Source organism: Terribacillus sp. 7520-G, assembly GCF_002271665.1.
GTDB lineage: Bacteria > Bacillota > Bacilli > Bacillales > Amphibacillaceae > Terribacillus.
Genome location: NZ_NQFP01000015.1, coordinates 57,672 through 171,629 on the forward strand (window position 1 = coordinate 57,672; position 113,958 = coordinate 171,629).

Below are 113,958 nucleotides of genomic sequence, written 5' to 3' on the forward strand. Positions count from 1 at the left end.
AGCGGGAATTCCGGACGCCAATTCGTCAAAAGCACCATCGCAGCTGCAAGGGTTTCCTTGATTGGTGCTTCACCTTGTCCAACGCGATAGCCGCGTTTATGCAAACCGGTACCGCTCGTATCCAATGTCAAGCTAACAGTATCCTTCAAGATAGCTACTTCGATTCGGTGTCTTGGACCGGATTCCTCCAGCCAGGAAGCAATGCCGTATTTCCGTTTCAATCGTTCCACTACGGCCTTCTTCACGATGCGCTGACAATCGGGTACGCTGTAAAGCGTTGACTTGACACTCTTGCCGATGACTGGGAACTCCCCAACTTCCTGTATGTATTCCTCCCACGGCAGCGCCTTTGTCTGTTCAAAAAGTTCATCGAAAGTAGTTGCCTTGAATTCACCGACGAGCACTTTGATGCGGTCGGCAGTGCGCAGCCAAAGATTACAACGGGCAATGGCAGATGGATCTGCCTTGAATAAAACCTTCCCATTGTCGACTTGCACTTCTTCATAGCCCAGCTGCTTCACTTCACGTGCAACGACAGCTTCCAATCCCATCGCAGCAGTGGCGATCAGGGTCACTTGCCTGTTCATCATGTAAAACCTCGCTTTTATGTATTAAAAAGCCCTCTCTAGCTGAAACCAGTTAGAAAGGGCTGTTCGTTGTATACAGTGGACCAAATGAATGTTCTGTAAGCCATGTTCTGTACCGATGCACTGCGAGCGGTGGTCAGCCTCGTACAACGGCAGTAATCATCTATCTACAAGCTCATCGCCTGTCCCTTTTTAGGTTGAATTCCCATAATCAAGGGTGCCCCTACCAACATTTGGGTTGCTCACTCGCGGGGTTTACCTCGTTCCACTCAGCAAGTTTCCAAGCTGACTACGTCACTGTGGCACTTTCAAGACATGTCGGCCATATCCGAAGACTTAGGCGTTCTGCCTGCCGTTAGCATTGCTGCTACCTTGGCTTATGAATTCGCCAAGCACGAACACTACAAGCATCTCAGCTTGTGTGAGCATGGACTTTCCTCTGCATTGCTGCAGCGATTACTCAAACATTCATTTTAAGTTGCTTTCCTATTGTACGAGGTTAGGCGACAATAGTCAAGACCATCCGGCATCAAACATCATTCTCGGCGAACTTTTTGCCGAAAACGGCCTTTTCCAGATTGGACAAGCGTTTCAGTATATCATAATTCACCTGATGGTTCGTTTGTGTCTCCCGTACAGCTGCAGGCTGTGCTGCCTGTTCCTTCGGCTGCTGTGCCGCTCTCGATTGCGGTCTGCTTTCGTTTGAGAGCTGCTGCTTCAATCGCTCATTTTCACTTTTCAATCGATCGATTTCTTTTTGGAATGTTTCATAATCCTGGATGATTTTATCCAGGTATTCATCGACTTCATCTTGATTATAACCGCGCATAGCGGTTTTAAAGTTCTTTTCAAAGATATCTTTTTGTGTCAGTTGGATATTTGCCAATGCCATACACAAGTCACCTCATTTATACGATTGTATATAAGTACATTCTTTCAAAATCAACCGGGATTGTCAATTTTCTTCTCAAGTCTGATCCCAATAGGATGGATCGTTCATTTGTTCCCGCTCGACCGTGTCCTGCAAATCCAGGGCAGTTATATAGTAAAGCTCATAATCATGGGCTTCCTGATAGCTCTGCACTTCTTTGAGGAAGAAATCCACGCTGCCTGTCTGGTTCTCGTCATACATGACAAGTGCCGCCTCGGTTTTCGACAGCATCCATTTATCTCGTGCCTTGAACTGATAGGGGCCTTTATAGTCCCCATCATATATGGGCTGGTAAAAGTCAGCAAGCATGATCACTTCCTGGTAGTCTTCCTGCAGTTCCTCCGACCATCGCGCATCTTGATTATCAAAGGGCGGTATGACAGCCAACCGGATGTCATACCCCTCTTCCTTCAAATCAAGCACGATCTGCGCTGCCCACAGCTCCACACCCGTCTGGCCCGACAGCAGCACCCATTGCAATCCGGATTCAATGAGACCGATCAGCTTGTCCCGTATGGTTTGCTTGATATAATGCACACGCGGATCACTCATTTTAAAGATTCCCATTTCATAGTGCTTGTATCCTGTGACGTATAAATTCTTCATCCGGGACATGCTCTCCTTTTCTTTTGCTGTTTCTATCTAAACATAAAAGAGCCGGCATACGCCAGCTCGATAACGATCAATACCACTTTTTCTGAGATGGTTTTGGTTTAGGTGCCATTTGCGGCTGCTGCTCCGGCATTGGCTGATACGTTTGCGGGCTCACTTGCTGCGGCATGTGCATCGGCATATGCTTCATAGGTCCGCAATTATGGCATGGATTCGGACGAGGCGGAGAGTTATGAGTCGGGCTGAGATGAGTTTCTTCCACTGATTGCTCATTCGCAAAAGAAGTCGTATGCGGATATGCATGGACATTCTTTACTTTATGATGGTTGACCACTGTTGTGTGGACTGGGTGTATATGCTCAATGACCTCTTCGGAATATGTGTGTTGTACATTATTCATGACAGGGTCGACAAATGTCTTCGTACCGCAGTGTACAGTATGCTGCGGCTGCATCTGCGGACAGCAATGTCTTTTACGCATGTTCTTTCCCCTTTCTGTATTGGATTCCCTATAACATATGAAAGGGCGAAAGAACATGTACTATGACAACAACCTAATTTTCAGGTGTTTACCCTGATTAACCTGTCCGTATTTTTTAAAGCTTCCAAGTCCTGTACACCGATGCCGAACATACTGATCCGAAGCTCCAGCTCCAGCTGCTCGAAACGCTCGATCAGCGCCTCTGCAGAATCGACAGCTTCAGGAAGTATCGAACGTCCGTATCCTGCCATATCAGCACCTAATGCGATGGCTTTGGCAGCATCCACGCCATTGGTGATTCCGCCGCTTGCGATGAGGCATTCTGGCGGCTGTGACAATCCGCTGAGCTGCTCGACGCTTTGAGCTGTAGGGATGCCCCAATCAAGGAAAGCTGAAGCAGCTCGTTGTTTGATCGGATTCCGGGAACGGTATTTTTCCACCTCGATCCATGAAGTACCGCCAGCACCAGCGGTATCGATGAATTGCGCACCTGCTTCGATCAGCTGTCTGCAAGTGTCCGGCGCAATCCCGAAGCCAACTTCTTTCACCCCGATTGGTATATCCAGTTTTTCTGCCACTTTTGCGATTTTTGTCAATAAACCGCTGAAATCAGTATCTCCTTCATCCTGGAAAACTTCCTGCATGCTGTTGAGATGAAGAACGATGGCGTCTGCACCTGTCAAACGAACGATTTCACTGCATTCTTCCGCCCCATAACCATAATTCAGCTGCACAGCGCCGATATTCGCAAAAATAGGGATGGTCGGAGCTTGTTCCCGAATCTGGAAACTGGCAGCAGCGGTTTTATTCTCCAGTGCCACCCGACTGGAGCCAAGGCCTAAAGCCCATCCCTTTTGTTCAGCTGCCAAGGCTAAATTCCTGTTGATTTCATGTGCACGCGGTGTACCGCCTGTCATACTGCTGATCAGAAAAGGCACTTTCACCTGTTTATCCAGAAACTTAGCGGAAGTATCAATCGATGCAAAGCTGATTCCAGGAAGAGCCTGATGCTCGAATCGGTAATACTCAAAACCAGTCGAGATCCCTTTTCCCTGCACTTGTTCGTTCAACGTAATATGTATATGTTCATCCTTACGGCTATGTATGGATCTTTCTGTCATCCTGTTATCCCCCTGGTTCCTGGAGCTATCCTTATGATTTGTTTGGGCTGTCAAATTCCCATCAATAGTACCCATCCGTGCACTGCCTCGTATGAACCGCAAAATACCAGCATATGATGCGTGTCCTGATTGGGAAATATGGAAAGCTTATCGTTTGACTCATACCGCTGGCAGGAGCAAGTATCACAGCATCCGCATCTGGGAAAGCACAAAAAATTATCGACTATATCCCATAACGCTTTTCAAAAAATTCAAGGTGAATGCCTTATTATAATGGACAGGAATAAGAAAACTATGTTAAGCCAGCTGTATAGGCTCCTGACAGCTCCATCTCGATAAGCGTATCACAGGCATAATCACCATTGATAGTCAATATTAGGTCGCTGAAATTTCCCGCGTCAAGCTTCTGCCCTCCATTCCCCGTCACTCCTCTGCTCAAGATGAAAAGCGTCAATCGCAATATATCCTGCCCTTTCATTCATGGACGGAGCAGACACGCGGACCCGTTCCTCATTGAGCCTGCCAAGACGGAATTTCCTCTCCAACAAGAGCTTCCTTTAATGTCTCCTTGCTGCAGAGACTGTCAAGGAGAGCCGGCAGAGCCCGTTGCATGGCAGGTTAAAGCAGATCTCCATGCTTGAAATCCCTCAAGATGCTATGCGCTTTCGATAAAAAAGATCTAAAGCTTGTGCGCTTTAGATCTTTTGGGCGAGTGTCATTTTGCCGCTTTTTCGTCCGAGAACAAATCTTCTGGCTGGAAAGAGAACGGAAGCAATTCTTCCATTGTAATTGTTTTTGAAACTCCGTTCATATTTGCGATGTGGATAACGGCATCATGAGGGAAGAATTCGGCCATCACCTGTCTGCACGAACCGCATGGCGGGACTGGCCGCTCGGTATTCGCTACCACGGCAATCTCCGAGAATTCCCGTTCCCCATTTGCGATTGCTTGGAAAATAGCGGTTCTTTCGGCACAGCATGTCACTGGATAAGCCGCATTCTCGATATTGCAGCCCTGATACACATTCCCCGACTTTGTCAGGACAGCCGCCCCCACTCCGAACTTGGAATAAGGTATATATGCCCTTTCCCTTGCTTCCTTCGCTAATTCGATCAATTCCTCTTTCGTCATGTCATTCTTCCTCTCCGTCGTTTCCTTCTAATCTGTCCAGATCTTCATCAAGCAATTGGATGACGTAACCGATCGATTGGTGATAATCCATATATCGTTCGGAACGGATATCTATGTAGTAGCTATGCAGGATGATCAGATGGACATTCTCTTCTGTTGATTGGATTTGCTGCGGATGCACACTCACATCGCGCTGCTGGACAAAATCTGCTGCAGAGTGATGCCATTTTTGCAGCAGCTCATACATCGGTTCTGTTTCCCTCTTCACCAAATCGAAGAAGGCTCTATCATGCTTATCACTTGGCGGCTCCTCCGTAAGAAACCGATTTTTCAGACGGGTCAGCATGCCGGAAAGCTGCTTGTTATATATGCGTAATGTCGTCAATGAAATCCCTTCTCTGCTTATCGTGTTGTTCTATTATACAAGCAGTCAGGCTAATTTACCATGCTCATGACTCCATTTAACCTGCTTTCTATCCAGATATGACTCGACTTCAAGCACTCTTTCTATCAAAGGCTGCTTCCATGCCATCCTGGAACGGTTTGCCTGTACGGTGAGTCTTTGATCCAATCTTCTGTAAGTGCCGGCGAGCTGGAACAAGGCCAGCTGCAATTCTTCCTTCGTCACACCATTTTGCTTGTTCATCCGTATGCCCCCTTTTTCTTTAGGTTTCTGCCACGGGAAGCGTTCTCCTGCACAACTGACAAAACAACAAAAAATACGCGTGCATCCGCATGATTCAGAGCTCTTTCGCCCATCCTAACAGTAAAGGAGGGTGAATGATGAAAAAGCAGGAAAAGAAGACATCGACTGGCCAGAAACGCCCGACAGCCCGCACTGCCGGTGACGGATACGATAAAAAGCTTGATGGACCGAATCGTCCTTCCATATAAGAGCAAAAGCAAAGCGATCACCAGACCGCTTTGCTTTTTTTCTTGAAGAAGATAGCAGCGAAAGCCATCACTTTCCGCTTCCAATAAAATACGGTGCCTGTCGGCCGAAAATCCTTATCCGCCGGAGTCATCATCCAACTTTGCTTGATGCCCCCATTCCTGTACCAGTCCTTGCGAATAATATCCTTGTGTGAAATGACTGGATAGCATTGATTTAAAGAGCTGCTGCCAGCTGTTCTAAAACGGCTGTAACGCTCATAATCATCTCGAGATGCAGTATGGGGCGTCTTCCTGGCAAACTGAAGAAATTCCGGATGAAGACGGTCATGAAAGAGCAGCTGGCTCAGCTCCTTGCCCATCCGTATCCGATCATCCACACTCGTAAAATGATGTGCATATAATCCATATAATCTCCCATCCAAAGTCGGGAAAAACACTGCATTCAAACGAAAAAAATCCTGCAGCCGATACGGCCATCTCCTGAAGATGTGCTCTTGATAAAAGGACTGGACGATGACAGGCGATCCAATGACATGTTGTTCATTGATGATCAAACTGTAAAGCAAACGCTGACCGTCGTTTTCATCCAGGTACTGCCGCCATGCTTCCCTCATAAAGGCGGATACATGAAAATGCTGCAGATGGCAGATCATGTCGATTTTTCCTTGCTTATGAGCCTCATAAAGCAGCAGCTGCGGATAGGCATCGGAGAATATCAGCCAATTGGCGCGCTCATATAGGGAAAAGAGTTGTTTTCTGATACGGGCAGACAATAAGCATCTGTACATATCCAGCTGCAGATCGGTCATGTTCCAACCCGCATTCCTGGAAACCATCGAGGCTAAAAACGCCCATCGTATCTCTGGATTTGCTTCATAAAAAGCTTGATAAGCCATCGTTCTTCGGATATTATCTAAATTTGCAGCAGCTGTTTTCTCTTCGATGGAAGCAAGCAAGTTCGCTCTGTCAGTAAATGTCATCGAATTGCCCCTTTTATTAGTTGAGTTACAGACGCAAAGTGAAGTATTCTAAGGATTATGGTATGATCATTCCTATAGCGGGGGGAAAAACGTGCAATATCCTAATGGGAAAAAGACCATCAGACAGACTGCTGCATCAAGGCTTTCACAGCATATCGACTTTGGCAACAGGGGGATGACTTTAGAGCAAGATATCAATGAAACAAACGAATATTATCTTGCCCGGCAAAAAGCTGTCATTCACAAAAAACCGACCCCTGTGCAAATTGTACAAGTCGATTATCCAAAACGAAGTGCAGCGGTCATAAAAGAAGCGTATTTCAAACAAGCATCCACTACGGATTATAATGGCATCTATCGTGGAAAATATGTGGATTTTGAAGCGAAGGTCACGAAAAACAAGACCAGTTTCCCTCTCTCCAATTTTCACGAGCACCAAATCACCCACATGCAGCATGTCTGCAGCCATGGTGGAATTTGCTTCGTGATCATGCGTTTCACCGCACATGATCAAACATTTTTTTTCGAAGCAGAGAAACTTTTTCCGTGGTGGAAACGTCAATATGATGGAGGAAGAAAATCCATCCCTTATGATATCATTTGTAAGGAAGGTTTTCTGATTCCGATGAAGTATCAGGCAAAGGTCGATTATCTGCACATCATCGACCAGCTTCATTTTAGAACGGAGGAAGAGGAGTAATGGCAGAAAAGGGCCAATCTCGTGCATCAAGACGAAAACAGAAAAAGAAAAAAAGACCTATTTGGAAGAAAATATTGCTTACGATTGTCTTGATAGGTGTATTATGCGTCATAGCTGGCGGAAGCGTGTTCGCCTACTATGCTGCAACAGCGCCTAAATTGGACGAAGAGAAATTATCCGACCCTGCTTCAAACATCGTCTATGACATGAATGGCGATGAATTTGCAGAACTGGGATCGGAATCCAGGCGAAAAGTAAACTATGATGAGCTGCCTCAGCAGCTGATCGATGCTGTCACGGCAACGGAGGATTCCCGCTTCTTCGAGCATAATGGAATTGATATCATCCGTACCGGCGGCGCATTGATCTCGAACATTAAAAATGGCTTCGGTGCAGAAGGCGGAAGCACAATCGACCAGCAGGTCATCAAACGCTCCTTCCTATCACCCGAGAAAACCATTAAACGAAAAATGCAGGAATGGTGGCTTGCCTTCCAGCTCGACCGTAAATATTCAAAAGAAGAAATTCTGGAAATGTATTTAAACAAAGTATTCTACGGTCAGTATGCATATGGAGTCGCCACGGCAGCGGAAACGTACTTCGGCAAGGACGATCTAAACGATCTTACCCTTCCGGAAATAGCTTTGCTGGCTGGATTACCGCAGCGCCCTACGGCATATAACCCATTCGAAAATCCTGATTTGGCTCAGGAGCGCATGAATACCGTACTTGACTTGATGGTGCAGCATGAAAAGATCACACAGGCAGAAGCCGATGAAGCGAAAAAGACGAAAGTCGAAGATTTGCTTACTGAAAAGCAGCCGCAGCAGAACAAATACGGTGCTTTCCTTGATCAAGTGCAAAAGGAACTTAGTGAACGATTTGATGACACAGATCTTAACCTAGACGGCATGAAGATTTATACGACTTTGGATCCCGATGCACAGGAGACAGTCGAAAATGCACTAAGTGAGGACAGCGGCATCGTTTGGCCGGATGAGGAATTACAAGCTGGTATCACCCTGCTTGATACGAAGAGCGGAGCAATTCGTGCAATCGGCGGCAACCGGAACAACGAACTCGGCGGATTCAACTATGCTATCCAAGGTGATGGACGTCAGCCAGGATCGGGTATGAAGCCCATTTTGGATTACGCCCCGGCATTTGAAAACGGAATCTATACATCAACGTATGAACAAATCCATGATGAACCTATTACGATCGGCAACTGGAGTCCGGGCAACTATGACGACCAGTTCCATGGCTGGATGAGTGCAAGGACTGCATTGGCAAAATCTTATAATATTCCAGCAATCAAGACATTCCAAGCTGTTGGAGCTGAAAACGCAGAACAATTTGCAAATGGTTTGGGTCTGGAATTCAAGGATGGCATCAAGAACGGAGATAGTATAGGCGGAGCAGCTCAATTCCATACTATCGATATGGCTGGTGCATATGCGGCATTTGGTAACGAAGGAATTTATACAGAACCCTATGCCATTACAAAAATCGAGTTCAGCGACGGAAGCACTTTGGATATGAAACCAGATTCCGAAGCTGCAATGAGTGATTCCACAGCTTATATGGTCACTGACATGATGCGCTCTGTCATGACAGAAGGTACTGGAACATTGGCTAATGTACCTGGATTGGATATTGCCGGTAAAACCGGTACGACGAATCTGGAAAATCAAGAAGGCAGCCCGGATTCCTGGATGAATGGCCTGACGACAAACTACACCCTATCCGTCTGGACTGGTTACGATAAAGGTAATAAGGTAATTCAGGATGGAAATGGTGTCATCGGTACAAATGTCGCCAAATACCTGTTCAAGCAAATCATGACTGAAGTGCATGAAGGCAAGGATACGGAAAGTTTCAAAAAACCCAGCAGCGTAGTGGAGGCGAAAGTCGAAAAAGGCTCTCGCCCCGCTGCTTCCCCTAGCAGCGGAACCCCCGCTTCCGAGATTTTGACGGAGTTATTCCTGAAGGGCCACTTGCCTGGTGCCACTTCCGAAAGATATGAAGAAGAAATCGATCCGGTGACCGGACTTTCTGCAAGCTATGACGAAGCAAGCAACAGCATCAATGTCAGCTGGAATTATGACGGTGATGCAAGCTTCAGTGTAAGCGCCGATCCAAACGGCTCCCAGACTACTTCGGATACTTCGGCTGTGATTGAGAACGTCGAAGCTGGACAAACCTATAGCATTTCGGTTACGGCTTCCGTCGATGGGGAAACCAGTGAAGCGAAAACGACTTCCGTCACTGTTCCTGGCGAAGATGAAAACGCGGAAGAAGAAGAAAATCCGGATGAAAATGCCGAGGATCAACAGGATCAGACGGAAGAAGATCAGCAGAATGAGGACGAGCAGGATCAGGATCAAAACGATGATCAGAACCAAGACCAAAACCAAAACCAAGATCAAAATGCCGATGAAAACAGCGGACAGAATAACGACAATGCCAACAATAATGGTAATAATGGCAATAGTAATGGCAATGGCAATGAAAATGGTAACGGTAATGGTAATGAAGACTCTGGTCAGACTGGGGATTCTGGCAGCACGGAAGGTGAAACCGATCAAGGTGATCAGGGCGACGAATCCAATCAAGATGCTGAAAATGGTACAAGCCCTGACGATTCAGAGTCTCAGCAATGATGAAACTATAAAAGGCAGTCACTTCAAATTGGAGTGACTGCCTTTTTATTTTGCTTCTGCTTTGAGGCGCTTCTTCCCTTCCCGGCATATATCGTTTAATGGGCATGCCAGGCAGTTTGGGTTTCTTGCCTTGCAATGATATCGGCCGAAAAAGATCATCCGGTGGTGTGTATCGCTCCACTCATCACGCGGAACCTTTTTCATCAAGGTATTTTCTACTTCAGTGACATTATCTTTCCATCGGCAAAAACCAAGCCGCTTGGAGACTCTTTCGACATGGGTGTCCACTGCGATAGCTGGTTCATTGAATGCAACAGATGCCACGACATTGGCTGTCTTGCGCCCCACTCCAGCCAGCTTGACCAGTTCATCACGTGTGTCAGGAACGATGCCATCGTATTGATCGATCAATGTCTGACACAGCTTTTGGATATTCTTTGCTTTATTGCGGTAAAGACCGATGGAACGGATGTCATGCTGCAGCTCCTCGAGGGATACAGCCAAATAATCTTCCGGAGTCTTATATTTTTGGAATAAATCCTTCGTCACTTTATTGACAAGATTATCGGTACATTGCGCTGATAGCAGGACGGCGATGACAAGCTCAAATGGATTTTTGTGGACCAGCTCACAGGCTGCCTCCGGGAACATATCCCGCATGACGTCCAACGCCCGCCGTATCTGTGTTTTGTTCAGCATCGTCTGCTTTCCTCCTCAGTCCTCTTCCAGCCAGTTGTAATAAATACTCACATCACGGGCTGGTGCTTGCTGATCTGCTTGCACTGCAGCAGCAGGCCTCTGGTTCTCATGGAATGATTTACTGTGTTTACGAGCCTGATCCACTGTTCGTATGCCTTTGCGTTTCCATTCCCGCAGGATACGATCGATATAGCGGAAATTCAATTTGCTCATCAATACCGCTTCTCGTAATGCTGCTTTGATCAGTGACGGCGGCTGCATATCCTCATCCAGCCATAGGGTGATCGTTTCGATTTCAAAAGGTGATAAAGGCCGGCCGAATTCCTGCTCAAAGAGTATGAATATGGCTGCCTCTTCTTCTTTGTCTGTGTTCTTTTCAGGTTCTGGGTAGACGGTTTCGGCAAACACCAAGTGCCATAATCCATTCAGACTGTACGCTTGGCTGCGCACATCCTCTTCCTGGACATCTTCGATCTGAAGCATATTCCGCTGGACCAGCTTACGCAAAACAAGAGCTACTTCCCTTTCTGACAGTGTCACTCTTGCTGCCAATTCATCTGTAGTCGGAAACATCGTACCCTGCTGCTGGAAAAAGCAGATATGCAAAATGACCATCATTTCTGTCTCATTCAAGCCGAGCGCAGCATAACGTTCCATCAGCATACCGGGAAAGGAAAATGGATTTCCCAGCATTCTTTGGTAGTTTAAATCGTTATTCATCTGGGTTCTCCTTCCTTTAATAGGACAATCCCTCGTCATTCGACAAGGGATCGTCAGATAATCATTATATTATGGGTATAGACGGTTCAAAAGACGCGGGAATGGAATCGTTTCACGAACATGCTCCACGCCGGATAGCCATGCTACTGTCCGTTCAAGTCCCAGTCCGAAACCTGAATGCGGCACACTGCCGTATTTGCGCAATTCCAAGTACCAATTGTACGCATCGCCAGTCAGATTATGTTCCTCATAGCGTTTTTCCATTAACTCAAGGTCATCGATGCGCTGGGATCCGCCGATGATTTCTCCGTAGCCTTCCGGTGCAATCAAGTCGGCGCATAATACGACTTCTTCCCGATTTGGATCTGGCTTCATGTAGAATGCTTTGATCGCCGCTGGATAATGCGTGATGAACACTGGTTTATCAAAGCTTTCTGCAATTGCAGTTTCATGCGGAGCTCCGAAATCTTCTCCCCACTCGATATCATCGAATCCTTTTTCTTTCAGCAATTCGATTGCTTCATCATATGTGATGCGCGGGAATGGCGCCGTGACTTTAGCCAGTTTCTCCGTATCACGTCCAAGGATTTCAAGGTCCAGTTTGCAGTTCTTGAGCACAGAAGCGACAAGATGGCTGATGTAGTTCTCCTGGATTTCCAAGCTTTCCTCATGCTCGACGAATGCCATCTCCGGCTCGATCATCCAGAATTCGATCAAATGGCGTCTGGTTTTGGATTTTTCTGCCCGGAATGTAGGACCGAAGGAGAATACTTTGTTGAATGCCATTGCTGCAGCTTCCATGTAAAGCTGTCCGCTTTGGGAAAGGTATGCTTCTTCATCGAAGTATTTTGTATGGAACAATTCCGTTGTGCCTTCTGCAGAAGATCCCGTCAGGATCGGCGGGTCGATTTTTGTATAGCCATTTTCATGGAAGTATTCATAGGTCGCGCGGATGATTTCATTACGGATTTTCATCACCGCATGCTGTTTTTGGGAGCGGAGCCATAGATGACGGTTATCCATCAGGAATTCCGTACCATGTTCCTTTGGTGTAATCGGATAATCCGTGGAAGTGTGGATAACTTCCAAGTCTGCCACTTGAATCTCATATCCGAAGGAAGAACGGCTGTCCTCCACTACTTTACCTGTAACATAAAGGGATGTTTCCTGCGTCATGTTCTTTGCCGTCTGGAACACTTCCTCCGATACGTCATTCTTCACGACGACTCCTTGAACGAACCCGGTTCCGTCACGCAGCTGCAGGAATGCGATCTTCCCGCTTGATCGTTTATTGCGGAGCCATGCCCCGATTGTCACTTCTTCTCCTACATGTTCACTAAGCTTAGCGATCGTTGTCTTCAAAAAGAACCCTCCATTGTCTGTCCTACATATGTAGTTGTGTTATTGATATTGGTTTGATAAAGCAAAGTTTTCCAGCTGCTCTGTACCATCTAATGTGTAATAGCTGTAGCCGAGGCGATCCTGTCCATCCCGATAGGTCACTTCCCAAGCGGGCGAGCCATCATATAATCCCAGCCGGACATCGTCCATATCACAGTCCGCTCCGCACGCTGATTTCCAGCTGCTCTCGACTTGCTCTTCATCAGCTGAGTCGGTCGTATAAATGATTTTGTCCGCATCTTTCTCGCCCTTCCTGATAAAGGCGATGGCATCTGTTCCGTCAGACTGCTTGCCTCTCACGACATGATATACATGCTCGCCATTGAAGCGTGTCACTTCATCGACGTTCTCCAGCTCCGTATTCTCGAGCGCGAACTTCTCTGAAGCTTCGAAGCCGTCTGTACGAGCATGCTGAGCCGTGCTATACACGTATATCCCGCAGCCGAGGACGATCAGCAGAACAGCCAAAGCACTGAACAGTGTGATCTTGGCCCATTTAGGTACGGTAAATCGTGAATATCGCCGTATCATGATTTTCCTCATCCAATGCTAATCCGAACATCAAGTCCTTTTCCTTCAGTGTGCGGTTCAGGGAATCGACCAGCTTGTACAGGTCGCTGCTGTATTGCACACGAACGGTGGACAATGTTTCCATCTTGTTATTTTCCATCCTTGTTACCTCCGAGCAATCCATTTACATGATTTGTTACTCATAGAGATGGCTTTCTGCAGCAAACTAATGTATGTTGAGAAGCAATCCAATTCTTATTATACCAGTAGTCCTGGTGTAATTCTAAGACGAGTTCCAAGTTTTTTCAACAAAATTCTTCCTTCTCCCCAGCAGTTGTGCGTCCTAGTGACGCACTTTTTTTATAACCAATCCTCCGCCAGCTCCAAAAGCTCGGATGTGCTCTTATAATGTGTAGGCACTGCCGGGATGGAATCCGTGAAGTAGCTTCCATATCTTGTCTTCATCATCCTGTCATCACATACGAAAACGATGCCCCTGTCGCTTGAAGAACGGATCAGCCGGCCGAATCCCTGCTTGAAGCGGATGACGGCATTCGGCAAGGCAAGCTCCATGAAGGCATTCTTTCCCTCAGCCTTCAATTTGGCAGCTTTCGCTTCATATATCGGATGATCCGGCGGCTGGAATGGCAGGCGCGCAATGACAAGACAGCTCAAATCATCCCCCGGTATGTCCACGCCTTCCCAGAATGAACTCGTTCCAAAGAGGATGGCCTTTTTATTGCTTTGGAAATTTTTCTTCAACCTGTCACGGCTGCCGCTCGTAATGCCTTGGGCTATGAGGGAATAATCCTGATCCTCGGTCAGCTCCTTCAAGAGTCCATAAGCTTTTTTCAGCATATCATAAGAAGTGAATAACACCAGCATCCGGCCTTCCGTGATGGAAGCCAGGCTGAGGATCGCTTCGCAAACCGCATAGATGAAAGGATAATTATCCTTGCCCCTTACATCTGGAAAGTCATTCGGGACCAGCAGCTGCACTTGGTCTTTATAGGAATAAGGAGAATCGAACCGCCTGGTGACAGTCAAATCGTCCAATCCCAGCTGCTCCTGAATGAAAGCAAATGACTGCTTCATCGTCAAGGTCGCACTCGTCAGCACGATACTTTTCTTTTCGGCAAAAAAATGCTCCAGCAATAAATCGGCGATATCCAACGGTTCACTGTAAAGGTACACTGCATTGCGCGCCCCATACATATCGACCTCGATCCACTTCACTTCCTCGTCACCATACACCAGGAACATCCGCTCAATGTCATCGATGATGGTCTGCAGCTGATCGACTGTATTGCGCAAGGAATCCGAAATCTTTTTGTCCCCTTGCTTATCTGCCGTCTTTGTCAGCTGCAGAAGATGATGGATGCAGTCCCGTACGCTGAATGATAATCTGCTGCTCATTTCCGCGATGACTTGCATCTGTTTTGTATCCCGGACTTCTTCAAGCCGCAGCTGGAGCCGTCCGATATCATTGGTGCCCAGCTTCTTTTTGTGCTGGGATAAAACGAAATCATGGATATATCGGAACATATCGTCCGCTTCCACTTTGGTTTGATCCCATAAGCTTGACCAAATCAGCATCTCTGCCTGTGTATTGGGAAGCACATCCGTCGCCTTCTCATACACTGTATTTGCATGGGAAAGCATATGGTGAATCGACACATAATCCAATGCCAAGCCGAAATGCTTTGCTGCCGTTGCTTCAAAATGATGCGCTTCATCGATGATGACACGCTGATACGAAGGCAGCAGCTGATATTCTTCCTGCATATCACTGCAAAGCAAAGCATGATTGGTCACGATCACGTCCGCCTGCCATGCTGCCTTCTTCGCCCTTTGATAAAAAGAGCGTGAAAACCAAGGCGAAAATGGATCTTGTGTGTCTTCTGCATCGGCAGACATATGCAGGAAAAATCGCTTGCCGCTGGAAGGCAGGTTCACTTCATCAATATCCCCGGTTTCGGTCATTGTCAGCCAGACAAGCAAAATCGCCTTGGTAAGCGCAATATCATAATTGTCATTTGCTGTTTGCTGCAGTTCGGATTCAAATCGGCTCAAGCTTAAATAATGCTGCTTCCCTTTCAGCAAGGCGGCCTTGAACGAAAACGGCAAAATACCTTGCAGAAGCGGGATCTCCTTATCCATCAGCTGTGCCTGCAATTGAGTCAGATGGGTGCTGATGATCACCCTGCTGCTCTCCTTGACCGCTGTATAAACAGCAGGCAAAAGATATGCGAGTGATTTACCAGTCCCTGTTTCAGCTTCCAAAAGTGCGTGCTTCCCCGATTGAAAGACATCGAATATCTGCTCACTCATCTCTACCTGGCTTTTCCTCGGTTCATAGCCGGTCATTCCTTCTGCAAGCCAGCCGTCTTTTTGATACAGCTGATCGGCTATCTCCCCGAAGGACTGTGTGACAGCCGAAGCCTCAGCCTGCTCCTGGGGAACTTTTCGAATGGCCAGTCCGCGGAAAACCTCCAGCTCGTCATCCTCTGTATCCTCGAAGGCCAGCTCTTCCAGACGATCCTCAAGCAAGCTTCGCAAATCACTTTTCAAGGCTCTTTCAAGTGTCAGGAGGTGGGAAACCGTCTCATATGGCAATCTTCCCAGCTCTTTCAGCAAAGAAAGCAAAAGTTCTGCCGTTACAAGCGTATCGGACAGCGCCCTATGCGGCCGATCATGCTCGAAGGATAGATGCTCACTGAGCACACTCAGCTTATAGCTTGGAGCTGTCGGCAGCAGGATGCGTGCCAGCTCCACCGTATCGAGGACAGGGCGGTTTATCGGCGTAAATCCTGCCATTTCCAATGCACTATTCAAAAACCGAAGATCGAAGTTTGCATTATGCGCAACCACATAGCTGTCTTTGAAAAAGGCCGAAATCTCATCTGCTACATCCTCGAATTGCGGAGCGCCAGCTACATCTTCATCGGTGATACCTGTCAGCTGGGAAATGAAAGGTGGAATCGGCATACCGGGATCCAGCATCGTCTGAAATTGATCCGTGATCACACGTCCTTGGATGACGACAATCCCGACCTCTATGATTTTATCGCCATTCGACGGCGCATGTCCTGTTGTTTCTAGATCCACCACTACAAATTTATCCATACTCCACCCTCCATACTGCTTAGAAAAGAAAGACTCTTATCTGTGATAAGAGTCTTATCGTCCGATTCTCTCCGCCATTACAACATCACTGTAAGCGGCGGTTCCTCCTCGATGATTTCTTTCACTGTGTTATCTTCATTCATCAAGGCAATCTTCGGCTTGAAATCAGCCAGTTCCTCATCGGAAAGCATGGCATAAGAAACGATGATCACTACATCATGTCTTTGCACAAGACGTGCAGCAGCCCCATTAAGGCAGATGACACCGCTATGCCGCTCACCAGGAATCACATATGTTTCGAGACGGGCTCCATTATTATTGTTCACGATTTGGACTTTTTCATGAGGCAGTATGCCTACCTGTTCGAGTATGTGCGTGTCTATCGTTATACTGCCAACGTAATTAAGGTTCGCTTCCGTGACCCGGGCGCGATGTATTTTCGCTTTCATCATTGTGCGAAACATCTTTTTTCCTCCTATGTCAAAAACGGTCCATGACAGATCCGTCCGCTTCCAATACCAAATTGTCGATCAATCTCGCCTTATCGAAAAAGACAGCCGCTGCGATGATGATACGTGATTCAATCCTGCTCACTGGCTTCAGTGCCGGATAAGACAAAATTTCAACGTAGTCTATTCTACCATTTGTCTCGCTGTTTATAAATTCTTTTACTGCAGACACGATTTTATCAGCATCATCCTCCCCGTCTTCGATGCTTTGCTTCGCTTGCTGCAATGCACGGTAAATCGCTGGTGCTGCTTGCCGCTCCTGCTCCGATAAATAAACATTCCGGCTGCTTTTCGCTAATCCGTCGGCTTCCCGGACAGTCGGCACCGGCACGACTTCAAGCGGGAAATTAAGATCATGGACCAATGCTTGGACAACTGCGACTTGCTGTGCATCCTTCAGCCCGAAGTACGCTCGATCCGGCTGGATCAAGTGGAAAAGCTTCGCCAATACGGTGACAACACCATCGAAATGACCTGGTCTGGATTTACCGCACAGCACATCGACACGATCTGTGACTTGAAGCTTGATCGTGCTATTCCCTGGATACATGGCTGCAGCTTCGGGCATGAAGACGATATCGACGCCTTCCTGTTCGGCGATTAGCCGATCACGCTCGGCATCACGCGGATAGGTGTCAAAATCCTCCCCTTCGCCGAATTGGAGCGGATTGACGAATATACTCAATACAGTGATATCATTTTCTGCCTTGGAGCGTTTCATCAAGGCTTGATGGCCTTCATGCAAAAAGCCCATCGTCGCTACATACCCCACGGATTTCTGCTCTTTGGCAAGCTGCTTTCTCTCCTGCTGCAGCGCTTCTAATGTCGTAATGATCTTCATTGCCGTTCACCTGCTTTCGGCAATGCTGCTTCGTCCATTGTAAAACTCTGCTCGTCATTCGGGAAGATACCGTGTTTTACATTTTCGCGATAAGTGGTGAACACGTTCGTGACGGTTTCGTTCAAGTCAGCATAGCTCACGGCGAATTTCGGCAAACGGTCGACACCGAATCTGCTTAGATCATGGAAGACAAGCACTTGTCCATCCACCTCCACTCCTGCACCGATGCCGATGACTGGAATGGAAACCTCTTTCGTTATGAGTGCGGCCAATTGTTTCGGGACACATTCCAAAACAAGTGCGATGGCGCCGGCAGCCTCCACTTTTCGTGCATCTTCAAGCAGCTGTTTTGCCGTCTGCTCGCTTTTTCCCTGTACTTTATAGCCGCCCAGCATGTGAACGGATTGAGGTGTCAAACCAAGATGACCGACAACAGGAATCCCTCCTGTCGCCAGTGCTTTTATGCTGTCCAGGATGACCTGATCAGCTCCTTCGAGCTTTAGAGCCTGTGCCCCGGTTTCCTGGAAGATACGTTTTGCTTGCGGTACAGTCGCCTCCACTGATACGTGATAGGTCATAAACGGCATATCCACCACGACAAACGTATCATTTCCGCCTCTTGTGACGGCTTTTCCATGATGGATCATATCCTCGACGGTGACAGGGATGGTGCTATCATAGCCGAGGACGACCATTCCGAGTGAATCCCCGACTAAAAGCATGTCGATGCCAGCCTGCTGCGCCAGTTTTGCTGTTGGGTAATCATAAGCCGTGACCATGGTGATCTTCTCATTAGTTTCTTTCATTTTTTGAAAATCGAGTCTCGTTTTCATTGTACTACTCCTCTTTCCATTCCAATTCGGCAGAAAACAGTCTCTCTAGACTGCCATCGTCATTTTCCAACAAAAGCTCGCCGTCCTCCCCGATACCTTTGAAAACCGCTTCAAACACAGCGGACGGGGCAGTTGCTTTTACTCGATGTCCGAGACGCAGCGCATACTGCATCCATTCGTCCCGGATGACTTGAAAACCTCTTTTTGTATAGAGCGAATAGACTTCCTCAAACTCTTTCCAAATAAGATGAACCAGTTCCTGCCTGTTCCATTCCTTATCCGTTTCGATACGCAAGGAAGTTGCTTTATGCCGGATATCCGGTGCAATTTCCGTCGCGGTCTGGTTTATATTGATGCCGATACCGAGTACGATATGCTGAATATAATCCTGCTCTGCCTGCATTTCAGTCAAAATCCCGGCAAGCTTTTTACCACCCAGGTAAATGTCATTCGGCCATTTGATGGCCGCATCGATGCCATTCTTACGGAATGCACGCGCAATGGCCACTGCAGCAGCCAGCGTAAGCTGTGCAGCCTCTCGCGGTCCGAATTCCGGCCGGATGATCAAACTCATCCAAATGCCGGTACCTGCAGGAGAATGCCAGCTGCGCCCCTTCGTACCCTTACCGCCGGTCTGTTGGTCGGCTATCACAACCGTACCATGGACTGCACCTTGATCGGCCAATGATTTTGCCAGGATTTGAGTCGATTCAAGCTGTTCTTCAAATATGATCTTGCGACCGATCCATTTGGTATCAAGCTGCCAGTTAAGCGTATTTTTACTTAGCTTATCTGGTGATTGCCGTACCTGGTAGCCCTTGCGCGGGATGGCATCTATCGCATATCCATCCGCCTCCAATGCTTTCATATGCTTCCATACAGCAGCCCTGGATATGCCAAGCTGTTCGGATAAGTACTGACCGGAGACATACGAAGTCCTATGTTCCTGAAGGATTCTGATGAGCCGATTACGCGTTGTGTTCACGGATGATCCACTCCTTCAGCCGTTCTTTTTCATTTTCGATCCGATTCTCCACCACTGCTTTTTCACAAGCATGCAATAGATCACGGATCCAGCTTCCTTTTTTCCTATCAGGGAACCAGCTGATCAAATCCCCGCCGGATATAGCAAGCTCCGAGGTATGACGGATAGGCAGCTTTCTCCTGAGGAAAGAAAGTTCATCCTGCACATCTCTATCCTTGCAGATCTCCATTAAACGGCAAAAGCCGGCATCAAGATGCGCCGGCAGCTGGTAAACAGACCATGCATCGAAATCGCCCTGAATCATCTGTACGAGGTTTTGAGCATCTTGTTTGATGCTGTTGGAGAGCTTCCATTCTTTCACCCAATCCATGACGGACCTGCCGCTCAAAAAAGAACAAAGGGCTATCCATTCTGCCAGACTTCCCAGAGGCTTGATCCTTGACGCCACTTTGCCCATCAGGTCAGGATGATCATGGAAGATCGGCATTGCTTCCCATAAATTGGTTGATTCGAGGAGCTGTACCGCCGTTTTCACATGTTTACCGGCGCATAATTTATCCATCTCGATCGCCACACGCTCGATCGCTATGCGTGACAGCCACAAACGCTGCTCCTCCATTACTTTGCGGGCGTCGTCATCCAGCCTGTACCCCAGCTGGGAAACAAATCGCACCCCGCGCATCATCCGCAAAGGATCCTCCTGAAAACGGTCGAAGGCGTTGCCGACAGTGATCAGCTCTTTATTCCCGATAGCGCTCCTTCCATCAAATGGATCCACCAATTCTCCGTCTTTGTTCATCGCAATTGCATTGACCGTATAATCACGCCGTGCAAGATCCGCTGTGACATCCTCAACGAAGTTCACATTGTCGGGATGACGATGATCGGAATATGCACCCTCTGTCCGGAAAGTCGTGATTTCAAAACTCTCCTTCTCAAATCGAACGAGTACGGTTCCGTGTTCGATACCAATCGGGATGACTTTATCGAAGACTTGCATCACCTGGCTGGGTGTAGCCGATGTTGCAATATCCAAGTCCCCGACCTGTTTTCCGATGAGATGATCGCGCACCGCGCCTCCGACCAGATATGCTTCATAGCCATGGTTCTCAAGCTGCTCCATGACCCGGAATGCTTTTTCGAATATTTTCATTGTAAAACCTCTTCATAAATTGCTTCGTATTGCGCAACAATCTTATCCGAATGGAAGGCTTCGGCTGCATGCTGGATCGATGCTTCGGAAAACTGCTGCCAAAGCCTTTCATCCGTCAACAGATCCATCGCAAAGTCTCCCATTTGCTCCACATCCCCCAGCTGTGCCGTAAAGCCGTTCTTCCCATGCACGATCACCTCAGGTATACCCCCGACATCCGTTCCGATGCAAGGTACACCGCAAGCCATCGCTTCCAAAAGAACCAATCCGAAACTCTCCTTTTCAGAAGGGAGCAGCATGATATCTGCCATATTTAAAAGGGCAGCCACGTTATTACGTTTGCCCAGGAACAGAACCTGATCCTCCAGCCCGCGCTGCTGCACATCCCGCAGAATATCGGAGTACTCGGGGCCGTCCCCGATCAGCAGCAATTTTGCGGGCAGTTTTTCTTGTACATACGAAAAAACCTGTACAACATCCTGTACACGCTTGACTTTACGGAAATTGCTTATATGTACGAGTACTTTCTCGTCTTCTGTGATGCCGAACTGCTCCCTCACTTCGCCCACATCAGCCGGCCGGTACACTTCTTCATCCACAAAATTATAAACGACATCGATCGGACTTGCCACGTCAAGCATTTCCCTGGTCTGTTTCACAAGACTCTCCGAGACGGCAGTGACGACATCGCTTTCCTCGATCGCATGGATGATCATTTTGCGCAAGCCATTATCAATTCCGAGTACTGTGATATCCGTACCATGCAAGGTCGTCACGATTTTGACATCATGCTTGGCGATGGCTTTGGCCAAGATCGCGCAAATTGCGTGGGGAACGGCGTAATGGACATGCAAGACATCCAATTTTTCTTCATCGATTACCTCTGCCATCTTATTAGCCAATACAAGGTCATATGGCGGGTACTGGAAGACAGGGTAATGACTCATCTCCACTTCATGGAAAAATACATTTGGAAGCAGCATATCGAGCCGGAAAGGGACACTGGATGTAATGAAATGAATGTCGTGTCCCTTTTTGGCCAGCTTCTTGCCGAGCTCTGTCGCAATCACGCCTGAACCGCCAAGCGTCGGATAACATGTGATTCCGATTTTCAGCTTTTTCATAGTTCCGGCTCACGGTCCCGGATGATCTGGCGCCAATCGAAATCGCCCCGGTCCAATCCGCGGATGAATATTTCGGCTGCTGCCAGATTGGTGGCAAGCGGAATGCGATGCACATCACATAATCTCATAAGCGCACTTACATCAGGTTCATGCGGCTGTGCTGTCAGCGGATCCCGGAAGAAGATGATCAGATCCATTTGATTCGTTGCAATACGGGCACCGATCTGCTGATCCCCTCCAAGCGGGCCGGACTGGAACAATTCCACCGGTAAGCCTGTGGCTTCCTTGATGCGTGTGCCGGTTGTCCCTGTAGCATACAGGGTGTGTTTTTTCAGCATTTCCTTATATGCAATCGTGAATCGGACCATTTCAGGTTTTTTCTTGTCGTGGGCAATTAAAGCAATATGCATGTCTACCGCCTCATTCCAGTATATTTTCTAAACCGTATGCCAGTATGTCCATCTTCATGACACGCTCCACCGCAAGCTCTACACCAGACATAAACGACGCACGGTTGAAAGAATCATGCTTGACAGTGAATTGCTCCCCAGGTGCACCGAAAATGACTTCCTGGTGTGCAACAAGTCCTGGAAGACGTACACTATGGATCCGCATGCCATCGATATCCGCCCCCCGTGCCCCAGGGATCGTCTCTTTCTCATCCGGATGTCCTTGTTTGGCCGGTTTCCGTACTTCCTGAATGAGCTGTGCCGTTTTCACTGCGGTGCCGCTCGGTGCGTCAAGCTTCTGGTCATGATGCTTTTCGATGATTTCCACTGTCGGGAAGTATTTGGCTGCCTGCTTGGCAAATTGCATCATGAGCACTGCTCCGATTGCAAAGTTAGGTGCGATGATCGCTCCGATCCCCTTCTCTTCACTTAGCTGCTGCAGCTCTTGCACTTGTCCTTCGGTGAACCCGGAAGTACCGACTACGGGACGTACGCCATGTTCGATGGCAAGCTTCATATGTTTGTAGCCTGTCTCCGGTACAGTCAAGTCGATCAGCACATCCGCATCGACCTCACGCAGGCACGCCGCAGCATCCTCATAGATGACGGCATCGCTTGCTGTCAAACCGTCGATATCGGCAATGCGCTTGCCTCCATTTCTTCGGTCGATAGCTCCGACAAGCTCAAAATGAGCCGTCCGCTCTATAAGCTGCAATGCTTCCGAGCCCATCCGGCCTCTTGGTCCAGCCACGATGATCCTAATAGTATCTTTAGTCATTCTGTAAATCCTCCTGTGTCTTCTTCGTCCATCTGTCTTTGTCCCTTGTTTCGAACTTCGTCATCGATTTCTCGAATGCTTCAGACAGGTCGATATCAAGGGAGTTGGCAAAGCTGGTCAGTACAAAGATGATATCTCCGAGTTCATCCGTCACCGTATTGTCCGCTTCACTTGCTTTCTTTGGCTTTTCGCCATATGTATGATTCACTTCCCTGGCCAGCTCCCCCACTTCTTCGGTCATGCGGGCAAGCATGCTGAGCGGTGAGAAATAACCTTCTTTGAATTGGGAAATATAAGCGTCGACCCGCTCTTGTATTTCCTTGGTCGTATATACTGTACTCATGCGCTTTCTTCCTTTCACTGTATCATTACCATGTTAGCCTAAAAATAAGGCGTTTGACAAATGTTTTTACCTATGAGGCATATTTGTAGAGAAGGTCTTTGTTGTCTATAATATAGAAGGAATTGTCATTTTAGGAGGTAGACCATGTTAAGACTGCGTTTGAAGAACATCCTGTTCATCCTGTTGGGTGCAGCCATCTTTTCATTCGGCATTGTCCATTTCAATATTGCGAATAAACTCGGGGAAGGCGGATTCACCGGGATTACGCTCATTTTACTATTCGAATTTGACTGGGATCCGGCTATTACGAACCTGGTGCTGAACATCCCGCTGTTTTTGATCGGCTGGAAATTCCTCGGCCGGACGACATTTGCTTATACGATCATCGGGACAGTGGCTGTTTCCCTCTTCCTCCGCTTATTCCAAACGTATTCCCTCCATATTGATTTAGGGAATGATTTGCTGATTGCCTCGCTATTAGCCGGGGTATTCATCGGTGTCGGGCTCGGGATCATTTTCCGTTATGGCGGTACCACGGGCGGAGTCGACATCATTGCCCGGCTGGCCAATAAGTATGCCGGCTGGACGATGGGGCGGACGATGTTCATGTTCGATGCAATCGTCATCGTCACCTCCGTACTCACCTATCTTGATCTGATTCGGGGTATGTATACTCTGGTCGCTGTCTTTGTCGGCGCCAGAGTCATCGATTTCATCCAGGAAGGCGCCTACTCGGCAAGAGGTGCGACCATCATCTCCACGCAAAGCGCCGCCATCGCCAATCAAATTTTAAAACAGATGGACCGGGGTGTCACCGTCCTTGACGGCAGGGGCAGTTTCACCGGTGAAAAGAGGGATGTCCTCTATTGTGTCGTCGCCCGGAACGAAATCGTCAAACTCAAAGCAATCATCACCTCGGTCGACCCGCATGCTTTTGTGGCACTCAGTGAGGTGCACGATGTGATGGGCGAAGGTTTTACACTCGATGAAAATAAAAAGCCCTATCACACAGATTAGCTTTTTGCATGCATTCATGCGAATGTATTGATAAAGTGGAGAGGAATAAACGAAAGAGGTGTGATGATGGAGCTTACCGGTAAAAAGATACTTTCTTTTGTAAGTGATGATTTTGAAGATTTGGAGTTATGGTATCCCGTCCTGAGACTGCGCGAGGCTGGTGCGGAAGTCCGTTTGGCAGGGGAAGCTGCCAATATGGTGTACAAAGGGAAATATGGTGTTCCGGCCACGTCGGATGCAGCGTTCGAGGAAGTCATTCCGGATGAGTATGATGCATTGCTCGTACCAGGAGGCTGGTCGCCGGATAAACTGCGCCGTTTCCATAGTGTTTTGGAAATCACCCGTCATTTTCACAGCCACAAAAAACCGATCGGGCAAATATGCCATGCGGGCTGGGTGTTGATCTCTGCCGGTATACTGAAAGGTGTGAACGTGACGAGCACCCCCGGAATCAAAGATGACATGACGAATGCCGGCGCCATCTGGCATGATGAAGCAGTCGTCGTCGATGGCCATATCGTGAGCAGCCGCCGTCCGCCTGATTTGCCCGACTATCTCCGGGAACTGATCAAGGTCATACAGACCCAATAAAAAAAGGCATCCCGCGGGATGCCTATTCTTATTCTTCGCTATTGCCTACAAAGAACATGAGGATGAAGCGTACAAGCTCGGCAACTGCTACCAGAGCTGCTGCAACATAAGTCATCGCTGCCGCATTCAACACTTTCTTCGTAGAGCGTTCTTCATCATTCCGGATGATTCCGGTGGAAACCAGCTGAGCCATCGCGCGGTTCGATGCATTGAACTCGACCGGCAAGGTGACAAGCTGGAACAATACCGCGATACTGAATAGCGCGATACCCCATCCCACCAGACTCAGAGCTCCAAAGATCGCACCTGCAATGATAAGCAGGAAGGAAAGGTTATTCCCCCAAGCAGCTGCCGGAGCAAGCGCTGTACGGAATTTCAGGAAGCCGTACCCTTCTGCGTCCTGGATTGCGTGTCCTACTTCGTGGGCAGAGACAGCCGCTGCTGCCATGGAGTGGCCATGATAGTTATCAGTGGACAGACGGACAACTTTATGGCGAGGATCATAGTGGTCGGACAGCATACCACGTGTTTCCTCGATCTGCACATCATAAATGCCGTTATCATCAAGGATCTTTCTCGCAACCTGTGCACCAGTCATCAGAGAAGACGTTTCTACTTTCGAATATTTTTTGTACGTACTTTTAACCTTCGATTGAGCCCATAACGGGATAATCAGAAGAAGTGCTATATAGATAATATAAGCACCTAGTGACATATACATTCCTCCATAAAAATATTTGGAACTTATTAAGGTCAATTTTAGTCAAGAATTCAAAAAAAATCAACTATTGGGATCCTTGTTCACACTTTTGTCATTTTCGGCTCGATACTTCTTATAGCCGACATAAATAAGCGTCCCTACTATGCTTGCACTAATACCAAGTATTCCCCAGAAACGCCCCGTTCCATAACTGCTTTTATCAGGTACTGCAACGCTATACAAGTATGCAGGAAGTGTATGGAATTGTTGATCAAACGTTTGAAGCATTTTGTCGGAAGATGACGATAGCGCCTCTGTTTGCGGCTGCAGCATGATATCGGCAATGTTGGCAAGTACAAAAAAAGAGGCTGTCAGGACGATGACGAGAAGCAGCTTTTTCATAAGCATCCCCTCTTTTTTAGATGTTCCTACAGCCTATGCTGGAAAGCCCCTGGATATGTCGGTATCCGCCTCATTTATTTGGATTGCGTGATGATTTCCGCTGTGTGACGATATAACCGACGAAAATGGAAACGATGCTAAGCCAGAAGGTGAAATACCCAATCACATCACTGTAATCCGTCAAATTGCCATATATCGGCATCATACCGAAAACATAGTCAATGATATCATTATGCAGGACGACAATGGCAGCCAATGCCAGATGACGCAATTTCACGCGATAAAGCGGGGCATACAGAATACCCTGGACAGCCATGGCGAAATGGGAAGCTATGAGCATATATCCCTGCCAGGAAAGTGTTCCGGCGACTGCCAGCGTCAAAAGATTCATCACGACGGCCCATATGCCGTACTTGAACAAAGAGACGACTGCCAGAGCTTCGATATAACCGTTCTGTTTCCCGATTAACAATAAACCTAGGAATATCGTAAAAAAGAGGCTGGCCGTCGGACTATCCGGCACAAAGGGAAGGAAAATCGCCGGCGTGATTTTAAGCTGCCAGCCGTACCAGATATATCCATAAATCGTTCCAAAAAGATTGATGATGAATAATAACAAGATACTATAACGATGGAAAAGAAGACGATACATGATGTGCTTGTCCTTTCATTTCGATTATGTATTCCCCTGCCCTGCGATGGGCAGTCACTTTATTTTAGCAGAATATCTTTTGTCCCGGCACTTTAAACAAGAAAGAAAAAAATAGATGCGCCGTTACGGCGCATCTATTTAAATATGTTCAATTTTATCTTCCGCCTCTTCTTTCAATTGACGCATCGCCTTGCTTAATAAGCGAAATTTATCTTCATCCCTCTTATCAAGAGCCAAATCAATTGCTTCTTGCAGTTTTTTCTTCTTGTATTGATAATGCGATGCGTCGAGAAGTTTCGCTGCCAGCTGCCGGTCTTCTTTTGTGACATAATGATCCTCCGGCAGGAATGGATTATCCTCAAGCACTGCAACGTATTCCATGCTCTGATGGGAATTCTTGAAATTGAGTTGAATATAGACAGGATCTTTCTTGTTCATGCGGATATCATGGAATGATTTTTCCGCATCGGTCGTAACGATATTGTCCTTATAAAAACGAAACGGCACTTCATCTGAACAATGGGCGGATATGATGATTCCTCTGGGACTGAATCTTGCTTCGCGGATGAAATGTACATTATCAAGAAACGAATCATGATTGATCAAGTAGTTCAAGATCCAGACACTTTCCCTGCGCTTCAATTGGTAATTATCCAAAAACCAGCGAATGAACGTTTTCTTATCTTGCATGGTAACGGAAATATTCATATGTGCCCCCTCCCAGAAAGCGAAATGATTTCAATTCAATGCATTTATTGAGACAAGAGCCGGTTGATATTCTCTTCTACTTCGATATCCGATGGCTCCAGGCGAAGATACTCTTTAAGTATTTCGACAGCCTCTTGCATCCTCCCTTCTTCCAATAGGAAATATCCGTATTCTTTTAGAAAATCGCTATCATCTTTGAAGTTAGTATATGCTTCCCTGTATGCGTTTAATGCCTCATCGAAGTTTTCCGTTTCATTATAGGCACGTGCCAGCTCCCAGCGGTACGCTGCATCTTCTTCATCTGTCTCCAGGATATGTGTCAATAACTCGATGATTGCCTCATGATCTTCATCAAGCTTGAAATTCTCGATCAAATATAGAATTGCTTCTTTGTAGCCCGGATCGAGCGCGATTGCATGACGGATCAGGAAGTAGCTGCGGTCATTCCTTCCCAGCTGTCTGGCAAGACGGCCCGCAGTGAAATAAAGCTTTTGGTTATATTCATCCAGCGCCAAACCTTTTTCCGCCGTTTCAAAAGCTTTCTCGATCAAACCCTCTTCTTCATAGGCTTTGGCCAGATACTCATAGACAGACAGATAATCAGCTTCTTCTTTGAGAAGCTTTTCCCAAATGTTGATGGCAATGTCGTATCTGGATAGCTTGAACGCAGTGAAACCATAGCTGAATAGCTGCTCCACGTCCTCGACATCCGTTTCCTGGTAATAAGTCAATGCTTTTTCGAATTCACCCGTTGCTGCATAAGCTTCGGCTAAACGAAGGGCAATATCGATATCCCCCATTACGGTCTCTTTTTCATAAATTTTTTCGTAATACGTGATCGCCTTCAAATAAGAGCCGGTTGATAGCGACAGTTCACCCAATGCCAGATCGATGACTGATTCAGATGGATCGAAACGTTTGGCGGCAAGTAATTTCTGTTCTGCCACTTCGAATAATCCTTGAGCTTGATATAAATCAGCAAGCTGAATTTGAGCCGGTACAAAATAGTCCTCATCCTCGACAATCTGATCAAGCTTATCGATTGCTTCTTGGTCTTCATTCAAATCGATATGAAGCTCGGCCAGCATCATTTTAAGCTCCATTTCATCCGGGAACATCTGCTCCAGCTGAAGAAGGACGGCTTTTGCTTGTTCATGCAGGCCCCATTGCATATACAATTCGGCAATGGTAAATTTCTCTTCTTCATTGGCGCGCGGCAAATATGCCTCCAATGTATCCACCGCTTCCTTGGGCTGGTCGTTCTCCATATATGTTATCGCTTTTTGCAATTCTTCCATTTCTGACACTTCCTTCTATTTACGCGCTTCTTTAGCTTTTTAAGTCTTTCTTCAGTGTAACCTAAAGCCAGGGCTTTAGAACAGTAAAAAAGCCTGATTCCCTGCTGGGAACCAGACATATTCAATTTTGCAGCGCCCGCAGATCCGCAAAAAATGATGGATAAGAGATATTGATGCTGTCTGCATCAGTAAGGACAGTTTCTCCCCGGGCAATCAAACTGGCAATGGCAATCATCATTCCGATACGATGATCACCAAAGGAATCCGCTGATGCACCTTGCAGGGATTGGCTCCCCGGAATCCGCATGCCATCAGGCGTCGTTTCCACTGCCGCCCCAAAGCTTGACAGTGTAGCTGCAATGGCTTCAATTCGATCGGTTTCCTTGAACCGGAGTTCTTCGGCATCTTTGATAATCGTATCTCCATCGGCTTGGGTAGCGAGCAAGGCCAAGATAGGCAATTCATCGATAAGCCGCGGAATGATATCACCGCCGATCTCGATTCCTTTCAATGGACGATACCGGATCCTGATATCCCCGATCCGCTCACCAGCTTCGATCTTATGCTCCCTGATTTCCATATCGGCACCCATGTCTTGCAGTACATCCAGGATGCCGGTGCGTGTCTCGTTGAGTCCGGTATTGGTCAAGGTGATATCGCTGCCCGGTACCATGCTGGCGGCAGCAAGGAAAAACGCCGCCGAAGAAATATCCCCCGGCACATACACATCGGTGCCGATGAGCTGCTGTCCGCCTTGAACCGTGACACTCGTCCCGTTCACATCGATGTTTGCCCCGAAGCTTTTCAGCATCTGCTCGGTATGGTCCCTTGTTTTGACATCTTCTGAAATCCTGGTTTCACCCTCGGCTAAGAGACCAGCCAGCAGCAAAGCGGATTTTACCTGCGCGCTTTTGACAGGTGTATGATATGTAAGCTCCGACAGCTTCTGTCCGTCAACTGCCAACGGTAAATACTTGCCTTGTTCGCGCCCGTTGATTTTCGCACCCATTTGACGGAGCGGCAGGACGACACGGTCCATTGGCCGCTTCGTCAAGGACGCATCCCCATATGCTGTGATATGGAATGGCAAGGCAGCGAAAACCCCAAGCAGAAGACGTGCCGTTGTTCCTGAATTACCGAAGTAAATCGGCTGCAATGGTTCCTGGAAGCTGTCCTTCCCTTCACTCTCAATGATGACGGTATCGCCATCCTGCTCAATCGAAACGCCTAACGCCCGGAAGGCATCGATTGTCCGAAGGCAATCCTCACCGCTCAGGAAATGCCGGACAGTCGTTTTCCCCTTGGCTAAAGAACCAAAAATGATGCTCCGATGGGAAATGGATTTATCCCCGGGGACGGTAATGGAACCCGATAACCCTTTCCCTGTCGGCTGCAATCGAATATCTGTCACTGTTTTCACCTACAATCTTCTATCTTCACTTCATAACCGAATACTTCCAGTACACCCTTCGCCTTGAGCTGAATTTTCTGTTCGGCGAAACTGAGTCGAAGGACACCTGTCAGGCCTTCCCGAAGCTCGAGTATCTGAATATTGACGATACTCAATCCAGCGTCGGCAATAATGGTCAGTACCTTTTGCAGGGCGCCTGGCTGGTCGGTGATATCGACGTATAGATCATAGTAGCCTGGAATCGCACCTTTTTTCCGAGGTTCCAAACCATCCCGGTAATGCTTCGCTTCTTCCAGATAGGTATGTATTTCTTGTTTATGATCCTCCAGCAGAAGCTTCCGGAATTTTTGCATTTCCTCGATCCAATCATCAAGCAGGAGCGCCATCTTTTCTTTATTCTGAAAGAAGATATCCTGCCACATGCCTGGATTGCTGGAAGCGATGCGCGTGATGTCCCTGAATCCGCCTGCTGCCAATTTTGGCAGAAAGCTATGCTTCGTTTCCCATTTCTTAGCCTGCTGCACCAATGCCGATGCAATCAGATGCGGGAAATGGGAGACGACTCCTGTCATTTCATCGTGTTCCTCGGCAGTCAAAGTGATGAAGGTGCTTTTGGTACCATCCAAGAGATCCTTCAGCCGATCGAGATCGCTTTCTTCAGCGCGCTTCACCGGTGTCAGGACATAGATGGCGTTCTCGAAAAGATGTGCTTTGGACGCCTCGATCCCATGTTTGTGGGAACCAGCCATCGGATGACCACCGACGAAGACGATTTTATCCGAACGCAAGGAAGCCGCTTGGCGGAAAATCGGTCCTTTGACGGAAGATACATCCGTGACAAGCACTTCCTTTTCCAATTTCATATCATCAAGCTCTTGGAGGAGCTCGACTGACTTGGAAACGGGGGCAGCAAGCAAAATGATATCAGCCTTTTGGACAGCCGCTTGAAAAGAGGCCGATGCTTCATCGATAATCCCATGCTGAAGAGCATATTTCAATGTACTTTCCTTGTGATCCACCCCGATCAGATGCACCTCTTTATGCTGCCGGATATTACGGGCAAGCGAGCCGCCTATCAAGCCGAGTCCCGCGATAACAACTGTTTCCATATCAGCTTTCTTTCACACTTGCCAGGAATTGCTCAAGCAAAACAGTGAATTCAGCCATATCCTGTGCATTACCGAGTGAGATGCGGACACTGTTCGGCATACCGAGCGCATCGCCGGAACGGACGATGAATCCTTTGGAAAGCATATGCTGGAAGACAGCATCGCCGCTTACAGGCAAATCATAAATAAGTACGAAGTTTGTGTGTGATTCGTAATATTTGATTTGGTGCGCATCACAGAAAGCCAGGAAGGTATGCTTGACTTGATTGTTCTTCGCGATCGACTCCTTGATGAAATCCTGATCATCCAGGGCTACAATAGCAGCTTTCTGTGCAATCGTCGTATTATTGAATGGGCTTCTGACCACATTGATTTTATGGATCACTTCCGGATGGCCGATGCCATACCCTACACGGAGCGCGGCAAGCCCGTATGCTTTGGAAAATGTCCTCAGCGTTATCAGGTTGGGGTATTCGTCCAATGCAGCAAGGGTATCGAAGTAGTCATCCGTTTCCAGGAACTCGATATATGCTTCATCAGCCACCACCAATACTTCTTTCGGAACCTGACGGAGGAAGTTTTCGAATTCTGCTTTGGCAATATGATTGCCAGTAGGATTATTAGGTGTGCAGAGCCAAACGATTCCTGTCTTTTCGTCGATTGCTTCCAGCATGGCAGGAAGATCGTGGAATCCATCCTTTGTTTCAATGGATCGTACCTCCGCTCCTTCTATCAAAGCATGATGCGGGTATTGGGAGAAGGATGGGTGCGCCATTACCGTATTCAAACCAGGAGCCAGGAATGTCCGGCAGAGCATCATGATGATTTCATCAGAGCCTGCTCCAAGTACGATTTGGTCCACTCCCACACCGAAATGCTCTGCCAATTTCTCTTTCAATGCAGTACCGTATCCGTCCGGATAGATTTCCTGATCATCGGCAAATGTCGGCAAAGCCTCTTTCACTTTCGGGGAAAAACCATATGGATTTTCATTGGATGCAAGTTTCACGATCCGGTCCAATCCGAATTCCTTCCGAACCTCCTCCATCGGTTTTCCTGGTTTGTAAGCCGTCAGCTCATTCAAAATCTGTTTTGCTTTCATTGATGCTCCTCCTTCAAATCGGGACGTAATAGGATAGCTTGGTTATGATAGACATGCCGGATCTCCTGCTGAGCCAAGTCCGTGCGTGCCGTCAGCATCACCCTGATGCATTTCGGCAGACCACCTTCGATTGCCAGCTCCTGCATGCACATGACAGGTACATAAGTCCAATCATCACGGAAGACACGCATTGCTTTTGCTGGGAAAGCCTTGGTCAGATCAGGCGTCGCTGAAATGAGCACTTGAACGACATCCTCAGGCTCGATGGCATTCTTCGTGACCATCTCATCCAGCATCGCTGCGGTAGCTTCGATGATTTGGTTTTCTTCATTTTCCGCCACAGTCGTGGCTCCCCTGAACCCTCGGATCATACGCTGCTCATCCTCTCCAGGAAAGATGTGACAGCCTCATGAAGTTGACCATGATCGATCTTTTCCGTCACCGGATATCCGATTTCCTGCAGCAGGACCATATGGACTTCCCCATTTTCCGATTTCTTATCCATCTGCATCCTTTTGATGAGCCTCTCCGCAGGAAAATCAGGTACATGCAAAGGATACTGATTGCGCTCCAGCCAGCTGCGGAATTCATTCAATCGCAAATCTGCACCGAATCTTTTTTCACTTAATTCAAGGGCGAACAGCATGCCGATCGCGACAGCTTCCCCATGCGTAAACGTGCCATAGCCTGCCTCGGCTTCAATCGCATGGCCAAGTGTATGTCCGAGATTCAAGAATTTGCGCAGGTCATTCTCTTTTTCGTCGGCTTCAACGATTTTCGTTTTCACCTTGATGCCCAGTGACAAATCCTTTATAAGCTGATCCTCGTTTTCCTTATCAAGCTTCTCTCGTGCAAACAGCTGGTCCAGGAATGCAGCATCCCCGATATATGCTTCTTTGATCAGTTCCGCATAGCCGCTCCGCACTTCCTTTTCCGGAAGAGTCTTGATGGTATCGACATCATAGACAACAGCCACTGGAGGATAGAAGCTTCCGATCAGATTTTTGCCGGTCTCATGATTGATCGCGACTTTACCGCCGACACTTGAATCATGTGCAAGTATCGTCGTCGGGAGCTGGATGAAATCAATCCCCCTCATATATGTGCTTGCGACAAATCCGGCCAGGTCCCCGATGACCCCTCCTCCGAGAGCAAGGACCAGCGCTTTCCGATCAAGCTGCGCTTCAAACATGCTATCCAATATATCGAAATACATATCCTTGCTTTTCGCCGCTTCGCCTGGTTCGATGATTTTCTTCGTCACTTTCGCAGTCGGCAGAAGGGAAGCGATATAATCATCCAGATAATGCGGAGCAATGCTCGTATCCGACACAATGAATACATTTTGATAAGACTTGGGAAGGAATTCAGCCAATTTATGCCTGATTCCGGCTCCAACAGAAACCTGATAACTTGATTGACTGGCTTTGACTGTAATCTGTTCCATCAGAACACCCTGATTTCTTCCCGATAGTTTTTGATTGCTTCCTTGAGCTTGGGGAACTGGTCATTCGGGAACTGCTCCAAAATCGCTTTGGCAATCTCGAAAGCGACAACATGCTCCATTACCAGTGCTGCTGCCGGTACTGCACAGCTGTCCGAACGTTCGATGCTGGCATTGAACGGTTCTTTCGTTTCTATATCCACACTCTGCAATGGCTTATAAAGTGTCGGGATCGGTTTCATGACACCTTTGACGATGAGCGGCATCCCTGTTGTCATACCGCCTTCCAAACCTCCGAGCCTGTTCGTTTTGCGGTAATAGCCTTTTTCTTTATCCCAGGCAATTTCATCGTGCACCTGGCTGCCTGGCAGTCTGGCAGCTTCGAACCCGATGCCGAATTCCACACCTTTGAAGGCATTGATGCTTGCCACTGCACCTGCAATGCGGCCATCAAGCTTACGGTCATAATGGACGTATGAGCCGATGCCCGCCGGCAAGCCTTCTACATAAACCTCCACGACACCGCCGATGGAGTCCCCATCCTTTTTCGCCTGATCGATTGCTTCTGTCATCTGCTGGGAAGCCTGTGGATCAAGGCAGCGGACGGAAGAAGCTTTTGAAATACTGTCTCTTTCTTCATATGTATATTCCGGGAACTCGGCTGCCTTGATGCCGGCAATCTCCTTCGTGTATCCGACAATATGGATATCCAGTTCAGCCAGAAGCTTCTTGGCAACTGCACCGGCTGCCACACGCGCGGCAGTCTCCCGTGCCGAGGATCGCTCCAATACATTCCTCATATCCCGGTGGCCATATTTCAAGGCACCGTTCAAATCTGCGTGCCCGGGTCTTGGGCGTGTGACAATCCGCCGGACCGCCTGGGGATCTTCCACAGGGTCTTCCCCCATCACATCTATCCAGTGCTTGAAATCGTCATTATGTATAACCATTGCAATCGGTGATCCCAGGGTGTAGCCATGACGGACACCGCCGACAATATCGACCAAGTCTTTTTCGATCTGCATCCGTTTGCCTCGGCCATGCCCCTTCTGTCTTTCCAGCAGGGATGCATTGATATCCGCTGCAGTCAATGGTAAATAGGAAGGAACACCTTCTACGATGGTTGTAAGCTGTTTGCCATGTGATTCACCTGCAGTTAAGTAGCGCATGTATATTCCTCCGTCATTTCTGTATCTTTGTAATTTTATATACTATAACATAACTTGTTTCTTAAGTGGGAACAATTCTGACAATATTTCCGAACACGAACCAACTTGCCATTATTTTCTGTTTCGTTCATCCAAATACTTCCCGAAGCTTCTTCATACGGGTTTCTGCTTTTTGGGAAGCAGCTTCGACTGTATACCCATCTTCGATCAATTCTTTCATCAGGATGATTTTCTTGATTGCATAATAATCGAATCTTCTCGTTGCATTCGTTTTTTCTTCCGCGCTGGCAATATAGCCTTTTTCTTCCCAATAGCGCAACTTGCGAATCGGGATATCACTTATTTTGGATGCTTCCCCTATCGTCACTGCCATTTGCTTCAGCAATCCATAATCTATTTCATCCACTGCCTCCACTCCTTTTGTCGATGTAAGCCCATTATACGTTATAATGCATATTTGACAACTTATGAAGATTACATAAAAATATCGGAGATTAGTTACAAAAACAGCACGAACAAGCTTGTAAACGAAAAAATCACCGCATCCTTTTCCGTATTGTCATTGCGACGATCATGACAGCATCATTTCTTTCACCCTCACAGCTGTCGATCCAGGTTCCTATGCCATTTGATCAAATCCTGCATCATTGGCTTCCTGCGGTGTTTTCCATTTCCTTCTTCCTGCTGACATTCGTAAATCATCATGTTTCAAGTTAAGATCGAGGATTAATAAAAAACAGACCATGCATATATGCCTAGTCTGCTTTTTGCTTTTGATAGAAGAATGTGTCCACTGCACCCAGTCCGTAATTATTCGGATTGAATATCTGCTCGGTACTCCCAACGAATAAATAGCCCCTGTGCGCCAATGACTTGCTGAACTTGTGATAAATATCTGCCTTCGCCTCTTCTGTAAAGTAAATGAGGACATTCCGACAGATGATAAGATCATAATTGGTATCGTAGGCATCCGCAAGCAGATTATGCTGTTTGAATTGAATATGCTGTTTCAATTCTTCCTTGATTTGGAATATGGGGCCCTCTTGGGTGAAATAAGCCGATTTGATTGCCGCTGGCATTTCTTTCAATGCCCTTTCATTGTATTTTCCGATTTTCGCCTTTTCCAGGACTCGTTGATCCAGATCGGTTGCATGGATCGTGAAAGCTGTTCCTTTGGCATATCGATCAAGCAGGATGGCCAATGTATAAGGCTCCTCTCCAGTGGAACAAGCTGCACTCCAGATTTTCAGCGGCTTCTTCTTTTTAAGCAGCTCAGGGAGAATGCGTCGCTCCAGAACTTCCCACCGCTGATAATTACGGTAAAATTCAGACACATTGATGGTCATGCGATCCAGGAACTCATCCATGAGCGCTTCATCACTGCGGATTGCCTGGAAGTATGCCTTGAAATCCTTGTAGCCTCTTTTTTCCCGAAGCGTGGTCAGACGCCTCAGCATCTGTGCTTCTTTATATTGGGCTAAATCAATGCCTGTATTTGCTTTAATCTGCTCTACAAAATATTCATAATCTGCTGCCACGTCATGTTCTCCTGTCTATATGTATCTGGTTCTATTTTACTGCATATAAATGATTGGTGGTAGCAAAAAATAATAAAAAAGCAGGCATTTCTGCCTGCTTTCCTCATTCATATAAGTATTCAGCCATTACTTGCTCGTATTGGATCAGTTCATTTGGTTCGAACATATTCGCTATTTCACGTTCAGCGCTTTCTGCACTGTCAGAGCCATGGATAAGGTTGCGGCTCATTTCGACTGCATAATCGCCTCTGATCGTACCAGGTGCTGCTTCGGTTGGTTTCGTTGCCCCGATCATACTCCGGGTCAGCTTAATAGCATCCTTGCCTTCCCAGACCATCGCAAATACGGGACCGGATGTAATGTAGCTTATCAGTGAGTCGAAAAAGGGCTTGCTTTCATGTTCTATGTAATGCGTCTTAGCCTGTTCCTCCGACACAACCATCATCTTCCCCGCCAGGAGCTTTAAGCCCTTCTTTTCGAATCTTGTAACGATTTCGCCAATCAGCCCGCGCTGTACGCCATCCGGTTTCACCATCAAAAATGTTTTTTCCATTTTCATTACAGCTCCCTTTGTTATCATTTTCACAATTATAATAGCAAATATGTAAGCGGTTTACAATCAGGAGCTGCGCTTACCTATATGCCTGGCTATTTGTTTCAGTGTATTCCGGTCTCTTGTCGGCGGCAATTTATCCAATTCCCGGTATGCCTTCTCCAAATAACGGTCACTGATGGCAAGGGACCTGTCGATGGCATCGGACGCTTTGATATGCTCGATAAATGGCTTCAGGGCTTCCCTATCGAGTGCTTCCGGCTCACGGAAAGCCTGTGTGAGCCGTTCCTTGAAGAAGCGATCCTCCTCGCAAGCAATGAGGGCAGGAAGCGTCATATTGCCCTGCAGCAAATCGCCCCCGGCCGGTTTGCCCAGTTCAGCCTCGGATGCTGTAAAATCGAGCACATCATCGATGATTTGATAGCTCATCCCTACATAATAGCCGTATCGGTACAATGCGCGCTCATAGCCCAGCGGGGCTCCAGAGGCAATCGCACCAAGGCGTGCACTTGCAGCGATGAGGATTGCCGTCTTCCTGCGGATACGCCGGAGGTAATCCTTCAGATGCTGCTCAATCCGATATTTATCCCTGATTTGTTCCACTTCTCCGATGCAAAGCTCCACTATTGTATGCGCAAGGATTTTATGCGCCCTCGGTTCTTCTAGCTTCGAGAGATATTCCAGGGAACGGGCGAAGATATAATCCCCTGCATACATGGCCACTTTATTATCCCATTGAGCTTTCACTGTCGGTTTTCCCCGACGGAGTTCAGCGTCATCGATGACATCATCGTGGACCAGTGATGCCATATGAATCAATTCTAGTGCGACCGCAACTGTTTGGATCCGAGGAAGCTCATATGTACCGAACTTCCCGCTCAGTAAAACGAAAACCGGCCGAATCCGTTTCCCTCCGGCACGGAGAAGCTGTACCGACGCATCCTCCAGGACGGGATGCTCTGCCCGAATCGTCTTGGTCATCGCATCCTCGATCTTGTCCAAGTCCTTCTTTAAATATGAGTAGATCATCGGTAGTTTCATTCATGTCACCTTCATCCGTCCAGACATAACACCAGTCAGCTCCTTACCGCAGGCTTCTCTCCCATGTGCATAGCCGCTACACCGCCGGTATATGTCTTAATCTTCACGTTCGTCAGTCCTGCCTGCTGGAATAATGCACGGAGCTCCTTCTTACCCGGGAAGTCCTTTGCAGACTCCTGCAGCCAGCTGTATTCATCATAACTTTTCGCCAAAAGCTTACCAAGCACTGGCATGATCCGCTTGAAATAAAAATAATACATCTGTTTAAATCCGGCCATCGTAGGCTGTGATGTTTCCAAACACACGACCTTGCCTCCAGGCTTCACCACCCGGTGCATCTCCTTCAATACCTGGAGATAGTCCGGGACATTCCGCAAGCCAAAACCGATGGTCACGAAATCAAAGGAATCATCCTCAAAGGGCAGTTCCATTGCATTACCCCAGATAAATGATAGCTGCTCATGCGGATTTTCCTTATTTTTCTTTTCGGCTACAGATAACATATTTTTGCTGAAATCAAGACCTGTCACTTGTCCTTTTGGGCCGACGGCCTTCGCAAGGGAAAAGGACCAATCCCCAGTCCCGCAGCATACATCCAATGCTTTATCGCCAGGCTGTACCTGCATTTTCTTCATCACACTTCGTCTCCAGGCACGATGACGCCTGAATGAGATGACGGAATTCATAAAATCATAGCGGTCATATATCTTTTCGAAAACGTGATGTACACGCTGTTCTTTCGTTTCTTGTGCCATAATTACCCTTCTTCCAGATATAACTCTTTCTGCCTATTCCCCTGAAGCAGCAGCTTGCGGGAAAGCTTCGCAAAAGCTGGCGGCAGTATGTCCAGCTTTGCAAGGAGCCTGGCTTTGGCAGCTTCCATCTCCTGGTGTATCGCTTCCGGTACCGTCATGCCGCTCTCCTGACTCTCAAGGATTGCAGCAAGCTTCAGGGATAAGGGGCCCTGCTGGTCCCCCCTTGCTTCCTGCTTCAGCTTGCTGATCAAGAAATAGTCATCGAGGGGTTCAAGACTTGCCGTATCCATGTAGCGGGAAGCAGCTGTCCGGAATAAGTTGCCTTCCAGCCGCCCGAGCTTTCCGAAGAACGCTTCACTTGTTGCCGCATCATAATAAAGCGACATTTTCTGTTCATTGATTTCCTTGATGCTGGTTGCCAGCAGCGCCACCATATCAATTTCTCCCAATCCCGCGAGTATTTGATAATAGAGCGCGCTATAATAATTGCCTGCCAGCACCGTCAGCTGCCTGTTCTTCCGCTCCTCATCGGTCTCGTCGGCCTTGGTGAACCTGATTACTTTATCATGCGTATCCAAAGCCATTTGAATCAGCATGATCGTAATCGTATAGTCTGTCTGCTGCTTATCGGGCAGGTTCGTTTGACCAAATAGCGTCTGCAATAACAGCAGCTTGTTCTCATCCAAGAATGGCGCTTCCGTATTCTCGTCCAGATAAGCCTGCTGCATGCGCTTCTCTATTTTATTTCGTAATGTATGTAGCTCTTCCATGGATGCATAGGACAAAACAATCACCTGCGCCCTTTTCGTATTTCAAACTGTATAAAAATCATTATAGCACAGCATGTCCCGATTCGTCTTGTCTGCAAGCTCGTCAAATAAAAAGGGACACCTGATAGATTCAGGCATCCCTTATCTTCGCCCATATGTAATTATTTCACACTATCTTTCAGGGCTTTTCCGGCTTTGAACGCTGGAACTTTGCTCGCCGGGATTTCGATTTCGTTCCCAGTCTGCGGGTTGCGGCCTTTACGTGCAGCACGCTCGCGTACTTCGAAGTTACCGAAGCCGATCAATTGTACTTTGTCACCTTGTTTCAAAGAATCCATGATTGAATCGAAAACCGCATCCACAGCTTTCGTAGCATCCTTTTTGGAAAGATCGCTTTTCTCAGCAACAGTATTGATTAGTTCTGTTTTATTCATGTTTACACCTCCCTGACATTACCTTGAACAGTAAGATAATAGCATTTGCTATCATTTGTTCACCATAAAGATAGGTTTTATACCTAAAAAATACCGCTTGTGTTGCGATATCAACGCTTATAATATACGACTTAGCAGCATAATTCAACACAAAACGCTATAAAACCTTAAATTAATCTCATTTCCTGCTTATTTCGGACAAAAAAATAAAGCGGCTTGATTGCCGCTCATAGAATGATCGCTATCAAACCGCCCGATCCTTCGTTGATGATCCTTTCCAATGTTTCCTTCAATTTGTATCTGGCATTCTCCGGCATCAAGCTTATCTTTCCTTGGATCCCTTCCCGCACGATGCTATTGAGCGAGCGTCCGAAGATATCCGAATCCCAAATGGATAGCGGATCTTCCTCGAAGTCCTGCATCAAGTAACGGACCAGCTCTTCGCTTTGTTTCTCGGTTCCGATGATCGGTGCAAATTCGGAATGCACATCCACTTTGATCATGTGGATGCTAGGCGCCACCGCCTTCAGACGCACACCGAAACGTGAGCCTTGCCTGATGATCTCTGGTTCATCCAAGGCCATGTCCTGCAAACTTGGTGCAGCAATGCCATAACCTGTCTGTTTCACCATATGCAGTGCATCGGATACTTGATCGTATTCCCGTTTGGCATGTGAGAAATCCTGCATAAGCTGCAGCAGATGATCCTTGCCGCGTATTTCTTCACCGACGATTTCCTTCAGTACTTGATCGTACAAGGCATCAGGAGCATGCAAATCGATTTCGGCTACCCCTTCTCCAAGCTCCATCCCTGCCAGATTGGCTCTTTCGATATAATCGTATTCATCAAAGTATCCCACCACGCGATCCACATCACGGAGACGCTTGATGTCCTTCACGGTTTCCTGGATGGCTGTCTGGTAATTGGAACGGAGCCAATGGTCTTCCTTGAGCACCATGACCCAGCTTGGCAGGTTGACATTCACTTCCAGGACCGGGAACTCATACAAAGACTCGCGAAGCACATTATACACATCATGCTCCGTCATGCTTTCCACACTCATCGCGATGACAGGTATATCATATTTCTCACTCAATTCCTGGCGGAGCAGCTCTGTGTTTTGATTATGCGGTGTGACAGAGTTGATTACCATGATGAATGGCTTGCCGACTTCCTTCAGCTCGGATACGACACGCTCTTCCGGTTCCACGTAGTCACTGCGGGGAATTTCACCGATGGATCCATCCGTCGTCACGACGACACCGATGGTGCTGTGTTCCTGTATGACCTTGCGAGTACCGATTTCGGCCGCATCATGGAAAGGAATAGGCTCTTCATACCATGGCGTATTTATCATACGCGGTCCATTTTCATCCTCGAAACCTTTCGCGCCTTCCACTGTATATCCTACACAGTCGACGACCCGGACACTTACTTCCAGACCTTCGTCCACTTGAAGGGAGACGGCGTTGTTCGGGACGAATTTCGGTTCCGTCGTCATGATTGTCCTGCCTGCGGCACTTTGCGGCAATTCATCCTGGGCTCGGGCCCGCTCGGCTTCATCCTCCATGTTAGGCAGGACAACCAGTTCCATGAACTTCTTGATAAAAGTCGATTTCCCAGTACGGACAGCCCCTACCACCCCGAGGTAGATATCGCCATTTGTCCGTTTCGAGATATCTTTAAAAATATCTACTCTTTCCAAAAGATCCCCTCCCGATCTACTTTCGATGCATGGACAGTCTTAGCTACATACACTAGCAGTTTATGATGTTGTCCTATCCAAATATGCTAGAAATAATGGATTCCTTGCCTGCTGGCATCAAAGGGCGGATTTGCAGGAAAGGACGAACAGCATATTGCCCTCTGCCGATAATCTATGCGCACCCACTGCGGTTCATACCAATAAAAAAAGAAGAAGCTTTCGCTTCTTCTTGAAATAGACTAAATATACCCAAGGCAACCTAGAAAAATATGCTGGTGCGAGTTAGTTTATGCGTAAAGGGCAAGGGTTGGTAAGTTGTTCTGCCCAATTGCCGCTGTTAGTTTTTGAATAATTTGCTCAGCGTATTCATATCTGCAGGCATGTTGTTGCCAATGATCGCTTTGACGATTTTATCTTCTTTTTCTTGTGAAAGCGGCTTGCCTGCCATGGCAGCCAATTGCTTCACCAAACCGCGGACTGTAGCCTCATCTTGGAAGTTTGCACTTTTTACAGAATTGGCCACCTTGTAGATATCTTCAGCCTTTACATTCGATTTCTTCTGAATCTGGTCAATCAGGTTTTTCTGAAAGTCTGCCACATTCATTCCTCCTTGCAGTATAGCTACGAAACAGTATATGCAAAGAGTGAAAAAATGTTAGCGGGCATTCAGCACATCCTGAAGATCCTCCATTTCATGCTTCGGCATTCGCGTCATCAGCTGATCAACGATATCCTTTGCTTTTGCGCCATGGAAAAGGATTTGATTGATGCCCTTGGTGATCGGCATCTCGACGCCAGCTTTGTCAGCAAGCTCTGCGACGGCCTCTGTCGTACGGACGCCCTCGACAGCCATGCCCATCTGCGCAAGTGCTTCTTCCAGGCTCATGCCTTTTCCAAGCATATTGCCAGTGCGCCAATTGCGGCTATGCACACTCGTGCATGTCACAATAAGGTCTCCCATTCCGGATAAGCCGATGAACGTCAGCGGATTCGCCCCAAGTTTCGTCCCGAGACGGGCAATCTCCGCGAGCCCCCTTGTTATCAAGGCCGCTTTTGCATTATCCCCATATCCGAGACCATCCGAAATACCTGCACCAAGAGCGATGATATTCTTCAACGATCCGCCAAGTTCAACACCGACCATATCCGTGATCGTATAGACACGGAAATTCTCATTCATGAACAGCTCTTGGACCTTCTTGGCTTCCTCCATCTCGACAGAAGAAGCACTCAGTGTCGTCGGCTGTCTTTTTGCTACTTCTTCTGCATGGCTTGGACCGGATAAAACAACGACAGGACGATGATCGACAGGTTTTAGCTCTTCCTCGATCATCTCGGACACCCGCTTGCTTGTTTTCGGCTCGATGCCTTTCGTAGCGTGAGCGATGACAGCATCCGCTGGAAGATGCGCTGCCAGCTTCGATGCGACCTCACGGGTGGCTTTTGCCGGTACGACGAGTATGACAGCATCCGCATCTTTCACAGTATCTTCCATGGCTGCATATGCAGTGATGGATGCAGGAAGTGTCACTCCGGGCAGATATTTCTCGTTCCCCCGTGTCTCATTGATGGCAGCTACCTGCGCTGGATTATGCGACCAGATCCTGACCTCATGTCCATTATCCGCCAAAACCATGGCAAGGGCGGTTCCCCAACTGCCGGCACCGAGTACTGCTGTTATTCGTTGTGTCATATAAATCCTCCTCGTCCCTGTTTATGATCTTCTTCTAGGGAAAATCTTGATTGGTGTACCAGTGAATCCGAAGGCCTCCCTGATGCGATTCTCCAAGAATCGGACATAAGAGAAGTGCATCAGTTCGGGATCATTGACGAATACCGCAAAAGCTGGCGGCTTGACAGCCACCTGAGTGGCATAAAGCACTTTCAAGCGCTGCCCCTTATATGTCGGAGCCGGATTCATCGCAAGGGCATCCATGATCACATCGTTCAAGACATTTGTCTGGATGCGTTTCGAATGATTCTCACTCGCCGTCAGGATTGCAGGAAGAAGTGTATGGATCCGCTTTTTCGTCTTGGCAGACAAAAAGACGATCGGCGCATAATCCAGATAGAGGAAATGAGCCCGGATTTCATCTTCGAATTCTTTCATCTTCTTCTCATCCGATTCAACTGTATCCCATTTGTTCACGACGATGACGATTGCTTTACCCGCATCGTGGGCATATCCGGCAATTTTCTTATCCTGCTCGATGATACCTTCCTCGGCATTGATCAAAACAAGGACGACATCGGATCGTTCAATCGCTTTCAAAGCCCTGAGGATACTGTATTTCTCTGTCGTTTCATACACTTTCCCGCGTTTGCGCATCCCAGCGGTATCGATGATGACGAAATCCTGTCCTTCCCTGGTGAAGGTCGAATCGACTGCATCGCGCGTCGTTCCCGCAACATCACTGACGATGACTCGTTCTTGGTTGAGCAGTGCATTCACCAAGGAAGATTTACCGACATTCGGTCTTCCGATCAAGCTGAAATGGATCGTCTCTTCGTCTTCCTGCATTTCCGCACGTTCAGGGAAATGCTGCACGACCGCATCCAGCAAATCACCAAGACCCAGACCATGGGTGCCGGATATCGGGAACGGTTCGCCGAAGCCAAGGCTGTAGAATTCATAAATCTGATCACGCATCTCGGGGTTATCCACTTTATTGACGGCTAGGACGACTGGCTTATTCGAACGGAATAAAATCTTTGCCACTTCTTCATCCGCCCCTGTGATGCCTTCACGTCCATTCACCATGAAAATGATGACATCTGCTTCTTCAATGGCAAGCTCCGCTTGCTCGCGTATTTCCACCAGGAATGGAGCATCCCCGATTTCGATGCCGCCAGTGTCGATTATGTTAAATGGCTGGTTCAGCCACTCTGCTTCCGTATAAATCCTGTCACGTGTCACACCAGGAGTATCTTCGACGATCGAGATCCTTTCCCCGGCAAGACGGTTGAATATGGTCGATTTACCTACGTTTGGTCTGCCTACGATGGCAACTACTGATTTCCTCATGAAAGGAACATCCTTTCCTACTTTCCTTTATATGCTGGTCCTTCTGTTGCAACCTAACTGTTTTATTCTAGCAAAAGCGACCTAGGGAAACAATATTTTTCGACATCAAGTACGTTTGGCTGTCCATTTCGATTTATTCCGCAGATGAGTGCGCAGCTGCCCCGCAAGCTTTGTGAATATCAGCAATAATAAAACGATGCCCAGCACATCCATTGCTTTGAAGCCGCCTGCTTCCTGGTGGAGTCCATAGATATCCAATAGAAATAGATAGGTCACTTCCCCGATGGCAAAGCCTAAGCAAATGATGCCAAGCTGCAGGTAAAAATCCCTGGTCAGATAGAGGACGAGCGCGAATAAAGCCAGAGCGAATAATAGGATGCGCGGTATCAGCAGTGCGGCCGGATTTGTCAGTTCCCAAAGCAGCATGCCTGTATAACCGATCCCCAGGCAAATACTTCCGAAGGTGCCGCGTCCCACTCGTTTACTGGCAAAAATGAATAAATAGCCGATGACTGCAAGCAAAAAAACGGTTGCAAAGATACGATGTCCAGCAAAATCAAAAGAGAAACCGGATAATGAAATCGTCAGCAAAATGGCAAATCCGAACAATGTCCTTGCCATCGAATGCCTCATAAAGAAAGTCACCAGGACCCAGCTGATCCAAGCTGCCCAATAAAAGTAAAACCCATCCATGATTCCCCCTCCTTTTATCTGCATTATGACAAGAGAAAGGGAAAACTATACGTTGGGCACAAAAAAAGACCAAGGCTGCCCTGGAGCAAACTTGGTCTTTTATCTTATTGCTTATACTTGTTCAATTTATCACCTAGAATATCTCCAAGCTGGAAGCCGGAATGCTCCTCTTCTTTTTCATATTCTTTGATGACAGCATCATTTTCATCTTGTTCCAATTCCTTGATGCTCAGGCTCATGCGCTTTTCAGCTTCATTTACATCAAGGACTTTCACTTGTACCTTTTGTCCTGGCTCAAGCACTTCCTGCGGCGTACCGATATGACGGTTGGCGATTTGGGAAATATGGACAAGGCCTTCGACACCCGGGAATACTTCGACGAATGCACCGAAGCTTACCAGACGTTTCACTTCACCTTCCAGCACGTCACCTGCTTGTGCACGGTCACTGATGTTTTCCCATGGTCCAGGGAGTGTCTCTTTCAGGGATAGGCTGATGCGCTCGCTGTCTTTGTCGACACTAAGCACTTTGACTTTGATTTCCTGGCCTTCTGTAACAACATCAGAAGCTTTTTCCACGTGTTCGTGGGAAAGCTGGGAAATGTGTACAAGGCCATCGATCCCGCCGCCGATGCTGACGAAGACACCAAAGTCAGTCAGACGCTGGACTGTTCCGTCGATCACCTGGCCAGCTTCCAGGCTGTCAAGCACTTCCTGCTTCTTGGAAGCTTCTTCTTCCTCCACCACTGCACGGTGGGAAAGGATGACACGGTTCTGTTCACGGTCAAGCTCGACCACTTTCAGCGTAAGCGGCTGGCCTTTGTACCCTTCGAACTCTTCGACAAAGTATGTTTCCACGAGTGAGGCAGGGATGAATCCGCGAAGGCCGACATCCACTACAAGGCCGCCTTTGACGACTTCCTTGACTTCTGCTTCGAAGACTTCACCGGATTCGAATTTCGCTTCCAGGTCCTCCCAAGCAAGTTCAGCTGTAACTGCACGCTTGGAAAGGACAACTTCCTCGTCATCCACTTTTTTCACTTTTAGTGTCAACTCTTCACCTTCGCTTACTGCGTCAGCAGCGCGCTCAACGTGAAGACTGGATAATTCGCTGATTGGCAGGATACCTTCCACTTTGTAGCCGATGTCTACCAAAGCTTGTTTATCTTCTACTTTCACCACTTTGCCGGTTACAGTATCGCCTACAGACAATTCCTTGAAATCCGTAGCTTGCTCATTCATTTCATCCATCAAAGAGACCTCCTTCAGTTTACGAGACAAAACATAAGTAAAAAAACATAAAAATGTCCTTTTTTCTAACTTCTAACATTTGAAGATATTTGTCAAGTGATAGGGCATCTATCCGACATGCTTGTTTATCAGAAGCTGGATTTCGTCCATGATCACCTGCGACACTTCTTTCGCTGATGCTTTTCTTTCGCGCAGTTCTTCCATTTCGATAGGCGGACCATAGACGACTTTCAATGCTTTTACCCCTTTGTAGGAGCCGATAATCGCACAAGGGACGATTTTCGCTTCCGAACGCATCGCAAAGAATCCGATTCCCGGAAGCGGCTTACCGAGTTTGCCATCCTTGCTTCGGGTGCCCTCTGGAAATAATCCCATCGTCTTGCCTTCTGCCAGGATATCCAAGCCCGCACGCAGCGCACCCCGATCCTGCATGCCTCGTTTTACCGGGAAAACATTCAAGTGTTTCAAAAGGAACCCGAGCGGCTTGAATTTGAATAGCTCACTTTTTCCCATGAAGGCAATTTCCCTTGGACAAGTGACCCCCAAGACGGGCGGATCGAAATTGGAGATATGGTTGGAACAGACCAGTACCGGACCTTCCTTTGGAACATGCTCCTTACCATATACCTTTATACGAAAAATCGGATAGAGGACCGCACTTACAATCACTTTACCAATGGAATATAATGACATAATCCCCTCTCCTTATCTTCCAATCACATCGTAAACAGTTTCGAGGATCTTATCGACAACTCCCTCGATCGATAAGGAAGTCGTATCGATTTCAACAGCGTCTTCCGCTTTTACAAGCGGGGATGCTTCCCTCTCGGAGTCGAGCTTGTCCCGCAGCCTTATTTCTTCCTTCAGCTTCTCCAGGTCCGCCTCGAAACCTTTGGCGATATTTTCTTTATAACGACGCTCCGCTCGCTCCTCTACCGATGCGATCATAAAAATCTTCACTTCGGCATTCGGGAGGACGCGGGTCCCGATGTCACGGCCGTCCATGACGATGCCGGTATCAGCCGCGAGATTTTGCTGGCGTTTCACCATTTCTTCCCTTACAAGCGGGTGTTTGGCGACGATGGATACATTATTGGTCACTTCGTTCGTGCGGATTGCTTCTGTCACATCATTATTGTTCACAAGCACTTTCTGACCGTCTTCATGCTGCATCAGGACGATATCTATCCCTTGCAGCAAGGATAGCAGTGCATCCTCTGATTCCAAGTCAGCTCCCGCTTCGAGCGCTGTCAGTGTAAGTGCGCGGTACATGGCACCCGTATCCACATAGACAAATTGCAATTTCTTGGCAACAAGCTTGGATACGGTGCTCTTGCCTGCAGCAGCAGGTCCATCAATTGCGATAGCGATATTTTTTGACTTCATTCAATTCAATCCTTTTTCTCTTCGTAATCGGAAATAAAACCTAATAAAGCATAACATAGGATGGCGGCTTGGTCTATTTGAACTCTACCTCATCCGCAGTCCTTTTTTGCGCTGCTCCCGCTGACGCTCGAAGCAAAAACGAATGATTGCTTGTCTGTCCCTTTCCTGGATATCATCGAACTGAATACTGGCAATGACCTTGCCGGATTTTTCATTCCGGACGATGCGGACAATCTGCCCGGGGACAGTCAAGAAAGCAGGCCCTTCTTTTTGCAAGGTATAGGCGATATACAGCTTCACCTTCATTTTTTCTCGGAACCCGTGATTTTCGGGCAGCAGCATGGATAAACCGCCTCCGCTAATATCAAGCGTGATGGAGGAGACAGGGGGGATATCCGATTCTTCACCATGGATTGCCACATCCGTGCTTACAGATATCCGTACATATTGACGACGCTGTATTTTACTGATTTCTTCTTCCTTTGGCATCGATAGCTTCAAGGCAGGCACTTTCAGCGTTTCCCTGCCCTTCAGCATCGTTCCGAATGTATAGGCTTCGTCTTTTTCCGTTACATATAAGGCCTTGAATGCCGTTCCAATCGGAAAGATATCTGTCCGGTTTGTCTCTTCATTGACCGGGTAGTCGATATAAATCGTATCTTCAGCCAAGTCGATTACTTTGGCCCGGTAACGCAGGCGATTCCCATTAGTTGAAATATCCGTTTTTTCTAATGCTAAAGTACTACCGATTTTCAGCAAACGCCTCTCCTCTTCCCTATAATCGTTCTTTCTTCCTATTATTGCAAAAATAATCAAAAAGGGGAAGGCTGTTCGCCATTCCCCTTTACGTACTTTGCAAGAAACGTGCTTCTGTCGTCGTTTGTTTCTCGATTTCTTCTTCCCGGCCTGTATCGGCATTTACATAGATACGGTACGTTTCGTCATTGCGTGTCCCCATGATTTCATAAACAAGGGTTTCTTCATGTGTATCGTTCTCGATCAAAGCAAGATGGGTTTCCTGGACTTGGACGTTCTGGTTGAGTTTCTCTGTCGCTTGTTCCTCCGTCAGCTTCGGTTTCCCTATTTCACGCTCGTGATGATTCATGAAATAGTCACGGGCATTATATCCCAGAATATCGCCATTATCGAGCGCAACCTTGACCTGGACGATATCCGGATAAATGCGCACATCGTTTTGGACTGGCACAAAGAAGAAAATTCCGACGGAGTCATACTGGCTGCTCTGGACCATTTCCATATCCGTCAATTTCTGTTTTTGAAGGAAATCCTCCGCTTTTTGCTGCGCATCATGCAAACCCAGTTTCGGTTCTTCCCGATCCCGCTGCATCATCAAAGTGAGGATATGGCCCCCTTTTTGACTGATATCAGCATAGCCGCTCTCACCGTCCTTTTGGTAGGAAAGGCTGTAAAGCGGTACATCCGACCCCTTGCCTGATTTTCCGGCGCTGATACCACTGATTGTGTTTAAATCAAAGGCCTTGGCTGCTATTGTTTTCGCTTGTTTCTGGTTGATTCGCTCACCGGTGACTCCCTCGAATTTATGCTCTTCGTTGGAGGCAGGCAAAGCCCCATTGTTAAAGTCCTTCTCTTCATTGAATCCGCCCGAGCTGTTCTCCACAGTCTCGAAACTTGAGATGATGGCGTTATCCGAGTGATCCGGTTCGTCATCCGACAGCGCCATTTCTACATCGGTCCACTGCAGATTATTGCCCAGGACGGTATTTTGGACATTCCGAAGCTCATCCTTGATTTGTCCCGCATTATCATGCAGCTTCTCCAACCGCTGCATTTCTTCCTCGGACAAAGGCTCCTTGTCCAAATCCCTTACGGCCGTTTTATACGTAAAATCCCCGATATTGGTCAAGAATTTCTCTGTTTTTTCAAACGGCAGCAGTGCTAGCGGAAGCTGACCCACATCCGTATGTGCCTCTGAGGATAACCGCCAAATCTCCGCCAATTGCGGTGACAGGGAATCCCTTGAATTCATCGCCAGCGTCGCTCCGATTTTATCATGCAGCGTATCGATCCGGTAAGTCAGCTCGTGGAAGGAACGCTGATAGTTGTTTTCTGCCTGCATCCTGATGTCATTCTTTTCCTGGCGTTCGTTCATTCCCCAAATGGCTGTCCCTGTTAGTGCCAAAGCAAGAACGCCGATTATCACCCATTTATACATTCTTCGCTCTCCTTTCTACATACAGAAAATATGCTCACCTATCGTTTTGATCTGAGGTCTCGACCAAATCCAAGGTGACGTGGCTGTATTCGGATTGAAATAATAAATCGCCCCGCCGGAAGGATCCCAGCCATTGATTGCATCGATCACCGCCTGCTCGGCTGTTTCATCCGGCGTCAGCCAAATTTGGCCATCCGCAACGGCGGTAAAAGCTCTTGGCTCGAAGATGACACCGGAAATCGTGTTCGGGAATGATGGATCCTCCACCCTGTTCAGGATCACCGCTGCGACTGCAACCTGTCCTTCGTATGGCTCTCCTCTCGCTTCTCCATGTACAGCATTGGCCATCAGCTTGATATCATTCTGGGAATACCCATTCGGAACGTTCACCGCTGATGTATTGGACGGATTAGCATTGCCGCCATTGCCGCCATTCCCTCCGTTACCGCGCTTTTTCACTTGCTGCTCCTGCGGTGTGCCTCCATAATAGGTAAATGTGTTTCCTTCCTGGATTTGACGCATGACAAAGGCTTTATCATATTTGGTGATGGATACCAATTTATCCTTTGCCTGCTTCCCTGCGACTCCGTCGACTTCCATTCCGAACTCATATTGGAAGTTGCGCAGAGCCCAATACGTACTCCATCCGAAAACTCCGTCTATTTTTTTGTTATAGAATCCTGCATATTGTAAGCGGGCCTGCAGTTCCACCACGTCATCCCCTGTCGCTCCGTGCTGGATCACCTGTTCGGAAAAGGCACTGGACTGCATCGGTGCCGCCAGGATGATACCTGATAGGATCAGAGCGGCACAAAACAATTTACAAAGCCGAAACTTCCTGAATTCCATTGTTCATTTCCTCCAACCTAACTATGATCTTACTACCGATAGCTTTCTTCCGGAGCGAGCATATTATGCAATAAAAAAAGAGCCCGGCAGTTTAACTGCCTGACTCTTTCATTTGGATGTGTTCGATAGGATGGCGAGTTGCCGCTCGTACTTTATGCAGACCGATGATCCATAGAATGATCATGAAAGGTGCCTGGATATAAACCCAATTGAATGTCACCGCCAGCAGGATGTAATCGTACAATCCATGCAGTAAAAAAGGTATCACCATAGCTGCAAACACACGCAGACGGGGATGCCGGCTCCCGAATTTCGCCCGGCCGAGATAATATCCCATCAAAACGCCGAAAAGCGCATGGGATGATACTGGGAAAAGGGCACGTGTAAAAGCATAATCAACTCCATGTGCAAATAGATAAAGAACATTTTCCACCGTGGCAAACCCTAAGCTTATGCTGACACCATATATGATGCCGTCATAAACCGAGTCCATTTCCGTATGCCGGAAAGCGGTGTACAGGAAGATGAACCATTTGAAGAATTCCTCCATGAAACCGACGGTGAAGAAAGAATAAACAAGCGGATGCGTGCTGACTCCTTCTGCTTTCAGTGCATATTGAATGAACATGATCGGAAATACGAGCAGAGCGCCATATAGAAAAGTCCGCAATACCATGCCTAGCGGCTCGGGCTCCAAACGATCCTTCAAATAGAAGAAGGTAAGCAGCGCGAGTGCTGGGGCAATCGCAGCGGAAAGGATGGTAAGCATGATAGCACCTCTTCCAACTAACAATCTGCCTTTATCGTACCATGTGCTCAATCCTTTTGGAATATATTACTGGAAAGAAACAGGAAATAGGTCCTGAGGTCTATAGAAGTCTGTCCATTTGATCGGATGCAAGTGCAACAGCAAGCTCGATACGCGCCTTCTTGCTGTCCTGATCTTTACCTAAGAGAACACCAGCCTTATACAGATCATAAGCACTTCCCTCATAATCATAGGTAGTATAGACATTTCCTTCTTCCGATGCCGTCGTCAAGATGATTTTGATGCCATCTTGCAGGGCAAGGAGAATCTCTTCTTTCATTTTCGGTGCAACTTGCCCTCTTCCCACGCCCTCCAGCACGATACCCTGCACACCTGCTTCACGTGCTGCTTTGATGAATTTTCCGTCCGCTTGTAAATAGCACTTTATGATATCCACTTCCGGCAGCTTCCTCTTCAGCTCATAGGTATACCGTTTGACCGGTCTTTGGTAAAGATATACTTTATCGTTATCGATGATGCCCAAATAACCGAATCCAAAAGCATTGAAGCCCTGAATATTGGAGGCATGTTCTTTCTTTACATATTTTGCAGGGAAGATACGCTCATTGAAAACGACCACCGTGCCGCAATCGAGCAGCTGATCGTCATGGGCTGCAAGCACGGCATGACGCAAATTGATGTAAACATCCGATCCGAGTTCATGGATGGCCCGCTGAGAACCAGTAACGATGACAGGCCGGGCATCCTGGATGGTCAAATCAAGAAAATAAGCCGTTTCTTCCAAAGAATCGGTTCCATGCGTGACTACAATACCTTTGACTTCCGGATCCTCCAGTTGCTTGTCAATGATTTCTTTTAAAGTAAGCAGATCATCGAATGTTATATGCATACTGGGTTTCTGCAAAGCATTCACGACTTTCACTTCGATGTGATTCGGCAGGTCGATCTGGCTTCGCAGCTGATCACCTGTCATTTCTCCGGAAGCGAGCTTCCCGCTTTCTTCATTCGGCACACTGGCGATCGTCCCGCCTGTAGTTACCAATACGACTTTCCCTTTCATATGCAGCTTCCTTTCTTCAGTTGCTTGAGAAAATCGCTTTGGCTATCTGTCCGCCATGGAAACGACCATTCTCGATGAATACTTCATTGTTATTATTCCCGGCTGCGATGACGCCGGCAATGAATATACCAGGCACGTTGGACTCCATCGTTTCCGGATCATAGTCAGGCTTGCCTGTCTCAGGATGGATAAAGATGCCCATGCTTTGCAGCAGCTTCAAATCCGGACGATAGCCTGTCATCGCAAACACGAAATCAGCATCCACTGTATGCGTCTTGCCTTGCACTTCATAAATGACCTGTGTTTTTGTGATCTCTTTAATATGTGCATTGAATTTATGATCGATGTATCCATTACGGACCAGCGATTCATATTCCGGCAGGATCCACGGCTTCACGCTTTTGGAATACGTGCTGCCGCGGTATAGAGCGGTGATATTGGCACCGGCTTTATGCAGTTCAAGCACGGCATCGACAGCGGAATTCTTCCCGCCGATCACTGTCACATTCTTGCCGAAATACGGATGAGCTTCCTTGAAATAATGGAATACATGAGGCTGATCTTCACCAGGAACCTGCATTAGATAGGGTTGATCGTAGTACCCCGTCGCAACGATGACATAATCAGCTTTGTACTGCTTCTCTTCTTCCCTGATTGTCTTGGCCGTTACCGTGAAATCCCCTTTGGTCCCGGATACCTGCATCACTCGCTCGAATGTATGTATTCGCAAATCACACCGCTGTGCCACTGTCCTGTAATAGGCAAGCGCTTGATTCCTGACTGGCTTCTTCATTTCGGTCACAAAGGCGATGCCGCCTATTTCCAGCCGTTCGCTTGAGCTGAAAAATGTCTGATGGGTAGGATATCGATAAATGGAATTAACGACATTGCCCTTCTCGATAAGAAGCGGTTCGATTCCGATTTTTTGCAGCTCGATTGCTGCGGAAAGACCGCATGGTCCTGCTCCTATTATTATCACTTGCTCTTTTTGCATTGTACTGCCCCTTTCCATCTCTTCCTGAATAAAAGAGAAAACTCTTATCCTTTGTGTTTCAGGATAAGAGCATGTTTACATGGATTAGATCCAGCCTCTGAATCTGGAAGCTTCCGCCATTTTCCTTACACCGACCATATAAGCGGCCAAGCGCATATCGACCCGCCTTGTCTGTGCGGTCTGATAAACATTTTGGAATCCTTTCAGCATGACTTTCTCTAATCTTTCTTCCACTTCCTGCTCTGTCCAATAGTAACCTTGATTGTTCTGCACCCATTCGAAATAGGAGACGGTAACGCCCCCTGCAGATGCAAGCACATCCGGAACTAACAGGATGCCGCGTTCGGTCAATATTTCGGTGGCTTCGAACGTGGTCGGCCCATTCGCAGCTTCAATGACGATTTGGGCTTTGATGTTATGTGCATTATCCTTGGTGATCTGGTTTTCCACCGCTGCCGGCACCAGTATATCGCAATCAAGCTCCAATAACTCCGTATTGGTGATGGTGGACTTGAACAAATTGGTCACCGTTCCAAAACTGTCACGCCGATCAAGCAAATAATCGATATCCAAGCCATCCGGATCATAGAGCGCACCATAAGCATCCGAGATACCGATCACCTTGGCCCCTGCTTCATGCATGAACTTGGCCAAATAGCTGCCCGCATTCCCGAAACCCTGGATGACGACCCGTGCTCCTTCGATGCTGATGCCTTTTTGCTTGGCAGCTTCCCTTAAGCAGATTGTAACGCCCTTGGCGGTAGCTGTTTCCCTGCCCTGCGAACCGCCGAGCACTATCGGCTTTCCGGTGATGAAACCGGGGTTGTTGAATTCATCCATCCTGCTGTACTCATCCATCATCCATGCCATGATCTGGGAATTGGTCATCACATCGGGTGCTGGTATATCTTTCGTCGGGCCTACAATCTGACTGATGGCCCGTACATATCCACGGCTTACCCCTTCAAGCTCACGGAAACTCATTTCGCGGGGATCGCAAATGATGCCGCCCTTACCGCCGCCATAAGGCAAGTCGACGATACCTGCTTTCAGACTCATCCAAATAGATAATGCCTTCACTTCATTTTCACTGACTTCCGGGTGGAAGCGCACCCCGCCCTTGGTGGGGCCAACTGCATCATTATGCTGTGCCCGGTACCCGGTGAAAATCTTCGTACTGCCATCATCCATCCGTACTGGTATACGGACTGTCATCAATCGGACAGGTTCCTTCAGTAATTCATATACTTCCTCCGGATAGCCAAGTTTCTTCAAAGCCGATTGTACGACTCTCTGTGTCGATTCTAATAAGTCCCTATGCTTGTTGTTGGTAGATTCCGCAGCTTTGTCGGCCACTGTTTTGTACCTCCTATATGATTCCCCATCTTGTATTGCGATATTACCTCTTCTAATCTCCACATCCATTCTAACAAAAAAGCAGAAATATGGATAATGAGAACCGATTTTTTGTCCGAAATTAAAAAGATACCGGCAGATGCACCGGTATCTTCATCAATCTATGCAAAATACGCACATATCTGCCGTATTGCATCCTTTTCAAAAATCTTCTTGCCGTATTCATTAAGCCGAACCGAGGTGACGATACTCGGGTTGGCGAATTCCGACATGACCGCAATCAGATTTTCCCTTGCGGACGGATGAAGCAATGTCCGGATCTCCATATAATATAGATCATTCATGAAGTAGACAGTGGCGTCTTCGATGCCAATTTGGTCCAGCTGACGCGAAACACTGATGATATCCTCAAAATCAGCAAATGAGAAAATAAGCTCCCTGCTTTCATCCAGTGTCACTTTCATTTCGATATAATCCTCTTCTTCTTCGAAGTCTTCCGTCTGTGGATACTGTGTAACAATGATTTGCATCCCTTGCGCTTGCAGAATATGCACTTGAACAAGAAGTGTACCTTCCAATTCAAAGCCCAATTCATCGCTTGCTTCATACATCATATCGTGAAAAAGCTGATGAACGCCTGGAAGATCATGCCAGAGATCTTCTTTAGTCAAGCCTCTCTCGATTAAATCGTCGAAGGTAAGAAAGATCTTGAATTGATTTAATGATACGCGCTCTAACTTCATCACTTTTCCCCCTTGGATGCCATTCTAGATATAGATAGCATATGATTCGCTTTATGTTTTGTACGCGGCACAACCCCAGATGGCTGCGTCCATTTCAAGAATACGCTCAAGTCTTCGAACAGAAAGGATTTGTACGTATAATTAGTATATTAATCTTCGTGTTAAAAATACCCTTGTTGTCCAAACTGGAAATGGTCTAGAACAAGGCCGGAATCGACAGCGGCACATCCGTATAGACCAGGATGAAAGCAATCACCGCCAATACGATGACCGTCAGGAGGATGAACCTGGCGAGACTGCCATTCCAATGCAGACGAAAGCTTGTACGCTGCCCGTCATGAACCGTACGGCGCGGCGGTAAATTAAGAATGTCTATGCGCTGGACTTCAGTTTCCGATTCCACTTGTTCAGGTTGTGATTCCTTGTCGTCAGGATACTGTGTCACAGACGCTACCAGTTCCTCAAGATTCCGGTCCTTCTCTTCTGTCTTTGCCATGAAGTGTCCATCCTTCCATTTCCGTTTTCACTGATACAGGAGATGATGCAGCTGCGCGCGCCAGCCGATAAGCTGCGGCTGTCCCTCCACGAAGCTTGCCTGCCATCCAGCAAGCGTATCGCCGCAATTGTCACAGCATCGGTCCTTTGCTTGGCGCACAGTGTGCTGGAATTCCGCAAAAAGTTCCTGGCGCCTGCAAGATTCTGTATAGACCCATTCCTTCATCCGCTGCAGCTGCTTAAGTTTGTATTTTTTCCTGTCCCCAACAAACTTCTCTATTCTGTCCAGGAAATCCTTCCAAGCTTTTGCCGCATATTGCAGATGATTTCCCTTTACTATATCATGTTTCTCCATTTGATAAAGTAAAAATCGCCATTGCGTCTCACTTATCGGAATATGCTGGATGACTGATTCATAAGCAGGCAATTCGATTCGTTGTGCTTTTACCCGCTGATAAAGAAAACGCATCAGCTGCTGGATCGAAGATGTTTCGGGCAGGTCTTGCTCGATCAGATGGATCGGGATTTGCCAATCCCCAGGACTGTAAAGCACGACACTGACGCTTTCCTTCCCGTCCCTTCCGGCTCTGCCGACCTCCTGGATGAAGGATTCCTTGTCCCTGGGCAAATGGTAATGGATGATCAGTCGTACATCCTCTTTATCCACCCCCATACCGAAGGCACTTGTACAGCAGATGATCTGCAGCTGACCGGCTAAAAACTGCTGCTGGATCAGGATCCTATCCTCATTTTCCATACCGCCATGATAGTATGCGCAAGGCATCTCCGGCATGTTTGCCCGGATGATGGCGGCAGCACTTTCCGCCATATTGCGGCTGGAAAAATAGATGATGGTCGGTGCTTGTATTTTATGAAGCAGTGCAAGCATCGTTTCATTCTTTTCCTGCTGATCCTGCACTTCCTGTACAAAGTAAGAGATATTTTCCCGATCCATCGGATAAATATGCTCATCCATATCCAAATCACCGAGCAAATGCTGGATATCCTTTTGGACTTCCGGGGTGGCTGTCCCGGTCAAAGCAAGCACCGGAGGAGTGCCAAGTTTCCGGATCACTTCTGCCAGGCGCAGATAATCCGTCCTGAATTCCTGTCCCCATTGGGAGATACAATGGGCTTCATCGACGACAAACAATTGAATCTGCAGCTGCTGCAATTGCGTGATCAAAAATTCATTTTGCAGCATCTCCGGTGAAACATACAGCAGATCATAATTGCGCAGATTTCGCATCACCCGCTGCTTATCTTCAAAATCAAGGAAACTATTGAGTGCAGCTACCCGCTTGAATCCCCTGGCCCGCAATTGCTTCACTTGATCTTCCATCAGTGACAGCAATGGGGAAACCACGATGACTTGTCCGCTGCGCATGAAAGCCGGCAGCTGGTAGCAAACGGACTTGCCTGTACCCGTTGGTAAAACACCCAAAGCATGGTGCCCCTGCATGACACTCTCCAGGATTTCCTCCTGACCAGTCCGGAAAGAATCATATCCATAATACGTCTTCAATGCCTGCTGCAGCTTTGTCCTCATGCCTGCACCTCCTGCCCTCTCTGCAGGGCCAACGCCAATCTGATTTGGAAATAGTCATATTTCCCTTCCAATAAAGCATGTATTTGTTTGAGTTTTTTCGTACCTGCCTGAGCCGCACATTCCAGGATGATCCGGGCATCGGCCTCGGGGAGGAATCTGCTGGAAAGCTCTTCCCCATCCAGCCAGGTCATCTCCACAATATGATCCTTGATCGTATTTTCCGTCAAGCCCCTGACTGCCGCAATCTGTTCCAGCGACAAGCCTCGTTCGAGCATCGTCCGTGTCTTCTGGGCGGTGGATGTGATGGTACGAGTCTTATGCTCCGGTTTTTCCACTAGTGCAGCAAGATGCGGAAAATCCGCCTCTTCCGCCTCGGCATGCTGGAGAAGATGATGAACTGTCGATGTTTGATACAATGGCACGTCCACTTCATGGACATTGTATTTTTCTGCCAGCTGTTCGGTCGTCAAACCGATATGCCGATATCCAGTCAAACGATCGACAAATAAATCTGCCTGCAGTGAAGGCAAGTTTTCAAGCAATTCATAGAGCTCCTTATATATACCATTACGCCAGTCCTCCCATCGGTGCTGCTCCTGACGATACCATTGTTTTATCCAATGCTGGATAGCCGGGTCATCGGTTACTGGGATATAATACTTCTCCTCCCTTACATGATTGGAAAGCAGCTGAATGAGCAGCAGCAAGCGATATAGGAATGGCTCTGTTTGCGTTTGAAAGGCCATGCCTTTAAAATACGGGATTTCATTATTTTCAAAGCGCTCCGCTTCATTCATTGCATTGGCTGCCACCTGGTCGAACAGCGGTCTGGACAGCTTCGGGTAAATACCGAACAAATGGGTGAGACCGTACATATGGGCATCCTGCAGCGTCTGGGCAGAGCGCTTGCCTTGCAGCAGATGGTAAATGGACGCCGCACTCCGTTCCTGGCGGATGGTCCGGCCGGCATGAATGATGATGGATGCCAGTAGCATGGCAATCAAACCTTTCTGTATGCTTGTATTCCGTTTCGGTAAGCGATACACTTAGTATAAAGCAAGAAGCAGCTTTGTTGAAAGCGGAAGGGGGAAAAGCGCAGATGGCAATGTATACATATGTCGATCAGGATACTTGCATTGCCTGCGGTACATGCGGAGCTGTCGCGCCTGATGTATACGATTATGATGATGAAGGTCTCGCATTCGTCCTGCTTGACCGCAACACTGGTACCTTTGCTGTACCGGAGGAATTGCAGGAGGATGTAACAGAGGCCTATGAAGGCTGTCCAACCGAGTCGATCAAATTAAGTGATTTTGTCATCGTATCCCATATATGAAGAACCACTTCCTTATCAAATGGAAGTGGTTCTTTTCATGAAGCCGATATCCACCTGCCGAATACCCTGCGAAGGACCGGATACAGGATGAAAAAGAAAATCCCATTTCCGATCGCATGCATTGTGTCAAAGCTTAATCCGGCTATGTAATAGGCCCAGAAATGTTCCATGATGAATATATTCGGCAAGGAAACCAAAAATCCATACGCATACCCTGTCAGAATGCTGGCAATGGTCATCGGTATCAGCGGCGGAGTACGCCAAAGCTTTCCCGCCATGCCGAATGACAGACCGATCATTCCCCAAGCAAGCATTTGCCACACCGTCCATATTCCCATTCCAAGTATCATATTGGATAAAAGGGTAGATAAGACAGCGATAGTTACACCGGCAATCGGCCCGAGCAATAGCGAACAAATGATGATGACACTGGTCATCGGCTGCATATTCGGCAGGAAAGGGAACAGCACATTTGCATATATCCTCCCTGCTGCTGCCAGGGCTGTTAGCATTGCCAACAGTGTCAGTTTACGAGTGGAGAACATCAAGCAGCTTGCAGATTGAAGGCCACGTCGTCACCGTCCGATAATTCCAGGTCCGCTGCCCCGACCTGTGCCATTTCACCGTTGACTGTATACAGCCAGTATTTATTCTCATCTTCATCCTGACTATGACCATCAATGGAAGTGATCATACCGGCATCCTCTTCCACATCGAAGTTCTCCTTCATCACATCCATCAAGCTGTCTCCTTCCTCAAAGCTGACTTCCTTAGAGGAAATCTCCTTGCCATCCTCGGTCAATGTAACCGTGACCTGCTGTTCGGTCTGCTGCTCCGCCTGCTGATCCTGCTGCTTGGACTCTTCCGCCGTCCCGCAGCCTGCCAGTATACCTGCTGCCAGCAGCAAAGCGGATAGCATATGCCATGTTTTCTTCATAAAAAAATCCTCCCTTTTTGTAAAGGAAAGAGCATCAGAAGCTGCCGCTTCACCCGCTCAGTCCTCGAAGCGGTGAAACAGAAGCATACAGGGCAGGTCTGCTGACTGATACCTTCATCTACTAAGAGCCCTTCCCATCATAAAAGACAGTGGTTTTGCTCTGTCCGGCGGTAATTACAGCTGCGAGGACAGTCACGGAGTCACACCGTATTCCCTATCAAGTCTTTCGACACCTTGCATGCTTTGAATCCAGCTTATTTTATCATATTATGTCAGGTTTGTATCCTGCGGGAGACGGATAGTGAATGTTGTCCCCTCATGAAGCTTACTCGTTACTTTGATTGTCCCATTGTGGGCCTGGACGATGTTCTTTGCGATAGCCAGTCCTAAGCCATTTCCTGTTTTTGCAGTTTTTCTGGTCCTTGATTTATCAGCCTTGTAAAACCGTTCAAAAACAAAAGGCAGGTCTTCTTCCGGTATGCCGCTGCCGGAATCTTTGACGATCATCACGAGCTCTTCTTTTTCGTCCGAAACGAGTACCTGGACTGCTCCGGCATTTTCCGTATGGGTAATCGCGTTATCTATCAAATTCGTCAGCACCTGTTCGATTGCATCGGGTGCAAAATGGTAGGTGCTCCTCTCAACCGTATTGACGAGTCCGAGCTTGATTTCCCGTTCATCGGCCAATCCTTGGAACTTGCGCACAATTCGTTCCAGGAATGGATTGATCTCCACATCCTCCATTACCAGATTCGTATCTCCTGCTTCCATGCGGGCAAGGTCGAGCAGCTGATTGACAAGCCTCCCTATCCGCAAAGATTCGTCATGGATGATCTGTGCCAATTCATTTTTTGCTTCCACTGTATCAGCGATATCATCAATGATCGCCTCACTATAACCTTGCAGCAAGGAGATGGGCGTCCGCAATTCATGGGTTATATTGGTGATGAAATCCTCACGCAGTTTATTCAGCCTGCGTTCTTGCGTCATATCCCGCACGACTGCTACCGCCCCGCGAATGGTCGCATCATCATACAGCGGCGTCGCGATGATCACCCATTCCCTGCCTTGGATCGTCACTTCGCGTGTTACTTCAGAGGCAGTCGCGACGACACTTTCCATGATTTCCAGCCAGACGCCAGGCACTTCATGGAAGGTTTCCCCATTCTCGAATTGCCAATCATGAATGAATGCTTCGGCAGGCGGATTCGTCACCGTAAGCTCGCCCTGCCGGTTGATCATGACGACACCATCCACCATGGCATTGACGACACGGGAAAGATGTTCTTTTTCCTGACTGAGTGCATTTATATTGAATTCCAGCTGTTTTCCCATCTTGTTGAAGGCCATAGCCAGCATCCCGATTTCATCATGTGTGACAACAGGCACTTCCGTCCCGAATTGGCCCCGGGCGACATTCAATGCCGCATCCTGCATCTTGATCAGCGGTTTGGTGATCCTGGATGACAGGAAGAATGCAAACACAGTCGTCAGGATAAAGGCAATGCCTGCCCCCAGCAGGATGATTTGCGTCGTTTGGTTGCCGGTCTCCTTCACGACAGCGAGTGATTGATAGACATAAACCGCACCCGAACCGTCCTGGAGCGGCGTCCCGACCGCAATCACACTTCTGTCGGAGTCAGGAAGGATAAGCTGCTTGGAAACATCTTTCCCATTCACAGCAGCCTTTTTCAATTCCGGATCTGCCAGCAGCCAATCTTTGTCCACGCCCGGCAAAGGCTCCGACTGCTCATCGGTCCCCGATAGCCAAAGTTCGTCATCTTGGAGGATGGCAATGCGCGAATTCGGATCCTGCACCCGCTCCGCCGTATCATATACCGTATCCTTATCGTCTATTTCTTCCATCAAGATAGAAACCTTCGTCGCTGTTTGCATCAGACTTTCTTCGGCCTCTTCAATATGAAAATTACCGAAGAATTCCAGTAAAAGAAAAGTCAGCAGGCCAAGGACGACTGACACAAGCAGCAAGATGGTCAGCCATAGCTTGTTGACAACACTGCCCCAAAGCATCAGCTTTTATCAGCTTCGAATTTGTAACCGACACCCCATACTGTCACAATCATGGAAGCTGCCTCTTCTGAAACCTTGCTTAGTTTTTCACGGAGTCTTTTCACATGTGTATCGACCGTCCGCAAATCACCGAAAAATTCATATTTCCAGACCTGCTTCAACAGCTCTTCCCGTCCGTAAACCTTATCCGGCGTGGACGCAAGGAAGTGGAGCAGTTCGTATTCCTTCGGTGTCAAAGTCACTTCCTGGTTATCGGCTGTCACCCGGTGGGCATCCTTATCGATGGTAAGATGGGGGAATACAAGCAAGTCTTTCGCTTTTGCATCTGTATGCAGGTATTTTGTCGTCGAAGATCTTCTCAAAAGAGCTTTGACACGAAGAACGACTTCCCGGGGACTGAACGGCTTCACAATATAATCATCTGCACCGACTTCGAATCCTTCCACACGGTCAGCTTCTTCCCCTTTGGCTGTAAGCATGATGATCGGGGTACCTTTTTCCTTGCGTATTTCCTGGCAAACCTCGATTCCGTCCTTGCCTGGCATCATGACATCCAGCAGGATGGCATCATAATCTGTCTCGAGTGCCATTTGCAGTCCTTGCTCCCCATCAGCAGCCTCATCAAGCGTGTAGCCTTCCTTTTCCAAGTACATGCGTACGAGTCTGCGGATCCTTTCTTCATCGTCTACTACAAGAATATGTGCGTCTGTTTCCATGATCCTTCCCCTTTTCTCTTTTTTATGTTAAGCATACGCGTGCAAACCTACGATAAGCAAGTTTACTGCCAGCAAATTGAACATGATCACACAAAAGCCGATTACGGCAAGCCAGGCGGAACGGATGCCCCGCCAGCCTCTCAGCATACGGATATGCAGATAAGCGGCATAGAAAAGCCAAGTGACCAGTGCCCACACTTCCTTGGGATCCCAGCCCCAGAAACGGTCCCATGCCTGCTGGGCCCAAATCATCGCGAAGATGAGGGCACCGAGCGTGAAGATAGGGAACCCGACTGCGACAGATCGATAGCCGATATCATCCAAGGCATCCTTCGGCAATTTCCGTACCAGCGGCTGCAACGCTGCTCCAATCCTCTTCCTAGTAAAGATGCGGATGATTAGGTAAAGGAGGCAGCCTGCGATCAAGGATAAGATGATGGTATTCAGCTTTTGAGCCGCATTTTCGCCGCGGAGCCAATCCGGTACGATGATCTGGATCCCAAATGGCGAGGATACAGTGCCGTCTGGAACAAAAATAGGCGGAAGCTGATAGATGATGCTTGCTTCCGTTCCTATCACATTAGCGGTGTAATCGAACATCCGGAACAAAAATGCAAGCAGCACATAGCCTGCCACGGATAGGATGAGAACGAGAAAGCCTTCGATCACCCTTGCCCTTTTATGCTGTTTCTCCTGATCCGTTTCATGCAGGATATATAAAAACCCTGCAAAAAAGCTGACGGAGAGCACCGCTTCGCCAAGTGCAGCTGTCGTCACATGGATATACAGCCAGTGACTTTGCAGGGAGGGTACAAGCGGTGCCACTTCACGCGGAAACATAGCAGCACAGCCAATGAGCAGGATGCTGATCATCAAAGCCATCACGGCCAGCAATGGATAGCGATAGGAACGATACATGATCAACGTCACCAGGATGAGCATCATACCGAAGAAGGTCATGAATTCAAATAGATTGCTTACAGGTGCATGTCCGCTGTACACCCATCGAAGGATGAAAAAGCCAAGCTGTGCAAGCCATCCCGCAGCGGTGATCATCCAAGCGAAGCGTGCAGGCCAGCGCTGCTGTTTCCTGACCGCAGACCATGTAAACAGGATCACACCTAACAAATAACTGATAAAAGCAGCTTCGAGCAGATGCCCGCTTATGATAGACAGATTTTCCATCAGCTGCTCCCCCCTTTTTCATAGCTATCCCAAATAAGATCCAATTCTCTTTCGAAGGAGGATGCATGTTTATTCGTATGTCCGGCAATCAAATACGAGCCATCGGTCTGTCTTTTGATCCAAATTCGACGATGCTGCCAATATAGCCCTTGAATGAGACCGATCATGAAGATGACACCCCCGAGCAAAAATACCGGCAATGTCCAATCTCGTTTCACCGATAACCCGCTTACATGATGGGTATCATAATCGACTGCGCGAACGCTGTAATTGTCCGTCCCTGTCGCCGGCACAGCATCATCAAGTGTCACGAACAGTCTTTCCTTATGTCCATCCCCATCCGAGATATCGAAAACAAAAGCTGGATTACGCGGGTATTTTGTTTTCGTGATCACTTTATCCTCTTCCAGCCGGTAATCAGGATAATAATCGATCAATTCTGCATGCAGCCCGTTATCGAGTTCATAACTTGGTTGGGGATTCTCAGTATCGACGCGGAAATCCGCTGTACTGCCGTCCTGATTCTCGGCACGGAAGGTCAGGCTGCTGAACTCGTTCAGCTGATAACCTGATTGATAGATCGTAAACCCTGCTGCGTGTACTGGATGATTCACGGAAACCTGCATTTGTTTCAGCGGTTTCAAATCCGGTACATCACCTGCGATATGTTCCTCTGCCCCATAGACCGTGATATCTGTCATGAAGCTTTTTGGTATCGCCCTGCCTTCTTGTTCGATCGCAGCTTCGAATTTGGGATCGTCCGCATCGTATGTATCCACACTGAATCGCTCATTCTTGATGAACAGCGACTGGTCCGTGTCGGGTACGACCGCCGTTTCTCCTTCTCTTATCCAAACGAATTCATCCTGGTAGAAGAAAGGGAAAAGCCGCAAGAAAGCACCCAGCAGAACGAGCAGCAGTCCAATATGGTTTACATAAGGTCCCCATCTTGCGAACCTATTCTTCTCTGCCAAATAGCTTTCCCCGTCCTGCCGGACATGATAGCGCTTCGCCCTGATTTCCTTCATCAATCGACCCGGATCAAGTATGACATCATCTTTGACATACATCTGACGCTTCAAAAAATGATCCTTGCGCTGCACAGGCTGCATTTTCAATGCACGATACAGAGGGAAGAATCGATCGATGCTGGCAATCAAGATGCTGGCGCCAAGCAATCCGAGCAAAGTCATATACCACCATGAGCTGTACAGCTGATCGAGACCTAAGTAATGATACAGTCTGCCGAATGCACCGTATTCAGCTGCATAAAATTCCCCCGGCATCCTTCCGATTGGTATGTAAGCCCGCTGCGGCAGGATGGTCCCGATGGCAGTCGCCAGTATTGTCAGGATCAATAGATACATCCCATTCCGTACAGAGGAGAAAAAGCGCCATACTTTATCGATCAAGGTCCGATCACGCATCTGCGACCGGCGCACAGCCCCTTCGTAGCGCATATCCATTTTTTTGGCCGAGCGTCGGCCGCAGCTTGGACATCGGCCATCCTCCAGCTTGTTTACATCCTTGCAATAAGCACATTCCTGCATATACATCGCCTCTTTTCTCAAGGCACTATCTCATCCAAATAATCTTCCAGGCGATCAGTCTGCAATGGACCATAGATTGTCCTGCTGACGGTTCCGTCGGCACGAACGAAGAATGTAGCCGGCAGTGCATCTACTCCATATGCTTCCATCACCTGTCCATTATCCTGCATGATCGGAAAAGAGAGCTTGTATTTTTCCCGGAAGCGATCGATCACGAGCGTACTTTCATCCTCGCTGATGGCAGCAAAGATGACGTTTTGGTTTTCATATGTATTGGATGCCTCTTCAAACAAAGGCATTTCCTGCTTGCATGGTTCACAATAGGTTGCCCAAAAATTGACAAGGACACCCTTGCCTTGCATATCGGACAGCCTGAACTCTTCACCTGTCCGGATATCCGTGAGCATGAAATCCGGAGCTCCCTCCCCGGGTTCCACTTTTTTGGACCTTCCCTCATGAAGCAGCTGCCATCCTGCTGTCAAAACCATGCCAGCCAGGACGGCAAGGACAGTCACGCGTACGTAAAAACGCCGTTTGCGAGTGGATGTCAAATATACTCACCTCTTAGCCAAGTATAGCATGTCGGCCACTTGCCAAGTTTGACAAATTATTTACGTTTTTCTTTGTATTCCTGTTTGAAACGGTGCACTTCCTCCGGCGTGAGCTTCCGATAGGAGCCCGGCTGCAATCCTTCAAGCGTCAGGAATCCGTACCTTTCCCGCTTGAGCTTCTGGACAGGGAATTGGATTCTTTCCATCATCTTTCTTACCTGGCGGTTGCGCCCTTCATGCAGGATGATCTGGATAAGACTTGTATTTTTCTTCCTGTCGGCACTCATCAGCTTCGTGTAGACTGCTTTGCATTTGTGCCCATCGATCATGACACCCCGTTTCAATTGCTTCAAATCTTCCTGACTCGGTATGCCTTTGACTTTTGCCACGTATACTTTATCGATTTTCTGGCTGGGGTGCATCAGCATATTGGCGAACTCCCCATCGTTCGTCAAAAGCAGCAAACCAGAAGTATCATAATCAAGCCGGCCGATCGGATAGACCCTCTCCGTCACTTCCGGCATTAAATCCAGCACGACTTTCCTATCCTTCTCATCCTGCACGCTGGAAATGACGCCGCGAGGCTTGTACAGCATATAATAGACCAACTTCTCCCTTTCAAGCGGTATACCATTCACTTCCACCGTATCCTTATCGGTTACTTTTACGCCGAGTTCCTTCACGACCTTGCCATTGACCTTGACTTTGCCTTCCAGGATCATCGTCTCGGCTTTCCTTCTTGACGTAATGCCGCTATGGGCGATGACTTTCTGCAGGCGTTCTGCTTGTTTATCCATGTACTGATCCTCACCTTTATCATCAGGAACAAAGAAAGAGCGTTAACGATTGTCAACGCTTCTCATGCTCCGAATATAATCGTTACTACAATGATTGAAGCCATTATACCAATAACATCAGCCAACAGTCCAACTTTTAATGCATCTCCCATTTTACGGATACCGACTGCGCCAAAATACACTGTCAGCACATAGAAGGTCGTATCCGTGCTCCCTTGCAGGACAGAAGCGAGCCGGCCGATGAAAGAGTCGGGGCCGTGGGTCGCAATCAGTTCCGTTGTCATGCCTAAAGCGGCTGTCCCGCTGATCGGTCTGACGAGCGCCAGCGGGACGATATCAGCGGGCATTCCGAGAAAACTCAAGAAAGGTGTAATCAGACCGATAAGCGCATCTAATGCCCCGGATGCACGGAGAATGGAAATGGAAACCAGCATCCCAAGCAAAAAGGGAAGAATGGAGATGGCCAGACTGATTCCTTCCTTCCCGCCATCCACAAACAGCTCATATGTCGGCAGCTTTTTGGCTGTCGCGATCGCCAATACCACGAGGATCAGACAGGGAATGATCCATATACTGGCTGTAGTAAAAAGGCTCATACATGCCGCTCCTTCCGCCTCCGGATCTCATAGAAAATCCGATCGATCAAGATTGCCCCAATGAATGAAATGATGGAAGCCAGCAAGGTGGCACTGACGATTTCGGTTGGTGACTGGGATTCATATTTCATCCTGACCGCAAGCACTGTAGTCGGGATGAGTGTCAGACTGGAAGTATTGACAGCCAGGAAGGTGATCATCGAACGACTCGCCTTCGGACTATCACTGAGCTTCTTCATCTCCTCCATCGCCTTGATCCCCATTGGCGTCGCGGCATTGCCGAGCCCGAAGAAGTTGGCCGTCAAATTGGATAAGATATATCCCATGGCGGGATGGTCCTTTGGGATATCCGGAAACAATCTGGCGATGAATGGCTTTGCCATCTTGACCAGCCCATTCAACAGGCCTGCTGCTTCCGCTATTTTTGTGATACCAAGCCAAAACACCATCACACTTATCAAACTGATCGCCAGCACCACTGCATCATCCGCGCTTTTGAAGATTGCTTTATTCACTTCGTCCATCGTGCCGTTTATCATGGCGTAAATGATGCCTCCGATCGCCATCGCTGCCCAGATATAATTCACCATAGGCGGACACCTGCCAGTTCATCAAAGACTTTTTTGGCCGTACCGGCCAGGGTCGGTTTTTGCGGGATCGAATAAATCGGGACGGTGCCGATCTTTTTATCATTCAGGTAATAAACATCCGTACCTACCTGCTGTTTCTTTTCTTGTTTATCCGGATGCAGGAGATATGTCTTCGTTTGTGCCTGGTGCTTCTCTTGTTTGGAGACAGGGTATATGATCGAAGTGCCCGTCTCGGACTGTTTCAATTTGGTGAGCTTATATTCCTCAAAGCCCCAATCAAAAAGATTCATATGATCGCGCCAGTCATCCGGATCATCGATCGTGACGACAACCAGCTCCATGCCATCCTTCTCCGCCGTGCTCACCAGTGTTCTGCCCGCTTTCTTCGTATAGCCTGTTTTCCCGCCGGTGGAATATTCATAGTAGCGTGTCAGCATCTTATTCTTATTGCCCCAGGCATATTTCTTGGAGTCTGCTCTGTATGTTTTCGTAGCACTGATTTTTCGGAAGGTATCATTCTGCATGGCGTATCTCGTCAATAATGCCATGTCATACGCTGTACTGTGATGTGTCTCTGTATCCAGCCCATGCGGATTATCAAAATGGGAATCCTGCATTCCAAGCCATGCCGCTTTTTCATTCATCAGATGCGTGAAACCTTCCTCGCTGCCGCCGACATGCTCGGCGATGGCTACGGCTGCGTCATTGCCGGATCGAAGCATCAGCCCATATACCAAGTCTTTCAGCTGTATCTTTTCACCTTCCTTCAGATAAATGGAAGAACCCTCGGTATACACCGCATTTTTGCTGACAGTGACTTCCTCATCCATCTTGCCGGATTCAATGGCGATGATCGCTGTCATGATTTTTGTGATACTGGCAATCCGTTTCGGATCGGTTGCATTTTTCTCATATAGGATCCTGCCTGTGGAGAGCTCCATCAAGATAGCCGCATCAGCTGATACTCCAGGTTTGGCGGCAGCTTGTCCCGGCAGGAATGTAACACATAGGATAATGGCAGTCATGACAATCAGCATGCGCTTTAACATGTTTCGAACCTCCCTTGGTCATCTATCATCAGTGTATGCACCAGAGACAAGCTTATGAACAAGTGAAAAACCCCTATCCATATCCGGATAGGGGTCGATGCTCAAAACGGAGCCCATTTCACTTGTTTGGCTGCCTGGAATCTTTGTGTCACATTCGCCCAATTGACAACATTCCACCAGTTTTCGATATACTGCTTTTTCTCAGTCTTGTATTGGAGATAATAAGCATGCTCCCACATGTCCAATACAAGCAAAGGTATCGTATCAAGCAGGCTGAAGAACTGATGCTTCTCCAGTGTCTGGATTGCCAGGTGGTGTGATCTCGGTTCCCAGACCAGGATGGCCCAGCCGACTCCTTCGACACTGTCTGCTGCGGCTGAGAACATCTCCTTGAATCTGCTGAAGGAGCCAAAATCTTTGCGGATTTGCTGAGCCAGCTGACCACTTGGCTCTCCACCTCCATTAGGCGACATATTGTACCAAAAGATCGTATGAAGAAAATGCCCTGAGCCATGGAAGGATTGCTCCCTGAAATAATGCTTATAATCCGAGCTCGTTTTATCCTTGCGATTCAGATAGAGCATTTCCTCTGCTTTGTTCAGTCCATCGACATAGGATTGATGATGCTTCGTATAGTGCAGCTCCATGATTTCCCTGCTGATATACGGCTCCAATGCATCGAATCGATAGGGAAGCGGCGGCAGACGGTGCTGCCCCCAGCGGATGCTGTTCTGCCGGGATGACTGTTCGGCCCTGGCTGCAATTCTTTCTGCATCCTGCCTGAACTGATGGATCGCTTCCCGGGAAACTGTGTCGGACGATAGGACATGCTGCAAGTTCTGCCGAAGCTCCCTGAGATCGGCTGCCCAGTCCCCTTCATGGGACTTGCCTGCATATACTTCCATGGCATTGCTCCATTCCAGCAATGCTTCCAGGTAATTTCTATTGTTCAAGATCGCTCACCTCGCCCTAGCATATGTACCCAGATGGCGAGGGGAATCTTGTCACTCTGTTTCTGCTGGGAAATCTTCAAAGAACAAATCCGCTTCATTTTCCGGATCGTCGACATCCTCCGGCAGCGGAGGCAGATCATCGAGGGAATGCAGGCCGAAATAAGCAAGGAATGCAAGTGTCGTAACATAAAGGATCGGTCTCCCGATGCCTTCCTTACGGCCGCTCTCTTCGATGAACCCCCTGGCTACGAGCGTCTGGATCGGCCGCTCACTTTTCACACCGCGCACTTCCTCGACCTCGACTCTGGTAATCGGCTGTTTATAGGCAATGATCGCCAGCGTCTCCAGTGCAGCCTGTGACAGCTTGCTGCTCTGCGGCGATTCGAGGAGTTTGCGATGATAAACTGCATGCTCTTGCTTCGTTGTCAGATGATAGGCACCTTTCATCTCCATGATGGATAATCCGCGGGTCGGAGAGTCGTATGCCTCTTTCAGCGCAGCCAGTTCCTTCTCCACTTCTTCTTCCCCTAAATCCAATGCATGCATGAGCTGTTTCTTTGTTAATCCTTCATCGCCGGCTGCAAACAACAGCCCTTCCAAAATACTGTTATACGGTACTTCCATCGTGTATCCCCATTTCAAATACGATTAGCTCATCAAAATGCTGTTTTTGTCTGCAGAAAACCTGCTGTTTCTTCATCAATTCCAATATCGCCATGAAAGTAACCACGATATGCTGCTTCGTCCGTTCCGGGAAGAGCTCGAAGAAATCTACTCCATTTTTTTTATTCCTGACAGTTTGAAGCACTTCGCCCATCCGATCTTCCAGCACGATTTCGGCCCGCTGTATCTTCGTATCGAGCGGCCGGCTCCATTCCCTCCTGCGAAAGACTCGCTGCAGAGCGGCCACCATATCATAGACAGTCACTTCACCTGGCTCCAGCGGCTTCAATTCCGGCTTATCAGGAAGCGGGGCCGGCGGTCTGGTATAAAGCTTGTCTGCTGACAGTTCTTTCGCCTTCAGCTCCTCGGCAGCTTCCTTGAATTTGCGATACTCAATCAAACGGTGCATCAGCTCATCCCGGGGATCTTCCTCCTCCATCAGTGCATCTTCATCGAGTGCTGCCTGATTGGGCAGCAGCAGCTGGCTCTTCATGGCAAGCAGCGTTGCCGCCATGACCAGATACTCACTGGCAATATTCAGTTCCAATTGCTGCATCGTATGTATATAATGCATATATTGCTCGGTGATCACAGCCACCGGAATATCATAAATATCGATTTCATATTGATTGATCAAATGCAGGAGCAGATCGAGCGGTCCTTCGAATCCATCCAATTTCACACTGTATCCTTGCACAGTATCTCCTCCTTCCGAAAAAAGTTCACAACCGCCCAAACCCCGGCTTTCCTCCTGTCATACCTTATACCGTAAGATAAATGTTCGGTTATCCCGGCATTTATCTGAGTCTTATCATACAAAGGAGGAATTCCACCATGGGTAGCTACGGCGGAGGATTTGCTTTGATCGTTGTGCTTTTCATTCTTCTAATCATCGTAGGTGCTGCTTGGCTCTAAGCCGATAGTACAAAGAAAACCAGCCTTCGATAGGAGGCTGGTTTTTATTTTAAGCTTCTGTTTCGCATTTCTCAAGGAAATTCTTTGTTTCATCCGTCGCCATGACTTGATGCATCGGCGCGTACATATTCCGCAGCTCGCAAACCATTTGTTTGCCGATGCCATTCCCCCGGTGGGAAGGGTCAACCGAAATATGCTGCACGATGGCTTTATCCTCATCGATTACGACACCTATCGCACCAAGGATATCATCTTCATCTTTCCAAAGAAACAAGTGCCAATTTGGGTTGTCATTGTATTCCTGGATCGTTCCCTGCAGTTTTTTCACTTCTTTTACATTGGGCATGAAAGATAAAAGTCCCATTGCGATTTTTTCCATTGACTTCTTGTAACGTATTAGCATAATAACCCCTCATTAAGAAAATAACCTTCTGATCATAGACAGAAGAAACAGGACACTCACTCCCATCATGATCCAGAAAAGCACCTTCTCTTGTTTGTCACTATCCTGCAACTGTGTTTCAGCTCCTGCCTTACGTAGTCTTATTTAAAACCTATCTACGTTTTTTGTCAACTTTACATTCTCTTTTCATCCATATATTCCCTGCAGGACTTCGGCAAGGAAATTCCTTGCTAGTTTTCCCTGTATTTCAAGCCCCATACAATGGACATAAGCAGAATATGGCGAGGATAATCGTTTATGTGGTATCATCATCAAGGAGTACATACTCTTTTCAATTTTAGGAGGACAAGCAAATGGCAAAAAAAGGTTACATCCTGATGCTGGATGGCGATAAAATCGAATTCGAACTCTATCCGGAGGAAGCACCGAACACAGTAGCGAACTTTGAACAGCTCGCAAACTCCGGTTTTTATGATGGCGTCATTTTCCACCGTGTCATCCCTGGCTTCGTAAGCCAAGGCGGCGACCCGACAGGTACCGGCATGGGCGGAAGCGGAAAGACGATCAAATGCGAAACAGAAGGAAACCCCCACAAACATGAAGCAGGCAGCCTTTCCATGGCACACGCAGGAAAAGATACCGGCTCCAGCCAATTCTTCATCGTGCATGAGCCGCAGCCTCACTTGGATGGTGTCCACACTGTCTTCGGTAAAGTGACATCAGGACTGGAAGTCGCTCGCAATATGAGAAATGGCGACACAATGGAAACTGTAAAAGTTTTCGATGAGGAATGAAAAAAATCCTGTATGCAGCGTGCATACAGGATTTTTTCATTCGTAGGATAAGTCCAGCCTTGTCAATTCCTCTGCTTCTTCCCGTCTTACCACAAGTTTGTCTTCCCCATTTTCGACAAAGACGACAGCGGGTCTGCCGAAGCGATTATAATTATTTGCCATAGCATAGCCATAGGCGCCGGTACTGAATACGGCAAGCAAGTCCCCTGCCTCCACTTTCGGCAAATCGATATCCCAGATCAGCATATCGCCGGATTCACAGCACTTCCCGGCGATGGAGACTGTCTCGACCGGCGGCTCATCCGCGCGATTGGCGATTTTTGCTTCATAAACGGCATTGTAAAGTGCCGGACGAAGATTATCCGTCATCCCGCCATCCACAGCAACATATTTGCGCACTCCTGGAATTTCCTTTACAGAACCGATCGTATATAAGGTGACAGCTGCGTTACCCACGATTGATCTGCCCGGTTCGATCCAAATCTCCGGCATTTCGATTGCTGCTTTTTCTGCTTCGGCTTTGATCCGCTCCACCAATGCATAAATATAATCAGACAACGGAAGCGGTTCATCACTTTCCGTATAGCGAATCCCAAATCCGCCCCCCACATTAAGCACAGCCGGTGCAAAGCCGTAATTCGTTTGCCACGATTTGATCAGCTCGAACAGTCTGTCCACTGCCATCAGGAATCCGTCCGTCTCGAAAATCTGCGAACCGATATGGCAATGCAGCCCTTTCATATTGATCACTTCACTGTCCTTCACCTTCAGGAACGCTTCCTCTGCTTGACCGTTCGCAATATCGAAGCCGAACTTGGAATCTTCATTCCCTGTCAAAATGTAGTCATGTGTATGTGCTTCGATACCAGGAGTGACGCGCAGAAGGACATCCATTTGCTTTCCTTGATCTTTCAGCACCGCTTCCAATAAAGCAATTTCATGGAAGTTATCCACAACCACACAGCCGATATCGTGTCTCACAGCCATGGAAAGTTCTTCATAACTCTTATTATTGCCATGCAGATGAATCTTTTCCGTCGGAAATCCTGCTTTCAAAGCAGTATGCAGCTCTCCTTGCGAAACGACATCCAAGGATAGTTTCTCCTGCTTGGCCACTTGCAGCATGGCAACGGAAGAAAAAGCCTTGCTGGCGTATGCGACTTGCGCCTTTACTCCCAAAGTCTCGAATGCTTCGACAAATGCCTTGGCATTCTTCCGGATGATACCGACATCATACACGAATAGCGGTGTTCCATATTTATCAGCAAGTGTGACGGCATCCACACCGCCGATTTCCAATACATGCTGATCATTTATCACAAATGGGTGCTGCATAAACTATTACCTCCAAACAACGTCTTCATCGGTCCGGCATAAGCAAAAGCCCATCTTTCCGCATAGGAAGAAGATGAGCTTTCGCATCAAACGCCGCACTACCCGAATTTTCATAAAAAATAGATAGAGTAAACGTACCATATTCTCATTTTTCTAGCAACTATGAATTCGGCATCCTCGTTTTATCAGGGGAATTCGTGATAGTTGGACGATATTTGGACAATGGAACCGGGGTCCGATAGACCACTTGTAAAAGCGCCCTCAAATTGAAAGGGATGAACGGCCACATATACGGTGTATTGAGTGATCTGGTTCCGACCAGGAACAAGATCGCCAGCGTGATGCTTATGACAAATCCAGGGACCCCGAATATGGCAGTTGCAATCAAGAAGAATAACCTTGTAATTTTATTCGAGACACTAAGCTCGAAGCTTGGTGTGACAAAGGAGCCGACAGCGGAAACTGCAACATAAAGGATGACCTCTGGCGTGAACAGCCCTACATTTATGGCGATTTCACCAATCAGGACAGCAGCGATAAGACCCATTGCCGTCGATAGCGGCGTAGGCGTATGGATCGCGGCCAACCGGAGGAATTCAATTCCCAAATCGGCTAAAAGGATCTGGAGGAATAAAGGGATATGTCCTCCTCCCTTGTTCGGGCCGATAAAGTCGATGGTCTCCGGCAGCAGTTCTGGATGAACCGTTATCAGATACCAAAAAGGCAAAAGAAACAAGGATACAAATATCCCCACCAGCCGGACCCAGCGTATGAATGAACCAGGTCCTGGCGACTCCCGATATTCCTCGGCATGCTGCAAATGGGAAAAATAGGTCGTCGGCGTGATGATGACACTAGGTGAAGTATCGACAATGATCAGCACATGACCCTCAAAAAGGTGAATAGCTCCTATGTCGGGCCTTTCGGTGTACCTGACAAGCGGAAAAGGCCTGTTGCCTTGTTTTACGATGAACTCTTCCACTGATTTATCAGACATCGGCAATCCATCGATTTCGATCTCCCGCAATTCCTTTTTGATGAGCTTCACTAAATTAGGGTCGGCGACATCTTCTATATACGCAATGCAAATATCAGTCTTCGATCTTTCCCCTACTTGCATCATTTCCAACCGAAGCCGCTCATCCCGGATCCTCCTGCGCGTCAGGGCGGTGTTGATGATGATATTTTCCGTATACCCATCACGCGGACCGCGAATGACCTTCTCTGTATCCGGCTCTTCCGGCTGTCTGCCCGGATAGGATCTTGTATCGACGACGAAGGCAAAATCGCAGCCATCGATGAAAACGACAATCAATCCGGACAGATATTGATCGACAGTATCATCAAGGCTTTCGGTCCGTCTTACTTGCATGTGCACCAAACGGTTTTCGATGATTTCAGGAACTTTGTTTACATTTCTTTCATCATCATTGATACTCATCAATTTCGATAGCACACGCTGGACGATTTCAGCATCCGCAAGACCGGTTGTATAATAGATTTCAACGCGTTTTTTGAGAATGATCAAGGTACGATGACCGACGTCGAATGATACGCCGACACCCACACGCTCTTTCATGAAGTCGTTCACTTCATCTATCTTTGATGGTATAGGCGTTTTCTGTTCTTTAGCCATTTCGGCTTCCCTCCCTTTCAAGGATGATGCGTAGTGCTTGTTCGGTGATCGGGGAGCCAAGTTCGATCGCGTCCTTTCCGTGCATCTTGCCAATATCCCCGATGGCAATGACTAACGGAAGATCCAACTGATCCAATAAGTAAACAGTATCCCCATTGATACGGCCTAATTCCTCGGTGATGACACCTTCCTTGTCCACTCCGTATGGCAGCAGCTCCCCGTCTTGATCGATCGAGAAGCTGACTCTGCTCCATTCTTGATTTTGTGTATGTGATGCAACTGCCAAGGCACCGATCACTTCGATTCCCGGGTCATCGTTTATCGCCTTCAGCAGCTTTTCCCCCTTGCCGATGCCTGGTACACCGCCGTCATCAAGGAGGACATAAACCGGTTCATCATCAGCAGAGTGGATGGCATTTTTCATCACATCAGCATCGATTGTCATCGGATTATCCGCTAAATGGGATAAAGATGTCCCGCCAAGCTTTTTGGCAAGGTAATCAATTGTCCGCTTGGCATAAGCGTCACCGTCTGTAATCAGAATGACTTTCTTCATGCAGGGTTCATCCCTTTGGCTTAAAGAATACCGACACTAGGAATCCAAAAAGAATGGCTGCAGCGATACCTGCGGATGTCAGCTGGAACATGCCGAGTGCGATTCCCCAAAAGCCATGCTTATCCGCTTCCGCCATGGCACCGTGAAGCAAGGAATGACCAAAACTTGTGATCGGCACCGAAGCACCGGCGCCGGCAAAGGCAATCAAATTATCATATAGGTCGAACCCGTCAAGCACGCAACCAGCTACAACGAATGTACTCATGACATGTCCTGCATCCAGTTTCGCAATATCCAGAAGCAGCTGACCGACGACACAGATCAGGCCTCCGATGACAAATGCCCAGAAATAATCCATGCTCATCCCTCCTCCCTTACCAGCACTACACCATGCGCAATCGCTGGAATGGATTCCTTTTGCCGAATGACTGTCGGGTTCATCAAGGCACCCGTCGCAGTGACCAATATTCGTTTATAGGTACCCTTGCGCATCTCATCCAGCAGATGGGAGTATGTCACGATAGCGGAACAGGCTGTTCCGCTGCCGCCGGCAAGCATTCCTTGATCCTGGTTGTAAAGCAAATTGCCGCAATCTTTATGTACGGCATCGATGTTGATTCCGTCACTGCGGAGCATATCCTTAAGAATCGGCGAACCGACACTCGACAAATCACCTGTAACGATCAAATCGTAATCAGAAGGCGTACGGCCAAAATCACTCAAGTGCCGTTTGATCGTGTCGTAAGCAGCCGGAACCATAGCACTCCCAAGATCAAAGGCATTAGTGGCACCAAAATCGACTACCTTGCCGATCGTCGCTCCTTCGATGCGGATCTGGCTTTTTTCCCTGCTGACAAGTGCGCATCCTGCACCTGTGGCGGTACTGGTCGCTGTAGCCGGTTTTTGGTTCCCATATTCCGTCGGGAACCGGAATTGCCGCTCGGCTGTGGCATTATGACTGCAGACCGCTGTCAAAATTCGATCTGCGGCTCCGGAATCGACCAGATGGGAAGCGATAGCCAATGTTTCCATGCTGGTGGAGCAGGCACCGAACATCCCGAGATAGGACATATCCAGATCACGTGCAGTATAATTGGCGCTCACATTCTGATTCAGCAGATCCCCTGCAATGAACATATCGATATGCTGCGGCTTAAGACCAGCTTTTTCCAACGTTATCTGTATCGAATCCTGCAATAGTTTCCTTTCCGCCATTTCCCAATTATCTTCCCCGCAGTACAGGTTGTCGTAGGATTTATCGAACAAACTGCCCAAGGGGCCATTGGCTTCTTTCGGTCCCACACTGGTACCAGTTTCCTGGATATAAACAGGCTGATTCAACGTCCAGGATTGCTTCCCTATTTTCACCATTTTCTCATCCTCCGATCAGCTGGCTGAATACATACCGGATGATGCCGACAATATAGGCCGACGTAACCCCGAATACAATGACACTCCCAGCTAGTTTGAACATATTGGAGCCTACCCCGAGTACATATCCTTCAGATTTGTATTCCAGTGCAGCACTGGTCACCGCATTGGCGAAGCCAGTCACCGGTACTGCCGATCCCGCTCCGGCAAATTGCGCGATGCGGTCGTAAACCCCTATCCCGGTCAAAAGGGCAGAAAGCAGGATCAGTGTCGTGACAGTCGGCGTACCAGCCTCCTGCTGTGTCATATCGAATACTTGCATATAAAACTTGGTCAGCAGTTCGCCGATAAGGCAGATGAATCCGCCGACAAAGAAGGCCTTCAGGCAGTTTCTGACGTATGGTACTTTTGGGTAATACGTTTTTGCTGTGTCGGTATAATTTTCTTTTCTGAACTTGGAATCCATGATGTCACCTCTTTGATTAATAGGAAAATAAAAGCCATTGGAATAAAGAGCCGGTGATCTTCCCCAGGACGATTGCCATGAAGAACCAGATTATGCTGCCATCCATTCCGATACGCCGGGTCAGGATCGGGAATACATTCAGCACTTCCGTCAAAGCTGCAGCAAGCATCCCGACAAATATGCCATGCAAGAGACCCCAAAAAACAATCAAGAGAATCGGCGCATGGAAGTGAAAATAATGGAAGGAAAGAATCGTTCCGCCACAAGCACCGGCAGTGACCCCTGCTTCATAAGTAAGCAGGAACCCATGCGTCTTGCTCAGCTGCACAAGCCTTGGGATGATGCCAAGCACCGTGAGGAAAGCAACAAATCCAGCTCCGGTTGCAAGTCCTGCACTCAGCCCGATCAGCACTTCAGCTATGGCGGTCCACATGCTGCTGTTCCAATTCATTTTCGTGATAAGCCACATAAACATCCATATCACGCTGGTATTTGTGCATTTCCACTTCCAGCGGGCTCGGCTCCTCATTCAGCCTTTTCTTGAATACATGGTTGAAAAAGAGGATCATCCCCACTCCGATGCCGATGCTGTATGGAATTTGCAGCCAAAGCGGATGCAATAGCTTTTCACCCGTCAAAAGAAAATGGATTTGCTGCTGCACCGGCTCCATCGCAACATCAAAATGAAAATTCATGATCGTCATGGCAGATCCGATGAACAAAAGCAGCCAAATAAGAATGACTAGCGGCCAGACTGTGCGTTTTGCCGAATGCTGGACATGAACGATCGTCTGCTCCGCACCAATCAGCTGAAGCTCGTGATCGGGGAACAGCTTCATCAGCTGCTGAAACACCGAAAAGCAATCCAGGACAACGATATTGCTGTCTTTTTCGCCGATTCTGTAAATGACGGTGTCGAGCATGCGCTCCTTATGCTCTCCTGCATTCGCGATGTAGGCGATGTCCTTCAGTTTGATGACAGACTTTGGAGCGGTTTTGATTTTCCGAATGAATCGGATATATACTATAGCTGGCATATACACCTCTCCTATGAAGAAGGGTTTCTGTCCTTAGTATGGGAAAAGCACCAGAAAACATGCTGGTAATTCCAGGCAACAAAAAAAGCTTCTGCACGATGTGCAAAAGCTACTTCTCCAATTGCTCCTTGATGGCAGCCAATATTTTTTTTTCGAGCCGGGACACCTGGACTTGGGAGATGCCAAGACGCTCGGAAACTTCGGATTGTGTCTGATCCTTATAAAACCGCAAATACACAATAAGCCGTTCCCTTTCTCCAAGGGACTGGATCGCTTCCTGCAAGGCCAGCTTATCGAACCAGTTATTATCCTGTTCCGCAATCTGATCAAGCAGCGTTATCGGATCACCATCATTTTCGAAAACCGTCTCATGGATGGAGTGCGGCAGTTTGGCAGCCTCCTCCGCATGGATTATTTCCTCCGGGGACAGCTCGAGTTCCTTGGCGATTTCCTGAATGGTAGGGACTCGATTCAGCACCTTGGTCATTTCTTCTTTTTTCTTCCTTACTTTGTTGGCCGTCTCTTTCAGCGATCGGCTGACCTTCAAGCTGCCATCGTCCCGGATGAAACGCTGGATTTCACCGATGATCATCGGTACTGCATAAGTGGAGAAGCGGACATCATAAGCCAGATCGAATTTATCGATCGACTTGATCAAGCCTATACAGCCGATCTGGAACAGGTCATCCGGTTCATATCCGCGGTTGATGAAACGCTGTACGACCGACCAAACGAGTCGTACATTCCTTTCGACAAGTATATCCCGTGCTTCTTTATCTCCATTCTGACTTAACTGGATGTATGTTTTCACTTGCTTATCGGTCAATTGTTCCTTTGCCTTTTGCTGTTTCAAATATACATCCATCAGCCCCACCTACTGACTCATGGCTTTGCTTGAATTGAACTGCTTATTCATCGTCACCGTCGTGCCTTCCCCTTCTGCTGAATGCACATACACATGATCCATGAAATTTTCCATGATCGTGAAGCCCATGCCCGATCGTTCCATATCCGGCTTGGAGGTGAACAGCGGCTCCATGGCCTGCTCCACATCCGGGATGCCGACGCCTTCATCCCGGATGATCAGCTCGACTTCGTCATCCGAGAGTGTGCAGATAATCGTGATCATCTGGTCGGGATCCGAATTATAGCCATGGATGATGGCATTGGTCACTGCTTCGGATACAACCGTCTTGATTTCAGTCAGCTCGTCCATGGTCGGATCAAGCTGTGAGACAAATGACGCTACTGTCACCCGGGCAAACGCTTCGTTTCGACTCTGACTAGAAAAGGAAAACCGCATCATATTCGTGTTCATGATAATACCACCCCGAAAGTTTCCAGCGCATAGCGCTCATTTTCTTCAAACCGGATAATCTTGAAAAGACCGGATAATTGAAACAGCCTCTCCACAGCCGGTGTCAGACTGCAGACGACCATTTCCCGTCCCTCTGCTTTCAGTTCCTTATATCTGCCAAGAATGACACCCAGACCCGAGCTATCCATAAATGAAAGAGATTCCAGGTTCAGGACCATATGCTTGATGCCTGGCTGCTGCAGGGCAAGCTGCCAGCTTTCCTTCAATTCGCTCGCTGTATGATGGTCGAGTTCCCCATTGAGACGTGCCAGCAAGATGGATTCCTTCAATTCATAATCGACTGTCAATCCCATAGCTTTCTCCTCCTTTATCTGTCTATAGAATTCTGCAGAAAAAGGCGAATACCTTGTGGGTGACAAAAATAGAAGAAACTCGCAAGTCTTAGGCAATATCAGCGGAATTTCACCATATCGTCGAAGCTGCGTTTGATCAGCAGCCAATAGCTGGCCATCGGAACATCCTCTTTCATGATTAGCGGTGTGGAGGAAATCAGCTTGCCATCCGCTTTCACTTCCAGAACGCCTACTTGTTCGCCGGCTTTGAGCGGCAGGGACAGGTCTGGCTGATAGCTGACTTTCGTCGACAATTCACCCAGCTTCTCCCCTTTTTTGACAAGCAGGGACACAGGCTCGGCGGTAACGACTGGAATATCTTCACTGCGAGCCTTCAGCATATCAAGCTTGGCCACAGTCTGCTCCTGTTTATAAAGCTGTTTTATTGTATATTGGTTAAAACCATAATCAAGCAGGCGCGACACTTCATTGTTCCGCTGCTTAGGTGTTTCAGCTCCCATTACGACAGCAATCACGCGCATACCATCTTTCTTGGCAGTTGCCGTCAGACAATATCTCGCTTCTTTTGTAAACCCGGTTTTCAATCCATCGACGCCAGGATAGAATTTTACCAGCTTATTTGTATTGACAAGCCAGAATGGATCATCTGAATCCTTGCGCAGATAATCCTCATAAATGCTGGTGAATTCGGTGATTTCTTCATACTCCAGCAATGCTCTTGCCATCAGCGCCATGTCCTTGGCAGTCGAATAGTGATCCGCTGCCGGCAAACCCGTTGCATTTTGGAATTTTGTATGGGAGAGGCCAAGTTCCCTTGCCTTCTCATTCATCTTTTTCACGAAAGCATCTTCTGTTCCGGCAATCTTCTCGGCCAATGCCACACTTGCATCATTGCCCGATGCGACTGCTATTCCTTTCAGCAAATCCTTCACTGTCATTTCTTCCCCGGGTTCAAGGAAGATTTGCGACCCTCCCATGCTTGCCGCATACTCACTGGCTCTGACTCTTTCATCATATTGCAGTCTGCCAGCGTCGATTTCTTCCATGATCAAAAGCATCGTCATGATTTTTGTCATGCTCGCCGGGGGAAGTTGTTCTTCCATATTCTCCCCTGCCAGGACGCGGCCTGTATCCCGTTCGATTAATATCGATGATTTAGCCGTCTTCCCCTCCTGTTTTTCAGCAAACGCTTGTGATGGCACCACTCCAAAACTGATCATAAAAACAATCAGCAAACTGAATAGACTCATTTTTCTCATTGTAAGTTTCCTCCGTTTACGGTAATACAGTTAGAATCTCCCAAATGAGTCGATTTATTTATAAATTTGCATATAAAAAAACAGCCCTTTTAAAGGACTGCTTCCGTATCAGGAAAGGACGTCGTAAATCATCTGCAATATTTCCGGCTGGACAGCATCGATCGAATGTATGGCTTGCCAAGACTTAATTCAAGGATTCTGCAGCCTGTGCATGCAGGATGGCAATCGTTTCTCCCTGGTCTGTGAATAGGTTTCGGTTTTCCGGCAATAGCTGTATCGCCATACGGAAAATGAACACCCGAGAAGGAGGGAAGTCCTTATAGCATTTTTAAAAGGCCGAGAGCGATCAATAGGCATGGGGGGATAAGCACCAATCGCTGCATCCATTTTATTTTTGCTAAAATATAACCTGATTTAATGCCGAAGAATATAAATAATCCGCTCATCGCAGCTGCTGATGCAGCAGTTAGAATGGGGGGATAAGCACTGACCATATTCGCACCGATCCCGGCACCGAATGCATCAAGAGACAGCGCGAAACCTAGTAATAAAGATTCTTTTGCTGAAATTGTACCTGATTTGTCTACATCTGCCATATGTGGTTTTTTAAGTACTGTTATCAACAGACCTAATCCTTTTATCTCAAGCTTCCATTCCTTTTCTTCGAATTTATTTTCCGTAATGGAATCTTCTTCCGCAAATGTGCTCTTTTTTGATACAAGGCCATTATATAAACTAAATAATCCTATCGAAATTAAAATCAAGCTCCCGAATATTCCTGCAGCACTAGAGGGAATGAAGTCACTTAATAAACTCCCGATTGTCATCGATGTCAAAACCATAACTCCTGTACATAACATGATGATCATTAATGCCAGGAAAGAAATGCGGATTTGTCTCATACCATAAGTAACACCCACACCAAAACCATCCAAGCTGACGGCAACGACCAAGAGGAATAACCCCGTGAAATAGAGCATACGTATCCCACCTTTATTTACTGCAATCTGGATTTAGCTTATGATGAAATACGAAAAATGTGCATACACCCAAAATAATAAAAATCCCCTCCTTCTGATTTGAAGACAGGGGATTTTATGTTGATTTCTGTTGCTGTGGTACAGTTACTCAATCCATATGCAATTTTTGTTTCGCTAACGCGATGGCAGCGAACTCATCGCTCGGAAACTTTATATGCTTGGATTCAAAATAAAAAGATCGATTCATCCAATTTATAAATCAATTTTTTGCTTTTATAGGTCTATTTAGATGATAGTTTTCCCTTAATCAAAGTCGGGACTTCCGATTTGACATCAGAAATCACATAAGCCCCCTTCAGCTCATCTATGGCTTCTTGCCCAATCTCGGATCTGCTGAACAATACAGCCAGTGTTTCCCCTGATTGCACTTGGGCGCCGACTTTTTTCTTAAGCGTGATACCGGCGCTGTGATCGATGTCATCCTCTTTGGATGCGCGGCCAGCACCCAGCAGCATTGCACTCTTACCTACTTTTTGTGCATACAGGGCATTGACATAACCATCTTGTTCCGCTTTCAGCTCGTAAAAATGTTCCGGCTGAGGCAGCTTGCTATAGTCATCAACAAAGCTTGCGTCACCCTTTTGTGTGGTAACAAATTGTTTCAGCTTTTCGATAGCTTGTCCATTTGCCAGCACTTCTTCCACGGCGCGCAAAGCTGCATCCTTATCTTTATAAGTCTCGCTTGCCAGCAGCATCTCAACGGCAACTTGCTTGGACAGTTCAAGCAGTTCGTTCTCAGATTCACCCTTCAGGATTTGAACTACTTCTTTAATCTCATTTGCATTTCCTACTTCAGCGCCCAATGGCTGATTCATATCTGTAATCAGGGCAGTGACATTCTTGCCAAGCTTTTTCCCAATATCCACCATGGTCTCGGCAAGCTTCTCGGCATCTTCATATCTTTCCATGAATGCTCCATAGCCTGTCTTCACATCGAGGACAATCCCATCGGCACCTGTTGCCAGTTTCTTACTCATGATGGAGCTGGCAATCAAGCCAATAGAGTTCACAGTGCCAGTGACGTCCCGAAGGGCATATAACATCTTATCAGCTGGAACCAAATTACCCGTTTGTCCAATCAGGGCAATTTTGTTTTTGTTTACTGTATCGACAAACTCTTCTTTCGATAAATTGATATCAAAACCAGGAATCGACTCAAGCTTATCCAATGTGCCTCCCGTATGTCCCAGTCCGCGTCCTGACATTTTCGCTACCGGCACACCAAGAGAAGCTACAATCGGAGCAATTATCAAGCTGACCTTATCTCCCACTCCTCCTGTCGAGTGCTTATCGATTTTAAGGCCCTCGATGGAGGATAGATCGATTGTTTCTCCGGAGTCGATCATTGCAGCGGTCAATGCTGCGATTTCGTCAGGTGTAAGATCATTCAAGAACATAGCCATCAAAAGGGCAGAAGCTTGGTAATCAGGAATCTTTTTATTCGTGTATCCGTCGATAAAGAATCTGATTTCTTCTTCGGTCAATTCTTGCTTATCTCTTTTTTTCTCAATTATGTCTTTCATTAGCATGTTAAATCGCCCTCATTCTATCATGTCGGTCAGTGCAGGGAGTATACTCCCTGCACTGACTCCTGATTCGTATTCCTTACTAAAATGACTCCTATCCAAGCCATTCCCATCAAGGATACGGTCAAAATTGCGTTCCATCAAAAGCTGGATATTCTTCCAATGGATGCGGATTTTTGTCTGTATTGTGACGCCGTAAGATGAGCATGGCAGTGAATTCCGTGCCCCTCCTGCTTCAGTCCATCGGAAGCTGTCTGACGATTTCTTTTACGAAACGGAGAAAATCTTCCCGAACCTTGCTTGTCGTTTCCATCACTTCAGCATGTGTCAGCGGCTGATCAAGGATGCCGGCTGCCATGTTGGAAATACAGGAAATTCCCAAAACGTCCATTTTAGCATGACTGGCCACGATGACCTCCGGAACGGTTGACATGCCGACTGCGTCCCCTCCCCAGATACGAAGCATCCGGACTTCGGCACCTGTTTCATAGGAAGGACCTGTATTGCCCACATAAACTCCTTCTTTTACATCCAAACCGATTTTTGCTGCTACATCGCGAGCGTGTCCAAGAAGCTCTTTGCTGTAGACAGAAGACATATCCGGGAAACGCGCTCCCAATTCTTCATCGTTTGGACCGATCAGCGGATTTGTGCCCATATTATTGATATGGTCGGTGATCAGCATCAAGTCGCCAGGCTCGAAGCTTTCATTGATACCGCCAGCCGCATTGGTGACAATCAGCTTCTGTACGCCAAGTGCTTTCATGACGCGGACGGGCAATGTCACAAGCTCCATCGGATATCCTTCATAAAAATGAAAACGTCCTTGCATGGCAATCACTTGCTGTCCTTCCAGCATGCCGATGACTAGCTGTCCTTTATGACCGCTGACCGTCGATATCGGAAAACCCGGGATATCCCCGTAGGGCACAATGGTCGTCTCTGTAATCTCATCGGCCAATACCCCCAGGCCCGATCCCAGGATCAAACCAATCTTCGGTTCGGCAGTCAATTTCCCCTTGATATAGTCTGCTGCCTGTTTGATAGCTTCTGCCTGCATATTCATTTCCCCTTTTTCAATGCTTGTAAAAAGCTCGTTCCGTGCTCTGGTTTCTCGATACCGAAATTATCCGCAATCGTTGCTGCGATATCGGCAAAGGTATTCCGCAAAGGAAGTTCTTCCCCTTGCTCGCTGCCAGTATTATACACGATCAATGGTACATACTCACGAGTATGATCCGTCCCATGATGAACAGGGTCATTACCATGGTCTGCGGTTATGATCAACAAATCATCTTCCTTGAGCCTATCCAATACTTCCGGAAGCCGTTTGTCGAAATCCTCCAGCGCCTGTGCATATCCTTCTGGATCGCGCCGATGTCCGTATTTCGCATCGAAATCGACCAGGTTCAAGAAACTGATACCTGTGAAGTCCTCTTCCATGCTTTCCACAATCTTGGTCATACCATCTTCATTATCCTTCGTGCGAATCGCTTTCGTCACACCTTCACCGTCATAGATATCGGAAATTTTCCCTAATGCGATGACATCGAAGTTTGCATCCTGCAAGCTGTTCATCGTCGTTCTGCCGAAAGGCTTCAATGCATAATCATGACGGTTCGATGTACGTTCGAATGCTCCTGGTTCACCGATGAATGGACGAGCGATGATACGCCCCACCATATAAGGATCATCCAATGTCAGCTCGCGGGCGATTTCACAGATCTCATACAATTCATCAAGCGGGATGATGTCTTCATGAGCTGCGATCTGAAGCACGGAATCAGCTGATGTATAAACGATCATATCGCCGGATTCCATATGCTTTTCTCCAAGCTCATCCAATATTTCCGTACCGGAGGCTGGTTTATTTCCGATGATGCCGCGTCCGGTCCGCTGCTTCAATTCATCGAGCAGTGCATCCGGGAACCCGTCCGGGAACGTGCGGAAAGGCTGATCGATACGCAGGCCCATGATCTCCCAGTGCCCTGTCATGGTATCTTTACCATTCGATGCTTCCTGCATTTTTGTGTAAAAAGCTTTCGGCTGGGCTGCAGCCTGTATACCTTCCACTTCCCTGATGTTGCCTAGCCCCAAAGATGCCATATTCGGCATTTTCAGCCCTTTTCGATAAGCAGCGATGTGCCCCAGGGTATCGGCCCCTTTATCGCCAAAAGCTTCCGCATCGGGTGCTTCCCCAATGCCGACAGAATCCATTACTATAAGAAATACGCGTTTGAAATCCAACTTTACAGCCTCCTAATCTATTGCCTAAGCCCGAGGATGATGTGTCTTGTAAATATCCTTCAGTCTTGTTTTGGTCACATGTGTGTAAATCTGGGTCGTGCTGATATCCGCATGGCCGAGCATTTCCTGAACAGCACGCAAATCAGCCCCATTCTCCAGCAGATGCGTCGCAAATGAATGACGCAATGTGTGAGGGGTTATTTCCTTTTGTATCCCGGCATCGCGGGCTATTTGTTTCAATACCTTCCAAAAGCCTTGGCGTGATAGCTGGTTCCCATGATGGTTCACGAATAAGATATCACTGGCTTTGGACTTCAGCAGCTGTTTGCGGGACCTGTTCATATAGTCCTCAAGCCGCGCCCTTGCCATATCCCCTAGCGGGACGATGCGCTCCTTCGATCCTTTCCCGAAGCAGCGGACAAAGCCCATTTCCAAATGAAGATCATCCATTTCCAATGCCAAGAGCTCGGATACACGCAATCCTGTTGCATACAATGTTTCCAGCATGGCACGATTCCGGATCGCCAGAATGTCCGTACCCGGGCAAGTCAGCAGCTTGTCCACTTCATCGGAAGAGAGGATCTTCGGCAGCTTGCGTTCTTTCTTCGGTGTATCGATATGTATGGTCGGATCTTCCTTCAGTCCATATTCCCGCAGCAGGAACTGATGGAAAAGACGGATGCTGGACAGTGTCCGGGCGATCGTGGCAGCAGACTTCCCGTCATCATGCAGCCAGCGCAAATAGGCAGTCAATTTGGCACGAGTGACATGGGCCCAGTCCCGCACCTCATTTTCCTGGAGATATCTTGCATATGTACGCAGATCCCGGGCGTAGGATTGAAGTGTATTCTCCGAAAGGCCCCGTTCAATCTGCAAATAATGGATAAAGTCATCCAGTGCTTCCTGCATTATTCTACTCCCCTAACCGGAAAAATAACGTCATCCTATCCACTAGGCTTTCCTGCTCCATGGCTGCCACTTTCACTGCATTGCCCTCTGGCGGATCATAACGGTGATAGCTCTCGTATTCACTATGGATGAACCGCAGACCGAAATAAAAAAATGCAGAGCAAGCGACAAACACGACAAGCAGCTTGCACGTGTCGAAGATGAATCGTTTCATGTACACTTCTCCTTTCTCTGACTTGTCTTTGTAACAGACTATGCCAAAGAAAGCGGAAATTATACGTACAGGATAACGTTACCTCATTCCCGTTGTTTTGTAAAATGGTTAATGAAACGAAAGAAAGCCTTTTCCATCTGTCTGGAAAGGCTTCGTTTACTTATGATGTCCGATTCACCTGAACTGCAGCTGCTTCAAGTTCCCCTACCTTCTCACTGGCCTGACAGACCCGGCAGATGCCATGGAATGTGAGACGGTGATCCTTCACCTTGAATCCCCAATCACTCTGGACGATCTTTTCGACATCCTCCAGCAAGTCCTCGTCAATCTCCTCCACCGATCCGCATTCCATGCAGACAAGATGGTGATGGAAATGCGTGGCGCCTTCTTTGCGGAGGTCGTAACGGGAAACGCCGTCCCCAAAGTTTATTTTATCAACGATTTTCAATTCCGATAATAATTCCAGTGTCCGATAAACAGTAGCCAAGCCGATTTCAGGTGCTTTTTCCTTTACGAGGAGGTAGACGTCTTCAGCGCTTAAATGATCCTCTTCTCGCTCCAGCAGCACACGTACCGTCGCTTCCCGCTGCGGTGTAAGCTTGTAGCTCTGCGCATGTAATTGCTTCTTTATGCGTTCAATGCGGTGTTCCAAGTGAATTCCTCCCTCGTAATCCCACACTCATTATATACCGATTGCGAAAAAAGTGTCAAATTATAATTATTATAAATAGCTAATTATAATCATTATTAATAAAAAAATTACAGCAAATCGTTCACAAGCATGGAAAGAAGCGGGTTGGCAACAAAAGTTTCCATCATCGCCGCTGCAGTCGAACCGATAATAAGCAAGAGGAAGATGATACTGTATTGGAAAAAATAGCGCCTTAATGATAATGGTGACCGCTTGGCGATCAGCTTGCGCAACAATGTCACAGAAAACAGCATCGCACTTGTCCCGGCAATCAGATATAGCGGTATGATCACAAGATTTTGCGGAGCTACAGCAGCAGCTGCCAGCATAAGGCCTTTCCACCCCAGCTGGTTGACGAGGAAGCCTACACTGAAGCCCATCATCAGCCCCTTGCTGAACAGCAGCATCCAAATGATGGGGATGCCGATGATGGACAGACCGAGAACATATAGGAACAGCAGGAACTTGAGATGGGCGAGGAAACTCGACTGGAGAATCTCCTGTTTGCTGATTGCTTGGCCTTGCTGTAGCTGGGCGAAAAAACGTTCCAAGTAGTAAAAAAGGTCTTCCTTCTGTGTGAAATTCATGCTGTTGACGATGACTGCCCCAAAAATGATACCGATCAGGAATAATACCAGCATGAATAAGTAGCTTGTCGCATGCTGTTTCAGATGATGAATAAGAATAAACTCCCGCTGTTTCATCTTATCTTCCTCCGATTCTAGTCTAGTTACTAGAATCTATGTCGGCAGCTCGTCTGCTAGAACCATTACTTTCCTGCGCGTTTCAGACGCAGGTGAAGCAGGGCGTACATCGTTTTCGCATCATGGATCCGCTCTTCGGCTGCGAGTGCTTCCGCTTCCTCCAATGACAATTCCATCAGTTCGACGAATTCGTCCTCATCACCGGCGACCGTCTCAGGCAAAAGTTCGATATCATCTGCTTCGTATACATGGAGCAATTCATCGGCAAAACCTGGGGAGGTGTAGAAAGAACCGAGCTTCTTCAGCTTTTTGGCAGTATAGCCTGTCTCCTCCTCAAGCTCCCTGACAGCGGTCACTTCCGGTGCTTCGCCAGGCTCCAGTTTACCTGCAGGGATTTCGATGATCGATTTCTCGAGTGCTTTCCGGTATTGCTCGACAAATATGATTTTCCCCTCCTTCGTTACCGGGATGATTGCAACCGCCCCGGGATGCTTGATCAATTCCCGCTTGGATGTATTACCGTCCGGCAAGGAAACTGTATCCACACTCAAGGAAATGACCTTGCCCTCATATATGGAAGATGTCTCGATCGTTTTTTCTTCGAATTTCTTCATTATGTACACTCCTTCATTTCGCTTCTTCATTCCGCTTCTTCCATCTTACCATAGGTTTGCAAAGGACACATAAGTTGTCTGTCGCTCCGCTTACGCTTACACTGAAAAGGTAGAATGAAAAGGAAGGTGGAATTTCAGCATGCAGAAAAGACGTGTAGGTACTTCCGATCTTTATGTTTCCGAAATATCCCTCGGGACAATGAGCATCGGAACAGATGAGCAGCAAGGAATCCGGCTGCTGCATGAAGCACAGGATCTTGGCATCAATTATTTCGATACGGCCGATTTATATGATCGAGGAAAAAATGAAGAAATTGTCGGAAAAGCTTTCAAGGGCCGGAGAGATAAGGTGATCCTCGCCAGCAAAGTCGGCAACAGGCTGGATCCCGGCGGAGAGTCTTGGCATTGGGATGCCAGCAAGGAATATATCATATCCCAGGTCAAGACGAGTCTTCGCAGACTGCAAACAGATTATCTGGATCTCTATCAGCTCCATGGCGGAACGATGGAAGATAATATCGATGAAACGATAGATGCCTTCGAAACATTGAAAAAAGAAGGTTTGATCCGCTACTATGGCATCTCGTCCATCCGGCCGAATGTCATACGTGAATACGTAAAGCGCTCCAATATCGTCAGCGTCATGATGCAGTACAGCCTGCTGGACCGAAGACCCGAGGAGCAGGCACTTGACCTGCTGGAAGGGAACAATATCAGTGTATTTGCACGAGGAAGCGTTGCCAAAGGCATGCTGAGTGACAGGGCAAGCGAGAAAGTAAAGCAAAAAGGGGCGGATGGCTATTTGACCCACTCCTATGAAGAGCTGCTGGAAGCCAGTGAAAAGCTTGGTGTCTTGGCTGATCAGGAGCAGACTTCCGCCACCTCGTTAGCTGTGCGTTATGTGCTGCAGCATCCGGCTTTGGCCAGTGCCGTGATGGGTGCAAGCTCTTTGGAGCAAGTGAAGCAAAATGCCGCACTCCATACAGATCGACTTCCGGAAGCACTATATGAAAAGCTTCAGGGATTTACGCGGCAGATTCGATATACCGATCATCGATAAAGGAAAAGCGGAAGTCAGCAGGAATCTCCCCTGCCAGCTTCCGCATTTCTATCGAGAAAATCGGTATGTGTCAAATGCGCTTGCGGTATCAAAGCATTCAAGTACCCTTCTTTACTGGATAGACGGAACACATTATTGCTGAAATCAAGTTTCACTTCTTCCGCAAAATATACTTCCTGCTGCTCGTCCACCAATGCAGGAATCGTCCCGCTTTCCACCACGATATCATGCGCACGCGGTTGTTCCGCAAGCCGCACCGTCGGTATTCCATTAACCTTGCAGCCGACTCCGACTGTATCATAATACAAAACGATATACCGATGCGCCTCATCCTGCAATGCTTGTATTTTTTCCAAAGCAGCTTCAGTGATTGTCAGTTTCATCCAATTATTCCTCCCTCATTTCTTGCCGAACTGACCGCCAAGCAGTTTCTCGGCCAATCCAGGCATAAGCTGGTACAGCTTGCTGCCGATGCCCATCCAGCCTGGCATATTGATCTCACGCTTGTTTTTCCCAACATAAGCAATCACTTTACGTGCTACTTTTTCGGGCTGCAGCATATAATGGGCACTCGCTTCACGGTAGCGTCCGCTTGGGTCGGCGGTATCAAAGAAGTTCGTATCCATCGGCCCCAGATTCACCGTTGTCACTTTGATCCCATTCGGCCTCAGCTCCTGCCGCAGTCCATTGCTGAAGCCGATGATGGCATGTTTACTCGCTCCATAGACGCTAGCTTTCGGAGTGGCTACTTTTCCAGCCATCGAACCAATCATGATCAAATGGCCGCTCCCCCGCTCCAGCATTGCCGGGAGGATAGCTGCTGCGGCCTCCATAGCTGCCATGGAATTGACACGCATCGTCGTTTCCATCTGCATGGCATCTGTATCAGTAAAATGCCTGAAATAACCGACACCTGCATTGTTGATCAATACATCGATACGTCGATTCTCCCGCAGCATGCGCTGAAGGGCAGCCCGCCAATTGTCAGGATCACTCAAGTCCGCAGGATAGACAGTTACATCGATGTGAAATCGATCATTAAGCTCGGCAGCCAGCTGCTTCAGCCTTTCTTCGGATCTTGCGGTCAAAAGCAAGCGATAGCCGCAAGCAGCGGCTTGGGCAGCCAATTCCCGCCCAAGCCCGCTTGAAGCCCCGGTGATCAACATGGTTTTATTGTCTGCTTCCATATGCTGCACCTCTTTCTGTTTACCCATCTATTAGCGCTGGCTAAGCACGGAGCGCATACCGGATGGCTTTTTCCATCAAGTCGGGCAGTTTGCCAAAACTATAGGTCACTTCCAGGCGTTCTGTCCACTGATGCGCATCCTTTCCATATGGTCCCAAATGCAAAACCGGCATCTGCAGCCCTTCCATCAAGTCGGCCGGCAAAGTAAAACCTTTCTGCTGCAGCGGCATATTCTGTATCAGGTCCTGTATTGCCGTCTGGGAAGTCGGCTTGCCGATGAAGCTGGAATCTGACAGACCCGGGAAGAACTGCACTTCTGTCAATTCCGCAGCAATGCTGGACTTTGCTTCAGACTGGATGGCAGCAATCAATCGGCGTACATAAGGGTCGTTTTTGGAAGAGACGGCCGGATAGAACGGCGGGCTGTAAAACAGGACAATGACTGGCGCAAGCTCGTGACACATGCTAACCAGCTCCTTGACTAGCTTGGTGGAGAAATCCCGGTCTCCTTCCTTCCTCGTCGTCACGAGCCGATTCTGTCTCCGCTCCACCTCGGCCCTGCCGAAGCGATTGACGGCATACGCATAAAGCTCTTCATAAGACATCGTCTTTATTTGAAAGGCTGCAGGCTGAAAATTATTCGATCTTGCAGCAGACAGACTGGCTTTATGCTGATAATGACTTTCAATTTTCCGGGCCGCCCGCTCCATCGCTTGTTTCAATTTGAGATTGATTTCCTGGATCGACTGCTCCAGGAATAAGACGTTGTACATGGTCACTGCAGAAACGGGAGTCTGCACAGAATACGTCTCCTTCAGGTCCCGCAGCATGAGGCTCACCGGAGGCGGCGTCACTTCCCCATCCACTTCTTCGATGAAGGATTCCTGCAATTCCAGCTCCTGCGATAAATAACTGATCATCAAGTTGGCATTGAGACCGCCAAAAGGTTCCCCGACATGTGTTTCTTTGCCATAGCAGAAAAAACCGGGCAGTACTTTGCCGATGGATCCGCTGTACAGATAGTTACCGGTATCCCCTGGGTATTTGCTGAACACAGGTTCCCCGTTCAAGCATAATTTAAATACCAGGTCTTCCGCTCTCTGCAGCTGCTGCAGTATTTCGAGGGCACGCAGCATACCAGCTGAATTCACTTCTTCATCCGGTACGGTCAGCAAGAGGATATTGCCGTCGAATGCATCATCCATCGCACGTTCGAGCATGGAAAGATGGATAGCCAAACCAGCTTTCATATCCATCGTCCCCCTGCCGAAAACCCATTCTCCCTGCTGGATTTCGGTTTTGACCGCGGCAGGCAGTTCCACTTCCCCCTTCCGATAAGCAGCAGTCAGCTCCTGCACCTTGGTGGCGAGATGTTTGAACGTACCGAAATCCTCCGTCCCGACAACATCAAAATGACTAAGCAGGATGATGGTATCCTTTTTGTCAGTTTTCTTTACAAGTGCTGTAAGGAGCTGGCGACCGTCCTTCAATGGATGAAGCTGCAGGTGATCCGGACGGCGCTGGAAGTAGGGCTTTTGTTCAAGGAGTGCATGAATATGTTCCGGAAAGCGGATTTCTTCAGGAGAGCCCGTGATACTCTCGATTTCGACAAGCTCTGTCAGCAATGCGAGCAATTCATCCTTCGTTTGCCATTGTTTCATGCATGCACGCCCTTTCAAATTGACTTTTGAGTGATTTTCTCGCACAATTCAACTATACGTCCAAGTTCGGGGTGAAACCATGTCTACCAAAATTTTTGCACATCGAGGTGCCAGCAAATATGCTCCGGAAAATACGATGGCCGCTTTCCGGCTGGCAGAACTGATGCAGGCTGATGGCATCGAAACCGATGTGCAGCTGACGAAAGACCAAGTACCTGTCATCATTCATGATGAGAGCATCAATCGTACGACCAATAAACGCGGATTGGTGCGGAAGCTTACATACGAAGAATTGCGCCAAGCGGATGCAGGCGCCTGGTTTTCGCGTGACTATGCCGGCGAAAAGATCATGTCATTGGATGATTTTCTCGAATGGTTCAAAAAGACTCCCATGCTTCTCAACCTGGAGCTGAAGACAAATAAGTATCCTTACCCTGGAATAGAGGAAATTGTCTTAAATCGGCTGACGGAGCATGGAATGAAAGAAAGGACGACCATTTCGAGTTTTCATGCCGATACCATCCGCCGTATCGCCAAGCTTGATCCCGAAATGGATACAGGCTTTCTTACATCCAGACGGCCGCGTCAGCTCTTTTCCTTGATGGATGCAATCGGAGCAAAGGCTTTGCATCCGAAATACCGTTTGCTTAACAAAAAGCTGATTCAGGATTGCCTGCAGCATCAGGTTCCGATCCGGGTATATACAGTCAATCAGCCTGTTTATATACTGCGGGCTCTGGAAGCCGATTGTGATGTGATCATTTCGGATGTGCCGGATCGGGCCCTGGAATTGCAAAAGGGTTATAACACTAGTTAATCAAACAATCGGAGGTCCTACAATGGCTACACCTAAATTATTTCAACCTATCACATATAAGAACTGCACCTTGAAAAATCGCATTGTCGTCTCGCCAATGTGCATGTATGCCGTCGAAGAAAAAGACGGTAAAGCCACGCCTTTCCATATCACCCATTACGAGAGCAGGGCAATCGGACAAGCCGGGCTCGTGTTTGTGGAATCTACTGCAGTGACACCGGAAGGACGGATTTCCGATCAGGATCTTGGCATTTGGTCCGATGAACAAGTGGAAGGTCTCCGGACGATCAGCAGCAGGATTCAGGCCCACGGTGCAAAAAGCGGCATCCAGCTCGGTCACGCCGGCAGGAAATCAAAAGCGGCGGATCCAATCGTTGCACCGAGCAATTTGCCGTGGGATGAGGAATCTGCCGCTCCGGAGGCGCTGACCGTAAATAAAATAAACGATTTGGTCGATGCATATCGCAAAGCAGCAGCACGGGCCAAGCAAGCAGGATTCGACGTGATCGAAATCCACGCCGCTCATGGCTATCTGATCAATCAATTCCTCTCCCCGCTGACTAATAAGCGGATCGATTCCTATGGCGGTGCACGTGAAAACCGCTATCGCTTCCTGCGGGAAGTACTTGATGCAGTGAAAGAAGTGTGGGACGGTCCATTATTTGTCCGTATTTCGGCAGAAGAATATGCCGAGGGCGGCAATAGCATCAACGATTTCATTTATTTCAGCATTGAAATGAAGCGGCAAGGGGTCGATTTGATCGACTGCAGTACAGGCGGTGTCGTTCCCCAAGGGCCGTCCGCTGTCTACCCTGGCTACCAGGTGGTCCATGCGGAGAGGATCCGAAAGCATGCCCTTGTCGATACGGCAGCTGTAGGCTTGATTACGAATGGCCAAATGGCTGAGGAAATCCTGCAAAATGAACGTGCCGATCTTGTCTTCATCGCACGCGCCATGCTGCGGAACCCGTATTGGCCGCTCGAAGCAGCCGAACAGCTGAACTATAGATTGGAAGCACCGGTCCCGTACAAGCGAGGCTGGTGACCGCAGGAGGCTTTTATTATGGAATTACATTTTCTTGGGACAGGTGCCGGGCTCCCATCCAAAGACCGGAACGTGACGAGCATCTGCCTGTCGATGCCGCAGGAACGGCAAGCTGTCTGGATGTTCGACTGCGGCGAGGCAACGCAGCATCAGCTGCTCTATTCCCCGCTCAAGCCCGGCAAGATTGAAAAAATCTTCATCACGCATCTGCATGGGGATCATATATATGGGCTGCCGGGTCTGTTGTCCACCCGCTCTTTTCAGCAATCCGATTTGCAGCTGGAAATTTACGGTCCGCATGGAATCAAGGAATTCATCGAGATCTCGCTGCGTGTCAGCGGGAGCCACGTGGCTGATTCCCTTATCATCCACGAAATCGGACCTGGATGCATCTATGAGGATGAGGGCTGGACTGTCGAAGCGGTGCAGCTATCCCATGGCATCCCCTGCTTCGGTTATATCGTGGAAGAAAAAGCTGTTCTTGGTGAACTGAAGGTGGAAAAGCTCAGACAGATGGGCATTCCTCCCGGTCCGATATACCGCCAGATCAAGAATCAGGAAGTGACGGAACTGCCGGATGGACAAAAGATCAGAAGATCGGATGTAGTCGGACCTGACAAGCCCGGCAGGAAAATAGTCATTCTAGGTGACACGACCTATCTGCCAGAGCTTCAGAGCGCTGTAGAGAATGCAGATATTCTCGTGCATGAAGCGACTTTTTCCGCCGATGAACCGGAAATGGCGAAAGCATACGGGCATTCAACGGCGGTACAGGCAGCAAGCTTAGCCAGGGATGCCAAGGTGAAAAAATTGATTTTGACGCATATTTCCGCCCGTTATCATCAGGATGAAGCAAACATACTCACAGAACAAGCCCGCAGGGTATTCCCAGAAACCGAGCTGGCAGCAGATATGTGCGTCTTCCAGATACACAAAAATAGCAGCGATTCCTGAGAATCGCTGCTATTTTTTATAGTCGTCAAGAAAATCCTTCTGAAAGCTCGTCCTTACATGGTCAGATGCTCCTGCATGCAATCTGCGGAAAGGATTTTTACCGAATTTGGTTGTAAGCTGATCGATCGCTTCGTATAAGCCTTCTTTCGATGCCTCTTTTTCATATGTGAACAAGTCAAGCTGTTTACCGACTTCCTTCTTCTCGGCCACATCAAAAACACTGATGCCCAAAAGGCGAATCGGCTCTCCGTTCCAGTGCTTTTGCAGCAAAGACTGCGCATGGTCGAATATATCATCTGCCGACTCGAGAAAATGCTGCAGCTTCATGCTGCGTGTGATCGTTTTGCGATCGTGGTAGCGAATCATCAACTGAATACCCTTTGCAATGGCTTCCTTCCGGTGCATGCGCTTCTCCACACTTTTGGATAAATCCCGGAGCAGTTTATCCAATTCCTTATCATCGGTGGTATCCTGAGGCAGTGTCTGTGAACTCCCAATGCTTTTAAAGCTGTTCACCGCTTCCGGATCGACAGGCCTGTCATCGATTCCATTAGCTCGATTGGCAAGCCTTTCACCGTTCACACCAAAAACGCGTTTCAGCTGGTATATGTCCTTATGGGCCAGGTCCCCGATTGTCTTGATGCCAAGCGACCGCATCTTTTGTGCCGTTTTCTCGCCGACTCCGTACATCTCTTCAATCGGCAGCGGCCAGAGTAATTCCGGGATATCCCGCTTCCGTAACACCGTTATGCCCAGCGGTTTTTTCATATCCGAAGCCATCTTGGCGAGGAACTTGTTCGGGGCGACGCCGATGCTGCAAGGCAAATCCAATTCCTTCAGGATGCGCTGCTGGATCATCTGCGCTATTTCCAAGGAAGAACCTAAGTGGGCACAATCTGTCACATCCATATATCCTTCATCTATCGATACTGGCTGAATGATCGGTGTCACTTCATGCAGGATCTTGAACATCTCACTGGAAGCTTTCCGATATCGATCGAAGTTCGGGCGCAGCACAAGCAATTCGGGACATAAGCGCCGAGCTTCCCACAAAGTCATCGTTGTCCGGACACCCTTCTTCCTCGCTTCATAACTGCTAGTCACGACGATGCCTTTACGCTCGGCAGGATTCCCGCAGATGGCCAATGGTTTCCCGCGCAGTGATGGATCAAAGGCCATCTCGACGGAAGCATAGAAGCTATTCATATCCACATGGAAAATCGCCCTTCCTTTTGACATGCTGTCCCTCCTTCCGATGCGAACTGTCGTTCTTATTATATCATGTCTGTAAAAGAAATAGGAGGCTTGCGCCTCCTTCGATCATCCTTTCGCAACCTCACGGATGATGGCTGCGACCAGTTCCGCTGTTTTGACCAATTCACCGACCGGGATCCGTTCATTGGTCGTATGGATCTCTTCATAACCGACAGATAGGTTGACAGTCGGGATTCCAAATCCGGCAATCACATTGGCATCACTGCCGCCACCGCTGCTTGTCAGCTTACTGTCGCGCCCGATCGTTTTCGCTGCGGCACGGGCCACCTCGACAACACGGTCGCCCGCTTTTCGTTTGTAGCCTGGATATTCCACTTTGATTTCCACTTCGGCACGCGCACCCATACTTTCAGCAGTCTGTTCGAATGCCTGCTTCATCTTCTGCACCTGCGCTTCCATCTTACTTGCTTCAAGCGATCTCGCTTCTGCCAGGATTTCGACATAATCACAGACAATATTCGTCTGTTTTCCTCCGGCAAAACTGCCGATATTTGCAGTAGTCTCTTCATCGATCCTGCCTAACGGCATTTTTGAAATTGCCTTGGCTGCCACAGTGATTGCCGACACCCCTTTTTCCGGCGCCACGCCTGCATGTGCTGTCTTGCCGTATACTTTTGCAAGTACAGTTGCACGTGTCGGAGCAGATACAACTATATCACCTACAGGGCCGTCACTGTCTATCGCATATCCGAATGCGGCAGTCAGTAAGGATGAATCGAGTGCCCGGCTGCCGACGAGTCCGGATTCCTCACCTGCCGTGATGACGAACTGGACTGTGCCATGCGGCAATTCCTGTTCGTTATAAACTTTGATCGTCTCAAGGATCGCCGCCAGTCCCGCTTTATCGTCCGCACCAAGGATCGTCGTACCATCACTTGTAATGTACCCGTCTTTTATTTGAGGTTTAATTCCTTTACCAGGTACGACTGTATCCATATGGGATGTGAAATAGATCGTTTCAGCGGAATCGACATCCCCCTTCCACGTACAAACAAGATTATTTGCGCCATGACCTGTTTCTTTCATGGAATCATCTTCCCGGACTTCGACACCCAGTTCGGTGAATTTCTTCTTCAGCACTTCGGCTATTTCCTTTTCATCACCTGTTTCCGAGTCTACTTGAACCAATTCCACGAACTGTTCCACTAAACGATCTTCATTGATTTTGATCATGATTATGTACTCCTATTCTATCTATTGGTTTCTCCTTGTCCCCTTACCTGCTTCCCTGTACAATGGACATAAATAGATAAGGGGGCTCCTCAACATTGGCTAAACAAAAGAAAAAAAGATCCAAGCAAAGCGTTGCCATGACTTTCATGGTTTACTTGATGATTTTCACAATGCTTATTTCCACATTGGCAATCAGCCTGAGCTATTTTGTCTTTTAGGAGACAGAATAGCTCCATCTTCTTTCCCAATTTCCTCAAATGACTTCCAGCCTGTCATGATTCGCACCTTTGTCCCTACCGGTACGCGTTCATATAAATCCTCCACATCGCTGTTGCGCATGCGGATGCATCCTGCAGAAACCCGGGTGCCGATCGACTCCGGCCTGTTTGTACCATGGATACCATATATGCGCCCTTGGGTATCGTTGGCATTGAACCCGATCCATCTGCTGCCGAGCGGGTTATCTTTATCTCCCCCGGCGATGCCTTTCCGTGAATAACCCGGGTATTCTGTTTTGAACAGTGTAAGGAATATCCCTTCAGGTGTCGATTCAGGCTTCTTGCCTGTCGCTACCGGATAAACCTTGACCACCCTCCCTTCATCCACGAATGCGAGCTGATTCGTCGTTTTATTGACGATGATGAGCGGCCGTCCTGGCATTGGATTCTCACCGAATGGCCATAATGGGGATAAAATGGATAGGCAAGTAAATGCAATGAGAAGCGAACGCATAAGAACATCCCTCTTTTACATGATGATGTTCTTATTGTTGCTCCTTCTTCCTATTTCTATGATGCACATCGCTTTCTTTGAACGATTGCTTCAATTCCAGATAATTCTCCATTTCATACAATAGCTGAAACAAATGAGCGCGGGTCTCGAATTCCTCCCTCGTCTTCGGAAGGGGATCTTCATCGAAGGACTGCCGCAAAGCATTCAGCTCTTCCAGGAATAAAACAGCCGTATTCCCTGGATGGACCGAATCGGCAAGACCTGAAAAGAAATGGGCAAGCTGCTCGCACTGTGAATAGGATGTCTCTGGAAGCCTGCTGACAAGCGGCAGTATCCGTTTCAAGATGGCGAATTGCTCCGTGCGCATCTCGAAGTAATCATAATACGGATGCTCCGATCTCAGCACATGATTCTCCACATCCCTGCCCACAAGCTGCTTCGCTTCCTTCAGGATCATTTCGGTCTGTGTGATTTCTTCCCCGGACCATGATTGATCCCCTTCCCGGAGATACAGCGCAATTTCTTTCAGTATCTTGGTGAAGTTCCGTTCCAGTACGATCTGCTTTCGCCGGATTGTCGCTTCCAGGCTGGGCATATATAAGTTCACGATGAGTGCGACCCCTATTCCGACTGAAATAAGGATGATTTCATTAACGATCAAATCCAGCGTAATGTCATGCGAGTTATATAAATGCAAAATGATGACAGCACTCGATACAATTCCTGGCGATACCCCGAGCATCACCGTGATGGGAATGAAGATCAGCAGCAATATTCCGATACTGATCGGGTGAAACCCGATTGTCTCAAATAGCAGGAAGGACAAAATGATTGCCAGCAGGCAGGCAGCCACTCGATGCCATGCGGCCAGAAAGGATTTCTTTCTCGTCACCTGGGTGCAGAGAATCGTCAGGATACCTGCCGACACACTATTATCCAGCTGCAAAAGCTCCGCTATCCATATCGCCAGCGGGGTGCCTGCCGCTGTCTTGATCGTCCGATAACCTATTTTCACAATGGTGCTCCTCGTTTAATTTTGGTCACAATACAGAATAGTCCCTCATCCAAAAGGATGGGGACCTGTCCATTCAAACTTCTTTACAATGTTCATCGAATAAAGATTGCAGTCGGTTGACTACTTCCATCGGCTCGTGGCCTTCGATGTCATGACGTTCGATCATCGTAACGATCTCGCCGTCTTTCAAAAAGGCAAATGACGGAGAGCTTGGCGGGAAGCCAGTGAAGTACTCCCTTGCTCTTTCCGTTGCTTCTTTATCCTGTCCGGCAAAAACCGTCACCAGCTGATCCGGGCGTTTGTCATAATGCAGACTATGAGCAGCTGCCGGACGAGCAATTCCGCCGGCACAGCCGCAGACACTGTTGATCATGACAAGCGTCGTGCCGGGTTTTTTGAATGTGGCATCCACTTCCTCCGGTGTTGTCAATTCCGTATAGCCAGCCTCGGTAAGATCCTTCCTAGCAGTCGTTACGATATCGTTCATAAACATTCTGAAATCTGCCATCGGTATTCCTCCTTTTACACTACTCCAAGTGTATCAGCAATTCCAGGCTCTTTCAATTTCTATAACTTCAGTAAATCGGCATTGTCGATTCAGATACGTTCTCGAGAATCTCTTTCACCCTTGCCATGAACTGACCGCAAATCAATCCGTCCAGCACACGGTGATCAAGGCTGAGGCATAGATTGACCATATCACGGGCTGCGAACATATCATTGATGATGACTGGCCGTTTTACGATCGATTCCACCTGCAAAATGGCTGCTTGGGGATAGTTGATGATACCCATGCTCTGAACCGAACCGAATGACCCTGTGTTATTGACGGTGAATGTACCGCCTTGCATATCAGCTGCCGTCAGTTTGCCGGTGCGGGCCTTTTTCGCAAGGTTCGTAATCTGCTTAGCAATGCCTTTGACACTCAGATCATCTGCAGATTGGATGACCGGTACAAATAGCTCCTGCTCTTTTGCAACCGCAATCGAGATATTGACTTCATCATGCTGGATGATCTTATCTCCCGCCCAAGAGCTGTTCAGCTGCGGGAATTCCTTCAGTGCCTGCGCGACGGCTTTGACAAAGAAAGCAAAGAATGTCAGCGGATAGCCTTCTTTTTCCTTGAAGGAATCCTTCACTTTATTGCGGTAAGCAACCAAATCGGTGACATCCACCTCCACCATCATCCAAGCATGCGGGATTTCCGTTGCTGCTTTCACCATATTATTGGCTATGGCTTTTCTGACACCAGTAACGGGTATGGCATTGCCAGATGCTTCTGTCTGTGTACGTTCAGCTGCTGCATTTGCCTTCTGCGGTTCAGCAGATTGGACTGCAGCTGCGGTTTGCACAGATTCTGCTTGCTTTTGCGGTCTTTCACCGGATGCGATGATCGCTTCGACATCCTTGCGGGTGATCCGCCCGCCTTTCCCAGTGCCTGTGATCGCTGACAAATCAAGATCATGCTCCTGTGCAAGGCGCATGACTGCAGGGGAGTAACGCGATTTCATCGTTGTTTCGGCAGCCGGACTGCTATTGTCTGATTCTGTTTCCATCGGAGCAGGTGAAGCATCAGCCGCTTCTTGCTTCTCTGGTGATGCTTCTGTTTCGATCGTACAGATCAGTTCCCCTACTTCGACTGTGTCACCTTCTGCTGCAACCAATTCTTTGATCACACCCGTGAAGGAGCTGGGGATTTCGGCATTGACTTTATCTGTCATCACTTCCGCGATGGCATCGTATTTGCTGACTTGATCGCCTGGTTTGACGAGCCATGTGCTGATTGTGCCTTCCGTTACACTCTCGCCGAGTTTCGGCATCGTTATTTTTTCCATCATCATTACACCTCGTTTAGAATTCCGCTAATTCGCGCATGGCAGCTTCCACTTTGGCTGGATTGACCATGAAGTATTTTTCTGTACTAGGCGCATAAGGCATCGCTGGCACATCCGGTGCAGCCAATCGCTGGATAGGCGCATCCAGATCGAAGAGGCAGTTTTCACCGATTATCGCTGCTACTTCTCCGATGATGGAGCCTTCTTTATTGTCTTCTGTGATAAGCAGGACTTTGCCTGTCTTCGAGGCTGCCTCGATGATTGCTTCCTTATCAAGCGGATAAACGGTACGCAAATCGAGGATATGCGCTTCGATTCCTTCAGCGGCAAGCTTCTCTGCTGCCTGCAGGGCAAAATGCACACATAATCCGTAGGTGATCACGGTGATATCAGAACCCTCGCGCTTCACATCCGCTTTACCGATCGGCAGCGTATAGGATTCAGAAGGCACTTCACCTTTGATGAGGCGATAAGCTCTTTTATGCTCGAAGAACAATACAGGATCCGGATCCTGTATGGCTGCTTTCAAAAGGCCTTTTGCATCATAAGGTGTGGACGGCATGACGATTTTAAGGCCTGGCTGGTTCGCGAACACCGCTTCCACAGATTGAGAATGATACAAGGCGCCATGCACACCGCCGCCATAAGGCGCACGGATGGTAACCGGGCAAGTCCAGTCGTTATTGGAACGATAACGGATCTTCGCCGCTTCTGAAATGATTTGGTTCACTGCCGGCATGATGAAATCAGCGAATTGCATTTCAGCAATCGGCTTCAAGCCGTACATGGCAGCACCCACTGCCACTCCCGCAATCGCAGATTCCGCCAGCGGTGTGTCAAGCGTACGTTCCGCTCCGAATGTATCATACAGTCCATCGGTAGCCCGGAATACACCGCCTCTTTTCCCGACGTCTTCCCCTAATACGAATACTTTTTCATCTGCTTCCATTTCTTCACGCATCGCCTGCGTGATTGCCTGGATATAGGACATTACTGGCATCGTTTTTCCTCCTTAATCGGCATACACATGAAGCAGTGCGGATTCCGGTTCCGGATCTTTGGCATGCTCAGCATAGTCTGTTGCTTCATTTACGATTTGTTTGATTTCTTCTTCCATTTTGTTTTCCAATTCCTCCGTCAAGACACCCGTTTCACGCAAATATGCCCCGAATGTCAGCACGCCATCCTTCTTGCGTGCTTCCTCGACTTCTTGTTTTTCACGATAAGTCATATCGTCGTCATCACTGGAATGAGGCGTTAGGCGATATCCGACTGCCTCGATGAGCGTTGGGCCATCGCCGTTCAATGCACGTTGCCTTGCTTCTTTGACCGTCTGATACACTGCCAGCGGATCATTACCGTCAATGGTGAAGCCTGGCATACCGTATCCTTGTGCCCGATCGGATACATTGACGCAGCCCAGCTGTTTTTCCTGCGGCACACTGATGGCGTATTTATTGTTTTGTACCATTGTGATCACCGGCAGTTTATGGACGCCGGCGAAGTTCAATCCTTCATGGAAATCACCTTGGTTGGAGGATCCTTCCCCTAAAGTCACGAAGCTGACAAGCTGTTTCTTTTCCATTTTTGCAGCCAGGGCAAAACCGACAGCATGCGGCACCTGTGTTGTAACCGGTGAGGATCCCGTGACGATGCGGGAGGATTTTTTCCCAAAATGGCCCGGCATCTGCCGCCCGCCTGAGTTCGGATCCTCTGCTTTAGCAAAGGCCGAAAGCATAAGATCCTTCGCGGTCATCCCGAATGGCATGACCAGCCCTAAATCACGGTAGTAAGGCAAAAGATAATCGACATCCTTATCCAATGCCATCGCAGCACCAACTTGTGCTGCCTCCTGTCCTTGGCAGGAGACGACGAACGGAATCTTGCCGGCTCTGTTCAAGAGCCACATCCGTTCATCCACTCTCCGTGCCAGGAGCATCCATCTATACATTTCCAATACTTTTTCGTCCGATAATCCAAGAGAAGCATGTCTTGTTTCTGACATCGCCGCTCCCCCTTTCTTCAATATCTCAGCCATGAATTTGATTTCCATCGACGGCAAGTGCCGCTTCCCCGATGATTTCCGATAATGTCGGATGCGGGTGGATACTCTGGCCGATTTCCCATGGCGTTGCATCCAGCAGCTTGGCAAGCGCGGCTTCGGAAATCATATCCGTCACATGCGGACCGATCATATGAACCCCAAGCAAATCGTTTGTCTTCCCATCGGCGATGATCTTCACGAATCCTTCTGTCTCACCGTATACCAAGGCTTTCCCGATCGCCTGGAAGCTCATTTTCCCAGTCTTGACTGTATAGCCCTCCGCCTTCGCTTGTGCCTCTGTCAACCCGACACTTGCTGTTTCGGGATAGCTATAGACACAAGCAGGAACCATGCTGTAATCCAAAGCCTCCGTCTTTTCACCCGCAATATGCTCCACCGCAATGATGCCTTCCCTGGAAGCAACATGGGCCAGCTGCATACCACCGATACAATCGCCGATCGCATAAATGTGAGATTCATTCGTCTGATAAAAATCATTCGTCTGGATAAAGCCTTGCTCTGTCAGTTGGATATCTGTATTTTTCAATCCGATATCCCCGACATTCGCCGAACGGCCCACAGAGACAAGGATTTTGTCAGAGATGAATTCCTGCTCCTCCCCATTCATGCGCGCTTTGACCGTCACTTGGCTGGCATCAGCTGCCGCACCCTCCACTTGCACATTCGTATGGATGGAAATGCCGCGCTTTTTGAGCTGCTTGACCATTTCTTTGCTGATTTGTTCGTCCTCCGTCGGCAGGATGCGCTCCTGGTATTCTAGCACGGTCACCTTGGTGCCGAGATCATGAAGCATGGATGCCCACTCGATACCGATGACACCCCCGCCAATGATCGTCATGCTTTCGGGAAGCTCTTCCATTGCCAATGCCCCTTCAGAGCTGAGGATCCTGGACTCGTCAAAATCGATGCCCGGTAACGATCGCGGCGAGGAACCTGTTGCTATGACCACATTCTTGGGAAGCAATATTTCATTTTCACTTCCATCGGCAAATTCAACGGAAATGGTGCCTGCCGTTGGAGAGAAAATGGATGGACCGAGGATTCTGCCGTATCCTTGGAAAACATCGATTTTCCCTTTTTTCATCAAATGCTGCACCCCTCTATGCAGCTGATCGATGATTGCTTGTTTCCGTTGCTGTACGCCTGCAAAATCCAGGCTTACATCGGATGTATGTATGCCAAAAGCTGCTGCTTCCTTCGTTTGCCGGTAAACTTCAGCTGACCGCAGCAATGCCTTGGATGGTATGCATCCACGATGCAAGCATGTCCCGCCGAGCTCTGCTTTTTCCACGATCGCCGTCTTCAAGCCCAGCTGGGAAGCACGGATGGCGGCAACGTATCCACCCGTACCGCCCCCTAAGATGACAATGTCATATTCTCTTACCATTGTTACTGCCTCCTATACGGCATATACCTTTGCCGCTTCTTCTTTCCGCATGACACGAAGCGCACCCTCTGTCAAAGCGCGGAGCTCATTCTCACCTGGATATACCAGCACATCCGCGATCCAGCTGACCCTGTCCTTCAGCAGCGAAATGAATAGATCATCATACGCAAGTCCGCCAGTCACTGCAATCGCATCGACATCGCCTGAAAGGACAACGCCCATGGCGCCGACTTCCTTTGCGGTCTGATAAACCATGCCTTCGAAGATGTGCCTAGCTTCCTGGTCACCTTTCTTGATCCGGTCGGCAATGAGCCGGCCATCGTTTGTGCCAAGATAACCCATGAATCCGCCTTTGGTCGTGAGCATCTTCATCAATTCATCTTTTGTATATTCTCCGCTTAAAGCCAGCTCGATCAAATCACCTGCCGGAACTGTGCCGGCGCGTTCAGGAGTGTATGGCCCTTCTCCGCTCAAGCCATTGTTCACATCGATGACGCGGCCATGATGATGTGCACCGACAGTAATGCCCCCGCCAAGATGCACGACGATTATATTTGCTTCCTCGTAGCTCTTATCCTTCACCGCTGCAGCTTTGCGTGCGATTGCTTTATGATTTAAAGCGTGGAAGATGCTTTTTCGTTCCACACCAGGCAATCCGGAAAGCCGTGCGAGCGGATCAAGTTCATCGACTACGACAGGATCGGTGATGAAGGCTGGGATATGAAGGCTGCTTGCGATTTCATATGCAATGAGTCCTCCAAGGTTGGAAGCATGCTCGCCATTATAGCCTGCCTTGAGATCGGCCAGCATCGCTTCGTTCACGCGGTATGTACCGCCTTCAAGCGGCCGGAGCAGTCCGCCGCGTGCACAGACGGCAGTCAGCTTGGACACATTGATACCTTCGAAGTCCAATGCATCCAAAATGATTTGTTTCCGAAATTGATACTGATCCATTACTTTCTCATAGCCGCCGATATCTTCCAAATCATGGCGGATCACTCGTTCAAAAATGTTATGCTCATCATTAAACACACCAATTTTCGTGGAAGTAGAACCTGGATTGATCGCTAGGATACGGTTTTCTGCTGTCCGCACGCGGTTTCCCCCTCGTCATTATCTTCTGCTTAATGTATGATGGCCGTTACGCAGGAATTGGCTTCTGGATCTGCGCATCGTTTCGATTCTTTCCTCAGCCATTCTGTCAGCTGCCAGGCTGGTCGGGATGTTATCACGCTTTGCGATTTCGAATACACGCTGAAGGCTGTCATAGATGGTTTCCACCTTGCGGAGTGCACGCTCTCTGTTATAGCCATGTAATTCATCCTCGACATTGATGACACCGCCGGAATTGATCACATAGTCAGGTGCGTACACGATGCCGCGCTCGAACAGGATCTGTCCGTGCTGTTCGTCTTTCAGCTGATTGTTTGCTGCTCCGGCAACCACTTTCGCTTTCAACACTTTCAATGTATCATCATTGATTACTGCACCAAGTGCACAAGGTGCAAAGATATCACATTCCACGCCGTAAATGTCATCCGGATCCACTGCAGTCGCCCCGAATGCTTCGACAGCTTTCTGGACAGCTTCCTTGTTGATGTCCGTTACAATCAGCTTGGCACCTTCTGCATGCAGATGCTCACACAAAGCATATGCCACATTCCCGATACCTTGGACAGCAATTGTTTTTCCTTCCAAGCTATCATCACCAAAGGCTTCTTTGGCAGATGCTTTGATTCCTTTGTAAACGCCATAAGCTGTCACCGGAGACGGGTTGCCTGATGATCCGGATTCAGCGGAGATTCCAGTTACGAAATCCGTTTCCGTATGGATCAGCTCCATATCCTCCACTGTCGTACCGACATCCTCTGCTGTGATGTAGCGCCCATTCAAGGATTGTACATAACGGCCGAATGCACGGAACATCGCTTCATTTTTATCTTTTTTCGGGTCACCGATAATGACTGTTTTTCCGCCGCCAAGATTCAGGCCTGCGGCAGCATTTTTATACGTCATGCCTTTTGCCAGTCTCAGTGCATCGACGATTGCATCTTCTTCCGTTGCGTATGTCCACATCCGCGTACCGCCAAGAGCCGGACCGAGTGTTGTATCGTGGATTGCGATGATTGCTTTCAAACCGGATTCTTTGTCCTGACAAAGGACTAGCTGTTCATAATCATATTGTTCCAATGTTTCAAAGATTTTCATCTAAAGTTCCTCCTAGGCAAGGGATGCTGCCGCTAGCGCGAAGCATATTGCATAATATTTACTGGTGCTGTCGTCCGCACGGGAAGTAAGGATGACAGGTGTTTTTGTTCCGACGAGCAAGGAGGCACTCACTGCCCCTGCTGCGTAGGTGAATGATTTATACAGCATATTTCCGCTCTCGATTTCCGGGACCAATAGAATATCAGCATCTCCGGCAACCGATGAATCGATTTTCTTGGTAGCTGCAGCCTGGGCAGATAAGGCAACGTCCAGTGCGAGCGGACCATCTATTTGGCAATTTTGAAGCTGGCCGCGCTGCTGCATGCCACAAAGCAGCGCGGCATCCGTCGTCGCCGGCATAGCCGGGTTCACCTTCTCGGTGGCGGCAAGCGCAGCGACTTTCGGTTCTGATTGGTGCATCTTCATGAAAATAGTCACGGCGTTGTTCAATATCTTTTGCTTCACCTCTAAGGATGGCGCGATATTGATTCCCGCATCAGTCAGGAAAAGCAGCTTATGATAAGACGGAATATCGAAGATGGCCAGCTGGGACAGGATGCTTCCGGACTTGAACATTGATTTGTCCTTCAATATTTTGCCGGCCAGCACGTCCGTACTGACGATGCCTTTCATCAGCAAATCGGCCTTGCCCGATTTCCATGCTTCGATCGCCATATCCGCGGCCCTGTCAGCGGTAGAGGCATGGAGGCAGGTAATCTGCTCCTCTGCCAGTGCTTCTTCCTGCATGAAGCGTTTTAATCGATCTATATCCCCATATAGCAAAAATGATGCCAATTGCTGATCGGCCGCCTTCTTCACTGCCTTAAGAATGGATGGGTCATCGGCAGCCGCAATCGCTATCGTACTTCCTCGCTTTACAGCTGCCATTTTTTCAAGAGCGGTAAATTTATGCATTGCATTCTTCCTTCCCCGTTATGAAAAATCTTGCATGCCACTTCTATCAAAATTATATTTATCCATCTTATAGTAAAGATTCCGTATCGACACTCCAAGCTGATCGGCAGTCGCTTTCTTATTGTAATCGTTCGCTCGCAAGGCAGATTCGATCAGCTGTTTCTCCAGAATCTCCACTTGCTCCTGCAGCGTTCCTTCCCCTGATTGCGGATCGCATGAAGGAATCTGCAGATGTTTTGGCTGCATGATATGCTCCGTCTTCTCCATGAACGTCATCGCGCGAACGATCACCGCCTCCAATTCTTTAACATTATGGGTCCATTTCTTTTCTTTCAATACATCGATTGAAGATGCAGAAACGGATTGAACCGAGGACTGAAGCAAGTGGTTTTGCTTGTGGACAATTGTGGATAACAATCCGTCAAAGTCCTCCATCCGCTCTGCCAGGCTTGGAATGTAAATCGTGATCCGCTTCAGTTTCTCGAAGAATGGCTCATGAAATCTTTTCTCGAAGACTGCCCTTTCCAATGGATGACGGGCGCTGACAATGATCCTTACGTCCACCTGTTTCGATTTACCGGAAGGAAGCTCCAGCTTTCCTGTATCCATGAAGTCGGAGACCTTTTGCTGGATACGGAGCGGCATCCTATCGACATCGTCAAGGAAAAGCGTCCCGCCATCGCTTTTTTCGATCATCCCGATCGCGTGACTGCCGCGCAGGGAGCCAAACAGCTGTTTTTCCAAAGCCTCTTCTTCGCTGATTGTACAATCGATTCGGATGAACGGCCGATGGCGTCTTTTGCTCTCATTATGTATGATGGCAGCAAACATGCCTTTCCCCACACCGGCATCTCCGCGCAACAGACAAGGCGCGTCCGCGCTGACAGCGAATTTGACCTGCTCGAGTGTCACCTGCATGCTATCCGAATCGGCAACCACATCTTTAAGCGTGTATTTGTTTTCCAGGCTGCGGATGATTTTGCGGGCGCGCTGCACTTCATCCTGCAGTTCATGCAGCTCCGAAATATCATGCAGGACGCCGACACTGCCGCGCAGTTTCCCGTCCACAATGATCGGTGCTGCATTGACCATCATTTCCTTGCCGTGCTTCCCCACCCGCATCCTGGCCCCTGCAGCCGGTCTGCGTGTCCGGAGAACCTGCATATGCAAGCTCTCCCCTTCCATGATGTCCGTCACCGCGGGTTTTCCGACAATCTGCTCAGGTGTATAGCCGGTGAGCCGCGTGTATGCAGGGTTGACGATCAAACCGATGCCATTTTCATCGACGACGCTGATTGCCTCCTGCGAGGAATCGATGATGGCTTCCAGCATCGATTTCACTTCCCGGACATCGGTGAGTTTTTCCGCCAATGCAACGATGTCGATTGTTTTCTTCATTACGATGAAAGCTCCTGTCACTGCCCCCTGATCATTTTCAAGCGGGGCACAGGTATAGACAATCTGTATCCCGGAAGGAAGCATGAGCTGTTCATCCACAAAACGCTCCCTTGTCCGGATGGTTTCAGGAAGCCTCGAACCGGGTAGTAGATTTTCTATGGGTTTCCCTATCAGCTGGGGTTTCTTGCTGCCAAGCAGTTTTTCAGCTGCTTCGTTCACATACATAATCTCGTCCTGGCGATCGATGCACAGGACCCCCTCATGCAAGTACTCCAGCGTCTTGGTGCGAAATTGCTGGTTATTATATGTAGAAGTTTTCTCTGTATCTTCTTTAGATGCGAATGCAAGCATCAGTTGTGCACTTTGACCAGATATGATCTCTGCCTTGCAGTTTATCGGATCAAGATAATCTGACAATCTTTCTGAGGTTTCCAGCACAAAGTCGACCTGCTCGAGCGATTCTGCCGTCAGGTCTTTCCAAAGTGGGATATTCAGTCGTTCCGCTTGATATTTTATAATCGGGGTCGGGCTTTTAACGGCCATACCGGCTATCCGGAAAGACTCTGACCGCTGGAACAGTTTGATTAATTGAACTGTTTCCTCTCCGGCACCAATAATGAGTATTTGTTTCATCTATGATCACATCCTGCAAAGTTTTGCACATATATAGCTTATAACACCCTGCAGAAATTAGCAATAATAAGATTTTTGACATGCAAGGAGTGACTTATTCTTGAAAGAATTAGCTCAATTATACGCCAATACCCTGCCCTTCTCCCTTTTGGATGATCAAGAAAGGATCCGTCTATTTGATCAGGCAGAAATAAAGGAATTCCAAATAAATGAATACATCATCAGCGCGGATGAAGATACCGCCCATACCAACGTGCACTATTTTGTAGCAGGAGTTGCAAAAAATTTCATTTATCAGGCCAACGGGAAGCAAGTAGCCGTCCGCTATGATTATCCAGGTGACTTCGCAGGTCTTTTGACATTATTGACCGAGGGCGAGATGCAAATCGCCGTTCAGGCATCCGAAAAAACAAAATCGATTGTCTTTCCCAAGGCCAGCTTCCAGCAGACGATGCAGCAGGACTCTCGCTTTTCCCAAGCAATCCTGGAGAGAATCAGTCAATTGATGAAAAGCTTATATGAGGAAGTGAAATACAAGACAAGCGATTTGACTGATCGAACGGAACCTGCCCTTTATAAGAAAAGGGTATCCAGCTTCATGGAGCGTCCTGTTTTCATCCACCCGGAAGAAACAGTCTACGCAGCAGCGGAACTCCTGAAAAATGCCGAAACAGAAGGAATTGCCGTAAGCCGCGACAAGCAGGAAATCGAAGGGATGATCGGCTACCGTCAAATATTCGATGCTTTGAAAAATGGCAGATTGGATGCGCCGGTGGAGCAAATCATGAACAAGGACTATTTTTTCGTCCAGGAACATGACTTCATTTATGATGCCCTATCGTATCTGAAACATCACCCTGCCGCCGCCATACCTGTCCTGCACCGGAACCGGGTCGTCGGCTTTATCAGGCAATCCTCTTTATTGAGCGTCTCGAACAGTGTTTATTTCGAGCTCACTTACAGGGTTGCCAATGCGGATTCAATTGAAACATTGGCCAGCCTGAGCCCAGTGAACAATAAACAATTCCAATCATTCATTCGGCAGCTTGTGGACGAGCGGATGTATGGCTATGATATCGCCGAACTGATTTCCAGCTATAACGATCGCCTGCATCGTCAGATTATCCAGCTGGCAGAAAGGGAAATGGTCATGGAAGGCTATGGCCGTCCAAAAATCAACTATTGCTTCATTGTCATGGGGAGCGAGGGCAGGAAGGAACAAGGTTTCAGCACAGACCAAGACAACGGGATCATTCTTGATGATTACAAGGAATTGAAGCATAAAGAAGAAATAGAAGTCTATTTCGAAAGATTGACAGAAAAAATCAACCATATGCTGGATGCCTGCGGTTTCCCTCTTTGCAGCGGAGGGATCATGGCCAAGGAACAGAAATGGCGGCATTCCCTCTCCCAATGGTTTGAAACGATCGATGATTGGCTGCGAAATCTGGATGCCCAGGAGGTACGTGATTTCACTATATTCATCGATTTCCGTCCTGTTTACGGGGACTTCGATCTAGCTTTCAAACTGCGCAGGAAATTGACCCTTGCCATGCAGCATGCATCCAGATTACAGCCGATGCTGATTCGTGATACGCTCCAAATACGCGTCCCTTTGCAAGCTTTCGGCCGTATTTCCACCAGCACGAGGAATCGGCATCTGAATCTGAAACAATCCGCCATGATGCAGATCGTGAACGCTGTAAGGATATACGCAGTAGGCTATGGAGTCGAAGATGTGCACACGATACGCCGGCTTCATGCCCTGACTTCCAATCATCATATGTCCAAAAATGACAGCGACACTGCCGCTCAGGCACTGCATGAACTGCTTCTTTTCCGATTGAAGCTGAACCTGCAGCAGCTCGAGGCCGGCGAGCCGCTTTCCACGCGCATTTCCGTGAAGGATTTGGATAAGTCAG

The 113,958-nt window shown here is 48.0% G+C and carries 127 protein-coding genes, 1 other RNA gene and 1 riboswitch (2 of these 129 running past the window's edge); of the genes, 13 read left to right on the forward strand and 115 right to left on the reverse strand.

From position 1 onward, the window contains the following. The 10 genes from CHH53_RS06025 to CHH53_RS06070 form a co-directional block, all read right to left on the reverse strand. Positions 1-587: the 5' portion of a THUMP domain-containing class I SAM-dependent RNA methyltransferase gene (locus CHH53_RS06025; protein ID WP_095215389.1), read on the reverse strand. 547 nt of this gene lie to the left of the window's left edge; the window shows 587 of its 1,134 coding nt (coding positions 1-587); its start codon is at positions 585-587; the stop codon falls past the left edge of the window. Between the two features lie 94 nt (positions 588-681). Continuing rightward, positions 682-1,055: RNase P RNA component class B (gene rnpB, locus CHH53_RS06030), an RNA gene on the reverse strand. Between the two features lie 61 nt (positions 1,056-1,116). Continuing rightward, positions 1,117-1,479 carry a cell division regulator GpsB gene (gene gpsB, locus CHH53_RS06035; RefSeq protein ID WP_095215223.1) on the reverse strand — a complete coding sequence of 121 codons (363 nt, stop codon included), beginning with the start codon at positions 1,477-1,479 and terminating at the stop codon, positions 1,117-1,119. Positions 1,480-1,554: 75 nt separating this feature from the next. After that, complete coding sequence (locus CHH53_RS06040; protein ID WP_095215224.1) at positions 1,555-2,124, reverse strand: SLOG family protein; 570 nt, start codon at positions 2,122-2,124, stop codon at positions 1,555-1,557. A gap of 76 nt (positions 2,125-2,200) precedes the next feature. Next, complete coding sequence (locus tag CHH53_RS06045; protein WP_158221499.1) at positions 2,201-2,611, reverse strand: CotD family spore coat protein; 411 nt, start codon at positions 2,609-2,611, stop codon at positions 2,201-2,203. A gap of 80 nt (positions 2,612-2,691) precedes the next feature. After that, the gene (gene fni / locus CHH53_RS06050; RefSeq protein ID WP_095215226.1) at positions 2,692-3,732 is read right to left on the reverse strand and encodes a type 2 isopentenyl-diphosphate Delta-isomerase; all 1,041 of its coding nucleotides are present in this window, start codon (positions 3,730-3,732) and stop codon (positions 2,692-2,694) included. 292 nt (positions 3,733-4,024) lie between these two features. Further along, positions 4,025-4,186: a hypothetical protein gene (locus CHH53_RS17300; protein WP_158221500.1), complete on the reverse strand. Its 162-nt coding sequence runs from the start codon at positions 4,184-4,186 to the stop codon at positions 4,025-4,027. Positions 4,187-4,447: 261 nt separating this feature from the next. Further along, the gene (locus CHH53_RS06060) at positions 4,448-4,864 is read right to left on the reverse strand and encodes a cytidine deaminase (RefSeq protein ID WP_095215228.1); all 417 of its coding nucleotides are present in this window, start codon (positions 4,862-4,864) and stop codon (positions 4,448-4,450) included. Position 4,865: 1 nt separating this feature from the next. After that, the gene (locus CHH53_RS06065; RefSeq protein WP_233134877.1) at positions 4,866-5,249 is read right to left on the reverse strand and encodes a DUF1798 family protein; all 384 of its coding nucleotides are present in this window, start codon (positions 5,247-5,249) and stop codon (positions 4,866-4,868) included. A 45-nt stretch (positions 5,250-5,294) separates the two neighbouring features. Further along, positions 5,295-5,510: a hypothetical protein gene (locus CHH53_RS06070; protein ID WP_095215229.1), complete on the reverse strand. Its 216-nt coding sequence runs from the start codon at positions 5,508-5,510 to the stop codon at positions 5,295-5,297. 134 nt (positions 5,511-5,644) lie between these two features. Here CHH53_RS06070 and CHH53_RS17130 point away from each other — a divergent pair, with 134 nt between their 5' ends. After that, positions 5,645-5,758, forward strand: coding sequence for a spore protein (locus CHH53_RS17130; protein WP_304442495.1), 114 nt, complete (start codon positions 5,645-5,647; stop codon positions 5,756-5,758). A 17-nt stretch (positions 5,759-5,775) separates the two neighbouring features. Here CHH53_RS17130 and CHH53_RS06075 read toward each other — a convergent pair whose 3' ends face one another. Beyond that, entirely contained in the window at positions 5,776-6,738 is a 963-nt protein-coding gene (locus tag CHH53_RS06075) for a DUF2515 family protein (RefSeq protein ID WP_095215230.1), read from the reverse strand. Positions 6,739-6,829: 91 nt separating this feature from the next. On the opposite strand from CHH53_RS06075, the gene recU reads away from it, so the two are divergent. Together recU and CHH53_RS06085 are read left to right on the forward strand one after the other, a co-directional pair. Continuing rightward, positions 6,830-7,438, forward strand: a complete 609-nt coding sequence (gene recU, locus CHH53_RS06080; protein WP_095215231.1) for a Holliday junction resolvase RecU — start codon at positions 6,830-6,832, stop codon at positions 7,436-7,438. Beyond that, positions 7,438-10,101, forward strand: a complete 2,664-nt coding sequence (locus CHH53_RS06085) for a penicillin-binding protein 1A (RefSeq protein WP_095215232.1) — start codon at positions 7,438-7,440, stop codon at positions 10,099-10,101. The genes recU and CHH53_RS06085 overlap by 1 nt, the downstream gene beginning before the upstream one ends. A gap of 45 nt (positions 10,102-10,146) precedes the next feature. Here CHH53_RS06085 and nth read toward each other — a convergent pair whose 3' ends face one another. The 15 genes from nth to CHH53_RS06160 form a co-directional block, all read right to left on the reverse strand. Continuing rightward, a complete protein-coding gene (nth, locus tag CHH53_RS06090; RefSeq protein WP_095215233.1) occupies positions 10,147-10,800 on the reverse strand; it encodes an endonuclease III in 654 nt (217 codons plus the stop codon). A 15-nt stretch (positions 10,801-10,815) separates the two neighbouring features. Further along, positions 10,816-11,520 carry a DnaD domain-containing protein gene (locus tag CHH53_RS06095; protein ID WP_095215234.1) on the reverse strand — a complete coding sequence of 235 codons (705 nt, stop codon included), beginning with the start codon at positions 11,518-11,520 and terminating at the stop codon, positions 10,816-10,818. Between the two features lie 69 nt (positions 11,521-11,589). Beyond that, positions 11,590-12,882, reverse strand: coding sequence for an asparagine--tRNA ligase (gene asnS, locus CHH53_RS06100; protein WP_095215235.1), 1,293 nt, complete (start codon positions 12,880-12,882; stop codon positions 11,590-11,592). A 39-nt stretch (positions 12,883-12,921) separates the two neighbouring features. Further along, complete coding sequence (locus tag CHH53_RS06105; protein ID WP_095215236.1) at positions 12,922-13,452, reverse strand: cell wall elongation regulator TseB-like domain-containing protein; 531 nt, start codon at positions 13,450-13,452, stop codon at positions 12,922-12,924. Further along, entirely contained in the window at positions 13,418-13,591 is a 174-nt protein-coding gene (locus tag CHH53_RS06110) for a YpmA family protein (RefSeq protein WP_095215237.1), read from the reverse strand. The genes CHH53_RS06105 and CHH53_RS06110 overlap by 35 nt, the downstream gene beginning before the upstream one ends. Positions 13,592-13,791: 200 nt before the next feature. After that, entirely contained in the window at positions 13,792-16,557 is a 2,766-nt protein-coding gene (gene dinG, locus CHH53_RS06115) for an ATP-dependent DNA helicase DinG (RefSeq protein WP_095215238.1), read from the reverse strand. A gap of 77 nt (positions 16,558-16,634) precedes the next feature. Next, on the reverse strand, positions 16,635-17,021 hold the full coding sequence (gene panD / locus CHH53_RS06120; protein WP_095215239.1) for an aspartate 1-decarboxylase: 387 nt from the start codon (positions 17,019-17,021) through the stop codon (positions 16,635-16,637). Positions 17,022-17,037: 16 nt separating this feature from the next. Beyond that, on the reverse strand, positions 17,038-17,907 hold the full coding sequence (panC, locus tag CHH53_RS06125; protein ID WP_095215240.1) for a pantoate--beta-alanine ligase: 870 nt from the start codon (positions 17,905-17,907) through the stop codon (positions 17,038-17,040). Beyond that, positions 17,904-18,740, reverse strand: coding sequence for a 3-methyl-2-oxobutanoate hydroxymethyltransferase (gene panB, locus CHH53_RS06130; protein ID WP_095215241.1), 837 nt, complete (start codon positions 18,738-18,740; stop codon positions 17,904-17,906). Before panB ends, panC begins: the two co-directional genes overlap by 4 nt. A gap of 4 nt (positions 18,741-18,744) precedes the next feature. Further along, positions 18,745-19,725, reverse strand: a complete 981-nt coding sequence (locus tag CHH53_RS06135; RefSeq protein WP_095215242.1) for a biotin--[acetyl-CoA-carboxylase] ligase — start codon at positions 19,723-19,725, stop codon at positions 18,745-18,747. Beyond that, on the reverse strand, positions 19,709-20,878 hold the full coding sequence (locus tag CHH53_RS06140; protein ID WP_095215243.1) for a CCA tRNA nucleotidyltransferase: 1,170 nt from the start codon (positions 20,876-20,878) through the stop codon (positions 19,709-19,711). The genes CHH53_RS06135 and CHH53_RS06140 overlap by 17 nt, the downstream gene beginning before the upstream one ends. Further along, positions 20,875-22,002, reverse strand: coding sequence for an N-acetyl-alpha-D-glucosaminyl L-malate synthase BshA (gene bshA / locus CHH53_RS06145; RefSeq protein WP_095215244.1), 1,128 nt, complete (start codon positions 22,000-22,002; stop codon positions 20,875-20,877). The genes CHH53_RS06140 and bshA overlap by 4 nt, the downstream gene beginning before the upstream one ends. Further along, on the reverse strand, positions 21,999-22,412 hold the full coding sequence (gene mgsA, locus CHH53_RS06150) for a methylglyoxal synthase (protein WP_095215245.1): 414 nt from the start codon (positions 22,410-22,412) through the stop codon (positions 21,999-22,001). Before mgsA ends, bshA begins: the two co-directional genes overlap by 4 nt. A gap of 10 nt (positions 22,413-22,422) precedes the next feature. Next, positions 22,423-23,229 carry a 4-hydroxy-tetrahydrodipicolinate reductase gene (dapB, locus tag CHH53_RS06155; protein ID WP_095215246.1) on the reverse strand — a complete coding sequence of 269 codons (807 nt, stop codon included), beginning with the start codon at positions 23,227-23,229 and terminating at the stop codon, positions 22,423-22,425. Beyond that, complete coding sequence (locus CHH53_RS06160) at positions 23,222-23,572, reverse strand: nucleotide pyrophosphohydrolase (RefSeq protein ID WP_095215247.1); 351 nt, start codon at positions 23,570-23,572, stop codon at positions 23,222-23,224. Before CHH53_RS06160 ends, dapB begins: the two co-directional genes overlap by 8 nt. Positions 23,573-23,716: 144 nt before the next feature. Between CHH53_RS06160 and CHH53_RS06165 the strand changes: the two genes are divergently transcribed. After that, entirely contained in the window at positions 23,717-24,589 is an 873-nt protein-coding gene (locus CHH53_RS06165; RefSeq protein WP_095215248.1) for a YitT family protein, read from the forward strand. A gap of 66 nt (positions 24,590-24,655) precedes the next feature. Then, a complete protein-coding gene (locus CHH53_RS06170; protein WP_095215249.1) occupies positions 24,656-25,180 on the forward strand; it encodes a type 1 glutamine amidotransferase domain-containing protein in 525 nt (174 codons plus the stop codon). Positions 25,181-25,208: 28 nt separating this feature from the next. Here the strand turns inward: CHH53_RS06170 and CHH53_RS06175 are convergent, their stop codons facing one another. The 37 genes from CHH53_RS06175 to CHH53_RS06355 form a co-directional block, all read right to left on the reverse strand. Then, on the reverse strand, positions 25,209-25,895 hold the full coding sequence (locus CHH53_RS06175) for a zinc metallopeptidase (RefSeq protein ID WP_095215250.1): 687 nt from the start codon (positions 25,893-25,895) through the stop codon (positions 25,209-25,211). Between the two features lie 66 nt (positions 25,896-25,961). Beyond that, positions 25,962-26,282, reverse strand: coding sequence for a sporulation protein YpjB (locus tag CHH53_RS06180; RefSeq protein WP_095215251.1), 321 nt, complete (start codon positions 26,280-26,282; stop codon positions 25,962-25,964). Between the two features lie 70 nt (positions 26,283-26,352). Next, positions 26,353-26,934 (reverse strand): lipoprotein heptaprenylglyceryl N-acetyltransferase LhaT, encoded by a 582-nt coding sequence (gene lhaT, locus CHH53_RS06185; protein ID WP_095215252.1) that lies wholly within the window; start codon positions 26,932-26,934, stop codon positions 26,353-26,355. A gap of 138 nt (positions 26,935-27,072) precedes the next feature. Then, the gene (locus tag CHH53_RS06190) at positions 27,073-27,642 is read right to left on the reverse strand and encodes a ReoY family proteolytic degradation factor (protein WP_095215253.1); all 570 of its coding nucleotides are present in this window, start codon (positions 27,640-27,642) and stop codon (positions 27,073-27,075) included. A gap of 44 nt (positions 27,643-27,686) precedes the next feature. Further along, positions 27,687-28,940 carry a tetratricopeptide repeat protein gene (locus CHH53_RS06195; RefSeq protein WP_095215254.1) on the reverse strand — a complete coding sequence of 418 codons (1,254 nt, stop codon included), beginning with the start codon at positions 28,938-28,940 and terminating at the stop codon, positions 27,687-27,689. A 121-nt stretch (positions 28,941-29,061) separates the two neighbouring features. Beyond that, on the reverse strand, positions 29,062-30,351 hold the full coding sequence (aroA, locus tag CHH53_RS06200) for a 3-phosphoshikimate 1-carboxyvinyltransferase (RefSeq protein WP_095215391.1): 1,290 nt from the start codon (positions 30,349-30,351) through the stop codon (positions 29,062-29,064). Between the two features lie 5 nt (positions 30,352-30,356). After that, a complete protein-coding gene (locus tag CHH53_RS06205; RefSeq protein ID WP_095215255.1) occupies positions 30,357-31,460 on the reverse strand; it encodes a prephenate dehydrogenase in 1,104 nt (367 codons plus the stop codon). Between the two features lies 1 nt (position 31,461). Beyond that, positions 31,462-32,562, reverse strand: coding sequence for a histidinol-phosphate transaminase (hisC, locus tag CHH53_RS06210; RefSeq protein WP_095215256.1), 1,101 nt, complete (start codon positions 32,560-32,562; stop codon positions 31,462-31,464). After that, the gene (aroH, locus tag CHH53_RS06215; RefSeq protein WP_095215257.1) at positions 32,559-32,933 is read right to left on the reverse strand and encodes a chorismate mutase; all 375 of its coding nucleotides are present in this window, start codon (positions 32,931-32,933) and stop codon (positions 32,559-32,561) included. Before aroH ends, hisC begins: the two co-directional genes overlap by 4 nt. Next, the gene (gene aroB, locus CHH53_RS06220) at positions 32,930-34,009 is read right to left on the reverse strand and encodes a 3-dehydroquinate synthase (protein ID WP_095215258.1); all 1,080 of its coding nucleotides are present in this window, start codon (positions 34,007-34,009) and stop codon (positions 32,930-32,932) included. The genes aroH and aroB overlap by 4 nt, the downstream gene beginning before the upstream one ends. Continuing rightward, positions 34,009-35,175 carry a chorismate synthase gene (gene aroC / locus CHH53_RS06225; protein WP_095215259.1) on the reverse strand — a complete coding sequence of 389 codons (1,167 nt, stop codon included), beginning with the start codon at positions 35,173-35,175 and terminating at the stop codon, positions 34,009-34,011. The genes aroB and aroC overlap by 1 nt, the downstream gene beginning before the upstream one ends. A gap of 127 nt (positions 35,176-35,302) precedes the next feature. Continuing rightward, a complete protein-coding gene (locus CHH53_RS06230; RefSeq protein ID WP_233134880.1) occupies positions 35,303-35,581 on the reverse strand; it encodes a MerR family transcriptional regulator in 279 nt (92 codons plus the stop codon). A gap of 349 nt (positions 35,582-35,930) precedes the next feature. After that, the gene (locus CHH53_RS06235; protein ID WP_095215260.1) at positions 35,931-36,713 is read right to left on the reverse strand and encodes a CheR family methyltransferase; all 783 of its coding nucleotides are present in this window, start codon (positions 36,711-36,713) and stop codon (positions 35,931-35,933) included. Positions 36,714-36,816: 103 nt separating this feature from the next. After that, complete coding sequence (ndk, locus tag CHH53_RS06240; protein WP_095215393.1) at positions 36,817-37,266, reverse strand: nucleoside-diphosphate kinase; 450 nt, start codon at positions 37,264-37,266, stop codon at positions 36,817-36,819. Between the two features lie 66 nt (positions 37,267-37,332). Then, entirely contained in the window at positions 37,333-38,307 is a 975-nt protein-coding gene (gene hepT / locus CHH53_RS06245; RefSeq protein ID WP_095215261.1) for a heptaprenyl diphosphate synthase component II, read from the reverse strand. Between the two features lie 35 nt (positions 38,308-38,342). After that, entirely contained in the window at positions 38,343-39,062 is a 720-nt protein-coding gene (menG, locus tag CHH53_RS06250) for a demethylmenaquinone methyltransferase (protein WP_095215262.1), read from the reverse strand. Positions 39,063-39,064: 2 nt separating this feature from the next. Further along, positions 39,065-39,847, reverse strand: a complete 783-nt coding sequence (locus CHH53_RS06255; RefSeq protein WP_095215263.1) for a heptaprenyl diphosphate synthase component 1 — start codon at positions 39,845-39,847, stop codon at positions 39,065-39,067. 146 nt (positions 39,848-39,993) lie between these two features. Beyond that, a complete protein-coding gene (locus tag CHH53_RS06260) occupies positions 39,994-40,266 on the reverse strand; it encodes an HU family DNA-binding protein (RefSeq protein WP_095215264.1) in 273 nt (90 codons plus the stop codon). A 227-nt stretch (positions 40,267-40,493) separates the two neighbouring features. After that, positions 40,494-41,972, reverse strand: a complete 1,479-nt coding sequence (gene spoIVA / locus CHH53_RS06265) for a stage IV sporulation protein A (protein ID WP_095215265.1) — start codon at positions 41,970-41,972, stop codon at positions 40,494-40,496. 337 nt (positions 41,973-42,309) lie between these two features. Further along, entirely contained in the window at positions 42,310-42,570 is a 261-nt protein-coding gene (locus CHH53_RS06270) for a stage VI sporulation protein F (protein ID WP_095215266.1), read from the reverse strand. A gap of 57 nt (positions 42,571-42,627) precedes the next feature. Then, positions 42,628-43,665, reverse strand: coding sequence for an NAD(P)H-dependent glycerol-3-phosphate dehydrogenase (locus tag CHH53_RS06275; protein WP_095215267.1), 1,038 nt, complete (start codon positions 43,663-43,665; stop codon positions 42,628-42,630). Positions 43,666-43,686: 21 nt separating this feature from the next. Then, positions 43,687-44,997 carry a ribosome biogenesis GTPase Der gene (gene der / locus CHH53_RS06280; RefSeq protein ID WP_095215268.1) on the reverse strand — a complete coding sequence of 437 codons (1,311 nt, stop codon included), beginning with the start codon at positions 44,995-44,997 and terminating at the stop codon, positions 43,687-43,689. A 105-nt stretch (positions 44,998-45,102) separates the two neighbouring features. Continuing rightward, positions 45,103-45,690, reverse strand: coding sequence for a YphA family membrane protein (locus tag CHH53_RS06285; RefSeq protein ID WP_095215269.1), 588 nt, complete (start codon positions 45,688-45,690; stop codon positions 45,103-45,105). Positions 45,691-45,794: 104 nt separating this feature from the next. After that, positions 45,795-46,940, reverse strand: coding sequence for a 30S ribosomal protein S1 (gene rpsA, locus CHH53_RS06290; RefSeq protein WP_095215270.1), 1,146 nt, complete (start codon positions 46,938-46,940; stop codon positions 45,795-45,797). 108 nt (positions 46,941-47,048) lie between these two features. Then, a complete protein-coding gene (locus tag CHH53_RS06295) occupies positions 47,049-47,633 on the reverse strand; it encodes a lysophospholipid acyltransferase family protein (RefSeq protein ID WP_095215271.1) in 585 nt (194 codons plus the stop codon). A gap of 12 nt (positions 47,634-47,645) precedes the next feature. Then, a complete protein-coding gene (gene cmk, locus CHH53_RS06300; RefSeq protein WP_095215272.1) occupies positions 47,646-48,326 on the reverse strand; it encodes a (d)CMP kinase in 681 nt (226 codons plus the stop codon). Positions 48,327-48,410: 84 nt separating this feature from the next. Then, complete coding sequence (locus CHH53_RS06305) at positions 48,411-49,085, reverse strand: flagellar brake protein (RefSeq protein ID WP_158221501.1); 675 nt, start codon at positions 49,083-49,085, stop codon at positions 48,411-48,413. A gap of 85 nt (positions 49,086-49,170) precedes the next feature. After that, positions 49,171-50,520: a germination protein YpeB gene (gene ypeB, locus CHH53_RS06310; protein WP_095215274.1), complete on the reverse strand. Its 1,350-nt coding sequence runs from the start codon at positions 50,518-50,520 to the stop codon at positions 49,171-49,173. A 15-nt stretch (positions 50,521-50,535) separates the two neighbouring features. Beyond that, positions 50,536-51,291 (reverse strand): spore cortex-lytic enzyme, encoded by a 756-nt coding sequence (gene sleB, locus CHH53_RS06315; RefSeq protein ID WP_233134913.1) that lies wholly within the window; start codon positions 51,289-51,291, stop codon positions 50,536-50,538. A gap of 169 nt (positions 51,292-51,460) precedes the next feature. Continuing rightward, on the reverse strand, positions 51,461-52,138 hold the full coding sequence (gene prsW / locus CHH53_RS06320) for a glutamic-type intramembrane protease PrsW (protein WP_095215276.1): 678 nt from the start codon (positions 52,136-52,138) through the stop codon (positions 51,461-51,463). Between the two features lie 100 nt (positions 52,139-52,238). Next, a complete protein-coding gene (locus tag CHH53_RS06325) occupies positions 52,239-53,198 on the reverse strand; it encodes an asparaginase (protein WP_095215277.1) in 960 nt (319 codons plus the stop codon). 16 nt (positions 53,199-53,214) lie between these two features. Continuing rightward, a complete protein-coding gene (locus CHH53_RS06330; protein WP_095215278.1) occupies positions 53,215-54,192 on the reverse strand; it encodes a YpdA family putative bacillithiol disulfide reductase in 978 nt (325 codons plus the stop codon). A gap of 84 nt (positions 54,193-54,276) precedes the next feature. Beyond that, entirely contained in the window at positions 54,277-55,548 is a 1,272-nt protein-coding gene (locus tag CHH53_RS06335) for a Glu/Leu/Phe/Val family dehydrogenase (protein ID WP_233134882.1), read from the reverse strand. Positions 55,549-55,709: 161 nt separating this feature from the next. Beyond that, on the reverse strand, positions 55,710-56,291 hold the full coding sequence (locus tag CHH53_RS06340; protein WP_095215280.1) for a genetic competence negative regulator: 582 nt from the start codon (positions 56,289-56,291) through the stop codon (positions 55,710-55,712). Positions 56,292-56,487: 196 nt separating this feature from the next. Beyond that, the gene (locus CHH53_RS06345; RefSeq protein WP_095215281.1) at positions 56,488-56,787 is read right to left on the reverse strand and encodes a hypothetical protein; all 300 of its coding nucleotides are present in this window, start codon (positions 56,785-56,787) and stop codon (positions 56,488-56,490) included. 27 nt (positions 56,788-56,814) lie between these two features. After that, positions 56,815-58,335 (reverse strand): RecQ family ATP-dependent DNA helicase, encoded by a 1,521-nt coding sequence (locus tag CHH53_RS06350; RefSeq protein ID WP_095215282.1) that lies wholly within the window; start codon positions 58,333-58,335, stop codon positions 56,815-56,817. After that, positions 58,332-59,330 carry a YpbB family protein gene (locus tag CHH53_RS06355; RefSeq protein WP_095215283.1) on the reverse strand — a complete coding sequence of 333 codons (999 nt, stop codon included), beginning with the start codon at positions 59,328-59,330 and terminating at the stop codon, positions 58,332-58,334. Before CHH53_RS06355 ends, CHH53_RS06350 begins: the two co-directional genes overlap by 4 nt. A gap of 104 nt (positions 59,331-59,434) precedes the next feature. Between CHH53_RS06355 and CHH53_RS06360 the strand changes: the two genes are divergently transcribed. Then, on the forward strand, positions 59,435-59,671 hold the full coding sequence (locus tag CHH53_RS06360; protein ID WP_095215394.1) for a ferredoxin: 237 nt from the start codon (positions 59,435-59,437) through the stop codon (positions 59,669-59,671). 35 nt (positions 59,672-59,706) lie between these two features. Here CHH53_RS06360 and CHH53_RS06365 read toward each other — a convergent pair whose 3' ends face one another. The 14 genes from CHH53_RS06365 to CHH53_RS06430 all read right to left on the reverse strand — a co-directional run bounded on the left by CHH53_RS06365 (position 59,707) and on the right by CHH53_RS06430 (position 71,986). Next, positions 59,707-60,216 carry an ECF transporter S component gene (locus CHH53_RS06365; protein ID WP_095215284.1) on the reverse strand — a complete coding sequence of 170 codons (510 nt, stop codon included), beginning with the start codon at positions 60,214-60,216 and terminating at the stop codon, positions 59,707-59,709. Beyond that, positions 60,216-60,608, reverse strand: a complete 393-nt coding sequence (locus CHH53_RS06370) for a DUF4430 domain-containing protein (RefSeq protein ID WP_095215285.1) — start codon at positions 60,606-60,608, stop codon at positions 60,216-60,218. The genes CHH53_RS06365 and CHH53_RS06370 overlap by 1 nt, the downstream gene beginning before the upstream one ends. A 74-nt stretch (positions 60,609-60,682) precedes the next feature. Next, positions 60,683-60,860, reverse strand: a riboswitch (cobalamin riboswitch). 15 nt (positions 60,861-60,875) lie between these two features. Then, a complete protein-coding gene (locus CHH53_RS06375; protein WP_198946027.1) occupies positions 60,876-62,639 on the reverse strand; it encodes an ATP-binding protein in 1,764 nt (587 codons plus the stop codon). Next, complete coding sequence (locus tag CHH53_RS06380) at positions 62,639-63,355, reverse strand: response regulator transcription factor (protein WP_095215287.1); 717 nt, start codon at positions 63,353-63,355, stop codon at positions 62,639-62,641. Before CHH53_RS06380 ends, CHH53_RS06375 begins: the two co-directional genes overlap by 1 nt. A 27-nt stretch (positions 63,356-63,382) precedes the next feature. After that, on the reverse strand, positions 63,383-64,540 hold the full coding sequence (gene ccsB, locus CHH53_RS06385; RefSeq protein WP_095215288.1) for a c-type cytochrome biogenesis protein CcsB: 1,158 nt from the start codon (positions 64,538-64,540) through the stop codon (positions 63,383-63,385). Then, positions 64,540-66,090, reverse strand: coding sequence for a cytochrome c biogenesis protein ResB (gene resB / locus CHH53_RS06390; protein WP_158221502.1), 1,551 nt, complete (start codon positions 66,088-66,090; stop codon positions 64,540-64,542). The genes ccsB and resB overlap by 1 nt, the downstream gene beginning before the upstream one ends. Before the next feature lie 17 nt (positions 66,091-66,107). After that, complete coding sequence (locus tag CHH53_RS06395; protein ID WP_095215290.1) at positions 66,108-66,641, reverse strand: redoxin domain-containing protein; 534 nt, start codon at positions 66,639-66,641, stop codon at positions 66,108-66,110. A gap of 56 nt (positions 66,642-66,697) precedes the next feature. After that, on the reverse strand, positions 66,698-67,438 hold the full coding sequence (locus CHH53_RS06400; RefSeq protein ID WP_095215291.1) for a pseudouridine synthase: 741 nt from the start codon (positions 67,436-67,438) through the stop codon (positions 66,698-66,700). Between the two features lie 62 nt (positions 67,439-67,500). After that, positions 67,501-68,034, reverse strand: a complete 534-nt coding sequence (locus CHH53_RS06405; protein ID WP_095215292.1) for a spore maturation protein — start codon at positions 68,032-68,034, stop codon at positions 67,501-67,503. Further along, positions 68,031-68,624 (reverse strand): nucleoside recognition domain-containing protein, encoded by a 594-nt coding sequence (locus CHH53_RS06410; protein ID WP_095215293.1) that lies wholly within the window; start codon positions 68,622-68,624, stop codon positions 68,031-68,033. Before CHH53_RS06410 ends, CHH53_RS06405 begins: the two co-directional genes overlap by 4 nt. Continuing rightward, positions 68,618-69,673, reverse strand: a complete 1,056-nt coding sequence (locus CHH53_RS06415) for a D-alanyl-D-alanine carboxypeptidase family protein (protein ID WP_095215294.1) — start codon at positions 69,671-69,673, stop codon at positions 68,618-68,620. Before CHH53_RS06415 ends, CHH53_RS06410 begins: the two co-directional genes overlap by 7 nt. Positions 69,674-69,774: 101 nt before the next feature. Next, complete coding sequence (locus tag CHH53_RS06420) at positions 69,775-70,626, reverse strand: superoxide dismutase (RefSeq protein ID WP_233134884.1); 852 nt, start codon at positions 70,624-70,626, stop codon at positions 69,775-69,777. Positions 70,627-70,677: 51 nt separating this feature from the next. Then, on the reverse strand, positions 70,678-71,250 hold the full coding sequence (gene scpB / locus CHH53_RS06425) for an SMC-Scp complex subunit ScpB (RefSeq protein WP_095215295.1): 573 nt from the start codon (positions 71,248-71,250) through the stop codon (positions 70,678-70,680). Further along, positions 71,234-71,986 (reverse strand): segregation/condensation protein A, encoded by a 753-nt coding sequence (locus CHH53_RS06430; protein WP_095215396.1) that lies wholly within the window; start codon positions 71,984-71,986, stop codon positions 71,234-71,236. The genes scpB and CHH53_RS06430 overlap by 17 nt, the downstream gene beginning before the upstream one ends. A gap of 137 nt (positions 71,987-72,123) precedes the next feature. Here CHH53_RS06430 and CHH53_RS17135 point away from each other — a divergent pair, with 137 nt between their 5' ends. Next, a complete protein-coding gene (locus CHH53_RS17135; protein ID WP_038561009.1) occupies positions 72,124-72,204 on the forward strand; it encodes a YjcZ family sporulation protein in 81 nt (26 codons plus the stop codon). A 49-nt stretch (positions 72,205-72,253) separates the two neighbouring features. Here CHH53_RS17135 and CHH53_RS06440 read toward each other — a convergent pair whose 3' ends face one another. Then, positions 72,254-72,607, reverse strand: a complete 354-nt coding sequence (locus tag CHH53_RS06440; protein ID WP_095215297.1) for a GNAT family N-acetyltransferase — start codon at positions 72,605-72,607, stop codon at positions 72,254-72,256. Between the two features lie 353 nt (positions 72,608-72,960). Between CHH53_RS06440 and CHH53_RS06445 the strand changes: the two genes are divergently transcribed. Further along, on the forward strand, positions 72,961-73,401 hold the full coding sequence (locus tag CHH53_RS06445; protein ID WP_095215298.1) for a peptidylprolyl isomerase: 441 nt from the start codon (positions 72,961-72,963) through the stop codon (positions 73,399-73,401). 36 nt (positions 73,402-73,437) lie between these two features. Here the strand turns inward: CHH53_RS06445 and lysA are convergent, their stop codons facing one another. The 21 genes from lysA to CHH53_RS06550 form a co-directional block, all read right to left on the reverse strand. Beyond that, complete coding sequence (gene lysA / locus CHH53_RS06450) at positions 73,438-74,736, reverse strand: diaminopimelate decarboxylase (RefSeq protein WP_095215299.1); 1,299 nt, start codon at positions 74,734-74,736, stop codon at positions 73,438-73,440. Positions 74,737-74,896: 160 nt separating this feature from the next. Continuing rightward, positions 74,897-76,372 carry a spore germination protein gene (locus CHH53_RS06455; protein ID WP_095215300.1) on the reverse strand — a complete coding sequence of 492 codons (1,476 nt, stop codon included), beginning with the start codon at positions 76,370-76,372 and terminating at the stop codon, positions 74,897-74,899. Then, positions 76,365-76,928, reverse strand: coding sequence for a stage V sporulation protein SpoVABEA (spoVAEA, locus tag CHH53_RS06460; protein WP_095215301.1), 564 nt, complete (start codon positions 76,926-76,928; stop codon positions 76,365-76,367). Before spoVAEA ends, CHH53_RS06455 begins: the two co-directional genes overlap by 8 nt. 7 nt (positions 76,929-76,935) lie before the next feature. Beyond that, the gene (gene spoVAE, locus CHH53_RS06465; RefSeq protein ID WP_095215302.1) at positions 76,936-77,286 is read right to left on the reverse strand and encodes a stage V sporulation protein AE; all 351 of its coding nucleotides are present in this window, start codon (positions 77,284-77,286) and stop codon (positions 76,936-76,938) included. Positions 77,287-77,288: 2 nt separating this feature from the next. Continuing rightward, positions 77,289-78,299 (reverse strand): stage V sporulation protein AD, encoded by a 1,011-nt coding sequence (gene spoVAD, locus CHH53_RS06470; protein ID WP_095215303.1) that lies wholly within the window; start codon positions 78,297-78,299, stop codon positions 77,289-77,291. Between the two features lie 4 nt (positions 78,300-78,303). Further along, on the reverse strand, positions 78,304-78,765 hold the full coding sequence (gene spoVAC, locus CHH53_RS06475; RefSeq protein ID WP_095215304.1) for a stage V sporulation protein AC: 462 nt from the start codon (positions 78,763-78,765) through the stop codon (positions 78,304-78,306). A 16-nt stretch (positions 78,766-78,781) separates the two neighbouring features. Further along, positions 78,782-79,198 (reverse strand): stage V sporulation protein AB, encoded by a 417-nt coding sequence (locus CHH53_RS06480; RefSeq protein WP_095215305.1) that lies wholly within the window; start codon positions 79,196-79,198, stop codon positions 78,782-78,784. Then, complete coding sequence (locus CHH53_RS06485; RefSeq protein WP_095215306.1) at positions 79,179-79,802, reverse strand: stage V sporulation protein AA; 624 nt, start codon at positions 79,800-79,802, stop codon at positions 79,179-79,181. Before CHH53_RS06485 ends, CHH53_RS06480 begins: the two co-directional genes overlap by 20 nt. 109 nt (positions 79,803-79,911) lie before the next feature. Further along, positions 79,912-80,667, reverse strand: a complete 756-nt coding sequence (gene sigF / locus CHH53_RS06490; protein ID WP_095215307.1) for an RNA polymerase sporulation sigma factor SigF — start codon at positions 80,665-80,667, stop codon at positions 79,912-79,914. Between the two features lie 9 nt (positions 80,668-80,676). Then, complete coding sequence (gene spoIIAB, locus CHH53_RS06495; protein ID WP_095215308.1) at positions 80,677-81,120, reverse strand: anti-sigma F factor; 444 nt, start codon at positions 81,118-81,120, stop codon at positions 80,677-80,679. Further along, entirely contained in the window at positions 81,117-81,473 is a 357-nt protein-coding gene (gene spoIIAA / locus CHH53_RS06500; protein ID WP_095215309.1) for an anti-sigma F factor antagonist, read from the reverse strand. Before spoIIAA ends, spoIIAB begins: the two co-directional genes overlap by 4 nt. A gap of 98 nt (positions 81,474-81,571) precedes the next feature. After that, entirely contained in the window at positions 81,572-82,732 is a 1,161-nt protein-coding gene (locus CHH53_RS06505) for a D-alanyl-D-alanine carboxypeptidase family protein (protein ID WP_095215310.1), read from the reverse strand. A gap of 317 nt (positions 82,733-83,049) precedes the next feature. Continuing rightward, positions 83,050-83,712 (reverse strand): sporulation membrane protein YtaF, encoded by a 663-nt coding sequence (gene ytaF / locus CHH53_RS06510; RefSeq protein WP_095215311.1) that lies wholly within the window; start codon positions 83,710-83,712, stop codon positions 83,050-83,052. A 281-nt stretch (positions 83,713-83,993) separates the two neighbouring features. Beyond that, entirely contained in the window at positions 83,994-85,301 is a 1,308-nt protein-coding gene (locus tag CHH53_RS06515; protein ID WP_095215312.1) for a pyrimidine-nucleoside phosphorylase, read from the reverse strand. 232 nt (positions 85,302-85,533) lie between these two features. After that, positions 85,534-86,358, reverse strand: a complete 825-nt coding sequence (locus tag CHH53_RS06520) for a purine-nucleoside phosphorylase (protein WP_095215313.1) — start codon at positions 86,356-86,358, stop codon at positions 85,534-85,536. Between the two features lie 2 nt (positions 86,359-86,360). After that, a complete protein-coding gene (deoB, locus tag CHH53_RS06525) occupies positions 86,361-87,545 on the reverse strand; it encodes a phosphopentomutase (RefSeq protein WP_095215314.1) in 1,185 nt (394 codons plus the stop codon). A 24-nt stretch (positions 87,546-87,569) separates the two neighbouring features. Continuing rightward, positions 87,570-88,454, reverse strand: a complete 885-nt coding sequence (gene xerD, locus CHH53_RS06530; RefSeq protein WP_095215315.1) for a site-specific tyrosine recombinase XerD — start codon at positions 88,452-88,454, stop codon at positions 87,570-87,572. A gap of 4 nt (positions 88,455-88,458) precedes the next feature. After that, on the reverse strand, positions 88,459-88,668 hold the full coding sequence (locus CHH53_RS06535; protein WP_095215316.1) for a DUF4227 family protein: 210 nt from the start codon (positions 88,666-88,668) through the stop codon (positions 88,459-88,461). Positions 88,669-88,828: 160 nt separating this feature from the next. Then, the gene (fur, locus tag CHH53_RS06540) at positions 88,829-89,320 is read right to left on the reverse strand and encodes a ferric iron uptake transcriptional regulator (RefSeq protein WP_095215317.1); all 492 of its coding nucleotides are present in this window, start codon (positions 89,318-89,320) and stop codon (positions 88,829-88,831) included. A gap of 107 nt (positions 89,321-89,427) precedes the next feature. Further along, the gene (spoIIM, locus tag CHH53_RS06545; RefSeq protein ID WP_095215318.1) at positions 89,428-90,063 is read right to left on the reverse strand and encodes a stage II sporulation protein M; all 636 of its coding nucleotides are present in this window, start codon (positions 90,061-90,063) and stop codon (positions 89,428-89,430) included. Positions 90,064-90,128: 65 nt separating this feature from the next. After that, positions 90,129-90,677 carry an NUDIX hydrolase gene (locus CHH53_RS06550; protein WP_095215319.1) on the reverse strand — a complete coding sequence of 183 codons (549 nt, stop codon included), beginning with the start codon at positions 90,675-90,677 and terminating at the stop codon, positions 90,129-90,131. 139 nt (positions 90,678-90,816) lie between these two features. Between CHH53_RS06550 and CHH53_RS06555 the strand changes: the two genes are divergently transcribed. Further along, positions 90,817-91,737, forward strand: a complete 921-nt coding sequence (locus tag CHH53_RS06555; protein ID WP_095215320.1) for an aldo/keto reductase — start codon at positions 90,817-90,819, stop codon at positions 91,735-91,737. A 14-nt stretch (positions 91,738-91,751) separates the two neighbouring features. On the opposite strand, the gene CHH53_RS06560 is transcribed toward CHH53_RS06555, so the two are convergent. The 3 genes from CHH53_RS06560 to CHH53_RS06570 are packed head-to-tail and all read right to left on the reverse strand — an operon-like array spanning position 91,752 to position 94,584. Further along, positions 91,752-92,120 carry an iron-sulfur cluster biosynthesis family protein gene (locus CHH53_RS06560; protein WP_095215321.1) on the reverse strand — a complete coding sequence of 123 codons (369 nt, stop codon included), beginning with the start codon at positions 92,118-92,120 and terminating at the stop codon, positions 91,752-91,754. Positions 92,121-92,135: 15 nt separating this feature from the next. Next, entirely contained in the window at positions 92,136-92,924 is a 789-nt protein-coding gene (locus tag CHH53_RS06565) for an SDR family NAD(P)-dependent oxidoreductase (RefSeq protein ID WP_095215322.1), read from the reverse strand. 40 nt (positions 92,925-92,964) lie between these two features. Continuing rightward, entirely contained in the window at positions 92,965-94,584 is a 1,620-nt protein-coding gene (locus CHH53_RS06570) for a M20/M25/M40 family metallo-hydrolase (RefSeq protein ID WP_095215323.1), read from the reverse strand. A 79-nt stretch (positions 94,585-94,663) separates the two neighbouring features. Between CHH53_RS06570 and CHH53_RS06575 the strand changes: the two genes are divergently transcribed. Genes CHH53_RS06575 through rnz form a run of 3 tightly spaced genes read left to right on the forward strand, consistent with a single transcriptional unit; the run spans position 94,664 to position 97,400 of the window. Then, a complete protein-coding gene (locus CHH53_RS06575; RefSeq protein WP_095215324.1) occupies positions 94,664-95,401 on the forward strand; it encodes a glycerophosphodiester phosphodiesterase in 738 nt (245 codons plus the stop codon). Positions 95,402-95,423: 22 nt separating this feature from the next. Beyond that, complete coding sequence (gene namA / locus CHH53_RS06580) at positions 95,424-96,446, forward strand: NADPH dehydrogenase NamA (protein ID WP_095215325.1); 1,023 nt, start codon at positions 95,424-95,426, stop codon at positions 96,444-96,446. Between the two features lie 18 nt (positions 96,447-96,464). Next, positions 96,465-97,400, forward strand: coding sequence for a ribonuclease Z (gene rnz, locus CHH53_RS06585; RefSeq protein WP_095215326.1), 936 nt, complete (start codon positions 96,465-96,467; stop codon positions 97,398-97,400). Between the two features lie 9 nt (positions 97,401-97,409). Here rnz and CHH53_RS06590 read toward each other — a convergent pair whose 3' ends face one another. From CHH53_RS06590 to CHH53_RS06655, 13 genes are all read right to left on the reverse strand, one after another. Beyond that, positions 97,410-98,639 (reverse strand): DNA polymerase IV, encoded by a 1,230-nt coding sequence (locus tag CHH53_RS06590; RefSeq protein ID WP_095215327.1) that lies wholly within the window; start codon positions 98,637-98,639, stop codon positions 97,410-97,412. An 81-nt stretch (positions 98,640-98,720) separates the two neighbouring features. Next, on the reverse strand, positions 98,721-99,848 hold the full coding sequence (locus CHH53_RS06595; RefSeq protein ID WP_095215328.1) for a M20/M25/M40 family metallo-hydrolase: 1,128 nt from the start codon (positions 99,846-99,848) through the stop codon (positions 98,721-98,723). 192 nt (positions 99,849-100,040) lie between these two features. Further along, entirely contained in the window at positions 100,041-100,580 is a 540-nt protein-coding gene (locus CHH53_RS06605; RefSeq protein WP_095215330.1) for a L,D-transpeptidase, read from the reverse strand. A gap of 31 nt (positions 100,581-100,611) precedes the next feature. Then, the gene (locus tag CHH53_RS06610; protein WP_369819864.1) at positions 100,612-101,595 is read right to left on the reverse strand and encodes an aromatic acid exporter family protein; all 984 of its coding nucleotides are present in this window, start codon (positions 101,593-101,595) and stop codon (positions 100,612-100,614) included. 73 nt (positions 101,596-101,668) lie between these two features. Then, positions 101,669-102,103, reverse strand: a complete 435-nt coding sequence (locus tag CHH53_RS06615) for a BrxA/BrxB family bacilliredoxin (RefSeq protein ID WP_095215332.1) — start codon at positions 102,101-102,103, stop codon at positions 101,669-101,671. Between the two features lie 67 nt (positions 102,104-102,170). After that, positions 102,171-103,436, reverse strand: coding sequence for a dihydrolipoamide acetyltransferase family protein (locus tag CHH53_RS06620; RefSeq protein WP_095215333.1), 1,266 nt, complete (start codon positions 103,434-103,436; stop codon positions 102,171-102,173). 10 nt (positions 103,437-103,446) lie between these two features. Continuing rightward, entirely contained in the window at positions 103,447-104,430 is a 984-nt protein-coding gene (locus CHH53_RS06625) for an alpha-ketoacid dehydrogenase subunit beta (protein WP_095215334.1), read from the reverse strand. Between the two features lie 12 nt (positions 104,431-104,442). Further along, positions 104,443-105,468: a thiamine pyrophosphate-dependent dehydrogenase E1 component subunit alpha gene (locus CHH53_RS06630; RefSeq protein ID WP_369819865.1), complete on the reverse strand. Its 1,026-nt coding sequence runs from the start codon at positions 105,466-105,468 to the stop codon at positions 104,443-104,445. Continuing rightward, positions 105,461-106,882: a dihydrolipoyl dehydrogenase gene (lpdA, locus tag CHH53_RS06635; protein WP_095215335.1), complete on the reverse strand. Its 1,422-nt coding sequence runs from the start codon at positions 106,880-106,882 to the stop codon at positions 105,461-105,463. Before lpdA ends, CHH53_RS06630 begins: the two co-directional genes overlap by 8 nt. 12 nt (positions 106,883-106,894) lie before the next feature. Continuing rightward, a complete protein-coding gene (gene buk, locus CHH53_RS06640) occupies positions 106,895-107,977 on the reverse strand; it encodes a butyrate kinase (protein ID WP_095215336.1) in 1,083 nt (360 codons plus the stop codon). A gap of 18 nt (positions 107,978-107,995) precedes the next feature. Beyond that, complete coding sequence (locus CHH53_RS06645) at positions 107,996-109,090, reverse strand: Glu/Leu/Phe/Val family dehydrogenase (protein ID WP_095215337.1); 1,095 nt, start codon at positions 109,088-109,090, stop codon at positions 107,996-107,998. Positions 109,091-109,102: 12 nt separating this feature from the next. Continuing rightward, on the reverse strand, positions 109,103-110,005 hold the full coding sequence (locus CHH53_RS06650) for a phosphate acyltransferase (RefSeq protein ID WP_095215338.1): 903 nt from the start codon (positions 110,003-110,005) through the stop codon (positions 109,103-109,105). An 18-nt stretch (positions 110,006-110,023) separates the two neighbouring features. After that, complete coding sequence (locus CHH53_RS06655; RefSeq protein WP_095215339.1) at positions 110,024-112,036, reverse strand: sigma 54-interacting transcriptional regulator; 2,013 nt, start codon at positions 112,034-112,036, stop codon at positions 110,024-110,026. Positions 112,037-112,136: 100 nt separating this feature from the next. Here CHH53_RS06655 and CHH53_RS06660 point away from each other — a divergent pair, with 100 nt between their 5' ends. Further along, positions 112,137-113,958, forward strand: partial view of a DUF294 nucleotidyltransferase-like domain-containing protein gene (locus tag CHH53_RS06660; protein WP_095215340.1) — the 5' portion only. It continues 92 nt past the right edge of the window; the window shows 1,822 of its 1,914 coding nt (coding positions 1-1,822); it begins with the start codon at positions 112,137-112,139; its stop codon lies off the right edge, out of view.

Bases quoted from the DNA above. Each gene is read 5' to 3' on its own strand.
- gpsB (WP_095215223.1), bottom strand. From the start codon at position 1,479: ATGGCATTGGCAAATATCCAACTGACACAAAAAGATATCTTTGAAAAG.
- CHH53_RS06040 (WP_095215224.1), bottom strand. From the start codon at position 2,124: ATGAAGAATTTATACGTCACAGGATACAAGCACTATGAAATGGGAATC.
- CHH53_RS06045 (WP_158221499.1), bottom strand. From the start codon at position 2,611: ATGCGTAAAAGACATTGCTGTCCGCAGATGCAGCCGCAGCATACTGTA.
- fni (WP_095215226.1), bottom strand. From the start codon at position 3,732: ATGACAGAAAGATCCATACATAGCCGTAAGGATGAACATATACATATT.
- CHH53_RS06060 (WP_095215228.1), bottom strand. From the start codon at position 4,864: ATGACGAAAGAGGAATTGATCGAATTAGCGAAGGAAGCAAGGGAAAGG.
- CHH53_RS06070 (WP_095215229.1), bottom strand. From the start codon at position 5,510: ATGAACAAGCAAAATGGTGTGACGAAGGAAGAATTGCAGCTGGCCTTG.
- CHH53_RS17130 (WP_304442495.1), top strand. From the start codon at position 5,645: ATGATGAAAAAGCAGGAAAAGAAGACATCGACTGGCCAGAAACGCCCG.
- CHH53_RS06075 (WP_095215230.1), bottom strand. From the start codon at position 6,738: ATGACATTTACTGACAGAGCGAACTTGCTTGCTTCCATCGAAGAGAAA.
- CHH53_RS06085 (WP_095215232.1), top strand. From the start codon at position 7,438: ATGGCAGAAAAGGGCCAATCTCGTGCATCAAGACGAAAACAGAAAAAG.
- nth (WP_095215233.1), bottom strand. From the start codon at position 10,800: ATGCTGAACAAAACACAGATACGGCGGGCGTTGGACGTCATGCGGGAT.
- CHH53_RS06095 (WP_095215234.1), bottom strand. From the start codon at position 11,520: ATGAATAACGATTTAAACTACCAAAGAATGCTGGGAAATCCATTTTCC.
- CHH53_RS06105 (WP_095215236.1), bottom strand. From the start codon at position 13,452: ATGATACGGCGATATTCACGATTTACCGTACCTAAATGGGCCAAGATC.
- CHH53_RS06110 (WP_095215237.1), bottom strand. From the start codon at position 13,591: ATGGAAAATAACAAGATGGAAACATTGTCCACCGTTCGTGTGCAATAC.
- dinG (WP_095215238.1), bottom strand. From the start codon at position 16,557: ATGGATAAATTTGTAGTGGTGGATCTAGAAACAACAGGACATGCGCCG.
- panD (WP_095215239.1), bottom strand. From the start codon at position 17,021: ATGTTTCGCACAATGATGAAAGCGAAAATACATCGCGCCCGGGTCACG.
- panC (WP_095215240.1), bottom strand. From the start codon at position 17,907: ATGAAGATCATTACGACATTAGAAGCGCTGCAGCAGGAGAGAAAGCAG.
- panB (WP_095215241.1), bottom strand. From the start codon at position 18,740: ATGAAAACGAGACTCGATTTTCAAAAAATGAAAGAAACTAATGAGAAG.
- CHH53_RS06140 (WP_095215243.1), bottom strand. From the start codon at position 20,878: ATGAAAATATTCGAAAAAGCATTCCGGGTCATGGAGCAGCTTGAGAAC.
- bshA (WP_095215244.1), bottom strand. From the start codon at position 22,002: ATGAAAAAGCTGAAAATCGGAATCACATGTTATCCGACGCTTGGCGGT.
- mgsA (WP_095215245.1), bottom strand. From the start codon at position 22,412: ATGCATATTGCTTTAATTGCCCACGACAAGAAAAAACCTGAAATGGTC.
- dapB (WP_095215246.1), bottom strand. From the start codon at position 23,229: ATGACTAAAGATACTATTAGGATCATCGTGGCTGGACCAAGAGGCCGG.
- CHH53_RS06160 (WP_095215247.1), bottom strand. From the start codon at position 23,572: ATGAGTACAGTATATACGACCAAGGAAATACAAGAGCGGGTCGACGCT.
- CHH53_RS06165 (WP_095215248.1), top strand. From the start codon at position 23,717: ATGTTAAGACTGCGTTTGAAGAACATCCTGTTCATCCTGTTGGGTGCA.
- CHH53_RS06170 (WP_095215249.1), top strand. From the start codon at position 24,656: ATGGAGCTTACCGGTAAAAAGATACTTTCTTTTGTAAGTGATGATTTT.
- CHH53_RS06175 (WP_095215250.1), bottom strand. From the start codon at position 25,895: ATGTCACTAGGTGCTTATATTATCTATATAGCACTTCTTCTGATTATC.
- CHH53_RS06180 (WP_095215251.1), bottom strand. From the start codon at position 26,282: ATGAAAAAGCTGCTTCTCGTCATCGTCCTGACAGCCTCTTTTTTTGTA.
- lhaT (WP_095215252.1), bottom strand. From the start codon at position 26,934: ATGTATCGTCTTCTTTTCCATCGTTATAGTATCTTGTTATTATTCATC.
- CHH53_RS06190 (WP_095215253.1), bottom strand. From the start codon at position 27,642: ATGAATATTTCCGTTACCATGCAAGATAAGAAAACGTTCATTCGCTGG.
- CHH53_RS06195 (WP_095215254.1), bottom strand. From the start codon at position 28,940: ATGGAAGAATTGCAAAAAGCGATAACATATATGGAGAACGACCAGCCC.
- CHH53_RS06205 (WP_095215255.1), bottom strand. From the start codon at position 31,460: ATGGAAACAGTTGTTATCGCGGGACTCGGCTTGATAGGCGGCTCGCTT.
- hisC (WP_095215256.1), bottom strand. From the start codon at position 32,562: ATGAAAGCAAAACAGATTTTGAATGAGCTGACGGCTTACAAACCAGGA.
- aroH (WP_095215257.1), bottom strand. From the start codon at position 32,933: ATGATCCGAGGGTTCAGGGGAGCCACGACTGTGGCGGAAAATGAAGAA.
- aroB (WP_095215258.1), bottom strand. From the start codon at position 34,009: ATGGAACAGATTACAGTCAAAGCCAGTCAATCAAGTTATCAGGTTTCT.
- aroC (WP_095215259.1), bottom strand. From the start codon at position 35,175: ATGCGCTACTTAACTGCAGGTGAATCACATGGCAAACAGCTTACAACC.
- ndk (WP_095215393.1), bottom strand. From the start codon at position 37,266: ATGGAAAAAACATTTTTGATGGTGAAACCGGATGGCGTACAGCGCGGG.
- hepT (WP_095215261.1), bottom strand. From the start codon at position 38,307: ATGAAACTACCGATGATCTACTCATATTTAAAGAAGGACTTGGACAAG.
- menG (WP_095215262.1), bottom strand. From the start codon at position 39,062: ATGGCACAAGAAACGAAAGAACAGCGTGTACATCACGTTTTCGAAAAG.
- CHH53_RS06260 (WP_095215264.1), bottom strand. From the start codon at position 40,266: ATGAATAAAACAGAACTAATCAATACTGTTGCTGAGAAAAGCGATCTT.
- CHH53_RS06275 (WP_095215267.1), bottom strand. From the start codon at position 43,665: ATGACACAACGAATAACAGCAGTACTCGGTGCCGGCAGTTGGGGAACC.
- der (WP_095215268.1), bottom strand. From the start codon at position 44,997: ATGAGGAAATCAGTAGTTGCCATCGTAGGCAGACCAAACGTAGGTAAA.
- CHH53_RS06285 (WP_095215269.1), bottom strand. From the start codon at position 45,690: ATGGATGGGTTTTACTTTTATTGGGCAGCTTGGATCAGCTGGGTCCTG.
- rpsA (WP_095215270.1), bottom strand. From the start codon at position 46,940: ATGGATGAAATGAATGAGCAAGCTACGGATTTCAAGGAATTGTCTGTA.
- CHH53_RS06295 (WP_095215271.1), bottom strand. From the start codon at position 47,633: ATGTCATTATATTCCATTGGTAAAGTGATTGTAAGTGCGGTCCTCTAT.
- cmk (WP_095215272.1), bottom strand. From the start codon at position 48,326: ATGAAGTCAAAAAATATCGCTATCGCAATTGATGGACCTGCTGCTGCA.
- ypeB (WP_095215274.1), bottom strand. From the start codon at position 50,520: ATGTATAAATGGGTGATAATCGGCGTTCTTGCTTTGGCACTAACAGGG.
- sleB (WP_233134913.1), bottom strand. From the start codon at position 51,291: ATGCAGTCCAGTGCCTTTTCCGAACAGGTGATCCAGCACGGAGCGACA.
- prsW (WP_095215276.1), bottom strand. From the start codon at position 52,138: ATGCTTACCATCCTTTCCGCTGCGATTGCCCCAGCACTCGCGCTGCTT.
- CHH53_RS06325 (WP_095215277.1), bottom strand. From the start codon at position 53,198: ATGAAAGGGAAAGTCGTATTGGTAACTACAGGCGGGACGATCGCCAGT.
- CHH53_RS06330 (WP_095215278.1), bottom strand. From the start codon at position 54,192: ATGCAAAAAGAGCAAGTGATAATAATAGGAGCAGGACCATGCGGTCTT.
- CHH53_RS06340 (WP_095215280.1), bottom strand. From the start codon at position 56,291: ATGAAGTTAGAGCGCGTATCATTAAATCAATTCAAGATCTTTCTTACC.
- CHH53_RS06345 (WP_095215281.1), bottom strand. From the start codon at position 56,787: ATGGCAAAGACAGAAGAGAAGGACCGGAATCTTGAGGAACTGGTAGCG.
- CHH53_RS06350 (WP_095215282.1), bottom strand. From the start codon at position 58,335: ATGAGGACAAAGCTGCAGCAGGCATTGAAGACGTATTATGGATATGAT.
- CHH53_RS06355 (WP_095215283.1), bottom strand. From the start codon at position 59,330: ATGCTACTGGCATCCATCATCATTCATGCCGGCCGGACCATCCGCCAG.
- CHH53_RS06360 (WP_095215394.1), top strand. From the start codon at position 59,435: ATGGCAATGTATACATATGTCGATCAGGATACTTGCATTGCCTGCGGT.
- CHH53_RS06365 (WP_095215284.1), bottom strand. From the start codon at position 60,216: ATGTTCTCCACTCGTAAACTGACACTGTTGGCAATGCTAACAGCCCTG.
- CHH53_RS06370 (WP_095215285.1), bottom strand. From the start codon at position 60,608: ATGAAGAAAACATGGCATATGCTATCCGCTTTGCTGCTGGCAGCAGGT.
- CHH53_RS06375 (WP_198946027.1), bottom strand. From the start codon at position 62,639: ATGCTTTGGGGCAGTGTTGTCAACAAGCTATGGCTGACCATCTTGCTG.
- CHH53_RS06380 (WP_095215287.1), bottom strand. From the start codon at position 63,355: ATGGAAACAGACGCACATATTCTTGTAGTAGACGATGAAGAAAGGATC.
- ccsB (WP_095215288.1), bottom strand. From the start codon at position 64,540: ATGGAAAATCTGTCTATCATAAGCGGGCATCTGCTCGAAGCTGCTTTT.
- resB (WP_158221502.1), bottom strand. From the start codon at position 66,090: ATGCAGGAATGTGCTTATTGCAAGGATGTAAACAAGCTGGAGGATGGC.
- CHH53_RS06400 (WP_095215291.1), bottom strand. From the start codon at position 67,438: ATGGATAAACAAGCAGAACGCCTGCAGAAAGTCATCGCCCATAGCGGC.
- CHH53_RS06405 (WP_095215292.1), bottom strand. From the start codon at position 68,034: ATGAGCCTTTTTACTACAGCCAGTATATGGATCATTCCCTGTCTGATC.
- CHH53_RS06410 (WP_095215293.1), bottom strand. From the start codon at position 68,624: ATGGTGAATTATATCTGGGCAGCGATGGCGATCGGAGGCATCATTTAC.
- CHH53_RS06415 (WP_095215294.1), bottom strand. From the start codon at position 69,673: ATGTTAAAGCGCATGCTGATTGTCATGACTGCCATTATCCTATGTGTT.
- scpB (WP_095215295.1), bottom strand. From the start codon at position 71,250: ATGGAAGTACCGTATAACAGTATTTTGGAAGGGCTGTTGTTTGCAGCC.
- CHH53_RS17135 (WP_038561009.1), top strand. From the start codon at position 72,124: ATGGGTAGCTACGGCGGAGGATTTGCTTTGATCGTTGTGCTTTTCATT.
- CHH53_RS06440 (WP_095215297.1), bottom strand. From the start codon at position 72,607: ATGCTAATACGTTACAAGAAGTCAATGGAAAAAATCGCAATGGGACTT.
- CHH53_RS06445 (WP_095215298.1), top strand. From the start codon at position 72,961: ATGGCAAAAAAAGGTTACATCCTGATGCTGGATGGCGATAAAATCGAA.
- lysA (WP_095215299.1), bottom strand. From the start codon at position 74,736: ATGCAGCACCCATTTGTGATAAATGATCAGCATGTATTGGAAATCGGC.
- CHH53_RS06455 (WP_095215300.1), bottom strand. From the start codon at position 76,372: ATGGCTAAAGAACAGAAAACGCCTATACCATCAAAGATAGATGAAGTG.
- spoVAEA (WP_095215301.1), bottom strand. From the start codon at position 76,928: ATGAAGAAAGTCATTCTGATTACAGACGGTGACGCTTATGCCAAGCGG.
- spoVAE (WP_095215302.1), bottom strand. From the start codon at position 77,286: ATGGATTATTTCTGGGCATTTGTCATCGGAGGCCTGATCTGTGTCGTC.
- spoVAD (WP_095215303.1), bottom strand. From the start codon at position 78,299: ATGGTGAAAATAGGGAAGCAATCCTGGACGTTGAATCAGCCTGTTTAT.
- spoVAC (WP_095215304.1), bottom strand. From the start codon at position 78,765: ATGGATTCCAAGTTCAGAAAAGAAAATTATACCGACACAGCAAAAACG.
- CHH53_RS06480 (WP_095215305.1), bottom strand. From the start codon at position 79,198: ATGTGGACCGCCATAGCTGAAGTGCTGATCGGGCTGAGTGCAGGACTT.
- CHH53_RS06485 (WP_095215306.1), bottom strand. From the start codon at position 79,802: ATGCCAGCTATAGTATATATCCGATTCATTCGGAAAATCAAAACCGCT.
- sigF (WP_095215307.1), bottom strand. From the start codon at position 80,667: ATGGATGTATATTTGAAACAGCAAAAGGCAAAGGAACAATTGACCGAT.
- spoIIAB (WP_095215308.1), bottom strand. From the start codon at position 81,120: ATGAACACGAATATGATGCGGTTTTCCTTTTCTAGTCAGAGTCGAAAC.
- spoIIAA (WP_095215309.1), bottom strand. From the start codon at position 81,473: ATGGGATTGACAGTCGATTATGAATTGAAGGAATCCATCTTGCTGGCA.
- CHH53_RS06505 (WP_095215310.1), bottom strand. From the start codon at position 82,732: ATGAGAAAAATGAGTCTATTCAGTTTGCTGATTGTTTTTATGATCAGT.
- ytaF (WP_095215311.1), bottom strand. From the start codon at position 83,712: ATGCTCTATTTCACGGGGTTATTCCTCTTGGTCGTTGCCGTCAGCTTG.
- CHH53_RS06515 (WP_095215312.1), bottom strand. From the start codon at position 85,301: ATGCTAATGAAAGACATAATTGAGAAAAAAAGAGATAAGCAAGAATTG.
- CHH53_RS06520 (WP_095215313.1), bottom strand. From the start codon at position 86,358: ATGCAGGCAGAAGCTATCAAACAGGCAGCAGACTATATCAAGGGGAAA.
- xerD (WP_095215315.1), bottom strand. From the start codon at position 88,454: ATGCAGGAAGCACTGGATGACTTTATCCATTATTTGCAGATTGAACGG.
- CHH53_RS06535 (WP_095215316.1), bottom strand. From the start codon at position 88,668: ATGAAACGATTCATCTTCGACACGTGCAAGCTGCTTGTCGTGTTTGTC.
- spoIIM (WP_095215318.1), bottom strand. From the start codon at position 90,063: ATGAAACAGCGGGAGTTTATTCTTATTCATCATCTGAAACAGCATGCG.
- CHH53_RS06550 (WP_095215319.1), bottom strand. From the start codon at position 90,677: ATGAAGAAATTCGAAGAAAAAACGATCGAGACATCTTCCATATATGAG.
- CHH53_RS06555 (WP_095215320.1), top strand. From the start codon at position 90,817: ATGCAGAAAAGACGTGTAGGTACTTCCGATCTTTATGTTTCCGAAATA.
- CHH53_RS06560 (WP_095215321.1), bottom strand. From the start codon at position 92,120: ATGAAACTGACAATCACTGAAGCTGCTTTGGAAAAAATACAAGCATTG.
- CHH53_RS06565 (WP_095215322.1), bottom strand. From the start codon at position 92,924: ATGGAAGCAGACAATAAAACCATGTTGATCACCGGGGCTTCAAGCGGG.
- CHH53_RS06570 (WP_095215323.1), bottom strand. From the start codon at position 94,584: ATGAAACAATGGCAAACGAAGGATGAATTGCTCGCATTGCTGACAGAG.
- CHH53_RS06575 (WP_095215324.1), top strand. From the start codon at position 94,664: ATGTCTACCAAAATTTTTGCACATCGAGGTGCCAGCAAATATGCTCCG.
- namA (WP_095215325.1), top strand. From the start codon at position 95,424: ATGGCTACACCTAAATTATTTCAACCTATCACATATAAGAACTGCACC.
- rnz (WP_095215326.1), top strand. From the start codon at position 96,465: ATGGAATTACATTTTCTTGGGACAGGTGCCGGGCTCCCATCCAAAGAC.
- CHH53_RS06590 (WP_095215327.1), bottom strand. From the start codon at position 98,639: ATGTCAAAAGGAAGGGCGATTTTCCATGTGGATATGAATAGCTTCTAT.
- CHH53_RS06595 (WP_095215328.1), bottom strand. From the start codon at position 99,848: ATGATCAAAATCAATGAAGATCGTTTAGTGGAACAGTTCGTGGAATTG.
- CHH53_RS06605 (WP_095215330.1), bottom strand. From the start codon at position 100,580: ATGCGTTCGCTTCTCATTGCATTTACTTGCCTATCCATTTTATCCCCA.
- CHH53_RS06615 (WP_095215332.1), bottom strand. From the start codon at position 102,103: ATGGCAGATTTCAGAATGTTTATGAACGATATCGTAACGACTGCTAGG.
- CHH53_RS06620 (WP_095215333.1), bottom strand. From the start codon at position 103,436: ATGATGATGGAAAAAATAACGATGCCGAAACTCGGCGAGAGTGTAACG.
- CHH53_RS06625 (WP_095215334.1), bottom strand. From the start codon at position 104,430: ATGCCAGTAATGTCCTATATCCAGGCAATCACGCAGGCGATGCGTGAA.
- CHH53_RS06630 (WP_369819865.1), bottom strand. From the start codon at position 105,468: ATGGCTGAGATATTGAAGAAAGGGGGAGCGGCGATGTCAGAAACAAGA.
- lpdA (WP_095215335.1), bottom strand. From the start codon at position 106,882: ATGGTAAGAGAATATGACATTGTCATCTTAGGGGGCGGTACGGGTGGA.
- CHH53_RS06645 (WP_095215337.1), bottom strand. From the start codon at position 109,090: ATGAAAATCTTTGAAACATTGGAACAATATGATTATGAACAGCTAGTC.
- CHH53_RS06650 (WP_095215338.1), bottom strand. From the start codon at position 110,005: ATGCATAAATTTACCGCTCTTGAAAAAATGGCAGCTGTAAAGCGAGGA.
- CHH53_RS06655 (WP_095215339.1), bottom strand. From the start codon at position 112,036: ATGAAACAAATACTCATTATTGGTGCCGGAGAGGAAACAGTTCAATTA.